This window comes from Variovorax paradoxus (assembly GCF_024734665.1).
GTDB lineage: Bacteria > Pseudomonadota > Gammaproteobacteria > Burkholderiales > Burkholderiaceae_C > Variovorax.
On record NZ_CP102931.1, the window covers coordinates 5,534,369 to 5,648,061 of the forward strand.

Annotated in this window: 95 protein-coding genes (1 of these 95 cut by a window edge); 43 read left to right on the forward strand and 52 right to left on the reverse strand. The window is 66.1% G+C overall.

Going from position 1 to position 113,693, the window contains the following annotated elements:
• The 4 genes in view from NWF24_RS26175 to NWF24_RS26190 are tightly spaced (at most 31 nt apart) and all read right to left on the reverse strand, a layout consistent with a single transcriptional unit that may run on beyond the window.
• Positions 1 to 1,063, reverse strand: the 5' portion of a protein-coding gene (locus NWF24_RS26175; protein ID WP_258351087.1) for a TIGR03364 family FAD-dependent oxidoreductase. It extends 77 nt beyond the left edge of the window; only the first 1,063 of its 1,140 coding nucleotides appear in the window; it begins with the start codon at positions 1,061 to 1,063; its stop codon lies beyond the left edge, outside the window.
• On the reverse strand, positions 1,060 to 2,775 hold the full coding sequence (locus NWF24_RS26180; protein ID WP_258351088.1) for a putative 2-aminoethylphosphonate ABC transporter permease subunit: 1,716 nt from the start codon (positions 2,773 to 2,775) through the stop codon (positions 1,060 to 1,062). Before NWF24_RS26180 ends, NWF24_RS26175 begins: the two co-directional genes overlap by 4 nt.
• Positions 2,776 to 2,777: 2 nt before the next feature.
• On the reverse strand, positions 2,778 to 3,857 hold the full coding sequence (locus NWF24_RS26185; protein ID WP_258351089.1) for an ABC transporter ATP-binding protein: 1,080 nt from the start codon (positions 3,855 to 3,857) through the stop codon (positions 2,778 to 2,780).
• 31 nt (positions 3,858 to 3,888) lie between these two features.
• Positions 3,889 to 4,923: a putative 2-aminoethylphosphonate ABC transporter substrate-binding protein gene (locus NWF24_RS26190; RefSeq protein ID WP_258351090.1), complete on the reverse strand. Its 1,035-nt coding sequence runs from the start codon at positions 4,921 to 4,923 to the stop codon at positions 3,889 to 3,891.
• Between the two features lie 261 nt (positions 4,924 to 5,184).
• Here NWF24_RS26190 and NWF24_RS26195 point away from each other — a divergent pair, with 261 nt between their 5' ends.
• Complete coding sequence (locus tag NWF24_RS26195; protein ID WP_258351091.1) at positions 5,185 to 5,745, forward strand: phosphonate degradation HD-domain oxygenase; 561 nt, start codon at positions 5,185 to 5,187, stop codon at positions 5,743 to 5,745.
• 122 nt (positions 5,746 to 5,867) lie between these two features.
• Positions 5,868 to 7,661, forward strand: coding sequence for an ABC transporter ATP-binding protein/permease (locus NWF24_RS26200; protein WP_258351092.1), 1,794 nt, complete (start codon positions 5,868 to 5,870; stop codon positions 7,659 to 7,661).
• Here the strand turns inward: NWF24_RS26200 and queC are convergent.
• Positions 7,643 to 8,347, reverse strand: coding sequence for a 7-cyano-7-deazaguanine synthase QueC (queC, locus tag NWF24_RS26205; protein WP_258351093.1), 705 nt, complete (start codon positions 8,345 to 8,347; stop codon positions 7,643 to 7,645). The two genes, NWF24_RS26200 and queC, sit on opposite strands and share 19 nt — an antisense overlap.
• Before the next feature lie 79 nt (positions 8,348 to 8,426).
• Here queC and NWF24_RS26210 point away from each other — a divergent pair, with 79 nt between their 5' ends.
• The 4 genes from NWF24_RS26210 (at position 8,427) to NWF24_RS26225 (ending at position 12,801) form a co-directional block, all read left to right on the forward strand.
• Positions 8,427 to 8,837 carry a DUF2177 family protein gene (locus NWF24_RS26210; protein WP_258351094.1) on the forward strand — a complete coding sequence of 137 codons (411 nt, stop codon included), beginning with the start codon at positions 8,427 to 8,429 and terminating at the stop codon, positions 8,835 to 8,837.
• Positions 8,838 to 9,023: 186 nt separating this feature from the next.
• Positions 9,024 to 10,496: an alkaline phosphatase gene (locus NWF24_RS26215; RefSeq protein WP_258351095.1), complete on the forward strand. Its 1,473-nt coding sequence runs from the start codon at positions 9,024 to 9,026 to the stop codon at positions 10,494 to 10,496.
• A 44-nt stretch (positions 10,497 to 10,540) separates the two neighbouring features.
• Complete coding sequence (locus NWF24_RS26220; protein WP_375338489.1) at positions 10,541 to 12,091, forward strand: alkaline phosphatase; 1,551 nt, start codon at positions 10,541 to 10,543, stop codon at positions 12,089 to 12,091.
• Entirely contained in the window at positions 12,088 to 12,801 is a 714-nt protein-coding gene (locus tag NWF24_RS26225) for a hypothetical protein (protein ID WP_258351096.1), read from the forward strand. The genes NWF24_RS26220 and NWF24_RS26225 overlap by 4 nt, the downstream gene beginning before the upstream one ends.
• A 19-nt stretch (positions 12,802 to 12,820) precedes the next feature.
• Here NWF24_RS26225 and NWF24_RS26230 read toward each other — a convergent pair whose 3' ends face one another.
• Entirely contained in the window at positions 12,821 to 13,300 is a 480-nt protein-coding gene (locus NWF24_RS26230; protein ID WP_258351097.1) for a cyanophycin metabolism-associated DUF1854 family protein, read from the reverse strand.
• Positions 13,297 to 15,582, reverse strand: coding sequence for a cyanophycin metabolism-associated ABC transporter (locus tag NWF24_RS26235; protein WP_258351098.1), 2,286 nt, complete (start codon positions 15,580 to 15,582; stop codon positions 13,297 to 13,299). Before NWF24_RS26235 ends, NWF24_RS26230 begins: the two co-directional genes overlap by 4 nt.
• Before the next feature lie 139 nt (positions 15,583 to 15,721).
• Here NWF24_RS26235 and NWF24_RS26240 point away from each other — a divergent pair, with 139 nt between their 5' ends.
• The 5 genes from NWF24_RS26240 (at position 15,722) to NWF24_RS26260 (ending at position 22,116) form a co-directional block, all read left to right on the forward strand.
• A complete protein-coding gene (locus NWF24_RS26240) occupies positions 15,722 to 17,965 on the forward strand; it encodes a cyanophycin synthetase (RefSeq protein WP_258351099.1) in 2,244 nt (747 codons plus the stop codon).
• 60 nt (positions 17,966 to 18,025) lie between these two features.
• Entirely contained in the window at positions 18,026 to 20,593 is a 2,568-nt protein-coding gene (gene cphA, locus NWF24_RS26245) for a cyanophycin synthetase (protein WP_258351100.1), read from the forward strand.
• Between the two features lie 151 nt (positions 20,594 to 20,744).
• Positions 20,745 to 21,155 carry a hypothetical protein gene (locus tag NWF24_RS26250; RefSeq protein ID WP_093048219.1) on the forward strand — a complete coding sequence of 137 codons (411 nt, stop codon included), beginning with the start codon at positions 20,745 to 20,747 and terminating at the stop codon, positions 21,153 to 21,155.
• Positions 21,156 to 21,231: 76 nt separating this feature from the next.
• The gene (locus NWF24_RS26255; RefSeq protein ID WP_258351101.1) at positions 21,232 to 21,711 is read left to right on the forward strand and encodes a hypothetical protein; all 480 of its coding nucleotides are present in this window, start codon (positions 21,232 to 21,234) and stop codon (positions 21,709 to 21,711) included.
• 135 nt (positions 21,712 to 21,846) lie between these two features.
• Positions 21,847 to 22,116, forward strand: coding sequence for a hypothetical protein (locus tag NWF24_RS26260; protein WP_258351102.1), 270 nt, complete (start codon positions 21,847 to 21,849; stop codon positions 22,114 to 22,116).
• Positions 22,117 to 22,134: 18 nt separating this feature from the next.
• Here NWF24_RS26260 and NWF24_RS26265 read toward each other — a convergent pair whose 3' ends face one another.
• The 10 genes from NWF24_RS26265 to NWF24_RS26310 all read right to left on the reverse strand — a co-directional run bounded on the left by NWF24_RS26265 (position 22,135) and on the right by NWF24_RS26310 (position 34,861).
• Positions 22,135 to 23,052, reverse strand: a complete 918-nt coding sequence (locus NWF24_RS26265) for a dihydrodipicolinate synthase family protein (protein WP_258351103.1) — start codon at positions 23,050 to 23,052, stop codon at positions 22,135 to 22,137.
• 6 nt (positions 23,053 to 23,058) lie between these two features.
• Positions 23,059 to 24,795 (reverse strand): IlvD/Edd family dehydratase, encoded by a 1,737-nt coding sequence (locus NWF24_RS26270; RefSeq protein WP_258351104.1) that lies wholly within the window; start codon positions 24,793 to 24,795, stop codon positions 23,059 to 23,061.
• An 8-nt stretch (positions 24,796 to 24,803) separates the two neighbouring features.
• Complete coding sequence (gene yjfF / locus NWF24_RS26275; protein WP_258351105.1) at positions 24,804 to 25,832, reverse strand: galactofuranose ABC transporter, permease protein YjfF; 1,029 nt, start codon at positions 25,830 to 25,832, stop codon at positions 24,804 to 24,806.
• Positions 25,829 to 26,863, reverse strand: a complete 1,035-nt coding sequence (locus NWF24_RS26280; RefSeq protein ID WP_258351106.1) for an ABC transporter permease — start codon at positions 26,861 to 26,863, stop codon at positions 25,829 to 25,831. Before NWF24_RS26280 ends, yjfF begins: the two co-directional genes overlap by 4 nt.
• A 142-nt stretch (positions 26,864 to 27,005) precedes the next feature.
• Positions 27,006 to 28,529, reverse strand: a complete 1,524-nt coding sequence (locus NWF24_RS26285) for a sugar ABC transporter ATP-binding protein (RefSeq protein WP_258351107.1) — start codon at positions 28,527 to 28,529, stop codon at positions 27,006 to 27,008.
• 9 nt (positions 28,530 to 28,538) lie between these two features.
• Positions 28,539 to 29,750, reverse strand: a complete 1,212-nt coding sequence (mmsB, locus tag NWF24_RS26290) for a multiple monosaccharide ABC transporter permease (RefSeq protein WP_258351108.1) — start codon at positions 29,748 to 29,750, stop codon at positions 28,539 to 28,541.
• Positions 29,737 to 31,263: a multiple monosaccharide ABC transporter ATP-binding protein gene (mmsA, locus tag NWF24_RS26295; RefSeq protein WP_258355355.1), complete on the reverse strand. Its 1,527-nt coding sequence runs from the start codon at positions 31,261 to 31,263 to the stop codon at positions 29,737 to 29,739. The genes mmsB and mmsA overlap by 14 nt, the downstream gene beginning before the upstream one ends.
• 41 nt (positions 31,264 to 31,304) lie before the next feature.
• The gene (chvE, locus tag NWF24_RS26300) at positions 31,305 to 32,375 is read right to left on the reverse strand and encodes a multiple monosaccharide ABC transporter substrate-binding protein (RefSeq protein WP_093048199.1); all 1,071 of its coding nucleotides are present in this window, start codon (positions 32,373 to 32,375) and stop codon (positions 31,305 to 31,307) included.
• A 12-nt stretch (positions 32,376 to 32,387) separates the two neighbouring features.
• Positions 32,388 to 33,353 carry an ABC transporter substrate-binding protein gene (locus NWF24_RS26305; protein WP_258351109.1) on the reverse strand — a complete coding sequence of 322 codons (966 nt, stop codon included), beginning with the start codon at positions 33,351 to 33,353 and terminating at the stop codon, positions 32,388 to 32,390.
• 53 nt (positions 33,354 to 33,406) lie between these two features.
• Positions 33,407 to 34,861: an aldehyde dehydrogenase family protein gene (locus NWF24_RS26310; protein WP_258351110.1), complete on the reverse strand. Its 1,455-nt coding sequence runs from the start codon at positions 34,859 to 34,861 to the stop codon at positions 33,407 to 33,409.
• A 143-nt stretch (positions 34,862 to 35,004) separates the two neighbouring features.
• On the opposite strand from NWF24_RS26310, the gene NWF24_RS26315 reads away from it, so the two are divergent.
• Positions 35,005 to 35,964, forward strand: a complete 960-nt coding sequence (locus NWF24_RS26315; RefSeq protein ID WP_258351111.1) for a LysR family transcriptional regulator — start codon at positions 35,005 to 35,007, stop codon at positions 35,962 to 35,964.
• Positions 35,965 to 36,078: 114 nt separating this feature from the next.
• Here NWF24_RS26315 and NWF24_RS26320 read toward each other — a convergent pair whose 3' ends face one another.
• The gene (locus NWF24_RS26320; protein ID WP_258351113.1) at positions 36,079 to 36,852 is read right to left on the reverse strand and encodes an SDR family NAD(P)-dependent oxidoreductase; all 774 of its coding nucleotides are present in this window, start codon (positions 36,850 to 36,852) and stop codon (positions 36,079 to 36,081) included.
• 133 nt (positions 36,853 to 36,985) lie between these two features.
• Here NWF24_RS26320 and NWF24_RS26325 point away from each other — a divergent pair, with 133 nt between their 5' ends.
• The 4 genes from NWF24_RS26325 to NWF24_RS26340 all read left to right on the forward strand — a co-directional run bounded on the left by NWF24_RS26325 (position 36,986) and on the right by NWF24_RS26340 (position 43,485).
• On the forward strand, positions 36,986 to 37,924 hold the full coding sequence (locus NWF24_RS26325) for an SMP-30/gluconolactonase/LRE family protein (RefSeq protein WP_258351114.1): 939 nt from the start codon (positions 36,986 to 36,988) through the stop codon (positions 37,922 to 37,924).
• 200 nt (positions 37,925 to 38,124) lie between these two features.
• On the forward strand, positions 38,125 to 40,668 hold the full coding sequence (locus NWF24_RS26330) for a type VI secretion system Vgr family protein (protein WP_258351115.1): 2,544 nt from the start codon (positions 38,125 to 38,127) through the stop codon (positions 40,666 to 40,668).
• A complete protein-coding gene (locus tag NWF24_RS26335) occupies positions 40,668 to 42,491 on the forward strand; it encodes an esterase/lipase family protein (protein ID WP_258351116.1) in 1,824 nt (607 codons plus the stop codon). The genes NWF24_RS26330 and NWF24_RS26335 overlap by 1 nt, the downstream gene beginning before the upstream one ends.
• A gap of 37 nt (positions 42,492 to 42,528) precedes the next feature.
• Positions 42,529 to 43,485, forward strand: coding sequence for a T6SS immunity protein Tli4 family protein (locus tag NWF24_RS26340; protein ID WP_258351117.1), 957 nt, complete (start codon positions 42,529 to 42,531; stop codon positions 43,483 to 43,485).
• A 282-nt stretch (positions 43,486 to 43,767) separates the two neighbouring features.
• On the opposite strand, the gene NWF24_RS26345 is transcribed toward NWF24_RS26340, so the two are convergent.
• From NWF24_RS26345 to NWF24_RS26365, 5 genes are all read right to left on the reverse strand, one after another.
• Positions 43,768 to 44,838: an aldose epimerase family protein gene (locus NWF24_RS26345; protein ID WP_258351118.1), complete on the reverse strand. Its 1,071-nt coding sequence runs from the start codon at positions 44,836 to 44,838 to the stop codon at positions 43,768 to 43,770.
• A 24-nt stretch (positions 44,839 to 44,862) separates the two neighbouring features.
• Positions 44,863 to 45,807, reverse strand: a complete 945-nt coding sequence (locus NWF24_RS26350; RefSeq protein ID WP_258351119.1) for an alpha/beta hydrolase family protein — start codon at positions 45,805 to 45,807, stop codon at positions 44,863 to 44,865.
• Positions 45,804 to 50,549 (reverse strand): CapA family protein, encoded by a 4,746-nt coding sequence (locus NWF24_RS26355; RefSeq protein WP_258351120.1) that lies wholly within the window; start codon positions 50,547 to 50,549, stop codon positions 45,804 to 45,806. The genes NWF24_RS26350 and NWF24_RS26355 overlap by 4 nt, the downstream gene beginning before the upstream one ends.
• A 117-nt stretch (positions 50,550 to 50,666) precedes the next feature.
• Positions 50,667 to 51,707: an OmpA family protein gene (locus NWF24_RS26360; protein WP_258351121.1), complete on the reverse strand. Its 1,041-nt coding sequence runs from the start codon at positions 51,705 to 51,707 to the stop codon at positions 50,667 to 50,669.
• A 441-nt stretch (positions 51,708 to 52,148) separates the two neighbouring features.
• Positions 52,149 to 53,027, reverse strand: coding sequence for a LysR family transcriptional regulator (locus NWF24_RS26365; RefSeq protein WP_258351122.1), 879 nt, complete (start codon positions 53,025 to 53,027; stop codon positions 52,149 to 52,151).
• Positions 53,028 to 53,164: 137 nt separating this feature from the next.
• Between NWF24_RS26365 and NWF24_RS26370 the strand changes: the two genes are divergently transcribed.
• The 7 genes from NWF24_RS26370 (at position 53,165) to NWF24_RS26400 (ending at position 61,180) form a co-directional block, all read left to right on the forward strand.
• Positions 53,165 to 54,148 (forward strand): DMT family transporter, encoded by a 984-nt coding sequence (locus NWF24_RS26370; RefSeq protein ID WP_258351123.1) that lies wholly within the window; start codon positions 53,165 to 53,167, stop codon positions 54,146 to 54,148.
• Positions 54,145 to 55,272 (forward strand): NADH:flavin oxidoreductase/NADH oxidase, encoded by a 1,128-nt coding sequence (locus NWF24_RS26375; RefSeq protein ID WP_258351124.1) that lies wholly within the window; start codon positions 54,145 to 54,147, stop codon positions 55,270 to 55,272. The genes NWF24_RS26370 and NWF24_RS26375 overlap by 4 nt, the downstream gene beginning before the upstream one ends.
• A gap of 50 nt (positions 55,273 to 55,322) precedes the next feature.
• Complete coding sequence (locus NWF24_RS26380) at positions 55,323 to 56,321, forward strand: LysR substrate-binding domain-containing protein (RefSeq protein ID WP_258351125.1); 999 nt, start codon at positions 55,323 to 55,325, stop codon at positions 56,319 to 56,321.
• Between the two features lie 249 nt (positions 56,322 to 56,570).
• Complete coding sequence (locus NWF24_RS26385; RefSeq protein WP_258351126.1) at positions 56,571 to 57,557, forward strand: N-carbamoyl-D-amino-acid hydrolase; 987 nt, start codon at positions 56,571 to 56,573, stop codon at positions 57,555 to 57,557.
• 14 nt (positions 57,558 to 57,571) lie between these two features.
• On the forward strand, positions 57,572 to 58,606 hold the full coding sequence (locus tag NWF24_RS26390; protein WP_258351127.1) for a threonine ammonia-lyase: 1,035 nt from the start codon (positions 57,572 to 57,574) through the stop codon (positions 58,604 to 58,606).
• Positions 58,607 to 58,718: 112 nt separating this feature from the next.
• A complete protein-coding gene (locus NWF24_RS26395) occupies positions 58,719 to 59,720 on the forward strand; it encodes a Bug family tripartite tricarboxylate transporter substrate binding protein (RefSeq protein ID WP_258351128.1) in 1,002 nt (333 codons plus the stop codon).
• 11 nt (positions 59,721 to 59,731) lie between these two features.
• Entirely contained in the window at positions 59,732 to 61,180 is a 1,449-nt protein-coding gene (locus NWF24_RS26400) for an N-acyl-D-amino-acid deacylase family protein (protein ID WP_258351129.1), read from the forward strand.
• A 31-nt stretch (positions 61,181 to 61,211) separates the two neighbouring features.
• Here NWF24_RS26400 and NWF24_RS26405 read toward each other — a convergent pair whose 3' ends face one another.
• The 4 genes from NWF24_RS26405 to NWF24_RS26420 all read right to left on the reverse strand — a co-directional run bounded on the left by NWF24_RS26405 (position 61,212) and on the right by NWF24_RS26420 (position 64,147).
• Entirely contained in the window at positions 61,212 to 61,745 is a 534-nt protein-coding gene (locus NWF24_RS26405; RefSeq protein WP_258351130.1) for a DUF2147 domain-containing protein, read from the reverse strand.
• Between the two features lie 99 nt (positions 61,746 to 61,844).
• Positions 61,845 to 62,399, reverse strand: a complete 555-nt coding sequence (locus tag NWF24_RS26410; protein WP_375338412.1) for a GNAT family N-acetyltransferase — start codon at positions 62,397 to 62,399, stop codon at positions 61,845 to 61,847.
• Between the two features lie 5 nt (positions 62,400 to 62,404).
• Complete coding sequence (locus NWF24_RS26415; RefSeq protein WP_093048141.1) at positions 62,405 to 63,001, reverse strand: helix-turn-helix domain-containing protein; 597 nt, start codon at positions 62,999 to 63,001, stop codon at positions 62,405 to 62,407.
• A 57-nt stretch (positions 63,002 to 63,058) separates the two neighbouring features.
• Entirely contained in the window at positions 63,059 to 64,147 is a 1,089-nt protein-coding gene (locus tag NWF24_RS26420; RefSeq protein WP_258351132.1) for a hypothetical protein, read from the reverse strand.
• 157 nt (positions 64,148 to 64,304) lie between these two features.
• Here NWF24_RS26420 and putA point away from each other — a divergent pair, with 157 nt between their 5' ends.
• Complete coding sequence (putA, locus tag NWF24_RS26425) at positions 64,305 to 68,030, forward strand: trifunctional transcriptional regulator/proline dehydrogenase/L-glutamate gamma-semialdehyde dehydrogenase (protein WP_258351133.1); 3,726 nt, start codon at positions 64,305 to 64,307, stop codon at positions 68,028 to 68,030.
• Positions 68,031 to 68,042: 12 nt separating this feature from the next.
• Here the strand turns inward: putA and NWF24_RS26430 are convergent, their stop codons facing one another.
• The 15 genes from NWF24_RS26430 to NWF24_RS26500 form a co-directional block, all read right to left on the reverse strand.
• Positions 68,043 to 68,435 carry a carboxymuconolactone decarboxylase family protein gene (locus tag NWF24_RS26430; RefSeq protein WP_258351134.1) on the reverse strand — a complete coding sequence of 131 codons (393 nt, stop codon included), beginning with the start codon at positions 68,433 to 68,435 and terminating at the stop codon, positions 68,043 to 68,045.
• Positions 68,436 to 68,502: 67 nt separating this feature from the next.
• Positions 68,503 to 68,931 carry a hypothetical protein gene (locus NWF24_RS26435; protein ID WP_258351135.1) on the reverse strand — a complete coding sequence of 143 codons (429 nt, stop codon included), beginning with the start codon at positions 68,929 to 68,931 and terminating at the stop codon, positions 68,503 to 68,505.
• A 131-nt stretch (positions 68,932 to 69,062) separates the two neighbouring features.
• On the reverse strand, positions 69,063 to 71,264 hold the full coding sequence (gene katG, locus NWF24_RS26440; RefSeq protein ID WP_258351136.1) for a catalase/peroxidase HPI: 2,202 nt from the start codon (positions 71,262 to 71,264) through the stop codon (positions 69,063 to 69,065).
• Positions 71,265 to 71,387: 123 nt separating this feature from the next.
• Positions 71,388 to 72,521: a DUF2169 family type VI secretion system accessory protein gene (locus tag NWF24_RS26445; protein ID WP_258351137.1), complete on the reverse strand. Its 1,134-nt coding sequence runs from the start codon at positions 72,519 to 72,521 to the stop codon at positions 71,388 to 71,390.
• A gap of 37 nt (positions 72,522 to 72,558) precedes the next feature.
• Positions 72,559 to 72,858 carry a sulfurtransferase TusA family protein gene (locus tag NWF24_RS26450; protein WP_258351138.1) on the reverse strand — a complete coding sequence of 100 codons (300 nt, stop codon included), beginning with the start codon at positions 72,856 to 72,858 and terminating at the stop codon, positions 72,559 to 72,561.
• Complete coding sequence (locus NWF24_RS26455; protein ID WP_258351139.1) at positions 72,855 to 73,349, reverse strand: hypothetical protein; 495 nt, start codon at positions 73,347 to 73,349, stop codon at positions 72,855 to 72,857. Before NWF24_RS26455 ends, NWF24_RS26450 begins: the two co-directional genes overlap by 4 nt.
• Positions 73,350 to 73,376: 27 nt before the next feature.
• Positions 73,377 to 74,360 (reverse strand): hypothetical protein, encoded by a 984-nt coding sequence (locus tag NWF24_RS26460; RefSeq protein WP_258351140.1) that lies wholly within the window; start codon positions 74,358 to 74,360, stop codon positions 73,377 to 73,379.
• Between the two features lie 31 nt (positions 74,361 to 74,391).
• A complete protein-coding gene (locus NWF24_RS26465) occupies positions 74,392 to 75,399 on the reverse strand; it encodes a hypothetical protein (RefSeq protein ID WP_258351141.1) in 1,008 nt (335 codons plus the stop codon).
• Between the two features lie 15 nt (positions 75,400 to 75,414).
• Complete coding sequence (locus NWF24_RS26470) at positions 75,415 to 77,046, reverse strand: DUF4150 domain-containing protein (protein WP_258351142.1); 1,632 nt, start codon at positions 77,044 to 77,046, stop codon at positions 75,415 to 75,417.
• A 19-nt stretch (positions 77,047 to 77,065) separates the two neighbouring features.
• Positions 77,066 to 79,057, reverse strand: a complete 1,992-nt coding sequence (locus NWF24_RS26475) for a type VI secretion system Vgr family protein (RefSeq protein WP_258351143.1) — start codon at positions 79,055 to 79,057, stop codon at positions 77,066 to 77,068.
• A gap of 308 nt (positions 79,058 to 79,365) precedes the next feature.
• Entirely contained in the window at positions 79,366 to 79,809 is a 444-nt protein-coding gene (locus tag NWF24_RS26480; RefSeq protein WP_258351144.1) for a hypothetical protein, read from the reverse strand.
• Positions 79,810 to 79,856: 47 nt separating this feature from the next.
• Positions 79,857 to 80,936, reverse strand: a complete 1,080-nt coding sequence (locus NWF24_RS26485; protein WP_375338413.1) for an alpha/beta hydrolase — start codon at positions 80,934 to 80,936, stop codon at positions 79,857 to 79,859.
• 1 nt (position 80,937) lies between these two features.
• Entirely contained in the window at positions 80,938 to 81,789 is an 852-nt protein-coding gene (locus NWF24_RS26490) for an aldo/keto reductase (protein WP_258355356.1), read from the reverse strand.
• 14 nt (positions 81,790 to 81,803) lie between these two features.
• Positions 81,804 to 82,610 carry a (R)-mandelonitrile lyase gene (locus tag NWF24_RS26495; protein WP_258351146.1) on the reverse strand — a complete coding sequence of 269 codons (807 nt, stop codon included), beginning with the start codon at positions 82,608 to 82,610 and terminating at the stop codon, positions 81,804 to 81,806.
• Between the two features lie 194 nt (positions 82,611 to 82,804).
• Complete coding sequence (locus NWF24_RS26500; RefSeq protein WP_258351147.1) at positions 82,805 to 83,350, reverse strand: DUF2867 domain-containing protein; 546 nt, start codon at positions 83,348 to 83,350, stop codon at positions 82,805 to 82,807.
• Between the two features lie 150 nt (positions 83,351 to 83,500).
• Between NWF24_RS26500 and NWF24_RS26505 the strand changes: the two genes are divergently transcribed.
• Positions 83,501 to 83,854, forward strand: coding sequence for a nuclear transport factor 2 family protein (locus NWF24_RS26505; RefSeq protein ID WP_258351148.1), 354 nt, complete (start codon positions 83,501 to 83,503; stop codon positions 83,852 to 83,854).
• A 6-nt stretch (positions 83,855 to 83,860) separates the two neighbouring features.
• On the opposite strand, the gene NWF24_RS26510 is transcribed toward NWF24_RS26505, so the two are convergent.
• Positions 83,861 to 84,787: a LysR family transcriptional regulator gene (locus NWF24_RS26510; protein ID WP_258351149.1), complete on the reverse strand. Its 927-nt coding sequence runs from the start codon at positions 84,785 to 84,787 to the stop codon at positions 83,861 to 83,863.
• Between the two features lie 141 nt (positions 84,788 to 84,928).
• Here NWF24_RS26510 and NWF24_RS26515 point away from each other — a divergent pair, with 141 nt between their 5' ends.
• Positions 84,929 to 86,395 (forward strand): MFS transporter, encoded by a 1,467-nt coding sequence (locus tag NWF24_RS26515; RefSeq protein WP_258351150.1) that lies wholly within the window; start codon positions 84,929 to 84,931, stop codon positions 86,393 to 86,395.
• On the opposite strand, the gene NWF24_RS26520 is transcribed toward NWF24_RS26515, so the two are convergent.
• Entirely contained in the window at positions 86,388 to 87,875 is a 1,488-nt protein-coding gene (locus tag NWF24_RS26520) for an HD domain-containing phosphohydrolase (RefSeq protein ID WP_258351151.1), read from the reverse strand. The two genes, NWF24_RS26515 and NWF24_RS26520, sit on opposite strands and share 8 nt — an antisense overlap.
• Positions 87,876 to 88,048: 173 nt before the next feature.
• On the opposite strand from NWF24_RS26520, the gene NWF24_RS26525 reads away from it, so the two are divergent.
• Both NWF24_RS26525 and NWF24_RS26530 read left to right on the forward strand, forming a co-directional pair.
• Positions 88,049 to 88,633: a DUF308 domain-containing protein gene (locus NWF24_RS26525; protein WP_258351152.1), complete on the forward strand. Its 585-nt coding sequence runs from the start codon at positions 88,049 to 88,051 to the stop codon at positions 88,631 to 88,633.
• Entirely contained in the window at positions 88,630 to 89,208 is a 579-nt protein-coding gene (locus NWF24_RS26530) for a dihydrofolate reductase family protein (RefSeq protein WP_258351153.1), read from the forward strand. Before NWF24_RS26525 ends, NWF24_RS26530 begins: the two co-directional genes overlap by 4 nt.
• An 84-nt stretch (positions 89,209 to 89,292) precedes the next feature.
• On the opposite strand, the gene NWF24_RS26535 is transcribed toward NWF24_RS26530, so the two are convergent.
• Together NWF24_RS26535 and NWF24_RS26540 are read right to left on the reverse strand one after the other, a co-directional pair.
• Positions 89,293 to 90,342: a threonine aldolase family protein gene (locus tag NWF24_RS26535; RefSeq protein WP_258351154.1), complete on the reverse strand. Its 1,050-nt coding sequence runs from the start codon at positions 90,340 to 90,342 to the stop codon at positions 89,293 to 89,295.
• 40 nt (positions 90,343 to 90,382) lie between these two features.
• Positions 90,383 to 91,240, reverse strand: a complete 858-nt coding sequence (locus NWF24_RS26540; protein WP_258351155.1) for an AraC family transcriptional regulator — start codon at positions 91,238 to 91,240, stop codon at positions 90,383 to 90,385.
• Between the two features lie 372 nt (positions 91,241 to 91,612).
• Between NWF24_RS26540 and NWF24_RS26545 the strand changes: the two genes are divergently transcribed.
• The 3 genes from NWF24_RS26545 (at position 91,613) to NWF24_RS26550 (ending at position 93,843) form a co-directional block, all read left to right on the forward strand.
• On the forward strand, positions 91,613 to 92,476 hold the full coding sequence (locus NWF24_RS26545) for a hypothetical protein (RefSeq protein ID WP_258351156.1): 864 nt from the start codon (positions 91,613 to 91,615) through the stop codon (positions 92,474 to 92,476).
• Between the two features lie 129 nt (positions 92,477 to 92,605).
• Complete coding sequence (locus NWF24_RS34295; protein ID WP_375338414.1) at positions 92,606 to 93,091, forward strand: NAD(+)--rifampin ADP-ribosyltransferase; 486 nt, start codon at positions 92,606 to 92,608, stop codon at positions 93,089 to 93,091.
• Positions 93,092 to 93,102: 11 nt separating this feature from the next.
• Positions 93,103 to 93,843, forward strand: a complete 741-nt coding sequence (locus NWF24_RS26550) for a hypothetical protein (RefSeq protein WP_258351157.1) — start codon at positions 93,103 to 93,105, stop codon at positions 93,841 to 93,843.
• Positions 93,844 to 93,873: 30 nt separating this feature from the next.
• Here NWF24_RS26550 and glmS read toward each other — a convergent pair whose 3' ends face one another.
• On the reverse strand, positions 93,874 to 95,754 hold the full coding sequence (gene glmS, locus NWF24_RS26555) for a glutamine--fructose-6-phosphate transaminase (isomerizing) (RefSeq protein WP_093056097.1): 1,881 nt from the start codon (positions 95,752 to 95,754) through the stop codon (positions 93,874 to 93,876).
• Positions 95,755 to 95,892: 138 nt separating this feature from the next.
• On the opposite strand from glmS, the gene NWF24_RS26560 reads away from it, so the two are divergent.
• Positions 95,893 to 96,384 carry an Lrp/AsnC family transcriptional regulator gene (locus NWF24_RS26560; RefSeq protein ID WP_258351158.1) on the forward strand — a complete coding sequence of 164 codons (492 nt, stop codon included), beginning with the start codon at positions 95,893 to 95,895 and terminating at the stop codon, positions 96,382 to 96,384.
• A gap of 6 nt (positions 96,385 to 96,390) precedes the next feature.
• On the opposite strand, the gene glmU is transcribed toward NWF24_RS26560, so the two are convergent.
• Positions 96,391 to 97,818: a bifunctional UDP-N-acetylglucosamine diphosphorylase/glucosamine-1-phosphate N-acetyltransferase GlmU gene (gene glmU, locus NWF24_RS26565; protein WP_258351159.1), complete on the reverse strand. Its 1,428-nt coding sequence runs from the start codon at positions 97,816 to 97,818 to the stop codon at positions 96,391 to 96,393.
• A 31-nt stretch (positions 97,819 to 97,849) separates the two neighbouring features.
• Here glmU and NWF24_RS26570 point away from each other — a divergent pair, with 31 nt between their 5' ends.
• Entirely contained in the window at positions 97,850 to 98,704 is an 855-nt protein-coding gene (locus tag NWF24_RS26570; RefSeq protein ID WP_258351160.1) for a DUF6279 family lipoprotein, read from the forward strand.
• A 15-nt stretch (positions 98,705 to 98,719) separates the two neighbouring features.
• Here NWF24_RS26570 and NWF24_RS26575 read toward each other — a convergent pair whose 3' ends face one another.
• Positions 98,720 to 99,490, reverse strand: a complete 771-nt coding sequence (locus NWF24_RS26575) for a Crp/Fnr family transcriptional regulator (RefSeq protein WP_258351161.1) — start codon at positions 99,488 to 99,490, stop codon at positions 98,720 to 98,722.
• Between the two features lie 91 nt (positions 99,491 to 99,581).
• Between NWF24_RS26575 and NWF24_RS26580 the strand changes: the two genes are divergently transcribed.
• Positions 99,582 to 99,992 (forward strand): BLUF domain-containing protein, encoded by a 411-nt coding sequence (locus NWF24_RS26580; protein ID WP_258351162.1) that lies wholly within the window; start codon positions 99,582 to 99,584, stop codon positions 99,990 to 99,992.
• Positions 99,993 to 100,047: 55 nt separating this feature from the next.
• Here NWF24_RS26580 and NWF24_RS26585 read toward each other — a convergent pair whose 3' ends face one another.
• Positions 100,048 to 100,365 carry a DUF2917 domain-containing protein gene (locus tag NWF24_RS26585; RefSeq protein ID WP_093056107.1) on the reverse strand — a complete coding sequence of 106 codons (318 nt, stop codon included), beginning with the start codon at positions 100,363 to 100,365 and terminating at the stop codon, positions 100,048 to 100,050.
• A 172-nt stretch (positions 100,366 to 100,537) separates the two neighbouring features.
• Here NWF24_RS26585 and NWF24_RS26590 point away from each other — a divergent pair, with 172 nt between their 5' ends.
• Positions 100,538 to 101,521 carry a LysR substrate-binding domain-containing protein gene (locus NWF24_RS26590; protein WP_258351163.1) on the forward strand — a complete coding sequence of 328 codons (984 nt, stop codon included), beginning with the start codon at positions 100,538 to 100,540 and terminating at the stop codon, positions 101,519 to 101,521.
• A 10-nt stretch (positions 101,522 to 101,531) separates the two neighbouring features.
• Here NWF24_RS26590 and NWF24_RS26595 read toward each other — a convergent pair whose 3' ends face one another.
• Positions 101,532 to 102,149 carry a 5-formyltetrahydrofolate cyclo-ligase gene (locus tag NWF24_RS26595; protein WP_093056112.1) on the reverse strand — a complete coding sequence of 206 codons (618 nt, stop codon included), beginning with the start codon at positions 102,147 to 102,149 and terminating at the stop codon, positions 101,532 to 101,534.
• A 9-nt stretch (positions 102,150 to 102,158) separates the two neighbouring features.
• On the opposite strand from NWF24_RS26595, the gene NWF24_RS26600 reads away from it, so the two are divergent.
• The 3 genes from NWF24_RS26600 to NWF24_RS26610 all read left to right on the forward strand — a co-directional run bounded on the left by NWF24_RS26600 (position 102,159) and on the right by NWF24_RS26610 (position 105,522).
• Complete coding sequence (locus NWF24_RS26600) at positions 102,159 to 104,201, forward strand: lytic transglycosylase domain-containing protein (protein WP_258351164.1); 2,043 nt, start codon at positions 102,159 to 102,161, stop codon at positions 104,199 to 104,201.
• 1 nt (position 104,202) lies between these two features.
• The gene (locus tag NWF24_RS26605; RefSeq protein WP_258351165.1) at positions 104,203 to 104,724 is read left to right on the forward strand and encodes an MgtC/SapB family protein; all 522 of its coding nucleotides are present in this window, start codon (positions 104,203 to 104,205) and stop codon (positions 104,722 to 104,724) included.
• A gap of 111 nt (positions 104,725 to 104,835) precedes the next feature.
• Positions 104,836 to 105,522, forward strand: a complete 687-nt coding sequence (locus NWF24_RS26610) for a glutathione S-transferase family protein (protein ID WP_258351166.1) — start codon at positions 104,836 to 104,838, stop codon at positions 105,520 to 105,522.
• 24 nt (positions 105,523 to 105,546) lie between these two features.
• On the opposite strand, the gene NWF24_RS26615 is transcribed toward NWF24_RS26610, so the two are convergent.
• Positions 105,547 to 106,272, reverse strand: a complete 726-nt coding sequence (locus tag NWF24_RS26615; protein WP_258351167.1) for an OmpW/AlkL family protein — start codon at positions 106,270 to 106,272, stop codon at positions 105,547 to 105,549.
• Between the two features lie 166 nt (positions 106,273 to 106,438).
• Between NWF24_RS26615 and NWF24_RS26620 the strand changes: the two genes are divergently transcribed.
• The 5 genes from NWF24_RS26620 (at position 106,439) to otsA (ending at position 113,647) form a co-directional block, all read left to right on the forward strand.
• Positions 106,439 to 107,605 (forward strand): multifunctional CCA tRNA nucleotidyl transferase/2'3'-cyclic phosphodiesterase/2'nucleotidase/phosphatase, encoded by a 1,167-nt coding sequence (locus tag NWF24_RS26620; protein ID WP_258351168.1) that lies wholly within the window; start codon positions 106,439 to 106,441, stop codon positions 107,603 to 107,605.
• A gap of 45 nt (positions 107,606 to 107,650) precedes the next feature.
• Positions 107,651 to 109,474, forward strand: coding sequence for an ATP-binding response regulator (locus tag NWF24_RS26625; RefSeq protein ID WP_258351169.1), 1,824 nt, complete (start codon positions 107,651 to 107,653; stop codon positions 109,472 to 109,474).
• Positions 109,475 to 109,551: 77 nt separating this feature from the next.
• On the forward strand, positions 109,552 to 110,346 hold the full coding sequence (gene otsB, locus NWF24_RS26630) for a trehalose-phosphatase (protein ID WP_258351170.1): 795 nt from the start codon (positions 109,552 to 109,554) through the stop codon (positions 110,344 to 110,346).
• Entirely contained in the window at positions 110,343 to 112,265 is a 1,923-nt protein-coding gene (locus tag NWF24_RS26635) for a glycoside hydrolase family 15 protein (protein ID WP_093056129.1), read from the forward strand. The genes otsB and NWF24_RS26635 overlap by 4 nt, the downstream gene beginning before the upstream one ends.
• Positions 112,262 to 113,647, forward strand: a complete 1,386-nt coding sequence (otsA, locus tag NWF24_RS26640; RefSeq protein WP_093056131.1) for an alpha,alpha-trehalose-phosphate synthase (UDP-forming) — start codon at positions 112,262 to 112,264, stop codon at positions 113,645 to 113,647. The genes NWF24_RS26635 and otsA overlap by 4 nt, the downstream gene beginning before the upstream one ends.
• The last annotated feature ends 46 nt before the right edge of the window (positions 113,648 to 113,693 follow it).

Consider the following 113,693-nt stretch of genomic DNA (forward strand, 5'->3'; position numbering starts at 1 on the left):
GCGTCGCGTCGTCGGGCGCGTCGATCACGCAGGGCGTGGTCTTCGATGAGGGGTACACGCCGGTCCAGCGCTCGGTGATCTGCGCGGCCTCGAGGTTCAGCGTGCTGCGCAGGTGGTGCAAGATGAGCTGGTCGACCTCCTCCATCGCGAAGGGCTCGGGCGCGTCGGCGTAGTGGTGCGAGTCGCCGACCACCAGCGAGCCGTCGGCGCTCTGCACCACGATCAGGTGGATGCCGTGAGCGAGCGATGCGGCCTCTTCCTGCTGCAGGCGTGCGCGCAGCGCGGCGGCTTCGGGCAGCGTGCTGTAGCCCTCGTAGCGCACGAGGCTCAGGTCCATCATCACGGAGCCCGGCAGACGAAAGCCCGCTTCGGGCTTCACGCGCAGCATCTGCAGGCGGCACAGCGTGAGCTCGTGTGCGGCAATGCGGTCGGCGAACAGGCCGTGCAGGTCGGTGTTGGTGCAGACCACCACGCGCGCGGCATGCAGCGTGCCGCGCGAGGTGCGCACGCGGGGCGTTTCGACTTCGAGCACGGCTTCGCTGAAACGGAACGTCACGCCGTGCACCTCGGCCAGCCACTTGGTCAGCAGGCCGATGGCGGTGCGCGATTCGACGCGCAGTTCGTGCGGGCTGAAAAGCACCGAGCGCGCATCCGCCAGGCTCAGCGTCGGCGCCTTGGCCTGCGCATCGGCGGCGTCGAGCAGTTCGCAGCCCTTGCCCATCGGCGTGCGCATGAAGGCTTCGAGCACATCGTGCGCCTCGGGGCGATAGGCCGCGAGCCAGAGGTTGCGGTGCACGACCTCGATGCCGGCCTGCGGCGCGACCTCGTTCCACACACCGCGGGAATGCATCGCGCGGCGCCACATGTCGCCCGGCGCCTGGCCAGTGATGGTGATGAAGCCGAAGTTGCGGATCGAAGCGCCGATGCAGGCTGCATCACGCTCGACTACGCAGACCTTGAGGCCGCGCTGCACGGCGCTGTAGGCGTGGGCCAGACCGACGATGCCGGCGCCGACCACGATGAGATCGAAGCTGTCCGGGTCGTGTGCGGGGGCAGCGATCATCGTTGTCTCCAGGCCTGCGTGCGCTTGAGCGTCCACTGCCCCGCCAGCGCGAACACGCCCCGGCCGATGGCGGCAGTGAGCATGATCAGCGAGGCCATGGCGGCGGCGGGCGCGACGTCGCCGGCGTCGTCCATGTTGAGCACGGCGATGGCGGCGAGCGTGGTCTGCGGCGAGTAGAGGAACACGACGGCCGACACGGTCGTCATCGCATTGACGAAGAAATAGCCGCCCACGTTCAGCACGGTCGGCAGCGCCACCGGCAGGTGCACGCGCCATAGCGTGCGCCAGAACGGCACGCCCATTGACTCGGACACCAGCTCGTATTCGCGGTCGAGCTGGCGCAGCGCAGTGAGCGAGGTCAGGTGCGCCACCGAGAAGAAGTGCGCCACCGTGCACACCACGAGGATGGTCATGCTGCCGTAGATGGCGCGCAGCGGGTTCGAAGGCGAGATGAAGAAGAAGATGTAGCCCACGCCCAGCACCAGCCCCGGCACCGCGAGCGGCAGGTTGGCCAGCAGGTTCAGCAGCTCGCGCAGCAGGCCGAAATGGCGCGGCTTCTCGACCAGATATGCCGAGATGAAGGTGATGAACGCACCCGCCACCGCCGCGCACACGGCCAACCGCAGCGAGTTGAAGTAGCTGCCCCAGCCGCCCCCGTCCATGTTGCTGAAGTCGTAGTTCTTGAACGACGGCACGAGGTTGTAGGGCCAGAAGGTGGCCAGCGAGGCGAACACCGCCATGCCGATCATCACCAGGATGCCGCAGGCCGTGAGCACGCAGAAGGCCAGCAGTGCGCGGTCGCGCAACTTCACCGGCTCTGGCTGGTAGGGCGTGGCACGCGCCGACAGCGCCGCCGCCTGCTTGCTGCGCACATGGCGCTCGACCAGGAACGACAGCACCGCCGGAATCAGCAGCACAAGGCCGACCACCGCGCCCATCTGGAAGTTCTGCTGCCCGACCACCTGCTTGTAGATGTCGGTCGCGAGCACGCCGGTCTGGCCGCCCACCACCTTCGGCACGCCGAAGTCGGTGATGACCAGCACGAACACCACCATCGCGGCCACGATCAGGCCGTAGCGCGAGGCCGGCAGCGTCACCGTGCGGAAGATGCGCCAGCGCGAGGCGCCCAGCGTCTGCGCGGCCTCGTAGAGCCGGCCGTCGGAGGTGGCCATGGCGGTGGTGAGAATCAGCAGCGCATGCGGCAGCGTCCAGAACACCGAGCCGAGCACGATGCCCAGCGGGCCGTAGATCGACGCGCCCCCCAGCAGCCCCTTGAACAGGCCCTGGTTGCCAAACAGGTAGACAAGGCTGATCGCGGGCAGCAGCGAAGGCGCCAGCAGCGGCACCAGCGCCACCGCGCGCAGCAGGCCCTTGGCCGGCATGCACGACAGCGTGAGCCCGTAGGCGTACACGTAGGCGATGCCCGTGCAGATCACGGCACTGAGGGCCGCGAGCCCCAGGCTGTTGAAGGCCGACTGCACCAGCGCCGGGTTGTCGAGGTAGCGCGCGAAGTTGGCAAGGCCCACGAACGCGCCCGCGTGGTCGAAGAAGCTCTGGCCGACCAGCGCGCCGACCGGCAGCGCGACGATCACCACCAGCAGCAGCACGACCAGCAACACGGCCGCGCCCGTCAGCCAGCGCTCGCGGTCGAATGCGCTGGCGCGCGCCACCACCACCGGCACAACGGCGATGGCGTCGGGAGAACTGCTCATGCTCAGTTCGCCAGGACCGACAGCGCGTTCAGGGGCAGCTGGATATGCACCATGCTGCTGGGCACCAGCGGATCGCTGCCGCCGCCGCGCGCATCGGCGGGCAGCTCGGCCTCGATCTCGATGCCCAGCGGCTCGCAGGCCAGACGGGCCGAGGTGCGGTTGCCGAAGAACTCGGTGTCGAGCAGGCGTGCCGCAAAGCTGTTGGCGCCAAGCTCGGTACCGAAGCGCTTCACGACCACGTGCTCGGGCCGGATGCCCACGGTTGCCTGCGACCCGACGCTGAGGCTGCCGGGTGCACAGAACAGCTCGCTGTCGCGCACGCGCACCTTGCCGTCGGCCAGCACGGTGGCCGGCAGCATGTTCATGCGGCCCACGAAGCCGGCCACGAAGCGGGTACGCGGCTGGCGGTACAGCTCGTCGGGCGTGCCGGCCTGCTCGATGCGGCCGTTGTGCATCAGCACCACGCGGTCGGCCATCGAGAGGGCTTCTTCCTGGTCGTGCGTGACCATGATGGTGACGATGCCCAGGCGTTTCTGCAGCGCGCGGATTTCGCTGCGCAGGCTGGCGCGCACCTGCGCGTCGAGCGCCGAGAGCGGCTCGTCGAGCAGCAGCAGGCGCGGATTGGGCGCGAGTGCGCGCGCCAGTGCAATGCGCTGCTGCTGGCCGCCAGAGAGCTGCACCGGGTACTTGTCAGCATGCGCGGTGAGGCCGACGAGGTCGAGCATTTCGCGTGAGCGCTTGGCCATCTCGCGAGCCAGTGCGCCCGTGGGGTGCAGGCCGTAGGCGATGTTCTGCGCAGCGGTCAGATTGGGAAACAGCGCGTACGACTGGAACACCACGCCGAAGCCACGCGCCGCGGGCGGCAGGCCCGCGATGTCCTGGCCGCCGAGCAGGATCTGGCCGCTGTCGGCGCGCTCGATGCCGCAGACGATGCGCAGCAGCGTGGTCTTGCCGCAGCCCGAGGGGCCGAGCAGGCACACGAACTCGCCGGGCTCGATGTCGAGATCGATGCCGTCGAGCACGCGTGTGGCGCCAAAGGACTTGCCGATGCCGCGGAGGGAAAGAAAGCTGCTGCTCGTCATGACCGGGTACTGCTTGGCTTCAACAACAGGATCAAAGCGGCTTCTTTTCCGACTTGGACTCGTAGCGCTTCGACCACTCCGTCAGGATGCGGTCGCGGTTGGCTGCCGCCCAGTTGAAGTCGTTCTTGGCGAGCAGCTTCTCGACGTCACCCGGCACGAATTCGAGCTTTTCCTGGATGCCGGGCAGTGCGAGCACGGCGAAGTTCTTGGCATACAGCTCGTTGGCCTGCTTGGTCACGGCCCAGTCGGCGAGCGCCTTGGCGGCGTCCTGCTTCTTGCTGGTCTTCATGATGCCGGTGGCTTCCATGTCCCAGCCCAGGCCTTCCTTCGGCAGCACGATGTCGATGGGAGCGCCGTCGCGCTTGGTCTTGTTGGCGCGGTATTCGAAGGACATGCCGAGCGCGAATTCGCCTGCACCGGCCTGGCGGCAGGGCTTGCTGCCCGACTGGCTGTAGATGCCGATGTTCTGGTGCAGCGCGTCCATGTACTTCCACGCTTTTTCTTCACCCATCATCTGGATCCAGCCCGACACCATCAGGTAGCCAGTGCCCGAGGCGGCCGGGTTGGGCATGGTGATCTGGCCCTTGTAGACCGGGTTGGTCAGGTCGGCCCAGCTGGTGGGCTTGGGCAGGTTCTTCTTTTGCGCTTCGGCGGTGTTGAAGCAGATGGCCGAGGACCACACGTCCATGCCGACCCACTTGGGAGGGTTGGCGGCATCGCGCATGGTCGGCTTGATGGCGTCGAGGCCCTTGGGCGCGTAGGGCTGGAGCATGCCTTCCTTGTCGAGCAGCATCAGCGAGGTGGCGGCCAGGCCCCACACCACGTCGGCCTGCGGGTTGGCCTTTTCGGCCAGCAGCTTGGCGGTGACGATGCCGGTCGAGTCGCGCACGAACTTCAGCTCGATGCTCGGGTTCTCCTTTTCGAATGCAGCCTTGTAGGTCTGCACCTGGTCGGCTTCGAGCGCGGTGTAGACCAGCAGCTCGGTGCGGCCCTGGGCCGATGCGGCGAAAGCCAGCGAGAACAGGGCGGCCGGCACGAAGGCCCAGCGGAGTTGACGGTGCAGCATGGTGGAGGTTCCCCTTGGGAAAAATAGAAAGGACGCGATGCGGGACACACGAACAGGCAAGCGAAAGTACGCAAGTGCCGTTCAGCGAATGCGGGCGATGCTGGCACCGGCATGTGACAGGAATTTGTCATATGCCCCAAAAACACCCAAGTGCCCAAAAATGCACCAGAGGCCGGCGATTTCACGATGGTCTCGTCATCCGCATGTCATTGCGTCAGGTCAAGCTACCGGAGTTATTCCCTGCGTTTTCGCCTCGCTTTCATGACACTCGACCTTGCCGAGATCGCCCGCCTGTTCGCTGAGCGCGGTGGAGTCGCGTACGCGGGCGAGCCCGTGTCCCAGCTCGAACACGCGCTGCAATGCGCCTGGCTCGCGGAGCAGGCCGGTGCGAGCGATTCACTGGTCACCGCCGCGCTGCTGCATGACCTGGGCCACCTGCTGATCGCCGAGCACCAGACGCTATCGCAGTCTCCTACCCAACTGGGTATCGACGACCGCCATCAATACATCGCATTGCCACTGTTGCGCGGCGCCTTCGACATCGAAGTGCGCGAGCCGATCCGCCTGCATGTGGATGCCAAGCGCTACCTGTGCGCCACGCGGCCCGACTATTTCTCGAAGCTCTCGCCCGATTCGGTGCGCAGCCTGGCCCTGCAGGGCGGTGTGATGGACGCGGAAACGGCTCAGCGCTTTGCCACGCACCGCTGGTCGGGCGACGCGGTGCAGCTTCGGCTGTGGGACGAAGAGGCGAAGGTCGAAGGGCTGCAAACGCCGCCGCTGGCGCACTTCCTGGCGACGGCGGCCAGGGTCATGCTGCACTGACGGGCCGATTTTTCAGGGCTGGGCCAGGTTTCCGGCGGATTTCAGGCCGGTTTAAGAAACATTTGTCTACGATGGTTTCTTCATGATGACCGGCGCCGCACGGGCGCCTGCGAGGAAACCACATGTCTTCACCCGTCACCGCGCGCGCAAGCACGTTCATCCAGGTATTGCGCCGCGTCTTCTCGCTCGCTGCGCCCTACTTCCGGTCAGAGGAGAAATGGCGCGCCCGCGCCATGCTGCTGACCATCGTCGCGCTCAACCTCTTCTATGTATATGTGGCGGTGCTGGGCAACCAGTGGTATGGGCGCTTCTACGACGCGCTGCAGAACAAGGACGTGACGACCTTCTGGCGCGAGGTGCGCGTGTTCGGCTGGATCGCCTTCTTCAACATCGCGGTGCAGGTGCTGAAGTTCTACATAACCCAGCTGCTGCAGCTGCGCTGGCGCACCTGGATGACGCGCAGCTACCTGTCGCGCTGGATGGCGGACCGCACCTTCTATCACCTGGAGCTGGCGCGCTACGCCAACAAGGACGGTCACACGCCGGACAACCCCGACCAGCGCCTCCAGGAAGACATGCAGATCTTCACCAGCTCCACGATGACGCTCTCAATGGGCCTGTTGAATGCCGTCGTCACTCTCCTGAGCTTCATCGGCCTGCTCTGGGGGCTGTCGGGCAATTTCTCGTTCACCTTCAACGGCACCACCCACCAGATCGTCGGCGCGATGGTCTGGCTGGCGCTTGGGTATTCCATCGTTGGCACCGTCGTCACGCATTTCATCGGCCGCCCGCTGATCGGCCTGAACTTCAGGCAGCAGCGCTTCGAGGCCGATTTCCGGCATCACCTGGTGCGCGTGCGTGAGTACAGCGAGGCGATCGCGCTGGACCACGGCGAGAAGGTCGAGCGCGGACAGCTCGACCTGCGCTTCGGCGACGTGCTGCGCAACTACCTGCTGCTGATCAAGCAGCAGAAGAACCTCGTCACCTTCACCTCGTTCTTCGGACAGGCCGCGGTGATTTTTCCGTTTCTCGTGGCGGCGCAGCAGTACTTTGGCGGCGCGTTCCAGCTCGGCCACCTGATGCAGATCGGCTCGGCCTTCGGCAAGGTGCAGGAGTCGCTCAGCTGGTTCGTCGACAACTACGACAGCGTGGCCGTGTGGCGCGCCACCACCGACCGCCTTACCAGTTTCGATGACAGCATGACGGCCCACGCCTCGCGGGACGATGCCCTGCAGCGCGCGCCCTCGCAGATGCTGCAAACCGACGACCTCGCAGTCGCGCTGCCGAACGGCACGCCGCTGCTTGCCGGCGCCGCTCTGGCGGTGAAACCCGGTGACAGCGTGCTGCTGCAAGGGCCCTCGGGCAGCGGCAAGTCGACGCTGTTCCGCTCGTTCGCGGGCATCTGGCCGTTCTCGAAGGGCAAGCTGCAGGTGCCCGACAACGTCGCCTTCATGCCCCAGCGGCCCTACGTGCCCGACGGCAAGCTGCGCGATGCGCTGACCTACCCCAACCCCGCATCGAACTTCAGCGACGACCAATTGCGCCAGGCCCTGACCGACGCACTGCTGCCCGACCTCGTAAGCCGCCTGGACGACAGCGACGCCTGGAGCCAGAAACTCTCCGGCGGCGAGCAGCAGCGCCTGGCCATCGCGCGGGTGCTGCTCAAGAAACCGGCATGGCTGTTTGCAGACGAGATCACCAGCGCGCTCGACGCCCAGGCCGAAAGCGTGCTCTACAAGCGGCTCGCCGACACGGTGCACGCCGCCGGCGGGGCGATGGTGTCGATCGCGCACCGTGCGGCCGTGGGCGACTTCCACAACCAGCGGTGGACGCTGGTGCCCCAAGAAGACGGCGCTGCCGGCGGCGCGCGCTACCGGCTGAACACCTCAGCGGGGGTTCAGCCCGCCGCGGCGTAGCGCTCCCAGCCCTTCTTGCGCAGGTCGCAGGCGGGGCACTCGCCGCAGCCGTAGCCCCAGGCCTGGCGGTGCACGCGGTCGCCGAGGTAGCAGGTGTGGGTCTCTTCCACGATCAGGTCGACCAGCGGCTCGCCGCCCAGGCGGTGCGCCATGGTCCAGGTTTCGGCCTTGTCGATCCACATGAGCGGCGTCTCGATGACGAGGCGGCGCTCCAGCCCGAGCGACAGCGCTAGCTGCATCGCCTTCATGGTGTCGTCGCGGCAGTCGGGGTACCCCGAGAAGTCGGTCTCGCAGACACCGGTGACGATCACCTGCAGCCCGCGCCGATAGGCCAGCGCGCCGGCCAGCGTGAGAAACAGCAGGTTGCGCCCGGGCACGAAGGTGTTGGGCAAGCCGTCGGCCTGCATGGCGAAGGCGACCTCTTCGGTAAGCGAAGAGCCGCCGAGCTGCGCCAGCGCGGCAAGCGTGAGCACATGGTCTTCGCCCAGGCGCGGCGCCCAATCAGGGAAGCGCTCGCGCATCTTCAAGAGGATGGTGCCGCGCACGTCGAGCTCGACGCGGTGGCGCTGCCCGTAGTCGAAGCCCAGGGTTTCGACGCGCTGGTACTTCGAGAGCGCATCGGCGAGGCAGGTGGTCGAGTCCTGGCCGCCGGAAAACAGAACGAGGGCGGTGGTGTGCAGGGGCATATCCGTCAACGGCGGGGCCGCTGTAGTCCAAATGTGCGATTTTCGCAGGCCGGGCAGAGCCGCGGATACGATCCCACGCATGAGCGCTAAACACCTGGCTGCATGGGCCGTCACCTTCGTGGTGCTGCTGGTGGTCGACATGACCTGGCTCGGCGTCGTCGCCAAGGGCATGTACCAGGAGGCGATGGGCGAGCTGATGTCGCCCAACCCGCGTCTGGGCTTCGCGGCCCTCTTCTACCTGATGTACCCCATCGGCCTGCTGGTGTTCGCGATCGTGCCGGGGCTGAAGGCGCAGGGTGTGATGCGGGCCGCGCTGCTGGGCGGCCTGTTCGGCCTCTTCTGCTACGCCACCTACGACCTGACCAACCTGGCCGTCATCCGCAACTGGCCGCTGGCACTGTCGTTCATCGACATGGCATGGGGCACGCTGGTGAGTGGCGTGGCGGCTGCGGCGGGCGCGGTGGCGCTGCGCTGGCTCGCGTCGCGCTGAGTCGCCTCCGCCAGCCCGGCCTGCATGACACGCCGAAGACAGATCGCGCATTTATTTCAAGAAGAAAGCTGAACTTTCATTCTGCTTTCAACTCGTCACGGCCGGGTCATTCGACGTCTTTAGATTGCATCTCCAGAAATGGTGCGCGGTGCGCGCACCTCTCGAATAACCACCCGAGGGATTTGCATGACCCAACGCTTCATTGCCCCAGCGCTGCTGGGCGTCTCATTACTGCTGTCCGCTTGCGGCGGCAGCAACAACAACGGCGTCGTGTTGCCGTTCATTCCGCCGACGACGACCCCGCCGCCGGCCGCGCAGGCACCCAAGAATGTCCTGTTCTTCCTCGGCGACGGCATGGGCATCACCACCATGACCGCCGCACGCATCTACAAGGTCGGCGAAGACGGCGACCTCACGATGGACACGCTGCCCGAGACGGCCTTCGTCCACACCTATTCGAACGACGCGCAGGTGACCGACAGCGCCCCTTCGATGTCGGCCTACATGACCGGCGTGAAGATGAACAACGAAGTCATCTCGATGAGCCCCGAGACCAAGGCCGCCGACGCCGCGGGCAAGGCCTACCAGGTCAACTTCGACAGCACCTGCCCCTCGGGCAACGGCCAGGCCGTTGAAACACTGCTGGAGCAGAGCAAGGCCAAGGGCTACGCAACCGGCGTGGTAACCACCACCCGCATCACGCACGCCACGCCCGCCGCCACGTACTCGCACGTGTGCCACCGCGACGCCGAAAACACCATCGCCGCCGCGCTCGTGCCGGGCGGCGCCGGCTACAACGGCAAACTGGGCGACGGCGTCGACGTGTTCTTCGGCGGCGGCACCGATTACTTCATCGCCAAGGAAGCCGGCGGCAAGCGCAACGACAAGCGCGACCTGATCGCCGAACTGAAGACCGCCAAATACAGCTTCGCCGCCGACAAGGCCGAGTTCGACAAGCTGCCGGCCGACGGCACCACCAAGATCGCCGGCCTTTTCACCAAGAGCCACATGGCCTACGACCTCGACCGTGTCGCCTCCAAGGAGCCGAGCCTGGCCGAGATGACCGGCAAGGCCATCGACGCGCTGGCCGCGCGCAAGAAGGGCTTCTTCCTGATGGTGGAAGGCGGGCGCATCGACCATGCGCTGCACGCCACCAATGCACGCCGCGCACTGCAGGACACCGGCGCCTTCGACGACGCCATCAAGCTCGCGCTCGACAAGATGCAGGCCATCGATCCAGGCCTGAAGAACACGCTGGTTGTGGTCACGGCCGACCACGACCACACGCTGCAGCTCAACGGCTATGCCGCGCGCACCGGCAAGACCGAGGCCGGCAAGCCGGGCGTGCTCGGCCTGGTGAAGGACTATGTCGACACCAGCAAGACCAGCAAGGACGTGGACGGCAACCCGTACACCATCATCGGCTTCGGCAACGGCCCGCGCCGTCTCCCCACGCGCGGCCCGATCGCCGACGCCGACGTGGAAAACGCCGATTACAAACAGGAAGCCGTGGTACCGATGGATGCGGCCAGCGACTCCGAAACCCATGGCGGCGCCGACGTATTCCTCGGCGCGCAAGGCCTGGGCGCCGACAACTTCGCCGGCGTGATCACCAACACCGACGTGTTCGCCCTCATCAAGAAGGCGGTCGGCCTGTGAGGGGCGGCCATCGCTCCAGGACGCACACAACCATGAACACAACCATGAACACGACCATGAACCGCACCATCCGCAAGACCCCGAAGACCCGCCTGGCCGCCGCCCTTGTCTGCGCTGCAGCAGGCACCCTCGCCGCGCTCGCCGGCAGCGCCCACGCCGCCGGCGAAGCCAAGAACGTCATCTTCTTCCTCGGCGACGGCATGGGTCCCGTCACGGTGACCGCCGCGCGCATCTACAAGGGCGAGAAGCAGCTGGCCGCCAAGCCCGGCTCGCTGGTGAGCCCCGAGCGCGCCAACCTCGTCATGCAGTCGCTGCCGTACGCGGCGCGCGTGAAGACCTTCTCGCTCGACGGCCAGACCACCGACAGTGCGCCCTCCATGGCCGCCTACATGACCGGCGTGAAGATGCGCAACGAGGTGATCTCGATGTCGGGCGACACCACCGCCGTCGACAGCACCGGCAAGCAGTACATCAACGGCGAGGACACGACCTGCCAGCCGACCAACGGCAAGGCCGTCGACACGCTGCTCGAACTCGCCAAGGCCAAGGGCCGCGCGGTGGGTGCGGTGTCGACCACGCGCGTCGGCCATGCCACGCCGGCCACCACCTACTCGCACATCTGCAATCGCAATGGCTACAACACCATCGCCGAGCAGAGCGTGCCGGGCCATGCCAACTACAACCCCAAGCTGCTCGACGGCATCGACGTGCTGATGGGCGGCGGCCAGCGCAACTACCTGCCAGTCGCGACCAACCCCAGCAGCAAGCGCACCGACGGCGCCGACCTGGTGGCCGCGATGAAGGCCAAGGGCTACACCTACGTCGACACCGGCACCAAGCTCAAGACCGTCGACACGGCTGCCACCGGCAAGCTGCTGGGCCTGTTCTCGCAGAGCGAAATGGCCTACGAACTCGACCGCGTGAAGCAGAGCCTCGACCAGCCCAGCCTGTCGGACATGACCGAGAAGGCGCTCGGCGTGCTCAGCAAGAACGACAAGGGCTTCTTCCTGATGGTGGAAGGCGGCCGCATCGACCACGCGTTGCACGGCACCAATGCCAAGCGCGCGCTGGAAGACACGCTGGCCTTCGACGCGGCCATCCAGACCGCGCTCGACTACATGGAGAAGAAGGACCCGGGCTTGAAGAACACGCTGGTGGTGGTCACGGCCGACCATGACCATGCGATCGCCTTCAACGGCTATCCGAAGATCGGCAACCCGATCCTCGGCAAGGTCAACAGCTACTCCGACGGCAAGCTGGCAAAGGCGACCGATGGCAAGCCCTACACCACGCTGGTGTTCGGCAACGGCGGCCGGCCTAACGCGACGGGCTCCAGCCAGGTCAATGCGGAAGACGGCAACAAGCCGTGGATCGCACCGGCACGCGCGACTTCGCGCGATGACCAGACCGCGATGGACACCGAGGACGACAACTTCCTGCAGGAAGTCGGCATCAACCTCGGCACGCCCGGCGCGGAAACCCATGGCGGCGGCGACGTGATGCTGTTCGCTGGCGGCGCGGGCTCGAAGATCTTCAAGGGCACCGTGGAGAACATCAAGGTGTTCAACAAGGTCAAAGAGGCGGCAGGTCTGTGAGCGTTCCCTCGACACTCAAGGCGCTGCTGGCGGCTACGGCCCTCGCAGCGCTTCCGCTGGCAGCCAGCGCCGCGGGTGACGCCGCGGCGCCCGACCAGAACCTGCGCATCCAGCACCATGTGCTGACGATCGGCAAGGACGGCGTTCAGCGCGAAAGCCGCTACGCCGACCTGATGTTCCGCCGCGCGGGCACGGTGTGGATCGAGCGCGAGCTACCGCCCGCACTGCGCGCCGACCACGACCACGAGGCCAGCGAAGGCAAGGTGCACATCGGCCACTCGCACGCCGACAACACCGCCGCGCCGCTGTGGCTGCGCCGCGATGCGGCCGGCAAGGTGCAGGTGGGCATGGTGCTGCGCCAGCAGCGCAAGCTGATCGAGGTCGACAAGGCCAACTACGGCAACGTGGGCTACGGCGGCTCTTGGGCCAATGCCTACTGGCTCGTCGACCCCGCCAGCCTGCCGCACATGAAGGCGCTGGGCACGGCCGGCAACAAGGGCGTGCAGCGCTACGAGGTGCAGCAGGGCGAGAGCACGCTGCGCATCGACTGGGACGTGGCGGGCCGCTACGCCCGCAAGATCGAGCAGCGCAATGCGCACGGCACCTCGCTCAATGTGATGACCGCCTCGGCCATCCCTGCGCCCAAGACGCTGCCGTGGCAAACGGCCGACGCCTACGAGCGCGGCGAGTACTCCGACCTGCTGGACTGATCGAACCGGGCCGGGCGCCTCAGAGGAAGCGCTCGAGCAGCTTGCGCGAAGCCCGGTCGAGCGTCTTCACGTCGGGAATGCGGAACTGCACACCGTGCGCGCTCGCAATCAGCAGCGCACCGCCTTCGAGCCGGCGGATGTCTTCCTCGGCCTTGAGCACGAAGGTGGTGTCGCCGCGGTCGGTGCTGATGGTCCAGGTGCTGGGCACGCCGAAGCTCGACACGCCGTGCAGGCGCAGCAGCGTGGGCGCGAAATCGCGCACTGCAAGTTCTTCCTCAAGCAGCGCCTTGGCTTGCGCCGGCAGCTGATCGACGCTGTCGATCCAGACCAGTTCGCGCCCTTCGCTGCCGACCAGCGAAATGCCGTGGCCGGGCGCGCTCAGCGGAAAGGCCCGCACGGGCACGACGCCCACATGGCGCTCGCCCTGCGCGTCGGCCAGCACCAGGCGGCCGAAGGCATCGCGTTCAAGTTCAAAAGATGGGGTGTTGTGCTCGGTCATGCTTCCCCCGCCGGATGAGCTGCGTGGCTGATGGCCAGCGGCGCCTGCGCGTTGGCGCGCTCGTCGGCAGCTCCTTCGCTCGCGTCGTCGTCGCCCTGGCGCAGTTGCGCCTGGTAGAGCCGCCAGTAGGCGCCCTGCTTCGCCATCAGGGCGTCGTGCGGTCCCACTTCGACCACCTCGCCGCGGTCCATGACCACGAGGCGGTCAGCCTTGCGCAGCGTCGACAGGCGGTGCGCGATGGCAATGGTGGTGCGGCCCTGCACGAGGTTGTCGAGCGCCTTCTGGATTTCCTTCTCGGTTTCGGTGTCCACGGCCGAGGTGGCTTCGTCGAGGATCAGGATTCGCGGGTCGATCAGCAGCGCGCGCGCAATGCTGATGCGCTGGCGCTCGCCACCCGAGAGGCCCTGCCCGCGCTCGCCGACCAGCGAGTCGTAGCCATGCTGCAGCCGCAGGATGAAGTCGTGTGCGTGGGCCGCACGGGCCGCGGCGACGACTTCCTCGCGCGTGGCGTCGGGCTTGCCGTAGGCGATGTTCTGCGCGATGGTGCCGAAGAAGAGGAAAGGCTCCTGCAGCACCAGCCCCACGTGGCGCCGGTAGTCGGCCACTGCGAAGCGGCGGATGTCGGTGCCGTCGACCTTGATGGCGCCGTCGGTCACGTCGTAGAAGCGGCAGATGAGGTTGACCAGCGTGCTCTTGCCCGAGCCGCTGTGGCCCACGAGGCCGATCATCTCGCCGGGCTCGATCACCAGGTCGAGGTCATGGATCACGGCGCGCGAGCCATAGCGAAAGCCCAGCCCGCTCATCTCGATGCGGCCCTGCACGCGCTCCACCTTCACCGGATTGGCCGGCTCGGGCACGTTGCTCACATGGTCGAGGATGTCGAAGATGCGCTTGGCGCCGGCCGCCGCCTTCTGCGTGACCGAGACGATGCGACTCATCGAGTCGAGCCGCGTATAGAAGCGGCCGATGTAGGCGATGAAGGCGGTGAGCACACCCACCGTGATGCTGCCGCGCGCCACCTGCCAGATGCCGAAGGCCCAAACCACGAGCAGGCCGATTTCGGTCAGCAGCGACACGGTCGGCGTGAACAGCGACCAGGTGCGGTTGAGCTTGTCGTTGACCTGCAGGTTGTAGGCGTTGGCGATGCGGAAGCGCTCGGCTTCGCGGCGTTCCTGCGCAAAGGCCTTGACCACGCGGATGCCGGGAATGGTGTCGGCCAGCACGTTGGTCACCTCGGACCAGACGCGGTCGATCTTCTCGAAGCCGGTGCGCAGGCGGTCGCGCACCACGTGGATCATCCAGGCGATGAAGGGCAGCGGCACCAGCGTGACCACAGCCAGCAGCGGGTTGATGGAAAACAGGATGACCGCGGTCATCACGATCATCAGCACGTCGTTCGCGAAATCGAGCGCATGCAACGACAGGAAAACGTTGATGCGGTCGGTCTCTGAGCCGATGCGCGCCATCAGATCGCCGGTGCGCTTGCCGCCGAAATAGTCCAGCGGCAGGGTCAGCAGGTGTTCGTAGGTAGTGGTGCGCAGGTCGGCGCCGATGCGCTCGGACACCAGCGCCAACAGGTAGGTGCGCGCCCAGCCCAGCCCCCAGCCGACCAGCGCCGCGATCAGCAGGCCGCCCAGGTACACGCCCACGCGCATGGTGTCGATCTTCTGCCCGTTCTGGAACGGGATCAGGATGTCGTCCATCAGCGGGATGGTCAGGTACGGCGGCACCAGGGTGGCGGCGGTGGAGATCAGGGTCAGCAGAAATCCTGCAATCAGCTGCTTGCGGTAGGGCTTGGCGAAGCGGCCCAGGCGCAGCAGCACCCAGGTCGAGGGTGGGGTCTGGAGCTCGGTGTCGGCCGGTTCGTCGCCATCGGCGACCTCGATGACTTCGGGTGTCTCCTTGGCGACACCCGCCATGCGCTGGCCGAAAAGCTTGAGCAACCGCAGGGCCGTGGCCTGCCCGGCCAGGGTGTAGCGCCAGCGGCCCAACCGGCCCGCAGGCCCCGTCAAATCTAGGGTTCCGACGCCGGAGTGGTCGGACAGGCGCAGTTCGAGGGCGGCATCTGTTAGTGGCCACTCACGCCATTCGCCGCCCGGTTCGAGCGCAATCAGCCTCTGGTCAGTCAGGGCCACTAGGCCGGAAGCGAAGCGAAGTTGGTCGTCGAGGTCAACCGACAGTATTACCAGAACGTTTTCCGCGACTGCGAGCCGGTTTTTCAGCGCGTCTGAAGCCGCCTCTGTTTCGCCCTCCCGGGTGCCGACTGGATCGTGATGTTGCATTGTGTTTCTTTGACTCTTGCCCGTCGCGGGCCGCATGGACCGCGTCATGGCGCCCTTCGTCGGGCGCCGATTCTGACTGATCGCCATGGGCGCGCTTGAAGGCGCCGTGGTGCTCGGCCAAAGCACATCGAACGTTTGCATGACCCGTTTCGACGACATCCGACTGCTGCGCATCAACTATTTGCGCGGTCCCAACCTCTGGACCTACCGTCCGGTGCTCGAAGTCTGGCTCGATCTGGGCCAACTGGAAGATTACCCCTCCAACAAGATCGACGGTTTCACCGACCGCCTGACCGGCCTGCTGCCGGCGCTCATCGAGCACCACTGCGGCGTGGGCGAGCGCGGCGGGTTCATCCAGCGCCTGACCGAAGGCACCTGGTCGGGCCACGTGCTCGAACACGTCGTCATCGAGTTGCTGAACCTGGCCGGCATGCCGACGGGCTTCGGGCAAACCCGCAGCACCTCGGAGCACGGCGTCTACCGCATGGTGTTCCGCGCGCGTGACGAGCAGGTCGCCCGCGTGGCACTGGCCGAGGGCCACCGCCTGCTGATGGCCGCCATCAACAACGACCCATTCACCGCCGCCGACGTGCAGAAGGCGGTCGACGCGGTCAAGGCCAAGGTCGAAGACTGCTACCTCGGCCCGAGCACCGCCGCCATCGTGGCCGCCGCCACCGACCGCGGCATTCCGCACATGCGCCTGAACAGCGGCAACCTGGTGCAGCTGGGCTACGGCGCCAACCAGCAGCGCATCTGGACCGCCGAGACCGACTACACCAGCGCCATCGGCGAATCGATCGCCAGCGACAAGGAACTGACCAAGTCCCTGCTCGCGAGCTGCGGCGTGCCCGTGCCCGAAGGCCAGGTGGTCGCCAATGCCGAAGAAGCCTGGGAAGCCGCCGAGGACATCGGCCTGCCGGTGGTCGTGAAACCCTCCGACGCCAACCACGGCCGCGGTGTGTCGCTCGAACTGACGACGCGCGAAGAAGTCTTTGCCGCCTTCGCGGTCGCCGAGCCCGAAGGCAGCGACGTGATGGTCGAGCGCTTCATCCGCGGCCACGAACACCGCCTGCTGGTGGTGGGCGGCGAGGTGGTGGCGGCCGCGCGCGGCGAGATCATCACCGTGACCGGCGACGGCCAGAGCAGTGTGCGCGACCTCATCGACAAGCAGCTCAACAGCGACCCGCGCCGCGGCGCCGAGGAAGAGTTTCCGCTCGACGTGATCGTGATCGACACCGACGCCAAGCTGCAGCTCGAACTCAAGCGCCAGGAGCTGGACGCCGACGCCGTGCCGGCTGCCGGCCGCGTGGTCACGATCCAGCGCAACGGCAACATGGCCAACGACTGCACCGACCAAGTCCACCCCGAAGTCGCGCATGCCGCCGTACTGGCCGCGCGCGTGGTGGGCCTCGACATCGCCGGCATCGACCTTGTGGCGCAAGACATTTCCAAGCCGCTGGGCCCTCAGCGCGGCGCAATCGTCGAAGTCAACGCCGGCCCCGGCCTGCTGATGCACCTGAAGCCGGCTGTCGGTTCGCCGCGCCCGGTGGGCCGCGCCATCTGCGACCACCTGTTCCCCAACGACGCGCCCGGGCGCATTCCCGTGGTCGGCGTGGCCGGCTCGCGCGACACCGCCGTGCTGGCGCGCCTCGTGGCCTGGCTGATCGGCCTGGGTGGTCGCCACACCGGCCTCGCCTGCCGCGACGGCCTTTTCCTCGAACGCCGCCGCGTCGATGCGCGCGACAGTGCCAACTGGGACGCCGGCCACCGCCTGCTCGTGAACCGCGCCGTGCAGGCAGTGGTGATCGAGAACGGCGCCGAGACCATCCTGCGCGACGGCCTTTCCTACGACCGCTGCGAAGTCGGCATCGTCACCGACCTCGACGGCTCTGAAGCGCTGGCCGACTACGACATCACCGAGAGCGACCAGATGGTCAAGGTGCTGCGCACGCAGGTCGATGTGGTGCTGTCCGAAGGCACCGCCGTGCTGAACGCGGCTGATCCGCGCGTGGCCGGCCTTGCGCCGCTGTGCGATGGCGCCGTCATCCTGTATTCGGCCGACTCGCAGGCCGCCGACCTCACCGCGCACCAGACCGCTGGCGGCAAGGCAGTACTGGTGCGGCAAGACCGCGTGGTGCTGGCCAACGGCAGCAGCGAATCGTTCCTGCCGGGCCTCGGCCGGCTGACCGTGTGGCGCGCCACTCATGCCGGCGTGAGCCTCGAAAGCCTGCTGGCCGCCGTGGCCGCGGCCTGGGCCATGGGCATTCCGCTGAACCTGATCGGCGCCGGCGTGGAGGCCTTCGAGGCCGACCTGCAGGCGGCGCTGGCCTCGCTGCAGCTGTCGCAGACCCAGCCGCTCCAACCCCAACCCCAATTCGCCTGACTGAGCCTTGCATCGCATCGCTCCGTATCGCCTCGACAAGACCGTAGCCCTCGCCGCCCCATGAAAGTCACCCGCATCCGAGCCCTTCGCGGGCCCAATCTCTGGAGCCGCCACACCGCCATCGAGGCAGTCGTGGCCTGCGAAGGCGACGAGAACGCCATCAGCAAGCTGACCGGCTTCGAGGCACGCCTGCGCGCGCGCTTCCCCACCATCGGCGAGCTGCACCCGATGGTGCTGGGCCAGCCGCTGGCGCTGGCCCACGTGCTCGAGAACGCCGCCGTGGCGCTGCAGGCCCAGGCCGGCTGCGCCGTCAACTTCGGCCACACGTCGCCCACCGTGGAAGACGGCGTCTACCAGGTCGTGTTCCAGTACAGCGAAGAAGCCGTCGGCCGCCGCGCGATCGAAGTGGCCGAGCAGCTCATCGCCGCCGCCCTGGCCGACACCGCCTTCGACGCCAACGCCGCCATCACCGAGCTGCGCGACCTCGACGAATCCGAGCGCCTGGGCCCGAGCACCGGCTCCATCGTCGATGCCGCCGTGGCACGCGGCATTCCGTACCGCCGGCTCACCAGCGGCAGCCTCGTGCAATTTGGCTGGGGTTCGAAGCAGCGCCGCATCCAGGCCGCCGAAGTCGACAGCACCAGCGGCGTGGCCGAATCGATCGCACAAGACAAGGAACTGACCAAGCAGCTGCTCAACGCCGCAGGCGTGCCCGTGCCGCTGGGCCGCCCCGTCAGCAGCGCCGAAGACGGCTGGGCCGCCGCCAACGAAATCGGCCTGCCGGTGGTGGTGAAGCCGCAGGACGGCAACCAGGGCAAGGGCGTCACGGTCAACATCAACTCGCGCGAAGAACTGTTCGCGGCCTACGACTCGGCCGCCGCCTACGGCGAGGTGATGGTCGAGAAGTTTCTCCCCGGTTTCGACTTCCGCCTGCTGGTGGTGGGCGACCGCCTCGTGGCCGCCGCGCGGCGCGACCCGCCGCAGGTAATTGGCGACGGCAGCTCCACGGTGCGCCAGCTGGTGGACACCTTGAACCTCGACCCTCGCCGCGGCGAGGGCCACGCCACCTCGCTCACCAAGATCCGCCTCGACGACATCGCCATCGGCCGGCTCGAAGCCCAGGGCCTCGCGCCCGACAGCGTGCCCGCACGCGGCCAGCGCGTGGTGCTGCGCAACAACGCGAACCTTTCCACCGGTGGCACTGCCACCGACGTGACCGACACCGTGCACCCCGAAGTGGCTGCGCGCGCCGTCGATGCGGCGCAGATGGTCGGCCTGCACATCTGCGGCGTCGACATGGTCTGCGAGAACGTGCTGCGCCCGCTCGAAGAGCAGCACGGCGGCGTGGTCGAAGTGAATGCCGCGCCCGGCCTGCGCATGCACATCTCGCCCTCGTTCGGCCGCGGCCGCGCGGTCGGTGAAGCCGTGATGGACACCCTCTTCGCCCATGGCGACGACGGCCGCATTCCCGTGGTTGCCGTTACCGGCACCAACGGCAAGACCACCACCGCGCGCCTGATCAACCACCTGCTCGCGTCGAGCGGCCTGCGCACCGGCATGACCAACACCGACGGCGTGTACGTCGACGGCCGCCAGACCGACAGCGGCGACTGCAGCGGCCCCAAGAGCGCGCGCAACGTGCTGATGCACCCCGACGTGGATGCGGCCGTGTTCGAAGTGGCCCGCGGCGGCGTGCTGCGCGAAGGCCTCGGCTTCGACCGCTGCCAGGTGGCCGTGGTCACCAACATCGGCAGCGGCGACCACCTGGGCCTGAACTACATCACCACCGTCGAAGACCTCGCGGTGCTCAAGCGCGTGATCGTGCGCAACGTGGCGGCCGACGGCTACGCGGTGCTCAACGCAGCCGACCCGAACGTCGCGGCCATGGCAGCAGGTTGCCCCGGCCACGTGATCTTCTTCACCGCAGACCGCATGCACCCGGTGATGGCCACGCACCGCGCGCAAGGCAAGCGCACCGTGTACGTCGACCAGGACACGCTGGTCGCGGCCGAAGGCTCGTGGCGCGAACGCATCGCGCTGCGCGACGTGCCGATCACGCGCGGCGGCACCATCGGCTTTCAGGTCGACAACGTCATGGCCTCGGTGGCCGCAGCCTGGGCCGTGGGCCTCGACTGGGACACCATCCGCAGCGGCCTCGCAAGCTTCATGAACGACGCAGCCGGCGTGCCCGGGCGCTTCAACGTCATGGACTACCGCGGTGCTACCGTGATCGCCGACTACGGCCACAACACCGACGCCATGCGCGCCCTGGTGTCTGCTGTGGACACGATGCCGGCGAAGAAGCGCTCGGTGGTGATCAGCGGTGCGGGCGACCGGCGCGATTCGGACATCCGCGACCAGACAGCCATCCTCGGCCAGGCCTTCGACGACGTGATCCTTTATCAGGATGCGGCGCAACGCGGCCGCGCCGACGGCGAAGTCATGGCGCTACTGCGCCAGGGCCTGCAGGGCGCGGCTCGCACGCGCTATATCGACGAGATCCGCGGTGAGTTCGTCGCGATCGATACGGCACTGGCCCGCCTGCAGCCCGGCGACCTGTCCTTGATCCTTGTCGACCAGGTCGAGGAAGCGCTCGCTCACCTCGCACAGCGCATCGCAGCGGGCTGAAGCTCCGCTTGCCGGACACGTCCCACATGCAGGGGCGCGTCCGGCCCAGTCCACGGGTGCGGCTGTCCCACAGACCGCAGGCCCCGACCGACACCAGACTGTGGCTCCAGTCACGCATCTCCCGGAGGGCGTGGCTTCACCAGGAGCCCGCATGACAACAACAGTTCGTTCGATCCTCTCTGCCACGGCCCTCTTCGCCGCCAGTGGTTTCATCGTTTTCGGCGCACAGACGGCCAGCGCACAGGCACCGGGCTCCGACGCCCGCATGCAAAAGGAACGCGCCACCTGCGACGGCGTGCAGCAGGACCGCGCCGCATGCCTGCGCGAAGCCGGCGCCGCCCGTCAGGAAGCCGGACGCAGCGGTCTCACCAGCCCCAGCCCCGCCCGCGAGCAGGTCAACGCCCTCGCCCGCTGCAGCGAATTGCCCGCCGTCGAACAGCCTGACTGCGAAGCCCGCATCAAGGGCGGAGCACGCACCACCACCGAAGGCAGCGTGATGGGCGGCGGCGTGATCCGCGAAACCGTGACGCCCCTGCCACCGCAGACCCTGCCGGCACGTTGACTGAACCCGGCCTCCTGTCCTCCTATGGGAGGCCGAACATTTCCCTGGTTTTTCAGCTCGCTTCAAGGAGTCATCCATGAAAAGCACTACTCGCAACACTCGTTCAATGCTCTTCGCCGTGCTCGCCGTTGGCGCTCTGGCGGCTTCCACCGCTGTCTCGGCCGCATCGCCGCGCCGCGGTGAAGCTCCCGGCATCTACCAGCAGGAACTGGCCGTCTGCGGCCACAACCAGCAAGACCGCGCCGCCTGCATCCGCGAAGCCGGTGCCGCACGCCAGGCAGCCGCCCAGGGTGGCCTGACCAGCGCACCTGACTACCGCGCCAATGCGCTCGCGCGCTGCGGCCTGCAGCAGCAGCCGGACGATCGGGCCGCCTGCGAGGCCCGCGTGCTCGGTAGCAGCGGCAACACCCAAGCCAATGTCGACGGCAGCGTGATGGGCGGTGGTGTGATCCGCGAGTCGGTCACCACCATCGTGATGCCCGCGCCGGCCATGGCACCGGAGCCGATGCCCATGCCTCGCCCGATGCCTCGCCCGATGCCCGCGCCCCTGCGCTGATTGAGCTTTGCCCCCGAGGTGTCGCCAGGCCCACTCGGTGGGCTGGCGATGCCCCTACTGTCACATTACTGTCACAAAAGGCAGTTGCACGCTAGCTATAGTTCTCGGTCCCTGCCTACCGAGGAATCCTTTCCCATGAATGCCATCAAGGTCGCTCGCCGATTCATCGAAACGGACCCGGCCAACGAATCGGCCAAGATCCTGGCCCAACTCGTGTTGGCTCTAGAGTCCGAACGCAGCTTCGAACTGGTCACGCTTTACAACCTCGACTACAAGAGCTTCCAGCTTGCAATGGACATCCTGAAGGAATGGCGGCTCGACCGCTACTACGCCAGCAAGTCCAAGCTGTTCGATCTGTCGCTGCAGGTCAGCGAACTCGAAAAGAACGGCACCCCCGAGGCCTGAGCGGCCTCTTTCCCGTCCCTACTTCCCCCAGCGCAGCACCATCGGATCGAGCCGCTTCGCGGTTTCGATCAGGCCGGCACGCGTGTCGGGGTGCATCGCCGGCAACGGGTGACGCGGCGCTTCGCAGGCGATCACCCCGCCCTCCTTCATCAGCGATTTGCAAGCCAGCAGGCCCGCCTGCCGGTTTTCGTAGTTGATCAGCGGCAGCCATTGCTGGTACAGCGCGAAGGCCTTGTCGCGGTCGCCTGATCGGTGCGCCTCGATGATCGGCCGGATGCCGTCCGGGTAGCCGCCGCCTGTCATCGACCCGGTCGCACCGGCGTCGAGGTCGGGCATCAGCGTGATGGCTTCTTCGCCGTCCCACGGGCCTTCGATGGCATCGCCGCCCAGGCGAATCAGCTCGCGCAGCTTCGCGGCCGCGCCAGCGGTTTCGATCTTGAAATACGCGACGTGCTCGATCTCCTTGGCCATGCGCGCAAGGAACGGCGCCGACAGCACCGTGCCGCTGGCCGGCGCGTCCTGGATCATGATCGGAATGCCCACAGCGTCCGACAGCCGCGCATAGAACTCGAAGATCTGCGGCTCGGGCACGCGGAAAGTCGCACCGTGGTACGGCGGCATCACCATCAGCATCGCGGCGCCCATGTCCTGCGCGCGGCGGCTGCGTTCGGCACACACCTTGGTGCTGTAGTGCGTGGTGGTCACGATCACCGGCACGCGACCTTTCACGTGTTCGAGGATCGTGCGCGTCAGAACCTCGCGCTCTTCGTCGGACAGCACGAACTGCTCCGAGAAGTTCGCCAGGATGCACAGGCCGTCCGAGCCCGCATCGATCATGAAATCGACGCAACGCTTCTGGCTCTCGATGTCGAGCGCGCCCTGTTCGGTGAAGGTGGTGGGCACCACCGGGAAGATGCCGCGGTATCTGGGTGTCATGGTGAATCAGTGTGAATGGCGGGGAACGGCCGAGCCTCTGCAGCCGACCAGAAAATCGAAATCGCAGCCTTCGTCGGCCTGCAGCACGTGGTTGACGTAGAGCTTCTGGTAGCCGCCGCCGCGCGTGCTCATCGGCTGTGCGTCGGAGGCGGTCAGCGACGCCAGGCGCGACGCCAGCTCTTCGTCGCTGATGTCGAGATGCAAACGCCCCGCATCGCAGTCGAGCTCGATCCAGTCGCCGTCGCGCACCGCCGCGAGCGGCCCGCCATCTGCCGCCTCGGGCGCGACGTGCAGCACCACGGTGCCATATGCCGTGCCGCTCATGCGCGCATCCGAGATGCGCACCATGTCCTTCACGCCCTGGCGCAGCAGCTTCGGCGGCAGTCCCATGTTGCCCACCTCGGCCATGCCGGGGTAGCCCTTGGGGCCGCAGTTCTTCAGCACCATCACCGAGCTGGCATCGACGTCGAGGTTTTCATCGACGATGCGCGCCTTGTAGTGCTCCAGGTTCTCGAACACCACCGCCTTGCCGCGGTGCTTCAGCAGCTCCGGCGACGCGGCCGAGGGCTTGAGCACCGCACCGCGCGGCGACAGGTTGCCGCGCAGGATGCGGATGCCGCCATCGGCGATCAGCGGGTTGCTCAGCGGGCGGATCACTTCGTCGTCGAGGCTGGGTGCATCGCGCACGTTGTCCCAGATCGAATGGCCGTTGACGGTCAGCGCATCGGGGTGCGGCAGCAGCCCGTTCTCGCCGAGCCGGCGCAGCACAGCCGGCAACCCGCCGGCGTAGTAGAACTCCTCCATCAGGAAGCGCCCCGAAGGCATCAGGTCGACGATGGTCGGCGTGTTGCTGCCGATGCGCGTCCAGTCTTCCAGCTCCAGATCGACGCCGATGCGCCCCGCAATTGCCTTCAGGTGAATCACCGCATTGGTCGATCCGCCGATGGCCGCGTTCACGCGAATGGCGTTCTCGAAAGCCTCGCGCGTGAGGATCTTCGACAGCGTGAGCCCTTCTTTCGCCATCTGCACCGCGCGCATGCCCGACATCTGCGCGAGCACATAGCGCCGCGCATCGACTGCCGGAATGGCAGCGTTGTGCGGCAGCGAAGTGCCCAGCGCCTCGGCCATGCAGGCCATGGTCGAGGCCGTGCCCATGGTGTTGCAGGTGCCTGCCGAGCGCGACATGCCGCCTTCGGCCGAGAGGAACTGGTGCAGGTTGATCTCGCCCGCCTTCAGCGATTCGTGCAGCTGCCACACGGCCGTGCCCGAGCCGATGTTCTTGCCGTCGAGCTTGCCGTTGAGCATCGGCCCGCCCGTGACCACGATGGCCGGGATGTCGCAGCTCGCCGCGCCCATCAGCAGCGCGGGCGTGGTCTTGTCGCAGCCCGTGAGCAGCACCACCGCATCGACCGGGTTGCCGCGGATGGCCTCTTCCACGTCCATGCTCGCGAGGTTGCGCGTGAGCATCGCGGTTGGCCGCAGGTTCGATTCGCCGTTGGAGAACACCGGGAATTCGACCGGGAAACCGCCCGCCTCCGAGATGCCGCGCTTCACGTGCTCGGCGATCTTGCGGAAGTGCGCGTTGCACGGCGTGAGCTCCGACCAGGTGTTGCAGATGCCGATGATCGGCCGGCCATCGAACTCGTGGTCCGGAATGCCCTGGTTCTTCATCCAGCTTCGGTACATGAAGCCGTTCTTGTCGGCCGAGCCGAACCATTCGGTCGAACGAAGTTTCTTTGTCATGGGTTGAATCAGCGCCGTGGAGAGCGCGAGGTAAAGAAGCGTTGCAGCAAACAGAAGACGAACAGCAGTGCACCAACCACGATGCGCGTCCACCATGAGCTCAGCGTGCCGTCGAATGAAATGAGCGTCTGGATGATCCCGAGCATCAGCACGCCGAACAGCGTGCCCGCCACGTAGCCCACGCCGCCTGTGAGCAGCGTGCCGCCGATCACCACCGCAGCGATGGCGTCGAGCTCGAGCCCTATCGCGTGCAGGCCGTAGCCCGAGAGCATGTAGAAGGTGAAGATCACGCCCGCCAGCGCCGAGCAGAAACCCGAGAGCGTGTACACGCCAATGAGCGTGCGGCGCACCGGCAGGCCCATCAACATCGCCGAATGCTCGCTGCCACCAATGGCGTACACCGCGCGGCCGAAGGGCGTGCAGTGCGCAATGAAAATCGCCGCCAGTAGCACCACGATGGCGATCACCGCGCTGATCGACACCGAGGCCTCTCCCCAGATGGGAATGCGGATCTGCGAGACCTCCGAGTAAAACTCGTTGGTGATGCTGATCGAGTCGATGCTGATGAGGTAGCACAGCCCGCGCGCCAGGAACATACCGGCCAGCGTGACGATGAAGGGCTGTAGCCGGAAGCGCTCGATGAGCAACCCCATGAACGCGCCGAAGGCCGTGCCCATCACCAGCACCAGCGGAATCACGATGCCCGGGCTCCAGCCGTGCTTCTCGACCAGCGAGGCCGACACCATGGTGGTCAGCGCGATCACCGAGCCCACCGACAGGTCGATGCCACCCGAGAGAATCACGAAGGTCATGCCCACGGCCACGACGATCAGGAAGGCGTTGTCGATCAGCAGGTTGAGGAACACCTGCGCAGAGAAGAAGCCGTCGTAGAAGACAGACCCCAGCGTGGCCACAAGCACAAACAGCGAGATGGTCGCCGCCAATGGCAGGTACTTGGGATTGAGCCCCTTCTTACTCCCTCTCTCGCGCGCGGGAGAGGGCTGGGGTGAGGGTGCCGCGTCGATCACCGCACTCATGAATGCGCTCCTTCATGCGCCGGCCGCTGCACCAGCGACCGCACTTCCGCCCTGAATTCAGGCGACTGCAACAGCATCACCGCAAACACCACACCCGCCTTCACGACAAGATTGATCTCCGGCGGCACCCCCAGCGAATAGATCGCATAGGTCAGCGTCTGGATGATCAGCGCCCCTATCACGCTGCCCACCAGGCTGAAGCGCCCACCGGTCAGCGCAGTGCCGCCCAGCGTCACCGCCAGGATCGCATCGAGCTCGATCAGTTGCCCTGCGTTGTTGCCATCCGCACTCTTCACGTTGGAGCTGATCAGGAGCCCCGCCACGCCCGCGCAAGCACCACAGAAGGCATACGCACCAACAATCAGCCGCCGCGCCTGCACACCCGCCACACGCGCTGCCGTCGGGTTGATGCCCACAGCCTGAATGAACAACCCCAGCGCCGTGCGCGTGATCGCCAGATACAGCAGCACGAACACCGCCGCCACTATGAACAGCGAAAACGGCAGCCCCAGCAGATAACCACTGCCGAGGAAGAAGAAGGGCTTGTAGTAGATCGTGATGATCTGCCCATCGGCAATCAGCTGTGCAATGCCGCGTCCCGCCACCATCAGGATCAGCGTCGCAATGATCGGCTGCATGCCGACCTTGGCCACCAGCAGCCCGTTCCACAGCCCGCACAGCAACGCAATGCCGATGGCCGCGATGATGGCAAGCGACATCGGGAACCGGCTCACGTCATTGGCTACCGAGCCGCCAATCATCCAGGCCGCGAGCGCCGCCGCAATGGCCACCACCGCGCCTACCGAAATGTCGATGCCGCGCGTGGCGATCACCAGCGTCATGCCCAGCGACACCAGCACCAGCGGTGCCGCGCGGTTGAGGATGTCGATCAGGCTGCCGTAGAGATGGCCTTCGCGCCATTCGAGGTGCAGGAAGCTGGAGTTGAAGGCGGTGTTGACTGCGAGCAGGAGCAGCAGCGTAACGATCGGCCAGGCAAGCCGATGACTCATGAGAGATGAAAGGCGGTTCATATCGTCTGCCTTGCTCCTTCCCCTTCCGGGGGAAGGCTGGGATGGGGGCATGCGGCCTCGAATGCCGCGCGATGGTGAAGGCCGCCTGCCCCCACCCCTGCCGCCCTCCCCCGGAAGGGGAGGGAGAAAAACAGGAGGTGCTTCATGTGGCCGCAATCATTTCGTACACCTCGTCCTCGGAAGAGCCACCCGGCAGCTCCCCCACCTTCTTCCGGTCCCTCAGCACCACAATGCGATGCGCCACGCGCACCACCTCGCTCATCTCCGACGAGATGAAGATCACCGCCATGCCCGCCTTCGCGAGCCGCAAAATTTCTTCCATGATTTCCTGCTTGGCCGCCACGTCGATGCCGCGCGTGGGCTCGTCGAGGATCAGTAAACGCGGCTCGGTCGCGAGCCAGCGCGCGATCATTGCCTTCTGCTGGTTGCCGCCGGAGAGCAGGCCGATGGGGGTTTCAACACTCGCGGTCTTGATGCCCAGCGACTTGACGAAGCGCTCTGCCATCTCGGTCTGCTCAGCATGCGACAGGAATCGCCGCGTGCCCAAGCGTGCCTGCAAGGCAAGCGCAATGTTCTCGCGTACCGAAAGTTCGGCAACGATGCCATCGGTCTTGCGTTCCTCGGGGCACAGCGCAAGGCCTTCACGGATTGCATCGGCCGGATTCGAAAAACTGACAGCGCGGCCATCAACCTTGAGCACGCCACGGTCGGGCGACTCCAGCCCGAACAGCAGCCGAGCGAGTTCCGTACGTCCCGCGCCCAGCAGGCCCGCGATGCCGACGACCTCGCCCGCGCGCACGCGCAAGTCAGTTGCCTGCAGTTGCCCAGCCTGGCCCAGCCCTTCGGCCTGCAGCAAGGCCGACGCGGCCTCGTCGAACGCAGGCAGCGCAGCAGGCCGCGCCGATTGCGCCGCCAACTCGCGCCCGAGCATCGCGGCAATCAACGCCTGCGGCCCCAAGTCGGCCACGCGCCATTCGCCGATCCAGCTGCCGTTGCGCAGCACCGTGATGCGGTCCGACACCGCATACATCTGGTTGAGGAAGTGCGTCACGAAAACGATCGCCAGTCCCTCGCCGCGCAGCCTGCGCAGCACCTCGAACAACTTCTCAACCTCGTCGTCGTCAAGGCTCGACGTCGGCTCGTCGAGGATCAGCACCTTCGACGACACGCCCAGCGCCCGCGCAATCGCCACCATCTGCTGCACTGCCACCGAGTAGCTCGACAAAAGCCGCGTCACGTCGATGTCGAGCCCGATGCGCGCCAGCAGTTCTTCGGCGCGCCGGTTCACGCAAGCCCAGTCGATGCGAAAGCCCTGCGCCACGCCGCAGCGCGGATAGCGCCCCGCGAACACGTTCTCCGCCACCGACAGGTTCGGGCACAGGTTCACCTCCTGGTAGACCGTGCTGATACCCAGCTTCTGGGCCTCCAGCGGCGAGTGCGGGTGAATCGGCTGGCCGTCGAGGAATATCTCGCCACCGCTGGACGGCAGCACGCCCGTCAGCACCTTGATCAGCGTCGACTTGCCCGCGCCGTTCTGCCCCATCAGTGCGTGGATCTCGCCCGGGTACAACCGCAACTGCACGTCGCGCAGCACCGGAATGCCGCCGAACTGCTTGTGGATGCCCTTGAGCTCCAGCACGGGCGAGGGAGTGTCGTCGTCAGCCATGTACAGCCGTCACTTGTTCTTGTTGTAGACGTCGATGAACACCGCCGCCAGCAGCACCAGCCCCTTGATGACTTGCTGGTAGTCGATGCCGATGCCCAGGATCGACATGCCGTTGTTCATCACACCCATGATGAAGGCGCCGATCACCGCGCCCATCACCCGGCCCACGCCACCCGAGGCCGATGCGCCGCCGATGAAGCAGGCCGCGATCACGTCGAGCTCGAAGCCCAGGCCCGCCTTGGGCGTGGCCGTGTTGAGACGCGCCGCGAACACGAGGCCCGCCAGCGCCGCCAGCGCGCCCATGTTCACGAAAGTGAGAAATGCGAGCCGCTGCGTCTTCACGCCCGACAGTCGCGCCGCCTTCTCGTTGCCGCCCAGCGCATAGATGCGCCGGCCGATAGTCGTGCGGTTGGTGACGAAGTCGTACACCACGATCAGCACCGCCATCACGATCAGCACGTTGGGCAGACCCTTGTAGGTCGAGAGCAGGTAGCTGAAGAACAGGATGATGGCCGCGAAGAACAGGTTCTTCACGAGGAAGAATGCATACGGCTCCTGCTCCATGCCGTGCGCCGCCAGCTTGGCGCGCCCGCGCAGCTTGAAGAACACCAGCGCCGCGGCGGCCAGCGCACCCACGATCAGCGAGGTGGTGCGCAATGCATCGCCACCCAGCGGATCGGGAATGAAGCCCGAGCTGAGCCGCTGGAACTCCACCGGGAACGGCCCCACCGACTGCCCCGCCAGCAGCGCCAGCGTGAGCCCCTTGAACACCAGCATGCCCGCGAGCGTGACGATGAACGAAGGGATCTTGCGGAACGCCACGAACCAGCCCTGCGCCGCGCCGATGACCGCGCCCGCAAGAATGCTCACGATGGCCGTGGGCACGAAGTGCCACTCGTACTCCACCATCAGCACCGCAGCCAGCGCCCCGATGAAGCCGCACACCGAGCCCACCGACAGGTCGATGTGTCCCGCCACGATCACCAGCAGCATGCCCAGCGCCATGATGACCACGTAGCTGTTCTGCAGCAGCAGGTTGGTGAGGTTCAGCGGCCGCAGCAGCGTGCCGTCGGTCAGCACCTGGAACAGCACCATGATCGCGACCAGCGAGATCAGCATGCCGTATTCGCGCAGGTTGTTCTTCAGAAATCCGACATGCAGCTTCGGCGCTTCGGAAGCGGGAATGGCGGCCTTCACCGCGTTCACTTCAGGCTGCGACATGAACAGAGCTCCCCGCACTCACGATGGCGTGCATGATGCGTTCCTGCGAGGCCTCGGCCGCCGGAAACTCGGCGACGAAGCGCCCCTCGTTCATCACATAGATGCGGTCGCACATGCCGAGCAGCTCCGGCAGTTCCGAAGAAATCATGAGAATGCCTTTGCCCTCGCTCGCGAGCTGGTCGATGATGGTGTAGATCTCGTACTTGGCGCCCACGTCGATGCCGCGCGTGGGCTCGTCGAGAATCAGCAGTTCGGGCTTGGTGAAGAGCCACTTGCTCAGCACCACCTTCTGCTGGTTGCCGCCAGACAGGTTGACCACCAGCTGCTCGACGCCCGAGCAGCGGATGTTGAGCGCCTTGCGGTACTCGTTGGCCACCTTGAACTCGCGCCCGTTGTCGATCACCGAAGATTCGGAAATCGCATCGAGATTCGCCAGGCTGATGTTCTTGCGGATGTCTTCCTCCAGCACCAGCCCCAGGCCCTTGCGGTCTTCGGTGACGTAGGCGATGCCGTGGTCGATGGCCTTGCGCACCGTGCTCACGTCCACCTGCTTGCCGTGCATGAACACCGAGCCGCTGATGCGCTGCCCGTAGGACTTGCCGAACACGCTCATGGCCAGCTCGGTGCGTCCCGCGCCCATGAGGCCCGCAATGCCGACGATCTCGCCCTTGCGCACGTTCAGGCTCACGCCCTTGATCTGCTCGCGGTCGGCATGCAGCGCATGGTGCACGCGCCAGTCGCGCACCTCGAACACGGTCTCGCCGATCTTCGGGTCGCGCTGCGGGTAGCGGTGTGCCATGTCGCGCCCCACCATGCCGCGGATGATGCGGTCTTCGCTGATCGCCTGCCTTGCGCAGTTCATCGTCTCGACCGTGGCGCCATCGCGCAGCACGGTGATCGAATCGGCCACCTTGGCAATCTCGTTGAGCTTGTGCGAGATGAGGATCGACGCGATGCCCTGGCGCTTGAGCTCGAGCAGCAGCATCAGCAGCGCATCGCTGTCGTTCTCGTTCAGGCTGGCGGTGGGCTCGTCGAGTATCAGCAGCTTCACCTCCTTGGCCAGCGCCTTGGCGATTTCCACCAGCTGCTGCTTGCCCACGCCCAGGTCGGTTACCAGCGTGGTCGGCGGCTCCTTCAGGCCCACCTTGGAAAGCAGCTCGCGCGTCTTCGCGTACGCGGCAAACCAGTCGATCACGCCGCCGCTGGCAATCTCGTTGCCCAGGAAGATGTTCTCGGCAATGGACAGCAGCGGCACCAGCGCCAGCTCCTGGTGGATGATGATGATGCCGAGCTTCTCGCTGTCGGCAATGCCCCGGAAGCGGCGCAGCTCGCCCTCGAAATGGATCTCGCCGGTGTACGAGTCGCACGGGTAGACGCCGCTGAGCACCTTCATGAGCGTCGACTTGCCCGCACCGTTCTCACCCACCACCGCGTGGATCTCCCCGGCGCGCACGCTGAGGTTGACGTTGCTCAGCGCCTTCACGCCGGGAAACGTCTTGGTGATGCCACGCATCTCGAGGATTGCACCAGCATCGGCGATGCTGCTTTCGATGCTCACTTGATCTGGCTTTCCTTGTAGTAGCCGCTGTCGACCAGCACCGTCTTCCAGTTCGACGCATCCACGCTCACTGGCTTCAGCAGGTACGAGGGCACGACCTTGATCCCGTTGTTGTAGGTCTTGGTGTCGTTCACCTCGGGCGTCTTGCCCGAGAGCATGGCGTCGACCATGGCGACCGTGACCTTGGCCAGCTCGCGCGTGTCCTTGAACACGGTGGAGGTCTGCTCCTTGCGCAGGATCGACTTGACCGAAGGCACCTCGGCGTCCTGACCCGACACGATAGGCATCGGCTGCGAGCCCGAGCCGTAGCCCACGCCCTTGAGCGACGACAGGATGCCGATGGACAGGCCGTCGTACGGCGACAGCACCGCGTCGACACGGTCCTTGGTGTAGTAGGCCGACAGCAGGTTGTCCATGCGCGCCTGTGCCACTGCACCGTCCCAGCGCAGCGTGCCGACCTTGTCCATGCCCATCTGCTTGCTGCGCACCACCAGCTTGCCGCTGTCGATGTAGGGCTTGAGCACCGAGAGCGCGCCGTTGTAGAAGAAGAAGGCGTTGTTGTCGTCGGGCGAGCCGCCGAACAGCTCGATGTTGAACGGACCCTTGCCGCTCTTGAGCCCCAGCGCGGCCTCGATCGACTGCGCCTGCAGCACGCCGACCTGGAAGTTGTCGAAGGTGGCGTAGTAGTCGACGTTCTTCGAGCCCTTGATGAGCCGGTCGTACGCGATGACCTTCACGCCCTTGTCAGCCGCCTTCTGCAGCACATCGGACAGCGTGGTGCCGTCGATGGCCGCAATCACCAGCACCTTGGAGCCCTTGGTCACCATGTTCTCGATCTGCGCGAGCTGGTTGGGAATGTCGTCGTCGGCGTACTGCAGGTCAGTCTTGTAGCCCTTGTCCTTGAAGTACTTGACCATGTTGGCGCCGTCGGCAATCCAGCGGGCCGACGACTTGGTGGGCATCGAGATCGCGATCAGGCCCTTGTCCTGCGCGTTGGCCAGTGGCGTGAAGCCGACGATGGCGAACGCGATGCCCGCGAGAGAGGCTTTGAGGAATTTGCGTTTCATGGGTGTGGGCTCTCAGTACTTGCGATTGGGAAACTCTTTCGCGGCAACTTCCATCGGGAAGATGCCCTCGACCGTCACGATGCGCTTGGGCAGCGTCTTGCCGTCCTTGATGTCTTTCACGGCCTGCATCAGCTGCGGCCCGAGCAGCGGGCTGCATTCGACCGACACGTTGAGCTTGCCGGCGATCATTGCTTCGAAGGCGCCCTTCACCCCGTCGATGGAGATGATGGTGATGTCCTTCGCCGGCTTCAGGCCGGCTTCCTCTATGGCCTGGATCGCGCCGATGGCCATGTCGTCGTTGTGCGCGAACAGCACATTGATCTTCTTGCCCTCGGCCTTCAGGAAGGCTTCCATCACTTCCTTGCCCTTGGCGCGCGTGAAGTCGCCGGTCTGCGAGCGGATGATCTTGAACTTCGGGTCGGCCTTGATGATTTCCTCGAAGCCCTTCTTGCGATCGATGGCCGGAGCCGAGCCCACGGTGCCCTGCAGCTCGACGATGTTCACATCGCCCTTCTGGTCCTTCATCTTCTCGACCAGCCAGCGGCCCGCCTTGCGGCCTTCCTCGGTGAAGTCGGAGCCCATGAAGGTCACGTAGAGCGAGTCGTCCTTGGTGTTGACGGAGCGGTCGGTCAGCACCACCGGGATCTTGGCGGCCTTGGCCTCGCGCAGCACGGTTTCCCAGCCCGACTCCACCACCGGCGAGAACGCGATCACGTCCACCTTCTGTGCGATGTACGAGCGGATGGCCTTGATCTGGTTTTCCTGCTTCTGCTGCGCATCGGAGAACTTGAGATCGATGCCGGCCTCCTTGGCCGACGACTTGATCGACTCGGTGTTGGCGGTGCGCCATTCGCTCTCGGCCCCCACCTGCGCAAAGCCGAGCACCAGTTTTTTCTGCGCGAGCGCAGAGATGGGCAGCATGCCACTGAGGGCAGCAGCGGCGAGCGCGGTGTTGAGGGTGCGGCGATTCATGGTCATGGGATGTCTCCTTCTGTTGACTTGCTTGTTGAGAACCGTTTTTTCGTCGCGGCTCAGGCCAGCATGTAGCCGGTCTTCACCGTCGTGTAGAACTCCGCGGCGTGGCGCCCTTGTTCGCGCGGCCCGTAGCCCGACCCCTTGCGGCCGCCGAAGGGCACGTGGAAGTCCACCCCCGCGGTCGGCAGATTGACCATCGTCATGCCGACCACGGCATGGCGTCTGAAATGCATCGCGTGCTTCAGCGAATTGGTGCAGATGCCCGCGCACAGGCCGAAGGGCGTGTCGTTGCACAGCGCGAGCGCTTCGTCGTAGTCGTCGGCGCGCAGCACGCAGGCCAGCGGGCCGAAGATCTCCTCGCGTGCGATGCGGTGCGAGGGCTTGGCCAGGAACAGCGCGGGGCTCATGTAGTGGCCGACGGTGGCGCGCTCCAGCGCTTCGCCGCCCCACACGTGCTCGGCGCCTTCTTCGCGCGCCACGTCGACCCAGGCGAGGTTCTGCGCCAGGCGTTCTTCGTCAACCACCGGGCCGATGTCGACGCCGCGCTCCAGTGCGTGGCCGATCTTCAGTGTCTTGAGCCGCTGGCGCAGCTTTGCGACAAAGGCGTCGTGCACCGCGGCCTCTACGATGAGCCGGCTCGACGCGGTGCAGCGCTGGCCCGCGGAAAAGTACGCGCCCTGCACCGCGCAATCGACGGCGCGATCGAGGTCGGCATCGGCCAGCACCACCAGCGCGTTCTTGCCGCCCGTCTCCAGCTGCACCTTGGCGCGCCTTGCGGCAGCGGCCTGCAGGATGCGCTCGCCATTGGCCATGGAGCCCGTGAAGCTCAGCGCATCGACCAGCGCGCTGTCGACCAGCGCCTGCCCCACTTCGCGGCCGCTGCCCATCACGAGATTGAAGGCACCGGCCGGCAAGGCGGCGCGGCTGATGATCTCGGTCAGCGCCCAGCCGCAGGCCGGCACCAGTTCGGCGGGCTTGAACACCACGCTGTTGCCATGGGCCAGCGCGGGCGCGATCTTCCACGCCGGGATGACAAAGGGCGAGTTCCACGGCGTGATGAGCCCCACCACGCCGACCGGTTCGCGCGTGACGTCGACCTGCACGCCCGCGCGCACCGAGGCCACGTTCTCGCCGCCGCCGCCGCGCAGGGCTTCGCCCGCGAAGAATTTGAAGATCTGGCCCGCGCGCGCCACCTCTGCAATGGCTTCGGGCAGGGTCTTGCCCTCCTCGCGCGCCAGCAGCAGGCCCAGGTCGTCCTTGCGTGCGAGCAGTTCGGCGCCGATGCGGTCGAGCACGTCGGCGCGCCGCTGCGGCGTGCTGTGGCTCCAGTGGGGAAAGGCCTCGGTGGCCGCGCGGATGGCGGCTTCGGCCTGGCGGCGGTCGGCACGTGCGTACTCGGCCACCACTTCGCTGGTGTCCGAGGGATTGGCGCTCACACCCGTGGTCGCGCTGGTTTCCCAGCGGCCATTGATGTACTGCCGCACGTTCTGATGGAGCTCGCCGTGAATCACCGGGGCGCGGACCTTGTCTCTGTTGTTTTTGGAGTGCTGCGAGTCTATGAATAGATTTGATATCAATCCAATCGTTTTTTAAGCAAAATGGATATCGATCATCGGATTCTGGAAAACCCGATCAGTCCTTCGTTTCAAGAGACATGACCAACTACAACCACTGGTTCATCCGCGCCCGGCTCAAGACCCGGCAACTGCTGCTGCTCGTGGCCCTGGCCGAGGAAGGCAACATCCACCGCGCGGCGCAGGTGCTCAACATGACGCAGCCCGCCGCCTCCAAGCTGCTGAAAGACCTGGAAGACGTGCTGGAGGTGCCGCTGTTCGACCGCCTGCCGCGCGGCATGCGCCCGACCTGGTACGGCGAGACCATGATCCGCCACGCCCGCGTCGCGCTCGCGAGCCTGAACCAGGCGCACGACGAACTCACCGCGCTCAAGGCCGGCCGCTTCGGCCAGGTGAGCGTGGGCGCCATCACCGCTCCGGGCCTCACGCTGATGCCGCCCGCCGTGGCGATGGTGAAGCGCGAACAGCCCGATCTGCGCGTGTCGCTGGAGATCGAGACCAGCCCGGTGCTGATCGAGCGGCTCGAGCAGGGCAAGCTCGACATCCTGGTGGCGCGCCTCTTCGCCGAGCACGACAAGTCGCAGCTGCGCTACGAGGCGCTAAGCGAAGAGCCGGTGTGCGCCCTGGTGCGGCCGGGCCATCCGCTGCTGGGCGTGAGCGGGCTCACGCTGCGCGACGTGGTGAGCGCCGGCTGGATCGTGCCGCCCGCGGGCAGCGTGCTGCGCCACCGCTTCGAGCTGATGTTCCAGGAAGAAGGCCTGGCGCCGCCGACCAACACCATCGAGAGCCCTGCCCTGCTCTTCATCACGCGCATGCTGCAGCAGAGCGACATGGTGGCCGTGCTCGCAACCGACGTGGCACGCTACTACGCGGCGCACGGCATCGTGTCGCTGCTGCCGCTGGACATGCCCTGCCACATGGACGCCTTCGGCATCATCACGCGCACCGACCGGCTGCTATCGCCGGCGGCGAAGGTGATGATGAAGGCGCTGAAGACAGCCAGCATGAGCGTCTACGGACGCAAACTCGAAATCGATTGACCGGATTCATTCGCGGAATGCCGCGGAACCGGCTTTGCCGGGCCGCTGGCATTGCCCCCGGCGAGGGGGTTGGCGAAGCGACACGAAGTGCGCGAAGCCTGGGGGAGTGCCTGATTACGTCCAGCCTGCGTCGACGGTGAACTCTTGAGCGGTGCACATCTTCGCGTCGTCAGACGCGAGGAACAGCACCATGCGCGCGATGTCTTCCGGCATCAGCTTGTCGGGCAGGCACTGGTTGCGCTGCAAGGCCTTCTCGCCCTCTTCATCGAGCCACAGCTTCACCTGCCGCTCGGTCATCACCCAGCCGGGCGACACGGTGTTGATGCGAATACGGTCACGCCCCAGGTCCACCGCGAGCCCGCGCGTGAGGCCGTTCACCGACGACTTGGCGATTGCATAGCAGGGGTAGCCCGAGCCCTTGGTCTGCCAGCCCGTCGAGCCCAGGTTGACCACCGAGCCGAAGCCCAACCGCTTCATGCCCGGCACCACCGACTGGATCGCGAACAGCGCGGGCCGCTCGTTGATGGCCATGCGGTTGTCGTAGTAGTCGGGCGTGACCGATTCGAGCGTGTGGCGGTCGTCGCTTGCCACGTTGTTGACCAGCACCGCGAAGTCGCCGAGTTCGGCAGCCGCGTCGGCAATGGCTTTCTGCAGCGAGGCGATATCGCGCACGTCGCAGGCGCGCCACCATGGCGCCGCGTGGCCGGCCTCCTTGATCTGCTGCGCGAGCGCCGCGCTGGCGCCCTCGGCAATATCGACGAAGGCCACACGCGCGCCCTGCGTCGCGAATGCGGCGACGATGGCCGCACCGATGCCGCTGCCGCCACCGGTGACGAACACCGCGCGGTCCTTCAGGCTGGGATGAATGGAAAGCTGGGGGGAATTCAAGAAAAGTCTCCGAGGTACGCATCACATGACATTGCAATATGAATATCAGTTGATGCCAGTATTTTCAATTTCCGTTATCAATATGCCTTGATACGATCCGCCGCGTCAAGAAGACATCACAAGGAAAGAACAAATGAAAGAGACAAGCCCCTCCCTCCCGTTGCCCGCGCCTTCGGTCGCAGGCGAGCCCGAATGCATCTGGCCCGCCGGCGCCGAGCTCGGCGAGGGCACGCTCTGGTCGCAGCGCGAACAGGCGCTCTACTGGATCGACATCCTCACGCCGCGCCTGTTCTGGTTCCGCCCCGCCGACGGTGCACGACGGGCCTGGACCTTCGACGAAGAGATCACCGCGATTTCCGAGCGCGCGACGGCGCCGGGCCTGATCCTCACGCTGCGTCGCGGCTTCGCGCTTTTCGACACGACACAGCTGCCTGGCGCCGGCGCCAAGCCGCACTACCTGCACCAGCCCGAACCCGAGCGCACGGGCAACCGCTTCAACGACGGTAAGTGCGACGCTCGTGGCCGCTTCTGGGCCGGCAGCATGGACTTCGACTGCAAGGCCCCCACCGGCGCGCTCTACCGCTACAACGCCGACGGCCGCTGCACAAAGCACGACGACGGCTTCGAAGTGACCAACGGCCCGACGTGGTCGGCCGACGGCCGCACCATGTACTTCAACAACACGGTGCTCAACAATCTCTACGCCTACGACTTCGACATGGAAGCCGGCACCGTATCGAACCGGCGCGTATGGCACCGCTTTCCGAAACCCGATGGCCTGCCCGACGGCATGACCACCGACGCGGCCGGCCGGTTATGGATCGCGCACTGGGGCGGCTCCTGCGTGACGTGCCACGACCCGGTGAGTGCGGCCGAGCTATGCCGCATCACGCTGCCTGCGAGCCACGTCACCGACTGCGCCTTCGGCGATGCCGACCTGCGCACGCTCTACATCACGACTGCACGCAACGGGCTCACTGCAGAACAGCAGGCGGCCGAGCCGCTGGCGGGTGGGTTGTTCAAGGTGCGCATCGACAGCCCCGGCGTGCCAGCGGCGCTGTTCGCAGGCTAGAGCACCTCTCTATGCACGAAAGAATGATCGCGCACTAGTTCACGCAAAGCACAGACACCTGATGCGGTGTCATTGCCGTTGGCACATGGGCTCCCAGAATCCCGCCCAAACAAGTTCTTCGCCCTCGGCACGAGAGGCGATCACTATCCAGGGAGCCCAATGTCCAACTTCGACGGCGCGCACGTGCGCGCCCCGCTGCCATGAAGCGGCGGGTAAGCATCCGCACGCCTGCGGGCGATGCAATTCAATTCCACCGCCTTGAGGGCCGCGAGGCACTGAGCCAGCTCTACAGCTTCGACCTCGACCTGCTGGGCAGAGACAACGCAATTGATCCGAATGCGATGCTGGGCAAGTCCGCCAGCGTTGCCATCAAGACCGAACGCGGCGGAGTGCGATACCTCGACGGCATCGTCACCAGATTCGGTCTTGCGCGCGAAGACGACCGACACTGCTTCTACAGGATGCAGCTGCGCCCATGGCTGTGGCTGGCCACGCGCCGCAGTGACTTCAGGATCTTCCAGGACCAGAGCGTTCCCGAGATCATCACAGCCGTGCTGGAGCGCTACGACTACCCGCTCGAGCAGAAGCTCAGCCGCGACTACCGGCGCTGGGACTACTGCGTGCAGTACGGAGAGACAGACTTCGACTTCATCTCCCGCCTCTGCGAGCACGAAGGCCTGTATTACTTCTTCCGTCACGAAGAAGGGCAGCACGTGCTGGTCTGCGCCGACGACATCACCAGTTCGCACGGACCGCTGCCCGGCGGCGAAGAAGTCCGCTTCCACGTCGACGAACAAGCTGGCATGACCGGTGGCCTGGATGCGGGCGAGCGCGTCTACGAATGGTCGGCGTCAGAAGAAGTCCGCTCGGGCCGTTTCCTGCACGACGACTACGACCACCTGCATCCCAAGGCAGACCTGAGCCAGTCGCAGCACAAGCCAGGCGGCCACGACCATGACCGCTACGAGCTGTACGAGTGGCCCGGCGGCTACACCCGGCTCGCAGACGGTGAAGCCTATGCGGCCATCCGCAACGAAGAACAGCTGAGCGAGCGCAGCCGCGCAAGTGGCCGCTCCAACAGGCGCGACCTTGCGCCGGGTTTCACCATGCGCCTGGCAGAGCATCCCCGCACCGATCAGAACCGGCAATACCTGCTGCTCGGCGTGAGCTACGACCTTCAGGAAAATCTTCAGGCCACAGAAGGTGCAAAGGCCTCCGAAGGCTCCGTGCAGCGTTTCGCCTTCGACGTGCAGCCCACGAGCAATCCGTGGCGGCCCCGTCGCACAACGACTAAGCCCCGCACCCACGGCCCACAGACCGCCGTCGTGGTCGGCCCGTCCGGCGAGGAGATCTGGACCGACCAGTACGGCCGCATCAAAGTGCAGTTCCACTGGGACCGCATCGGCCAGAACAACGAGAACTCCAGTTGCTGGATGCGCGTGTCCTCAAGCTGGGCAGGCGCGAACTTCGGCGAGGTGGCGCTGCCGCGCATCGGGCAGGAGGTAATCGTCGACTTTCTCAACGGCGACCCGGACTACCCCGTCGTCATCGGCCGCGTGCACAACGCCGACCGGATGCCGGCATGGGCCCTGCCCCACCAGAAGCATCTGGCCGGCTACCGCAGCCGCGAACTCGGCGGCGGTGAGCGCGGCAACCATCTGGCGCTCGACGACACGAGCGGCAAGGTGCAGGCCCAGCTCAAGAGCGACCACCTGAGCAGCAGCATCAGCCTGGGGCACATCGGCCGCATCGAGGGTACGGCTGGGCGCGAAGACGACCGGGGCCAGGGCTTCGAGCTGCGCACCGATGGGCACGGCGCCATTCGCGCCACGGCCGGCCTGCTCGTCACCACCGAATCGCGCCCGAACGCACAGGCCCACATCACCGACATGCGCGAGACCGTGGCGCGGCTCACGCAGGGGCGCGACCTGCACGAAGGCCTGAGCCAGATGGCGCAGGAGGCCAAGGCGCACGACTCGGGCGATCAAGACGAAGTGGCCCGGGAACTGAAGGAACAGAACGACGCCATCAGGGGAAGCGGAGTCGACCCGGAGCAAGGCCAGTTCCCTGAATTCCGGCAACCGCACCTGACGCTGGCCAGCCCGGCGGGCATCCAGGCCACGGCGCACGGCTCGACGCACATTGCCAGCATGGGGCACAACGCGCTCACCAGCGGCGGGCACACCAGCATCAGCGCAGGCAAGAGCTTTCTTGCAAGCGCGAGGGATGCGGTGCGCCTGTTCGCCTTCAAGGCCGGCATCCGCCTGATTGCCGGCAATGCGGATATCGACGTCCAGGCCCTGCGCAACAGCATCAACCTCCTGGGCAGACTCAACATCAAGCTCGAGGCTGAGCGCATCACGATCACGGCCAAGGAAGAAGTGCTGATCACTGGCGGCTCCAGCTTCAGCCGTTGGAACGCGCAGGGCATCGTGCACGGCACCAGTGGGCTGTGGCGCGAGCATGCGGCGACCCACAGCCTGATGGGGCCGGCCAGGCGCACGCCGGAAGTGGTGAACCGGGATGTGAAGGCAGCTTTCGATCAGGAAGTCCTGTTTCATCACCTCGACGAGAAGAACACGGCTGCAGCAAAGCAGGTGTTCAGGCTCATACGCAATGACGAATCTCAGCCAGAGCCCGCGAACGCCTCCGGCGCAAACACCGGCACCGACGGCACCACGCAATTGCAGCGTTCCGATACTCCCGAGATCTATGGGGTGCGCTGGATGGGGAGGAAGAAATAATGGCTGCCCAGGGTGAAGAAGAGGACGCATGGCTGGATTTCAGCCTCGGCATCGGCGGCTTCGCGGAGGTGGCCGTTGCCACGACGCCCGTGGCCGACAAACGCAAGGTTCGCGTGCGCGTGCCGCCGGGCAAGCTCATACCCATCGTGTTCCTGCCCGGCATCATGGGCAGCAACCTGCGGCTGTCCAAGGCGCGGCAGGCATTGCTCAAGCGCAGCGACAACGTCTCCTGGCGGCCCGATGACACCGGCGATGTCCTGGGTCGGCGCAAAGACAGTCCGGCGCAGCGCCAGATGCGTCTGGACCCGGACGAGGTGGAGGTGGACCGCTACGAGGTCACCGACGATGGCGGCGAGCGCTTCGATGCCACGGGCAACACGACCGTCAGTTCCGACAAGCGCCACGACAACGTGCCCAACAACCTGGGCTACGTCAGCAAACTGCTGATCGACGACCCCAAGGCCGACCCGAACCATCCGCTGGCAGCCAACAGGCGGAGCTTCACGGCCGCGCAGAAGGCCCGCGCGCGCGGCTGGAGCGAGGTGATGTTCAAAGCCTACGGCGACATCATCAAGCACATGGAAAGCCGCCTCAACGACATGCTGCAGGGCCGGGGTGATCAGGTGAAGGTGTCGTTCCCCTGGACGAACAACGAAGACCAGCGGGCAATGGTGGGCTCCGCGCCTTCGAGCTTCGGCGGACAGGGCGCCGCACTCACCGAAGCCGACATCAAGAAGATCGGCAACTGCTGGTACCCCGTGCATGCCTTTGGCTACAACTGGCTCAAGAGCAATGGCGAGGAAGCCAAGTCACTCGCGCCGAAGATCGACAAGCTCGTGCAAACCTACAACGAGAACGGCTTCGACTGCCCGGGCGTGATCCTCGTGACCCACAGCATGGGCGGCATCCTGGCGCGCGCGCTGATTCACTCGGACTACGGGAACATCAAGGACAAGGTGCTTGGCATCGTGCACGGAGTGATGCCCACGACCGGCGCTGCGGCAGCCTACAAGCGCATGCGCGCGGGCTTCGAGGGTGCCCCCCTTTACGATTTCGTCGGGAACGTCATCCAGGGCCTGTTGGGCGACGATGGGGAAAAAGTAACTGCGGTGCTGGCCAATTCACAAGGCGGACTGGAGCTGTTGCCCGCAGCCGCCTACGGGACGCAATGGCTGCATGTGCAGGATCAGGACGGCAACTTCCTTGCGCGACTGCCCCACGACGATGCGGTGGATGAGATCTATGCGCAGGGGCCGCACAAGTGGTGGCGGTTGATCAATCCGAAGTGGATTGATCCGGCCGGGCAACTCGGCAAGCCTCCTGATGAGGGCGGCAAGACTGAAGAACAGATCGGGCCGAAAGCGACTATGGAGCGAATCAAAGATGCCATGAAGTTCGCTGACGCCATCGAGAACACTTTCCACGAGCGCACCTACGCCCATTACGGCAACGACCCAAAGCAATTGGCCTGGAACGAGGTGTCGTGGCGCGTTGTCGATGGGGATGCGGCGAAGGCGGGCGACCCGGCGAACTGGACGATGGTGCCTGGCGAGACGGGCGACAACAAGAAGGGCTTGCTGAAGGTACGCGGCGACTACGGCACTGAACTCATCTTGAAGCTTCAGCCACCCGGTGCCGCGGCCGACGGCACGGTGCCAGTAGAGCGCAGCGCCAGCAAAGTCCAAGCCAAAGTCAAGTTCGTCCAACGCGGCTACGACCATCAGGACAGCTACAAGAACCCCGATGCCAGCGCTTCGACGCTCTACGGCATCGTGCGCATCGCCAACGAGTTCGATCCACCGTGGTGGGACAAGAAGGACTGAAGCGCTTCACCTCGATCATGACCAAGGAAACGACCTGATGACGAACCCTCGCATTGAACGGCTGTTCGAGCACACCAAGCTGATGTGCTTCGGACGCTATGTACTGACAGTCCCCGTGGACTCGCGCCTGGCCTTCGGCCGAGACTTCCCGACCCTGCCCAACCAAGCCAAGGACATTGAGAAGGTGATGGAAGTCGAACGGGCAAAGATTCTGGCGAGGAACAAGACAGCCGAGATCAACTACTTCGGCAGAGGGCCGGCGCCAGATACGTGGTTGATTCGATCCTACAAAAGCGATTCGGCCAAGGAACTCGAACTGGAAGGTTTTCGCATTTATCACGTTGTAGGGCCTCACATCTTTGTGAATGGCAGAGGAACAGACAACGGAGCGACTGCGGAATCCATCCTTCGAGACACGATTGAAATCGCCCAGAATCTGCGCGCTCGTGAACCCGACGAAGTACCTACCGAACAAGGGCTATGCCACGAGTTCGGATTCCGCCGACTGGATGGCTCCAAAGGCAACGTACTGACGCAAGTCGGCCTCCACATGGCTGCATTGCCCGACGTCGTGTTCAGCGTCGAGAGCAACCAGACCATCAACGCCAAGTTTTCCGGCAACAGCGACGGCCTGCTCAAACTCATCGCCGACCAGAAGCGCGAGACGGGCAGCAGATATCCCAAGCTCACGACCTTGCGCGAGGGCAAGAAGAAGGTCCACGGCTGGGACGGCGAAGAGTCGCTGGTGCGCCGCCCCGACGGTACGCAGGACTTCGAGTGGATGTTCATCGGCAAGAACGGCGGCAGCGTCGCGCGCCCCGGCAATCTGAGCGTGGCGATGCGCACCAAGGTCGAAGCGGACCGCATCGGTGCAGCCAAAGCCTCTTCGCTCAACGACGAAGAGGCCATCGCGCTTTGGGACAAGCTGCTCGACGGCCTGAAGTTCCGCGTGGCGGTGCCGGGTGCGCCTGCCGATGCCGTGGCAATCAAGTGACCAGATCAGGGAGGAATCAATCAATGACGAAAAATATCATGAATACGGGTGACGCTCCGTCCAACCCGAAGGCGGCCTCGACCCTTTCACGCCGGCGTGCCTTGCAGGCCGTAGGGACCATGGCTGCATTGCCCTTTTGCCCTGTGGTGTTCACCCATGCCGGGCCAGTCCATGCGGCGGAGTTCGTGACCAACAGGCTGTGGCGACCAACGGCACATGCGATTTCCAGCCGTCGCGGACCGCTCGAGGCTCTGTAAATTGATTCCGATTGCGGCGATGGCTTCACGCAAAAAACCGGTGCTCCGTCGCACTGCGAAACACCTCCCCCGGCCGCAGCACCGTAGACGGAAACCCAGGCTGATTCGGTGAATCCGGATAGTGCTGCGTCTCCAGGCACAACCCGTCCCCCTGCCGCAGACTTGCACCCGCGCTGCCCATGAGGCTGCCGTCGAGAAAATTGCCCGAATAGAACTGCACGCCGGGCTCGCTGGTATGCACTTCCATCACGCGGCCTGTGGCCTCGTGCTCCAGCCGTGCCGCCAGAGCAAGGCCGCGATCGACCTGAGCACGGTCCAGCACCCAGTTGTGGTCGTAGCCATGCGCAAGCAGCAACTGTTCGTGGTCTTCGCGGATGCGCTCTCCGATGTGCGTTGCAGTACGAAAGTCGAACGGCGTCGAAGCCAGGTCGGCGATGCCTGTCGGAATCAGCGTCGCATCCACTGGGCAATAACGGCTCGCGGAAATCGTCAGCCGGTGGTCCATCACCGAGCCGCTGCCCGCGAGGTTGAAGTAGTCGTGGTGGCTCAGGTTCAGCACGGTGGGCTTGTCGGTCAGGGCGCTGTAGTCGATGCGCCATGTGTTGGCGTTCGCGCTCAGCGTGTAGCGCACCGTCATCTGTACCTCGCCGGGGTAGCCTTCTTCGCCGTCGGCGCTGGTGTAGCGCAGCTCGATGGCGATGTCGTCGCCGGCCTCTTGCGCCGACAGCGGCACGATCTCCCAGAAGCGCGTGCCGAAGCCCTTGGCGCCGCCGTGCAGCGAGTTGACGCCATCGTTCAGCCCCAGCTGATGCACCGTGCCGTCGAGCGTGAAGCGCCCCGCCGCGATGCGGTTCGCGAAGCGTCCGACGATGGTGCCGAAGTGCGGATGCGGCTTGCGGTAGTCGGCGAGTGTCGGCAAGCCCAGCACGATGTTCGCGCTGTGCCCATCGCGGTCGGGCACGCGCAATGCGGTGACGATGCCTCCGTGGTTGATGGCACTCAGGCTCAGGCCGCGGCCGTTGTCCAGGGTGTATTCGGTGACGGCGCGGCCGTCGGGCATGCGGCCGAACTCGCGCGATGTGATGCTGTTGCTCATGTGTCTCCTGCCTGCCGGAATTGTTTAGGGGAACAACGCCTCGCGCGCGCACTGCGAAGCGGTGCGCAGCGCGATGCGGTCCTTGAGGTCATGGTAGTCAGGCGGCTCGGCGGCGTGCGTGCGCAGTTCGATGCGATGGCCGGCCTTGGACACGGCGTCGGCAAAGCGCTCCTGCAGCGCGAAGGGCGTGTTCCTGTCTTCGCGATTGCCGATCAGCACGATGCGTCGCGCCGGGTCGCGCACGATGCCGACGACATGGTCCATCGGGTCGTAGAACTGCGTGCTGCCCGTGGTGTCGGTGCGACCGTCTCTCGAGCGGCCCAGCATGCGCGCGCGCTCCAGCAGGCCGTAGGCGCCCGAAGTCAGCACCGCGCAGGCCACGCGCGTGCGGCCTAGCGTGAGCAGCGCAGCGCCTGCGGTGGCGCCGCCGCTGTGGCCGACGATGACGATGCGCTGCAGCCTGTGGCGCTGCATGAGCGCGTCGAGTGCCGCATCGAGTGCGTGAAACTCCACCAGCTGCCGGCGCTTGCGGTGGTCGCCCGACGATCCGTACGTGCCGGGCCGCGCCACGAAGATCCACGGCACGCCCGCGCGGTCGCGGCTGCGCTGCGCATCGAGCGTGCGCAGGTCTTCGGTGTTATCGGGAATGCGCGTGGGCGCCTGGTCCATCACGCTGTCGCGGTCGCCCGAGAACTGCACGATGGCGATGCGCGCGCCCTCGATGTCGTCGCTCGCGAAGTAGCGGATGCAGGCGGGGCCCTCTGCGGTCTGCACCCACAGGTAGCTGTTGCGGTCGGGGCAGCTGGCGCGGTCGGCGGGCTGGTTCCAGTGCAGCACTTCGTCGTTGGCCGCGGCAAAGGGCCGAGGCACGTCGGGGCCGGTGCGCTGCGCGCAGGCGGCCTGCGCCAGCGCGAGCAGCACGAGGGCGCCACGCGCGCACCGCAGGAAGAAGAGGCCCGGTTTGGTCATAGCCGTTGCAGCAGTGCGGGGATGCTACCGAAGTCGGATCGGTCGCGGTCGCCCTTCACCAGCACCAGGTCGCCGTCGCGCAAGAAGCCTTCGAGGTAGTTCGCGAGCTGCACGGCGTTGTCGAAGTGCGGGCCGAGCAGTTCGGTGGGCACTTCCTCGCGCAGCCAGCGCATCTCTTCGCCGTGCGTCACGAGGTGCTGGATGCCCGATGCCAGCAGCGGCGCGGCCAGGCTGCGGTGCATGGCCTCGGCGTCGTTGTCGAGGTTGACGATGCGCCCGAACACGCCGATCTTGCGCACCACGGGGCCGTTGCTCTCCGCGCGCTGCCAGGTGCGCACGAACTCCATTGCGTTGTGCATCGACATGACTTCGGCGTTCCAGCTGTCGTCGATCAGCGTGGCCTGCACGCCGGCCTGCGTGCGCAGCGCGCGCACCTGCATCACCGAGGCCGGCAGGCGCACATGCGGCATGCGCGCGCAGGCGGCTTCGCCATCGAAGCCCATGGCCAGCAAAGCCGCGAACGCGAGCGCCGAGTTGCGCACCAGCCCCGCGCTCTCGACCGGGAACAGGTACTCCAGCGTGCGCCCCGGCACGGCAATGCGCACGCGGCAGCCGCCACCGGGCTCGGGCCGGGTGTCGACAATGCGCACGTTGGCGTCGGGCCCGGTGCCCACCACCCAGATGGCGCCCGCCGTGCGCGCGGCCGCTGCCACCACCTGCTGCAGGCAGGCAATGTGATCGGGCACGATCGCCACGCCGCCGGGCTCCAGCCCCAGGAAGATGCGCGACTTGTATTCGGCCGTGAGCTCCAGCGTCGAGGCCTGGCGCGTCTGCGACAGGCCGATCTCGGTGATGAGTGCCACGTGCGGCCGCGCCACCAGCGAGATCGGGCCGCGGTCCATCCACAGCCCGCTCTGCGCCATTTCGAGGATGCACACATCCACGTCGGGCCCGAGGTTGGCCAGCATGGCGGGCACGCCGACGCGCGAGTTGTAGTTGTCGATGGTGGTGTGCACGCGCGCGCGCTCGGGCAGCAGGTCGCGCAGCATCGCGATGGTGGACGACTTGCCTACCGTGCCGGTCACGCCCACCATCAAGCCCTTGTAGCGCGACCGCGCGGCAGCGCCCATGGCGAGCATCGCGGCAATGGGGTCGTCCACCTGCAGCAGCGGGAAGGCCGGATCGAGCCCGTCCACCGCGTGCGCGACCACGGCGCCTGCCAGCTCGGAGTGCAGGCGGGGCAATTCGAGGTGGCGGTCCCAGTTGTCGGTGCGCGGCTTGCTGTAGTTCTCGTGCGCGGCCAGTGTGCGGTAGTCGGAGGCGATGAAGAGCGAGGGCTTCGGCAGCAGTTCCATGTGGACCGGCCCGCGCACCACCGAGTTGGCGAACCAGCCCGGCGGCGGCTCGACGAGCCAGCGGCCACGCGTGGCTTTTTTCAGTTGCTCGGCAGTCCACACAGGCGCGGGGTCGGGGCCCGCACCGGGGCGGTCGGCCATGAGCACGGGCGCGGCGCGTTCCGGCAGCGGCGTGGGAGCGTTCGGCACGCGCAGGCCGCACCACAGCGCGAGACGACGTGCGGGCGGCAGGTCGGGCAGGTCGCCGCGCACGCTCACTTCGAGCTGCAGCACGTCACTTTCGAGCAAGCTGCCGCGCGGCGGGCGCAGGCCGTAGCGGTCGCGGTAGATGCGGCCGGGCTCCCAGCGGCTGGTGGGCCACATCCAGTCGCAGGGGTCGTGATCCATGCTCTCGCCCCAGGGCGGCATGCGGGTGCTGCGCATCGGCATCGCGCGGAAGTACAAGCGCAGGTCGGCCGCAACGGCCTCATCAGCGGTCCAGAAAGATTCGACCCACAGCATGCGGCGCCCGACGATCTGCCGCGGCGTGCAACGCAGGCCCACGAGGCGCAGCGGGCCGATCTGCAGCGGCGTGATGCGCGCGTCGTCGGGCACCACGTCGACCAGCCATTCGGGCCGTGGCACATGCACTCGCTCGACGACAGGCGCCGGGCTGAAGACCGGAGCGGCTGCGGAGGCCAGGTCGGGCTGGAAGGCAGGCCGCTCGGGCGGCGACAGCCGCACCATGCAACGGCCGCCAGACACCGGCAGCATCTCCGTGCCAAGCGCGCGGCATTGCGCGGCAAAGCGTTCGCTCAAAGCCTGGGCCTTGTCTCCTTCGAGCTGGCGCGAGAAGCCGAAGCCGATGCCAATGGGCGTGAACATCACCTCCTCGACGCCGCGCGGGCCCAGCGTCAGCGAGAACACGCCCGAGTCCCCGAAGTCGTTGCGCACCGAGTCGAACAGCAGGTCGCCGGCGTCATGCAGGATCGGCCGGCCGCGATAGATCTCGATGCCCTGCAGCACATGCGCCGAAGTACCGAGGACCGCGTCCGCGCCGGCATCGACGATGGCGTGGCCGACGGCGATCTCGGCTTGCGTGGGTTCGGTCTCGAGGTTGGCGCCCCAATGCACCGCCACCAGCACCACGTCGGCTTCGCGGCGCGCGGCCTCGATGCGCGGCACGAGCGTGGCGGTCCACGCGGCCGGGTCGTCCAGTGGCAGCCACGCGGCGCCCGCACGCTCGGCGGTGGCGGCAAATTCCGGCTGCGTGGCGTCGAGCGAAAACAGCGCCACGCGCAAGCCGCCCGCGCGCCGGAACGCCGGCCGCAGCGCGGCCTCCAGCGTGCGGCCGGTGCCGGCATGAGCGATGCCCGCGGCATCCAGCAAGCCCTGCTGCTCCATGAGCGCATCGGGGCCGTAGTCGCCGCTGTGGTTGTTGGCGGTGGTGACCATGCCGATGCCGGCCTCGGTCAGCACCGCGAGCATTTCGGGGCGGGCGCGGTAGTAGTAGGGCGCGGTCTCGTCCTTGTCGACGCCCTGCTCGCCGACGGTGGCGACCACGCATTCGAGGTTCGCGATGCGCAGGTCGGCCTCGCGCAGCGCGGCGATGCCGCCGAGCATCTTTTTCGCGCCGCCGAGTTCGTGCAATCGGTAGTGCTGGCGGCGCGAGAGATTCACGTCACCGCCCCAGGCAACGATGCCGGTAGCTGTTGTTGCTTGCGTGTCTTGCTGTGCCTCGCGCTCCTTCAGCATCCGGTGGTACGCCACATACCCCGAGAGGTAATGCTCCACGTCGTCGATGCGCACGCGAAAGCTGTGGTGCTTGATGAAGAACGAGCCGGCAATGCGCGCCGGGTTGCGGAAGAACATCGCCAGCTCGGGCCAGAAGTGGCCATTGGCGAGGTAGCGCGCGCGGTACACCAGCGCGCGGTCGAACTTGTCGCGGTCGAGCCCGGCCAGCAACGGGCGCAATGCGGGGTCGGCTTCGAGCCGCAGCACCATGTCGCGCGCGGCCATCATCAGTTCGAGCAGCGTGGGAAAGGTGGTGATGCGCTCCAGCACGAAGTCGAGATAGCCCGCCACGTTCTGCAGGCCGAACTGGTAGTAGCGCGTCTCGGGCCGGTAGCGCGTGAGTTCGTTGACGCAGTAGCTCAGCCAGTGGTCGTGCGCGCGCCAGTGTTCGGCGGCAATGAAATGATCGAAAGCCTTCTCGACGACAGCGAGCCAGCGCTCGTCGCGCGTGAGGCCATACAACCGCATCAGACCGAAGGCCGCTTCGCCGTCGTAGTAGATGACGCGGAACCTGTCCTTCACGTCGAGCGCGGGCGCATTCAGCACGTGCACGAAGCTGCCCGTCTCCGCGTCCTGCATGTGGCGGATGCCGAGCGCGAGCTGCTCCAGCAGCGGCAGGTATTTCCTGTCGCCGGTGAGCTCGGTGTACTTGACCAGTGCGAGCAGGCACACAGCGTTGCCGCCGAGCTTGATCTCGCTGCCGATGTCCAGCAGATAGGCAGCGCGTGTGCCGTCCGGCAGATGGGCCGGGCGGATCAGCGTGCCGGCGAGGAAGGCCAGCGAGCGGTCGATGGCTGCCTTGAGCGTGTCGTTGCGCGTGAGCTCCCATGCTTCCAGCATCGCGTAGGTGGAGCTGGCGTGGCGCAGCGTGTTGTAGGTGGGGATGGCGCGGTCGAAGCAGGGAAACCAGCCGTAGTGGAACTCGCCCGTGGGCTGAACCTGTTCGGCGAGGTAGTTTCCGGCGTTGTCGACCAGCGCGTGGATCTGCTGTGCGTTCCACTCGCGCAGCTCGCGAAAGCCGGCCGCCTGGCCTTCTGCGGTGATGGGCCATGCGCCCTTCGCGTCCACGTACACGGCCCGCGTGGTGAAGCACCAGACGGGCGCTGCGTCGTCCGCGGGAAAGTCGATCTCGCGGCCGAAGCGACGCTTGCAGTGCAGGCGCAGGTTGCCGGTGTTGGGCTCGGCATGCTCCACGTCGCCGTTGTAGAGGATCGCGCTGCCGTGCATTTCCTGCGCGAGCAGCGCGAACTCGAAGCGCGCATCGAAGGCGATGCCTTCGTTGAAGTAGTTGCGCTTGGTTTTGGCGAGCTTCGCCTTCAGCGCGGCCCAGCTCATGGGCGTGACCTTATCGACCACTTCGGCGCGCAGGTGCAGTGGTGTCTGGCCGGTGCGTCTGGCTTTCTCGGTGGCGGCGCGCCATGCTGCATCGATGTCTGCGCCGCGCCCCGAGACCACGCGAGCCCGGCTGTCGTCTTCACCAGTGGCAAGGAACACCACGCACCCTGCTTCGCCGGTGGCGGGCGTTGCCGCGGGCAGCACACCCGCCGGGTCCGCCAGGGCTTGTCTGGCGCGATTCAACAGATCGGCAAGAAAATTCTTCGAGTCGTTATTCATGCAGCCGCGAATGATGACAGGCCCAAGCGTGGCCTGCCATCCCGGCAATCCATGGAAACCGACTGCAAGCCGGCCCCGATCTGACGACCGTCAGCTGACCGCCGACTGACCGCGCGGCTACAGCCGCAGCAGTTCGACGCGACGGTTCTTCGCGCGACCTTCTTCGTTGGTGTTCGGCGCCACCGGCTCCTTGGAACCGGCGCCGCGCGAAGTGAAGCGCCGCGCATCGAGCCCCGTCCTCGCAAGCGCCGCAATGACCGACACGCTGCGCCGGCGCGAGAGGTCGGCGTTATGCGGCTCTTCGCCTTGCGCGTCAGTATGGCCCACCACCTGCACGCGCAGTTGCGGGTTGCTGCGCATGAGCTTGGCGATCTCGTCGAGCGTGGGCCGCGAGTCGGGCTTGATGCTGTCCTTGTCGAGGTCGAAGTGAATGCCGTAGAGGCTGATGCGGCCGTTCTCCGCCAGCCCCTTCTGCATGGCCGTGGCATCGACGAAGACGATCTTGTCGGACTCCATCGCCTTGCTCTCGACCACGCGCACGAAAGCGAAGTTGCCGCGGCTGTTGCCTTCGGCAAGCGCGATGCTGGCGTAGACCCTTCCGTTGGGGCCGTCATATTGCGCGAGCAGGTAGCGGCCGCTGTTGTCGAAATAGTTGCTCACGAACTGGCGGCCGCGGCCGATCATCGGCCACTCGGGCGTGTCGATGGTGTTGGCCAGCACCGAGACGTCGGTGAACGGCGTTTCGCGGTCGGGGTCTTTCTTGTAGCAGCTGCTGTCGGTGGTGGCGCACGCGAACAGTGTCTGGAAGCCCTTGGCTTTGAGGGCGGCCTCGTAGTTGCGTTGCACTTCAAGCAGCGAGCGGCCGTCGGGCAGGCGGTAGTAGTAGAGCGAGACCTTGCCCGCGACTTGCAGCAGCCGTGGCTTGGGCACGGGGTCGCCCCAGTTCTGGATCGGTTCGCGCAGCAGGCCGACTTCGTCGTAGTCCTTGCTCTGGAAGGCGTCCATCACCGAGCCTTCGTAGCGACCGACCAGCGGGTGGTCTTTGGCGGGCTCGGCGGCCGATGCGAAGGTAGCGGTCGCGAGCAGTGCGGCACACGCCAGTAGTTGTTGCAGGCGCCGGCCGAAGTTGGGCCGGAACGCGGAGGGTGAATGAGCCATGTGTGGTTGTCCGTTTTCCATGCGAATCGCGCCTCGGATGAGGCGCGATTCGAAGGTATCGGCGGCTCGTTGCGCGGGCAATAAGCCGTTTGGCATGTCTGTTAAGAAGAAGCTTTTAAGAATGGGCACTGGGGGTGCAAATAGCGCCGACTTCGGGTGTGTTCAGTTCATTCAGGGTGCGTGCGAATGACACCGGGTACTCCCCTCCGCGAATGTCCCCCGGCCTGCGGCCTCCTCCTTTATTTCGCTGCGGGGAGCACCCGGTGCCATTCGCACATGGGCGCGGCTGTTGTGCTGGCCGATCAACCAGTGCTCTGAACGATCACGTCGATGGTGTGCTCTGCGCAGCGAAATAAAGGAGGAGGCCGCAGGCCGGGGGACATTCGCGGAGCAGAGCACACCGTCGGCGTGAGCGCGCCCCCGAACGAACAACGCCAAGACTCAGGCCCAAGCCTCCATCACAGCACTGCGCACAGCATCAACCGCCACAGGCCGCTTGCCCTCAGCCGGCGCAACCCAACACAGCCACGTGTGCGAACGCCATCCGTTCCAGATCGCGAGTTCGCCATTGCGCTCGCCCTGCTCGGCCTGGTCGAGCCGCATCAGGCCCGCGCCCATGCCGCTTGCGACCATGCTGCGGATGGCGCTCTCGCCATCGGCCGTGCGGCCCTGGCGGTATTCACGGCCCGCGCCGGCGAACAGCTTTTCGAGATGCACGCGCAGGATGCACGAAGGCGGCGTGCCAACCCATGGCAGGTTCGTGAGCTGATCTAGCGAGAGGTCGGGGTGCGCTTCGGCCACCGGTAGCGGCAGGGTCACGACGAGATCGATCACGCCAAGGCGATGCAGCTCCAGCCCATCGATCTGCTCACCGTCGCTGAGAACGTAAGCGCAGTCGAGATCGCCGCGCTGCACTGCCGACAGCGTTTCGTACGACAGGCCCTGCTTCAGCTGCAGCGCGACCTGCGGATGGCGCTCCGCCAGCTTCACCAGCACCTCGCCGAGTCGCAGCGCCACCGGGTCGACCACAGTGCCGAAGCGCACCAAGCCCTGCGCCGCACCGCGCAGCTGGTCGGCCGCTGAGCGCATGCGCGACGCGGAGGCCAGCGTGCGCTCGGCCTCTTCCAGCAGGCTGAGGCCGGCCTCGGTAGGCGACATGCCCTTCGGCGTGCGTTCGAACAGCTTCACGCCGAGCTCGTCTTCCAGCGCCTTGAGCTGGGCACTCACTGCCGGTGCGCTGGTGAACACGCGCTCGGCAGCGCGGGTCAGGCTGCCTTCCTTGGCGATGGCGACGAAGGTCTTGAGTTGGTAGAGCTCCATGGGAGCGGATTGTGAGCTTGGCGGCCGCTTCAGTCTGTTCGCTTTTTTGGAGACCCCTGTCCAAAGAAGCGAATGGCATTCGCGACCCCCAGCACCGATTCTCGGGACATTGATTCATTGCAAGAAAAGGCTTCCCCATGTCCCATCGCCAACGCCTGCTCGGCATCGCCGCGCTGCTGCTCGCCACCTCCGGGTGGGGCGGCATGTTTCTGGTCAGCAAGGGCGTGCTGCACCACGTCGAGCCGGCGTGGTTCACGCTCATCCGCTACAGCATGTCCGCGCTGCTGTTCGTGCTGCTGATTGTTCCGCGCGGCACGGCGCCGTGGCGCAAGCTGCGCCAGCATGCCGGGCCGCTGGCGGTGCGCGGGTTCGCGGGCTTCGGCATCTTCAGCGTGATGCTGCTGGCGGGCCTGGCGCACTCGGTGCCCTCGCATGGCGCGGTGATCATGGCGACCACGCCCATGACCACGCAGCTGCTGCGCTGGGCGCTCGACGGCGTGCGGCCTAGCCGTTCCACGCTGCTGACCACGGCGCTGTCTCTGCTGGGCGTGGCCATCGTGTCGGGGCTGCTGTTCGGCGCTGGGGCATCGGGCGAGTCGACGCTCTATGGCGACGCTGTGGCCTTCGTCGGTACGCTGGGCTGGGTCTGGTACACGCGCGGCGCTGCGCGCTTTCCGGAACTCGACGTGATCGAGTACACCGCGCTCACGGTGCTGGCCTCTTGGCCGCTGCTGCTGGCCACGGCCCTGGCGGGCACGCTGCTGGGCTGGACGCATGCGCCCAGCGTGGAAGGACTGCGCCTGTCGTGGCAGGCATTGCTGTACGTCGGCCTGGTGTCTTCGGCCATCGCTGTGCTGGCTTTCAACTACGGGGTGCGCACGCTGGGCGCGGTCACGGGCACGGCCTTCATCAACTTCGTGCCGGTGTCGGCGCTGCTGATGAGCGCGGCACTGGGCAGGCTGCCCACGGTGAACGAGGCAGTGGGCATGGCGATGGTGGTCGGCGCGCTGCTGATCCATACCGCCCTGAGCCGCAAGGCTTCCGCGCCGGCCCCGGCACCGATCGCGAAGACCCCGCAGAATTCGCGCAACTACAGCACCTGTGGAGCCGCATCGTCATGAGCACCAGCACGCCCCGTCTCTTCGAGCCCCTGCGGCTCGGCCCTCTTCAAATCGACAACCGCATCGTCATCGCGCCGATGTGCCAGTACTCCGCTACAGACGGCACGCCGGGCGACTGGCACCTGATTCACCTGGGCCATCTCGCGCTCTCGGGAGCGGGGCTGTTGATTCTTGAAGCGACAGCGGTGGAGGCCGAAGGGCGCATCTCGCCCGGCGATCTCGGGCTGTATTCCGATGCCAACGAAGAAGGCCTGGCGCGCGTGCTGCATGCGATGCGTGCGCACTCGCCCATCAAGGTCGCGATGCAACTGGGCCACGCCGGGCGCAAAGCATCGAGCCGCGCGCCATGGGAAGGCGGCAAGCAGATACGGCCGGAAGAGCCGGGCGGCTGGAAGGCATACGCGCCCTCTGCCGTGCCGCATGCGCCCACCGAAGACCCGCCCATCGCGCTCGATGCCGCAGGGCTCGCCCGCATCCGCAACGCCTTTGTCGAAGCCGCACGGCGCGCGGCGCGGCTGGGTCTCGATGGCCTGGAGATCCACGCGGCGCATGGTTACCTGCTGCACCAGTTCCTCTCGCCGCTGGCCAACCACCGGGAAGACGAATACGGCGGCAGCCTCGAGAACCGCATGCGCTTTCCGCTCGAGGTGTTCGATGCAGTGCGCGAAGTCTTCCCCACCGACAAGCCGGTGTGGGTGCGTGTCTCGGCCATCGACTGGGTGCCGGGCGGCTGGGACCTCGAGGGCACCGTCGCCTTTGCCAAGGCGCTCGAAGCGCGCGGCTGCGCGGCCATCCACGTATCGAGCGGCGGCGTGTCGCCGAAGCAGGCCATCGCGCTTGGCGCGGGCTACCAGGTGCCGTTTGCCGAACGCGTGAAGTCGGAGGTCGGCATGCCGGTCATTGCCGTGGGGCTCATCACCGAGGCTCGGCAGGCGGAGGAAATCATTGCCAAGGGGCAGGCCGATGCGGTGTCGCTGGCGCGCGCGATCCTCTACGACCCGCGCTGGCCGTGGCATGCCGCCGCCGAACTGGGCGCGCAGGTAAAAGCGCCGCACCAGTACTGGCGCTCGCAGCCGCGAGAGTTCAAGGACCTGTTCGAGAACGCGGCGTTCGGGGCGCGCTAGGCCACAGCCTACGTGCACGGTGGCGTGCTACTTGCATGGTGTGCTGCGCCATGCCTGCCACGATCCTGACCCCGCCGGTGCCGCTGAATCTGCGGCAGATCGAAGTCTTCCACGCCATCATGATTGCCGGCACCCTCAGCGGGGCGGCGCGCATGCTGTGCGTTTCCCAGCCGGCCGTCAGCCGCGTGCTGGCCACGACCGAAAGCCGGCTGCGCATGCTGATGTTCGAGCGCGTGCGCGGGCGCCTGCAGCCCACGCCCGAGGCGCGCCGGCTGTTCTCGGAAGTGGAAAGCATCCTCGAGGGCGTGCGCCGCTTCAATGCACTGGCGGCCGACCTGGTCGGCGGCTCCCATGGCGAGCTGTCTTTGGTCTCAAGCCCCAGCTTCAGCGAGTGGCTGATACCGGTGGCGATCAAGCGTTTTCGGGCCCGCTATCCCGATGTGCGCATCAAGTACAGGCCATTGCCGTTCGACCAGTTGCTGCCGCACGTGCTGCTGGGGCACGCGGACCTGGCGATCTCCTCGATGCCGCCGCCGGCCAGTGCCAACGCGGCATCGCGGGCGATCGGCCACAGCTTCATCGAGTGCGCGGTGCCCGAGCGCCATCCGCTGGCGCAGGCCGAGGCGGTGAGCGCGACGGACCTGGTGGGCCAGACCTTCATCGGCTACGGACGCGATACACCCTTCGGCCGGCTCACAGCCGATTTCCTCGCCGCGTCGGGCCTGCCCTTGCGCGCCGACGTCGAGATCCGCTCCACGCCCGAGGCGATGGCGCTGGTGCGTGAAGGCGTCGGCGTGGCGCTGATCGAGGCCTTCGGTGCGCGGCGCTCGGTGATGACGGATGGCGTGGTGCTCAAGCCGCTCTCGCCCGCGCTCGCGCACCGCATCTACCTGATCCACACCAACGTGAGCCCGCTGTCGGCCATGGCGAAGGAGTTCCTGGCCGTCTTCAAGCGGCTGTTGAAGCAGGAGGGCCGCGACAGTGCGCTCGCCCTCACGCTGCCGGAGCACCCGGGCGAGGATGCGCCCGTGCGTGCGCCTCGCCCCTGAGCCGCGCCGTTCGTTGCGCGCCATTGACAGCGCGGTCCGGACGTCCATCACCTTTTGTCCCCAGGGCATAACGCGCGGTTATCGACGGGCTGGTCGAAGCGCCTTGGGCACCACTGGTTTTGTGTTTGAAATCAATCACTTGCGACAGATCCGAAGCATGCCCTCACGGCCTGCCAGGGCGGTTCAGGCGCAGTTGGCCGCAGAGGCGGCGGGCCAGATCATTTGGCTCAGACCAACTTTTCTGCCGCCATGAACCGCTTGATCACCGTCGCCGCCGCCCAGCTCGGGCCCATCCAGAAAGCCGAAGGCCGCGATGTCGTCGTGGCTCGCATGGTGCGCCTGCTGGAGCGCGCGCATCAGCGCGGTGCCAATGTCGTGGTGTTTCCCGAACTGGCGCTGACCACTTTCTTTCCGCGCTGGTACGTCGAGAACCTCGACGAGGCCGACCCGTGGTACGAAGAGGCGCTGCCCTCGCCCGCCACGCAGCCGATCTTCGATGCCATCCGCCGCTACGGGCTCACCTGCTACCTGGGCTACGCCGAGATCGCCCACGAGGCCGACGATACCGGTGTGGTGCGCAAGCGGCGCTTCAACACCTCGGTGGTGATCGCGCCTTCCGGCGAGATCGTGCTCAAGTACCGCAAGGTGCACCTGCCCGGGCACAAGGAGTTCTCCACCATCCGCAAGGTGCAGCACCTGGAAAAGCGCTACTTCGAGGTGGGCAACCTGGGCTTTCCGGTCGTACGCGCCCCGGTGAGCGACGTGGACGGCGTGAACCTGGGCATGCTGATCTGCAACGACCGCCGCTGGCCCGAAGCGTGGCGCGAGCTCGGGCTGCAGCAGGTCGAGCTGGTCATGCTGGGCTACAACACGCCGGCGGTGAACCAGGAAAACCGCGGCTTCGAGGCGCACCACCTGCGCAACTTTCACTCCCAGCTTTCCATACAGGCCGGGTGCTACCAGAACGCCACCTTCGGCGTGGGCGTGGCCAAGGCCGGCAACGAAGACGGCTTCGAGTTGATGGGCCATTCCGTCATCGTGAACCCCCAGGGCGAAATCATTGCCATGGCCACCAGCTGGGACGACGAGCTGGTGGTGGCCGACTGCAACCTGGACATGTGCCAGCTGGGCCGCAACACCATCTTCAACTTCGCCCAGCACCGCCGCCTGGAAGCCTACACCCGGCTCACCAGCCAGACCGGCAGCACCGAGCCCCCGGTGTGGCAACCGGCGTGAAGGAGGACCGCGCGATGACGAGCACCTCCTCCACGGCGCTGCCGGACCACATCGAGCACGCGATGCTCGGCACGATGCGCGTGCCCCGTTTCGAAGACGTGCTCCGCGCTGCACAAGCCATTGCGCCATACGTGCAGCGCACGCCGCTGCTGCGCTCGCCCGCGCTGGACGCGCTGGTGGGCGGCACCGTGTGGATCAAACCCGAGAGCCTGCAGGTCACCGGCTCCTTCAAGGCCCGCGGCGCCTTCAACGCCCTGCTGGCGCTCACGCCGCAGCAGCGGGAGCGCGGCGTGGTGGCCTATTCAACGGGCAACCACGGCCAGGCGATTGCCTGGGCGGCGCGGCAACTGGGCGTGTCGGCCACCATCGTGATGCCGGTCGATGCCCCCAAGACCAAGGTGGCGCGCGCACTCGCGCAAGGCGCGAAAGTCATCCACTACGACCGCGAGAGGGAAAGCCGCGAGGACATCGGCATGCGCCTGCTGACCGAGACCGGCGGCACGCTGATTCCGCCGGGCGACCACCCCGAGGTGCTGGCCGCGCAGGGCACCGTGGCACTGGAGGCGCTGCAAGACCTGCCAGCCGGTGCGCGCGAAACCCTGGGCCTGTTCGCAGCGCCCTGCGGCGGCGGCGGCCTCATGGCAGGCTGCTGCCTGGTGCTCGATGCGCTGAGCCCCGGCGCGCGGCGCGTGGCCGTCGAGCCCGCGGGCTTCGACGACACCGTGCGCTCGCTGCGCAGCGGCCGGCGAGAGACCAACGCTCCCGGCGCCCGCACGCTGTGCGATGCCCTGCAAGCCGTCACGCCTGCCGAGCTGCCATTCGCCATCAACCAGCCGCTGCTGCACGAGGCCGTCGCCGTGACGGATGCGGAGGTGGCCCGCGCGATGCGATTCGCGCTGGAGGAACTGCACCTCGTCGTCGAGCCTGGCGGCAGCGTGGCGCTCGCGGCCATGCTGGCCGGCCATGTCTCGCTGCGCGGGCAGAGCGCCGTGCTCGTTCTCTCGGGCGGCAATGTCGACCTGCCGGTCCTGCAATCCGTGATGGCGTAGCGCCCATTTCATCCATTCCCATAGCAACGAGGCCGACGCCGCCATGCCCCGGCGCAGCGTCGCCCAGGAGACCGCAAGCCCCTCCATCGATCTTCTTCAGAAAGCCTTGACCATGTCGTTCTTCAACGTCCGTTCCTTTGCCTCCCGCCGCTGGCTCTTGAATGTGCTGGCCGCACCGCTGGCCGCGCTCGCCCTGTGCGGCTACGCGCAGGCCGCGTACCCCGACAAGCCGATCACCCTGATCGTGCCCTTCAACGCCGGCACCACGCCCGACATCGTCTCGCGGCTGCTCGCCGATGCGGTGGGCCGCGACCTCGGCCAGTCGGTGGTGGTGATGAACCGCGTCGGCGCCTCCGGCATCATCGGCACGCAGGCCACCATCGCCGCCCCCGCGGACGGCTACACCATCGCCTATGCCAACGTGGCAACGCTGGCGATCAACCAGTCGCTCTACAAGAAGCTGCCCTACGACGCCGACACGCAACTCGCCCCGGTGGCGCTGACCGGATTCGTGCAGAACGTGCTGGCCGTGCGCAGCGACCTCGGCGTGAAGGACGTGGCCGGCCTCATCGACATGGCAAAGAAGCAGCCCGGCAAGCTCACCGTGGCCTCCGGCGGCAACGGCACCACCGGCCACCTGAGCGCGGAGATGTTCAAGTCGATGGCTGGCGTGTCCATCGTGCACATCCCGTACAAGGGCGGGCTGGAAGCCGACATGGCGCTGATGCGCGGCGAGGTGGACCTTGTGTTCGAGAACATCACCTCCATCGCTCCGCACCTCAAGGGCGGCAAGATCACGCCGCTGGCCGTGACCGGCGCCGCGCGCGACAGTCGCCTGCCCGAGCTGCCCACCATCGCCGAGACCGGCCTGAAGAAATACCAGGCCGTGGCGTGGACCGGCTACGTGGCGCCGGCCGGCGTCGATCCGAAGATCCTCGACGCCCTCAACGCGGCTTTCAACAAGGCATTGAATTCGCCTGCCGTGAAACAGCAGCTGGCCGCCCAGGCCTATGAGGTCCACACCGGTCCGCGCCAGGATCTGTTCGACCTCGCGAAGAAGGAGCGTCCCGTGTGGGCCGACGTGGTCAAGCACTCGGGCGCCAAGCTCGACTGAAGCGCACGCACATGGCCGACTTCGACCTCGTGGTGCGCCACGGCACGCTGATCGACGGCACGGGCAGCGCACGACGCAAGGCCGATATCGGCATCCGTGGCGCGCGCGTAGCCGCCATCGGTGATCTGTCGGCGCTGCGTGGCACGGCCGAGATCGACGCCACCGGCCGCATCGTGGCGCCGGGCTTCATCGACTCGCACACGCACGACGACCGCTACCTCCTGCTCGACCCGGACATGCCGGCCAAGCTGAGCCAGGGCGTGACGACGGTCGTCACCGGCAACTGCGGCATCAGCCTCGCGCCCTGGGGCGCGCCGGCAGGCGCCACCGTGCCGCCGCCGCTGAACCTGCTGGGCCACGACCCGGCCCTGTTCGGCGACGCCACCTTCGCGGCCTACCTCGCGCGCCTGGAGGCTGCGCCCGCTGCGGTGAACGCAGCCTGCCTGGTGGGCCACACCACCTTGCGCGCGGCGACGATGGAGCGCCTCGACCGGGCCGCCACGCCGGAAGAAATCGCACGCATGCGAACCCTGCTCGACGAGGCCATGGCCAGCGGCGCCATCGGGCTGTCCACCGGCGCGGCCTACCCCACGGCCATGCCGGCCACGACCGAAGAGATGGCGCGGGTGGCCGAAGTGATCGGGCCCTACGGCGGCGTGTACGCGAGTCACATCCGCGACGAGGGCGACCATGTGTTCGCCGCGCTGGACGAAGCCTTCGCGATCGGCCGCGCGGCGCAGGCGCCTGTGGTGGTGTCGCACCACAAGCTCATCGGCCCGCGCAACCATGGCCGTTCGGTGCAGACGCTGGCGCACGTGCGCGAGGCGATGGCGCACCAGCCCATCGCGCTCGACTGCTATCCCTACTGCGCGGGCTCCACCATCCTGCGCAAGGACCGCATTGCGGTGTCGAGCCGGATCATCGTCACGCAGTCTCAACCGCACCCCGAGTTCTCGGGCATGGACCTCGACGCGATCGCGCAGCGCCTCGGCGTGTCGGTGGAAGACGCAGTCGACCTGCTGCAGCCGGCCGGCGCCATCTACTTCCTGATGGACGAGGCCGACGTGCGGCGCGTGCTGGCCTTTCCCCGGACCATGATCGGCTCCGATGGCATGCCCCACGACACCTCACCGCATCCGCGCCTGTGGGGCACCTTTCCGCGCGTGCTGGGCCACTACTGCCGCGACGTCGGCCTGTTCTCGCTCGAACAGGCGGTGCACAAGATGACGGGGCTGACGGCCCGGCATTTCCGCCTGCCCGGCCGCGGCGTGCTGTGCGAAGGCGCCTTTGCCGACATCACCGTGTTCGATGCCGGCCGGATTGCCGACCGCGCGACGTGGGAGGCCCCCACGCTGCGTGCGGAGGGCATCGATGCCGTCATCGTCAACGGGCGGCCGGCGTGGCGCGATGGCGAATCGCTCGGCGTGCGCAGCGGGCGCGTGGTGCGACTGACCGACTGACTGACCGGCTGCGCATGGCAGCTGGCGGCACTCAGTTGTCCGACGCGGCGCGCACCCAGCGTTGCGTCTTGCCGAACAGCGGCAGCCCGACGTACGCACGCAGCAGCAGCTCGCCCGCCGCGTTGCCGTCGGTGCTGACAGACATGTTGCAGCTGTAGGTCTTGCCGTTCTCGCGGTTGTAGATCTGACCGGCCCATTCGGTGGGCGGCCGGGACGGATCGGTCGCGTCGACGGGCGTGAAGTCTTTCAGCAGCGTCATGCCGAGGGCCGGCCGGCTGTCGGCGGGTTGCATGTCGCCGCCGCCGGGTGCCATCGATCGATTGCCGAGGACCTTGGTGACGGTGCCGCACAGCGCGGCGCCGCACGGTGCGAGTTCAACTTCGAGGTTGCCGTTCGCGGTGATCCAGCGGCCGCGCGGATCGGTCGCCGCGGAAGACGACTGTGCCTGCGCGGCGAAGGCTGCGGTCAGCATCAGGACGGCTGCCAGCGCGCGGCCTGATGGACGGTGGAACGAGTGCATGGTCATGGCGGGCTTCGTGTCGAGTGGATGAAGCACCCATTGCATCGCAGCACCTGCCTTCGCAGTGTGTCAGGGCACGCACTGAATGGTCGCGCTCCGTATCTGGCCGCGTGCCAGACAAGGTGCGATACAAATCTGTGCCGCTCAGCCTGCCGCCGGTGCCTGTGCGCGGGCCTCCAGCGCGCGATAGAAGAAGGTGGTGCTGCACGGTTCGCCCTCCGGCAGCAGTGCGAATCCGGGGATCACACCCACGCGCTGCCAGCCCATGCGGGCATAGAGCCGCTCGGCTTCGGCGCTCGACGTGTCGAGCACCAGCAAGGTCTTGCCGTGCGCATGCGCCTGGTCCTCGGCCGCCTGCATCAGCAGCGCGCCGATGCCCCGGCGCCGCGCCCTGCGGTACACCAGCATCTTCGAGACCTCTGCGCGGTGGGGCTGGTTCTCGGGCTGGTCGAGCACGAGCTGCACTGTTCCGAGGAGGCCCTCGGCGTCTTCAGCCACGAGCAATGCACGTTCGCCGCGCGCCACGCCGTCGGCCACCTTCCGCCAGAACGCGAGGGCGCGCTCGCGGGCCAGCGGGAGCATGAAGCTGACAGACGCGCCGCCCTCGACGCAATCGATCAGCAGGTCGGCCAACGCCTGCACCTGGGCATCGCTCACCGTAGAAAGTACATGGATGCGGGGCGCTTCGAAATTCGTCATGTTGTTCATCTCCACGAAGAGGGCACGGTCGCGATCACGACGGCGTAGCGGGTGGTAGTGCGCGAGGGGTTGTAGTAGCTCATGGGACGGTCGAGCACCATTGCCAGGCAGTCGCCGGTGGCGAGCCGGTGCTGGTCGTCGCCCAGCGTGAGTTCGATGACGCCGTCGAGCACCCACACCTGCTGGTGGATGACCGGTTCGCGCGCCGCGGTTTCATAAGCCACACGGGCCTTGGGCGGAAACAGCACCTCGACGATCTGGATGGGCGACGCAAAGCTGCCTGGCGACACATTGCGCCGCACATAGCCGGAGTGCGGGTCGCGCCACTGCAGCTGGCTGGCCAGGCGCGACACCGGATCGGCGGCGGGCGCGGGCGCCTCGAACAGCGAGGCCAGCGACACGCCGAGGCCGGTTGCGAGTTTTTCGAGCAGCACGGCGGTGGGGCTGCTTTCGCCGCGCTCGATCAGCGAGATCATGGAACGGCTGACGCCGCAGTGCGTGGCCAGTGCATCGAGCGAGAGGCCGCGTTGCGCGCGCAGGTCGCGCACACGCTGCGCGATGCGGTCGTTCAGGCCGGACGGTGTTTCTTCTATTTCCTTCATATTGGATTAAATATCCATCATGAAAGAAATCGTGTCAAGCCTCCCGGCGAACTGCCCTTAGCGGGGAGGGCCGATCAACGCGGCGCGCGCCGCTTCTGACGGAAAGACGCACGCCACGTCATGCGCGCAGCCCGGCACCACCACGACTTCGCGGCGCTTGGCCGGCGCGAGCAGCGTGCGGTCGTACTGAGCATAGGCCAGGCCGCGCTGCAGGCGGAACGAGCCTTGCGCCATGGCCGCACAGGACTTGTCCAGGACGCGGTAGGCCGTGCCCTTGGCGTCGTTGCTGTCCAACGCGCCTTCGAGGTAGCTGATGTCGGCCTCCGCATACTGCCGGCGCGCCTGCGCGGCGCTGCGACCGAGGTGCGCGGGCAGGTCGTCGGTGCCGTATTTCCAGCGGTTCATCTCAGGGCACGCCGCGGCATCGGGCACCGCGAAGCCCGAGACTGACGCACCGTCGGACGACAGCTGCGGGCGCACCGGATCGAAATAGAGCCACGTGCTCGGATCGGCGACCACGTAGCGCATGGCCACCTTGCCCGCCGTGCCGCCGTTCTGCGCGAAGGCGGCATAGCGCTGCACGAACTGCCCGCCGGCCGAGAAGCCGGCGATGGTGACGGTGCGCAGGCTCGGCCAGCGCTGCACCAGCTCGGCCACGAGCGCGTCCATGACCGCGAACGAGCCGGTGCGGCTGCCCGACGCCGAGCGGCCGCCTTCGAGCCATGAGCCGCAGGTCCACAGCAGGTCGCCGGGCTGCGGCACGGGCAGGCCCGGCGAGTTGCACCGGCTGGCAGCCTTGTCGGCAGGCACCTGGAAGAGCGGCGCGACCACCAGCGTGTCGTCCAGCGCACCGGCGTTGCGGACGGTGCGCAGCGTTGCCTCGAATGTCTTGTTGGCGTCGCGCGAATGGCCATGCATGGCGATGAGCGCCTTCGTCGGCCCGGTGGTTGCCGTCGGAGCATCCGGAGCGAGCGACGAGTAGTAGTGCAGCACGCCTCCGGCACCGGCCGGCGTGAAGCTGCGCAAGCAGTCCGTGGCCGCCGAAGACGTGCAGGCGGAGGGGTCGGCTGCCGCCGCGTGCGCCGGCCAGGATGCCGGCAGGCACACGGCCATCAGGAAAGGAAGGGACCATCTGTAGCTGTGCATGTTCGCGAGACTCCAGGGACGGAACGCGGATTCTCTGCCCGCCACAAGCCGTGAACCTGACTGACCTAGCGATTTGCTCTACCAAAGCGCCGCTCTTCGAACACAAATTCGCCACAAGGACGCGGATCATCCAACATATCACCAGCACGAGCCCCTCATGAGCACCACCAGCGCCGACCCCCTGCCCTCTTCCTTCGCGGCGTTTGCCGATGGCTTGTCCGAGCCCTCCTCGGCGCTGCGCGAGCAGATCACCGCAGCCTGGCGCCGCGCCGAACCGCAGGCGCTGCCGCCGCTCCTCGCACAGGCGCGCCTGCCAAGCGGCCAGGCCGAAGAAGCCCAGGAACTCGCCTACCGCATCGCCCGGCAACTGCGCGAGCGCAAGAACGCAGGGGGCCGCGCCGGCCTCGTGCAGGGCCTGCTGCAGGAATACGCGCTGTCGTCGCAGGAAGGCGTGGCGCTGATGTGCCTGGCCGAGGCGCTGCTGCGCATCCCCGACTCGGAGACGCGCAACGCACTGATCCGCGACAAGATCGCGCACGGCCAATGGCAGTCGCATGCGGGCCGCAGCCCGTCGGTGTTCGTCAACGCCGCCACCTGGGGCCTGCTGCTGACGGGCAAGCTCGTGGCCACGCACAGCGAGACCAGCCTGTCGGCCGTGCTCACGCGCCTGATCGGCAAGGGCGGCGAGCCGCTGATCCGCAAGGGCGTGGACATGGCGATGCGGATGATGGGCGAGCAGTTCGTCACCGGCGAAACCATCGCGCAGGCGCTGGGCAACGCGCGCGAGCTGGAGGTCGAGGGCTTTCGCTATTCGTACGACATGCTCGGCGAGGCGGCGCTCACCATGGAAGACGCGAAGCGCTACCGCGTCGCGTACGAAGAGGCGATCCACGCGATCGGCAAGGCATCGAATCATCGCGGCGTGTACGAAGGCCCGGGCATCTCGATCAAGCTGTCGGCATTGCACCCGCGCTACAGCCGCGCGCAGCATTCGCGCGTGATGGCCGAGCTGTATCCGGTGCTGCGCGAACTTGCGCTGCTGGCGCAGCAGTACGACATCGGCCTGAACATCGACGCAGAGGAAGCCGACCGCCTCGAACTCTCGCTCGACCTGCTGGAGCGGCTGTGCTTCGAGCCGGCGCTCGCGGGCTGGAACGGCATCGGCTTCGTGATCCAGGCTTATCAAAAGCGCTGCCCCTTCGTGATCGATTTCGTGATCGATCTCGCCCGCCGCAGCCGGCATCGGCTGATGGTGCGGTTGGTGAAAGGCGCGTACTGGGACAGCGAAATCAAGCGCGCGCAGATCGACGGACTCGACGGCTACCCGGTCTACACGCGCAAGGCCTACACCGACGTGTCGTACCTCGCCTGCGCGCGCAAGCTGCTCAATGCGCCGCAGGCCGTGTACCCGCAGTTCGCCACGCACAACGCGCAAACGCTGGCCGCCATCTACACGGCGGCGGACCCGTCGCGCTACAAGCCGGGGCAGTACGAGTTCCAGTGCCTGCACGGCATGGGCGAGCCGCTGTACGAGCAGGTGGTCGGCCCGCTCGGGCGGCCTTGCCGCATCTATGCGCCGGTGGGCACGCACGAGACGCTGCTCGCCTACCTTGTGCGACGCCTGCTGGAGAACGGCGCGAACACATCGTTCGTGAACCGCATCGCGGACCCGACGATCTCGCTCGATGCGCTGGTGGAAGATCCGGTCGCCACGGTGGAGCGCATGGCGCAGCAGGAAGGCACGATGGGCCTGCCGCACCCGGCCATTGCGCTGCCCGCTGCTCTGTATGGAACGCAGCGCGCCAACTCGCAGGGGCTCGACCTGGCGAACGACGACAGCCTGCGCGCGCTGGGCCATGTGCTCGCCGGCAGCGCCGGTGAAATCTGGCCTGCAGCGCCGATGCTCGTCGAAGCAGCGCCAGCTGGCGAAGCGGTCAGCGTGCTGAACCCAGCCGACCATCGCGACGTCGTCGGACGGGTGCAGGAGGCCACGCTGGCCGATGTCGAATCGGCCATCGCCCATGCCCATGACGTCGCTCCGGCATGGGCCGCCACACCACCCGCCGAGCGCGCCGCCCTGCTCGACCGCGCGGCCGGCAAGCTCGAGGAAGGCATGCCCCGCCTGCTCGGCCTGCTGACGCGCGAGGCCGGAAAGACATACGCGAACGCCATCTCCGAAGTGCGCGAAGCGGTCGACTTCCTGCGCTACTACGCGGCGCAGGCACGCAGCGATTTTTCGAACGACACGCACCGCGCTCTCGGCCCGATGGTCTGCATCAGCCCGTGGAACTTTCCGCTGGCGATCTTCACCGGCCAGGTGGCAGCTGCGCTCGCGGCAGGCAACCCGGTGCTGGCCAAGCCCGCCGAGCAGACGCCGCTGGTTGCGGCCGAAGCGGTGCGCGTGCTGAGGGAGGCCGGCGTGCCGCATGCCGCCGTGCAACTGCTGCCCGGCCGCGGCGAAACCATCGGCGCCGCGCTGGTGGCAGACGCGCGCGTGCAGGGCGTGATGTTCACCGGCTCGACGGAGGTTGCACGCATCCTGCAGAAGACGCTCTCGCAGCGGCTCGGCACGCACGGTACGCCGGTGCCGCTCATCGCGGAGACCGGCGGGCAGAACGCGATGATCGTCGACTCGTCCGCGCTGGTGGAACAGGTCGTCACCGACGTGATGGCCTCTGCCTTCGACAGCGCGGGCCAGCGCTGCTCGGCACTGCGCGTGTTGTGCGTGCAGGAAGAAGCGGCCGACCGGCTGCTGGAGATGCTCAAGGGCGCGATGGCCGAAGCCTGCATCGGCAACCCCGCACGGCTGGCCGTGGACGTGGGCCCGGTGATCGACGCCGAAGCGCGCGACGGCATCGAGCGCCACATCGCCACCATGCGCTCGAAGGGCCGCAAGGTCTATCGCCAGGGCCGCGAGTACGCGCACGACACGCGCAACGGCACCTACGTGATGCCGACGCTGATCGAGCTCGACAGCATCGCGGAGCTGCAGCGCGAAGTATTCGGGCCGGTGCTGCACATCGTGCGTTACCGCAGGCGCGACCTCGGCGCGCTGATCGGGCAGATCAACGGCACGGGCTACGGGCTGACGCTGGGCGTGCACACGCGCATCGACGAGACCATTGCGCAGATCGTGGAGAACGCCAAGGCGGGCAACGTCTATGTGAACCGCAACATCGTCGGCGCGGTGGTGGGCGTGCAGCCGTTCGGCGGCGAGGGGCTGTCGGGCACGGGGCCGAAGGCCGGTGGGCCGCTGTACATGCTGCGCATGCTGTCGGCGCGGCCGGACGATGCGATGGTGCGCGCGGTGGCGGGTGGAGCTTCTGCTTCGCGGGTCGGACTGTCGGCGCTGTCGCGCTGGGCTGAAGCCACCGACCGCCCCGCGCTGGCGGCGCAATGTGTGCGCTTTGCTGAGCAGTCGCGCTCGGGCAGTTCGCGCAAGCTGGCCGGCCCGACCGGCGAGCGCAACGTCTACACGCTGGAGCCGCGCGAAGCGGTGCTGTGCCTGGCCGATTCAGAAGCCGACCGGCTGGTGCAGCTGGCAGCAGTGCTGTCAGTGGGCAGCACTGCGATCTGGCCCGCTGATGCCGCTGCGCAGAGCCTTCGCGCGTCGCTGCCGGCCGAGGTGCAGCAGTGCGTGGCCATCGCGAACGACTGGGCCTCGGACACGGTGGTGTTCGACGCCGCACTGCACCACGGCAGCATGCAGAGCCTGTCGGGCGTGATGCAGCGCATCGCGGCACGGCCGGGGCCGATCGTCGGCGTGCGCGCCTTTACGCCCGGCGATACGGACATTCCGCTCGAAAGCCTGGTGGTGGAGCGCGCGCTCAGCATCAACACGGCGGCGGCCGGCGGCAACGCGAGCCTGATGACGATCGGCTGAGCGCCGCCGCAGTTATTTGTCGAACGCCGGATCGATCGGCACGCGGTAGCCGTTGACGAGCCGGTTGGTTTCGTTGGCCATGCCGACCACGCTCATCAGCTCGGCGAACATCGCGGGCGTCATGCCGGCCTTCTCTGCGCCGGCGTGGTGGCTCGCGATGCAGTAGCCGCAGTTGTTGGTGACGCTCACGGCGAGGTAGACCATCTCCTTCACCACCGGGTCGAGCGCACCCGGTGCCATCACTTCCTTCAGGCTGCTCCAGGTGCGCTTGAGCGCGACGGGGTCGTTGGCCAGGTACTTCCAGAAGTTGTTGACGTCAGGCACGTTGCGCGAGGTCTTGATGTCGTCGAAGACGGCCCTGACTTCGTCGGAGGCGTTGGCGTATTCGATGGGCTGGGGTTTCATGGAAGCTCCTGTTGTTGAAGGCCGATAGCCGTTGCCGACAACAGTAGCAGCCTCCACGCCGCGCCCCTCAGTAGGTCTCCAGAAACCTCGCGTGCTCCTGATGCATGTGCGAGCGCGCGAGCAGCCACTTTCTCAGCGCGGCCTGCGTATCGGGCGACAGGTCTTTGGAGCACTGATCGAACGCTTCGCCCAGGAGCTTGAATTCGACGTCGAGATGGCGGCGCGACGGCGATGCGTCCGGCATCTGGTTCTTTGCGAAGGCGAGAAGTCCGGCCTGGCCGAATGCTTCTATCTCCTTGACGAGACGCCATCGCTCCTGCATCAGGCGACGGAATATGGCAGAGCGCCGGCGCACGCCGAAACGGCGAAGTATGGGATTGGTGTCGTCGGTTTGCACCGTCGCCAGGATGATGTCGAGCTGCTCGAGCAGATGCATCCACTGCTCGGGCTGGAAGGACTCCATCGACTCCGCAGGCGCCTTCTTCACGACTAGCATGGTTGTCTCCTGCTGTCATTTTTTTGGATGCGCCCCGGCCTGATCCGGAATCATCCGAGACCAGGCCGGGGCTGCACGGCTGTCACTCACTCGGCGGCGACCGGAACCGGTCGCCTGCAATCACCGCCCGATTACTTCTTGAGGTCGAAGCGATCGAGGTTCATCACCTTGGTCCAGGCGGCAACGAAGTCCTGCACGAAGGCCTTCTGCGAGTCGCTGGCCCCATAGACTTCTGCGACCGCTCGCAGCTGCGAGTTGGAACCGAACACGAGGTCGACGACGGTGCCGGTCCACTTGAGTTCGCCCGTCTTCCGGTCGCGGCCTTCCAGTACGCCTTCGGTCGTCGTTGACTTCTTCCACCCAGTGTTCATGTCGAGCAGGTTCACGAAGAAATCATTGCTGAGAGTCTCCGGACGCTTGGTGAACACACCGTTCTGCGACTGCCCGACGTTCGCGTTCAGGGCGCGCAAGCCACCGACCAGGACCGTCAGCTCGGGCGCGCTCAGGGTCAGCAGCTGCGCCTTGTCGAGCAGCAGGCCGGCGGCGGCGGCCGAGTCGATGCCCTTCTTCAGGTAGTTGCGGAACCCGTCGGCCTGCGGCTCCAGGGGTGCGAAGGATTCGACGTCGGTCTGCTCCTGCGAAGCGTCCCCGCGCCCCGGCGAGAAAGGCACCGTCACGTCCTGTCCGGCCTTCTTCGCGGCGGCCTCGACCGCCGCGTTGCCAGCCAGCACGATCAGGTCGGCGAGCGAGATCTTCTTGCCACCGGACTGCGCGCCGTTGAACTCCTTCTGGATACCTTCGAGCGTCGAGAGCACCTTCGACAGCTGGGCCGGCTGGTTGACTTCCCAGTCCTTCTGCGGGGCGAGGCGGATGCGCGCGCCATTGGCGCCGCCGCGCTTGTCGCTGCCGCGGAAGGTCGAAGCCGAAGCCCAGGCGGCACCCACGAGTTGCGCGATGCCCAGGCCCGAGGCGAGCACCTTGGCCTTCAGGGCCGCGACGTCCTTGTCATCGACCAGCGGATGATTCACGGCGGGAATCGGGTCTTGCCAGATCAGCTCTTCCTTCGGCACCAGCGCGCCGAGGTAGCGTGCGCGCGGCCCCATGTCGCGGTGCGTCAGCTTGAACCAGGCGCGGGCGAATGCATCGGCGAACTCCGCCGGATTCGCCATGTAGCGGCGCGAGATTTTTTCGTAGGCCGGGTCCATGCGCATGGCCATGTCGGCCGTGGTCATCATCGGGGCATGACGTTTGCCCGAATCGTGCGCGTCTGGCACGGTGCCCGCGCCCGTGCTGCCCTTGGGCTTCCACTGGTTGGCGCCCGCAGGGCTCTTGGTGAGTTCCCATTCGTAGCCGAACAGCGTCTCGAAGTAGCTGTTGTCCCATTTCGTGGGCGTGGGGGTCCAGGCGCCTTCGATGCCGCTGGTGGTGGCGTGCGCACCCAGGCCGCTTTCGAAGCTGTTCTTCCATCCCAGGCCCAGTTCCTCGATGTCGCTGCCCTCGGGTTCGGCGCCGACAAGGCCCGGGTCGCCCGCGCCGTGGGCCTTGCCGAAGGTGTGGCCGCCGGCGGTGAGCGCCACGGTTTCCTCGTCGTTCATGGCCATGCGGGCGAAGGTCTCGCGAACGTCGCGGGCCGAGCCGAGCGGATCGGGGTTGCCGTTCGGTCCTTCGGGGTTCACGTAGATCAGGCCCATCTGCACGGCGGCGAGCGGGCCGGCCAGCACGCGGTCGCCGCTGTAGCGCTCATCGGCCAGCCACTTGCCTTCGGGGCCCCAGAAGATGTCGTCTTCCGGCTCCCAGATGTCGGGGCGGCCACCGGCAAAGCCGAATGTCTTGAAGCCCATGGACTCCAGCGCAACGTTGCCGGTCAGGATCATCAGGTCGGCCCACGAAAGCTTGCGGCCGTATTTCTGCTTGATCGGCCACAGCAGCCGGCGCGCCTTGTCTAGGTTGCCGTTGTCCGGCCAGCTGTTCAGGGGCGCGAAGCGCTGCGCACCACGTCCACCGCCGCCGCGGCCGTCCGCAATGCGGTACGTGCCGGCAGAGTGCCAGGCCATGCGGATGAACAGGGGTCCGTAGTGACCGTAGTCGGCGGGCCACCAGTCCTGCGAATCGGTCATCAGGGCATGGAGGTCCTTGATCACGGCATCAAGGTCGAGGGTCTTGAATTCCTCGGCGTAGTCGAACGCTTCGCCCATGGGATCGGACTCGGCGGAATGCTGGTGCAGGAGCTTCAGGTTCAGCTGGCTGGGCCACCAGTCTGTATTCGCAGGAGCGCCGGCAAAGCTGTGTGTACGCTTGTGGCCCGGGAAGGGGCACTTTGTTTCATCGGACAAGGGGTTCTCCTTTGGTTGGTGATCGCACGTGGGGTCCGAGACCAGTCTAGGTTTGGATCTTCCGTCAATCAATCCAATTGAGTGAATTGAATTCATAGCGGCGGACTATGATTTCTGCTTCACTCAACTCTTGGCCGGCGCACCCGGCAACCGGTCATGGTTGACGTACTGGCGCCCTGCTTCCAGGAGTCTCGAAGGGTTCTCGACCTGCAGTTCCATCAGATGAATGCCTGACCGCTTGGGCACCCAGCATCGCCACGTCAGATAGACCGTCGCCAGATCGGAGTTCAGATCCACATGGACGCCGTCGAGCATCATTTCCTGAGGGGCAGTGCCTCCATCTTTCCAGTGCGCCATGGCGGACAGCTGCACGCCAGGCAGCCAGACCTGAATGTGGGTGTGGTCCGGATGCATGTGAAGAAGCTGCAGTTCTTCATCGCCGTTCAGGCGCTCCCGATGAATGAGGTCCGGCGCCGCGTACTGGTAGAAGCGGTAGTCGAAATCGTCCGGCAGCAGAGGATGCTTCGACGCGAGCCATGTATCGTCGAAAGTGCCCGTGTATTGCTGGCGGGAACGCCAGACCGGCGGAAGCGGAGCGAAGCCTTGCGGCACGTAGTCACGGCGACGCCAATCGAGAACGGGATCAGCGGGATCCTCGATGCAAGGTGCGGGAATATCGACATCCGAAGGGCTGTGGTCTTCATCGACGATGCCGCATCCGATCGGGTTGAAGCGATGCACGTCCGTCGGTGTCTCATCGTCTCCCGAGCCGGGTATCGGGCCTCCAAAGGCCCCGCGCCAGTCGAGTGCGACGGCCTTGACGGGACGGGCCTGCGAGAGCGCCCAATCCTTGCCGGTCGATCTGTCTTTTTCTTGTTCCTGCGTGGTGGCGCAGCGCCAGACTCTCGGCCCGTGGACCCTCAGAACCTTTTCGAGCTTGCCCAGACGCACGCCGGTGATCCACGAGCGGGCTTCCACGCCCTGAGGCGCCCAGCTCGCGCCCAGGATGGTGAGGTCAGCCGCCGGCTTGAAAGGCACGATGTCGCAGGTCCGCACCAGCAGGCCGTTGGCTGCGTCGCCTTCGTAGCGGTCGGCAAGTTCGAGTTCGTCCTGTCGGGGCGCGAGCACCAGCGGAGCGTTCGGCACGACATGGAAGCTGCCCCGCACAGCGAGCACGGCCATGTTGGTACCGTCGCTGTGAAACTGCGAAAAGGCCAGAGCGGAAAAAGGCGTGCGATTCTCGAGGTGTGGCGCCATGACTATTGGGTTGAAGACCGTCGAAGCTTGCTTGCCGTCACTGACGCAGCACGGTGAAGATGACGCAATCACCTTCGCGGCGAATGGCAAAGAGTTGGGCCGGGAGCGAGGCCATGGCCTGCGGAATATCGGTGAACGCCGCGGGATCGTCCGTGGTCAGGATGAGCACCTGCCCTGGTGCACTGCGGCTCAACGCCTTGCGCAATCGCAATATGGGCACCGGGCAGCGCGTGCCGCAGGCATCGATCTGAAGGGCGTCGCTGGTTTCGGGCGCAGCCGGGGCTGGCCGTGCGGACAGGAAGGGAGCGGTCGACGGATCCGGCGATGGGCTCGTCACGGTGTGCCCATCGTGCGGAAGTCGGGCATGGTCACGATGCGCTGCAGATGCAGGCTCTCGATGCCTGCCAGGGTGGGTCTGAATCCGACGCCGACCACGCGGCCATCTGGAAGGTAGTGGACGACGCGGTAGTTGCCATCGCGGAAATCGACACTGCGGCCGAAAGCCGTGTCGGCGCTCAACTTGCGTTTGGCGCTCTGAGGCGTCTCAGCGCTGACGTTGAGACCGAAGGGCAGAGGAAGCCTGGAGGCATCGATTTCGAGGTCATAGAGCACCCACGCTTGCGGATCGGCTGATGCGGCGCGTTCGGCGAAGGGGTAGAGCAGCGTCATCTTCAGACCGCGCGAAAGGCTTGCGTAGTCCACCTTCTTTGCAAGCCCCGAGGGTGGGCACTCGGTAGGCGTCAGCTCTGCCCACGAGGCAAATTCCAGCAGCCACTCGGCGAGGCCGCAGCAACCGATGCGCTGCGCCGCCTCGCTGACCCAATCCATATCGCGTTTCCACCGTGCCATGACTGCCTATCGGATCGGGGGATTACCGGGAAACGGAATGCGTTCCCAGACCGTGCCGTCGAAGCGCGCGATGTCGGCATAGCCGATGGACCACAGGACGTCGTCGACCACCTGCAAGACGTGACAGCCGCGAGACTCCGGGACCAGACCTGTTCGGACGGGTTCGATCATGCTTTTTTCGCGGACGTACAACCCATCGGACGCCGCAAGATAGACCCTGCCCTTATAGACCTTCACGTCGCTATAGCTTCGGCTGCCGGCAATTGAGGAGAGGTCCGAAAACCCGTTCGCCTGATTCCCGAGCAGCAAGGTCCCGTTCTTGCCGCACACCCAGACGGATGCCGAATCTCCGATGCAAAGCCCGCTCAGTTCCTCGCTCTCCGTCGCGAGCTTTTGCCATACGTCACCCTTTCGAAAATAGAGCAAGCCGGCGTTCGTCCGCAAGTCCCACCCCACCGCATAGATGGCATCCTTATTCTCACCATCGACGGCATTGAGAAAGATGTTGTGCGTCCCCTCTCGCTCCTGGAGAAGGCCGCGATCGACGTGTTGCCAGGTCCCGTCTTCGTCACGCGCGTAGATTTGCCCGCCGATACCGCAGGCATACAGCCGCTCGCCGATCTGGCGAAGAGCGATCAGGTATCCCCAGCCTTCCGAGTCATCGGCCCACAGGCCGGCGCCAGCGACGCGCTCCAACTCTGGCGCCTTTCCGATCGGCAGGTGGACGATATCGCCGTCCTCCGACGCAAGAACAATGGACGCGGCGGCCATGGACGACGAGCGATACAAGGCGCCTGCCCGAATTGTCAAAGGCAAATCGAAGTACTGCCATTGCACATTCTTGTCTGCATCGAATATGCAGATACGTGCAAAGCTATCGAAACGCTCTTCGTATTTCGAACAGGACACGACCAGGAAGTCGCGCGACGCGGCAACGCCTGTTTCGATCCTGAACTCAACTTCTTCCGGGGAGGTGTTGAACTGTTCCATTGATGTTGCGCTTCGACAATGTCACAGCTATTCACCGGATCGACGGATTGCCTGGGAACGCAATACGCTCCCAACGCGATCCGTCGAAGCGCACGATGTCGGCATAGCCGATGGACCACAGCACCCCATCGACCACCTGCAAGACGTGGCCATCCGCATGGTCTGGATCGAGCCCCGTCTGGACGCGTCGCGTCGTGCCGTTGTCATGGACGTAAAGACCTCTCTCCGTCGCCAGGAAGATCTGCCCGTCGTAGCTCGTGATATCGACGTAGCTACGGGTGTCGTCGAGCTCCGAAACGTCCTTGAATCCATCGATGCGATTTCCGTGCAGGACGGTTCCACGGCGACCGCACGCCCATATCGAATCGTCGCGCTCGACATGGATGCTGCTGATCGACGCGAAACTGGACGTCATGGGCTTCCAGCCACGGTTGTTCCCGCAGAACAGCACGCCATCGTTCACGTTCGCGCGCCAGCCTCCGACGTAGACCTCCTGTTCGTGGGGCCCGGCTATGGCGTTGAGGGTGAGCCCGCCAGTCTCGGTCTTGCCCCGCAGCAATCCGGTACCGATCTGCTCCCAGGTTCCGGCATCCGATCGCCGATAGACCTGGCCGCCGCCGCCGCAGGCATGGAGGCGACTGTCGATCTGCGCGATCGCGTTCATGGTCCCCCATCCCTCGGAGTCGTCGCTCCACAGCCCCGATCCCTCGATGCGCTCTGCGATGGGTTCGCGGCCGATCGGCAAATGCATCACATCGCCTTCCTCTGTCAGGAAAACGAAGGCAGTCACTGTGCTCGCAGCGGATGCACCGGCTTCCTGCTTCGGCGAGAAGAGCGTCGCGCGCGAAATCGTCGTCGGCAAGTCGAAGTAATTCCACGGCGGGTTCGCCCCCCCGCGGTATCGGCACATCCGGGCAAAGCCTCCGAAGCGGTCCTCTCCATTGGAACAGGCAAGGAAAAGATCATCACGTGAACGTGCAACCGCGGCTTCGAACATGAGCGGAAACGCGCCGGGCTTGATAAGAGGGTGTATTTCCATGCCTTGAGAGTCCTTTCAATCCATGGGCCACGATTTCGTCAGCAGATCGCGAAGTTCCGCGGTCGTTTTCATCAGGCCTCGGCCAAGCGTATCGGCAGGAATGTCCTTGAACGCATCCCTTATGGGCTTTTCGAACTGGCGCTTGCAATCGGGCTTGACCTTGTCGAGTGCGTCAATCGAGATGTCCAGCACGTCCTTCAATGTGATCGTTCCGTTGCTCGACAGCTTCGCACGCATGCCGTCCGAGATCTGCCGATGCACCTCCGTGTGATCGTCTTTATTCAGGCAGATCGACGGACCGTTCCCCAGCGACGGCGCTCCGGGCATGCGAAGACCCGGGTCCAGGCGCGTACCGACACGTAGTATGAAGTCCGGAATGATGTGGTGCGCGGCCTCTCCTTCCGAGCACTTATTTTCGTCGTAGGGCTCGGGCTCGCATTCGTCCTTTTCGCCGGTGATCCGCCCACCGTCCTTGCCGCCTCCACCTCCGGTTTCGGGTGTCGGCGCCGGTGCGGTGGTCGTCTGCTGTTGAGGGCGGGCTCGCAGTTCTGCAATCTGCCGCTCCACCGACGCGCGCACCTCGGCGTCGAATGTCCTGTACTCCGGAATCCACAGGAAGCTGTCGTTGAGCCGACCTTCCTTGTATGCCGTGAGTTGGTCCAGGGCCTGGTCATAGATGGCCTGCTCCTGGGGATTTTGCGGGTTGATGCCGTCGAGCACATTTTGCGCGTCATAGGCAGCTTCGATGTGGTCGCCAATGGGCTTGAGCAGAAGGATCACGCCGATCCAACCGGCTCCCTTGCCTCCCTTTCCGAAAGGCGCCGGGACCTTCGGGCGCGGCATGGTGGTCGGAGGCCGCCATGTCGGCGCATCCGTCACGGGACCTTTGGGGGCGGTATCGAGAAAAGCCAGCATGACCGGCTTTTCGTCGAGCGCAGTGCGCAGGAGCGAACTGAAGCCCGCGGTGCTCGCTGCGCTGGTGATCCGCGCCTTGCCGGTCTTCTCCTTGTCCGATTCGTAGTACTCGATCACCGCCCCATCGGCCTGCGCTCTGGCCAGCAACGCCTCCGCTTCGCTGTCATCGATGGCCGGTCCGTCCTCGGGTGGCCAGTATTTGTCACGGTCCTTCTTGTAGATCAGCTCACCGACCGTGTTGCGCTTGTTCATCCAGAAGGCGTCGCCGTCACGCACCAGCCACTGACCGTTGACGCGCACGACGGTGGAGGCGGTCTTGGGCTCTGCAATATCACCAACGGTCCCCGACTTGACGCCTTTGGCTGCCCCAGGTTCATCGCCCGTGACATGCGTGACGACGCTGTCGAACTTGAATGCCTTGAGACTGGTAAGGAAGACGTTCTGCGATGTGTTGGCGTCGTCGCCGAGTTTGCCGGTGATCTGGTAAGGGATGGGCGGCGTCGATGAACCGATGGGCGTCTTGCAAACATCGGGCGCGGTGCACACCACGATCGCCTTGCCCACGTCGCGGCCTGTTTCGGGTGGTGCGTCGCTGGCGGGCGTTTTCGGCCCCGGCTTGCCCAGGATCACCGCAACGCGGCCAATCCGCCCCACTCCCAAACCGGTGGATGGCGCACTACCTGGCGTGGCGAGAGCAGACGCCGACGCACCGGCCTTAGGGTCCAACGCCATGAAAGAGGCCCTCGCTGCCTCAGCAGAGATCGATGACCTTGCCGTTGATCCGCACCGCGCCAGTGGCGCGGAAGTCGAACCTGGCACCGGTGAGCGTGACCTGTCCGTCCTTCGTCATCTCGAGCCGGCTCTTGCCAACCGTGATGACGAGCTTCTCGCCCACGTCGAGCGAAAAGTCTTCGCCGATGGTTTCGTTCTTGCTCTTGCCGACGGCCACCGTCTGGGTAAGGCCGACCAGCGAGGTCTTGGCTATGCCCACCTCCTCCGACGAGGTGAGCGCCACGAAGCGATTCATGTTCTGCAGCACGGTCAACAGTTCGTTGGCCTTGATCGTCTCCATGCGGTTGTTGCCGATCGTGATGGTCTCGTCGTGGCCCACGGTCTCGGTGCGGTCGTGCCCGACGTGAACCGTCTCGTCGTGGTCGATGGTCTTGCTGCGGTCGTGGCCTACCCAGTGGGTTTCGTCGTTCTCGACCTCGATGTCCTGGTTGCGCTCGGCATGCAGCCACACCTGTTCCTGGCCCTTCTTGTCCTCGAAGCGCAGTGCGTTGGCATTGGCATCCGTTGCGCCTTCGGAACTGCGCGTGAGCAAACCGCTTTGCGTGGCGTTGTCCGGCAAGGTCCACGGCGGCATGTTGTCGGCGTTGTAGACCCGGCCCGTCACGATGGGGCGGTCGGGGTCGCCGTTCTCGAAGTCGACGATTACCTCCTGGCCGATGCGCGGAATCTGGATGCCGCCGAAATTGGTGCCGGCCCAGGGCGAGGACACGCGTACCCAGCAGGAGCTGTTTTCGTCCTTCGTGCAATAGCGATTCCAGTGAAAGCTCAGCTTCACGCGGCCGTACTGGTCGGTCCATATCTCGCGGCCCGCCGGGCCTGTGACGATCGCGGTTTGCGGTCCCGTGGTTCGTGGCCGCGGCACCGTTGGCGTCGAGGCCCTGTAGACCTTGCTGGTTGGAATGACCTCGAACTCCACACGGCACTCGAACTCCTGCTGCGAACTCGCATCGCCCACGTCCTGCAGTCGCAGACTCGTGTTCGTCACAAGGTACTGCCGGTTCGATTCGTTCTGGGGATGCCGCTCCAGCGTGATCAGGTACCCCGGCACCACGGCCCGCAGGTTGCCCGCACCGTTGGCGCGCTCGCCCTGGCTGCCCGTCTCTTCCATGCGTGTACGCACCAGCTGCTCGCCTTCGGACTCCACGACGTAGTCGCCCGGCCAGTCGTAGCGCTCCCATGAGTTCTGTGCGGTCTTGCGCGGCATTGCGCTGACCTGCTGCAGCTCGGCCTTGGGGCGCTTGAAGTCGAAGTCGTCGGTGATCCAGCGGCCGCTTTGCAGTTCCTCGCAGGCATTGAAGCGGTCGCAATGCTCCTCCCGCACGGTGGCATCCGTCGCATGGAAAGGAATGGTCTGATAGCCCGCGTGGGCGAACGGCTGGTGCGAAGCCATGTCATCGACGACGACCAGCCTGTGATTGTTCTCTTCGTGTTCGAAGTAGTAGTAGAGCCCCCATTCGTGCAGCAGCCGTGCGACAAAGTCGTAGTCGGTCTCACCGTACTGCACCTGGAATTCGCGCGGCGGGTAGCTGCGGGTGGCCCGCACATCGAAGGGAAGGCCGTATTTGCCGAGGACATCCTTGACGATGTCCAGCACGGTCTGGTTCTGGAAAATTCGGTAGTCGCTGGTGCGCGTCGCCAGGGTCAGCCAAGGCTCGATCGCGGCTTCGTACAACGCACGGCGATTCTCCAGGCGCAGGAACCTCACACGCGTTACCAGGCCAGAGATGTGGCGCCGGTCCGGGCCTGAGCCGGGACGACCGTCCAGCACGACATGCGCGGTGAGCGCCTCGCCGACCAACTGCTTGATGGTCACGTTGGCGGCCTGACGCTCGTTGTAGCCAGGCTGCTCGGGCGTGGCGAGCGTGAGGGTGTAACGGAACAGCGTGCTCAGGCCTTCGCTGCCTTCGATGGCCACCGGCTCCAGGGCCGGCTCTCCGCCGAGTGTGGGCATGGCAGCCGCAGAAACGCTCAGAACGCGCGCAACTTGCGTAGAGCCTGTTGGCATGTGAGATCTCCCTGATGCTTGAACTTACAAGGCAGGACGGGGACCGTGATGCCCGTGGTCCCGTCGAAACTCGTTCGCTACTTTAGTAAAGACCCGTTACCCATATATGACCTGAAAACCGTCCAAGTCATTTTTCTCATGCGTTTGCGAACTTCTTCTGTAAGAAATACAGCCTCCTCTCCAGCGGCCCCTTTCTTTTCTTAATTCTTTTTTGGACACTGGGCGCTGCTGGCTGTAGCAGGGCAAGAGAAACTTCATCGAGCCGTTTCGGCGGATGTCTGCAGCCGCGTCGCGCAGAATTCCGGCTCGATGGAAGCTGCATCCACATGCTCCTTTCTCGCAAACCGAAGCCGCCTCCTTCGAGGCTCATGCAACTTCACGAGTACATCGACCTGCTCCATGGAGGCACCGAGGATCACGCCGCGAGCGATGCAATCAAACGCAGTGCCGTGGAGCTTGCCGGCAGTCTTTGCGAACCCCTGCGATTGAATGCATGGACGGCTCCCGGGCTGGCGCAGGTTTTTGCCCGCCAGCAGCCCATGCTGGATTGCCCTGATTTCGGCGTGGCGGAGGCGGCGAACGAAGCCAACATCCGTCGCTGGATTCCGTTGCTGAAAGACAAGACGACTGCGTTCGCAGTCATCGAGCGGCGCGGCGGAACGTACATGCAGGTGTTCGCCGACGCCAAGGGCTTTCAAGCGCTGGGAGTGGTTCGAGCTGTAGGCGGCCTTGGGGCAAGGCCAACTCAGTCCAGGCCCTTCCGCGCGAGAAACCCGGACATCAGGTCCGCAACCTGCACGTTGTTGAGATCGGAGAACGGGAAGTGCGTATTGCCGCGGATGCCGAGCTCCGGCAGATGCACCAGCGTTGCGTCGCCGCCGTGGCGGTTGATCGCTTCCGTCCACAGCCGGGCCATCGCCAGCCGCACGCGCCAGTTGTCCTCGCCGAAGTTCTTCGAGGGCTCCTCGGGAATGTTGTCGCCGTAGTAGACGACGATCGGAATCCGCGTCAGCTTCGCAAACTCCGCCTTCGGCACCGCGAATCCTTCGAGCGGGCCCGTCATGCTCTGCATCGGCGCAGGCACCTCGCCTTCGGGAAAAACGAAGCCGCTGCCCGGCTCATAGGACACGACCGCGCGCACATTGGGGTTCTTCATCGCGGCTATCCATCCCAGCCCGCCGCTCTGCGAATGAGTGACGAGCACCCCTGGACCGATGCGGTCGAAGAGCGCCGAAACGGCATCGGTCGCGACCTTCGCGTCGAACGGCCCGGTGTCCGGAACCATCTGCCTGAAGTACTGGTTCAACGCCTCGGGATCTCGCGAGAACTGCGCGCCCGCGAAGAAGTCGGGCCAGCGGCCCAGGCGGAACATGTTGAACCAGCGCTGGTCGTCCGGTGCAGCGCTGATGGTCGTGCCCACCGTGCTTCGCGCCGCACCGCCGCGCCGGGGCTGGTCGACCAGGTAGACCGGGAAGCGGCGTCGCAGGAAGATGGTCTGGTAGCCCTCCCGGCCATCGGCGGTGGTCTCCCATGTCTTGCCGAACTGCCCGAAGCCGTGCCACATCACGAGGGGAAGCTTGCGGGCGTCGACCGGCACCTGATAGAAGACACGCGCATGATCGCCGTGCAAAGTCTGGCCCTCTGCTCCGGGGCTGCGGATCACCGTGCCGCCGACGGCGAAGCTGCCCTGTTCCTTGATCATCAGCGCAGCCGGCTGCGCGTTTCTGTCGTCGGCCGCATGGGCGGGCACCACGCAGGTCGCGAGCGCCAGCGCAGCGGCAATGAGTACGCCAGCCACTGGCGAATTGTTCTGCCCGGAGTGCATCTCAGACGCCGAGCCGCCGTTCGCTCATCCACTTGACGATTGCCGGATCGCGATGCGAGAAGAAGCTGCTCGTGCCGGTTTCGAGCTCTGCGATGCGAGCCATGTCCGACTCATCCAGCTCGAAATCGAAGACGTCCAGGTTCTCGACCATCCGCTCCTTGCGCACCGACTTGGCGAGCGCCACGATGCCGCGCTGAACAAGCCAGCGCAGCACGACCTGCCCGACCGACTTGCCGTACTTTCCGCCGATGTCCAGCAGGGCCTCGTTACCGAACAGGTTGTTGCGGCCCTCGGCGAACGGCGCCCACGCCTCGGCTTGCACTCCGTTGTCGTGCATGAACGTCGCGCTGTCGGTCTGCTGATGGAAAGGGTTCACTTCCACCTGGTTCACCGCGGGCGCCACTTCGTTGAAAACCTTGATGTCCATCAGCCGGTCAGGGTGGAAGTTGCTCAGGCCGATAGCGCGGAGCTTGCCGGCCTTGTGGGCTGCTTCCATCGCCCTCCACGATCCGTGCACGTCGCCGAAGGGCTGATGGATCAGGTACAGGTCGAGGTAGTCGAGCTGGAGGCGGCGCAGCGACTTGTCGATGGCCAGCAGGGTGCGCTCGTAGCCGTTGTCCTCGACCCAGAGCTTCGTCGTGACGAACAGCTGGTCTCGTGCCACGCCGCTGCGGCGCAGTCCCTTGCCGACAGCCTCTTCGTTCATGTACGAAGCTGCCGTGTCGATCAGGCGATAGCCGGTTTCAATGGCATCGACCACGCTTTGCTCGCACTGCGCCGGGTCGGCAATCTGGAAGACGCCGAAGCCGAGGAGCGGCATCCGTACGCCATTGTTCAAAGTCACGTACTGCATATCGAGTCCTTTCATCAAGGCCGCGTCGCGAACACTTCGCGGGCAACGCCGGTTGCCGTCACCGCGTTGGGCCAGCCGGCATAGAAGGCGAGGTGCGTCAGTGCCTCGACCAGCTCGTCTTTGGACAAACCGTTGTCGAGCGCGCGGGACATGTGCGAGCGCAGCTGGTCGGGCCGATTCATTGCGATGAGCGCACTCACGGTGACCAGGCTCCGGTCGCGCGGCGAGAGACCCGGCCGTGCCCACACGTCGCCGAACAGCACGTCGTCGGTGAGCTGAGCCAGCTTCGGAGCGACGTCGCCAAGCAGGCGCTGGGCCTGCGATGGCTGCGCCGGCCCAGCGGCTGCAGCAGCCTGCGGCGCGCCGTACTGCGCATCGCTGACCTGCTCAAGCCAATCCACCGCCTTGCCATCGAGAGCTTCCGTGATGGCGATGTGCGTCATCGCGCTGGTGGGAGCGGCCCCATGCCAATGCTTCATGCCCGGCGGAATGTGCACGACGTCGCCTACCTTGATCTCTTCGATCGGGCCGCCGAGGCGCTGCACGCGCCCGACGCCAGCGGTGACGATCAAGGTCTGCCCCAGCGGATGTGTGTGCCACGCAGTGCGCGCACCGGCGGCGAAGCTCACCGAGCCGGCGGACGTGCGCTCAGGCCCGGCCGGCGTGTAGAGCATCTCGACACGGACGCTCCCGGTGAAATTCTGTGCAGGCGCACTGTTCGCCGTGCGTGTGCCGGCCCGGGAAATCTGCAACTCGGGCTCGGCGGCCGCCACGGGCGGCAACATCGAAAGGGCCAGCGCGGCTGCGGCGAAATGCTTCATCGGGTTCTCCTTGGTTGGCTGCGCGGACGCAATATCCACGCAGTCTAGGAGCCGCATCCACACCCGAATAGACGGCAAACGCTTGTTGGATTGACAAGCCGGAACGGACAATCGGCGCTGCCGCGCCCGGCTTACTCGCAGCACGTGTTGCGGAGAACATCCTTGGGCCTCGGTGCAACGGATACAGCACGCCTCTATCTCGCGGCTGCCTTGGGCCAACCAATATGTGCAGCGCGACGAAGACTGGCTTTCACAACCTGGCGATGAAAAGGAGCGATAACCAATATGTAGGCTCGGCCCAGGAGGTTGTGGCAGTGGACGACGGTTGAGACAGTCAGTTGACCACCGAGCGTTGGAGACAAGTCGGGCGTGTGGAGTACCGACAGTCTGAAATCGAGGTGCTTGTCGTCCTCGCCCAAGACGATCTCGGTTTCGCTTTTGCCGTAGACCTTGAAGATGCCAATGCGGTCGGCGTTGGCTTCGCTGGAGAGAGTCGCGAGGTGCTTGGCGGTCTTCAGACCAAAGCACGCAACGATTGCATCCCGGGCGTTGGTGAGCCATCCGATCCAGGATGGCTGCTGCGAAATAAGGAATCGCCACAGGACCTCTGGATCGCTAGAGGCGCCAAAAGGAAGTTGAACCGCAAATGCGTCTGCGAGATTCGTTGATTCATAAATAGTAGCGACGGCAGACTGCGTGGGGAGAGCAACCGGCTTTACTGGCGTGAGTTCACTTGGCATGAATGGCACTCCGAGGTCTAACGGATGACATGAGGGGCATCTTATGCCTTGCAGGTCGCACTGGACTCCATAGTGGGCACAAGTGGAGAAGCTCAGCCTCCTGCCCGTCGCGGTATTCGCGGCGGCGACTGTGGACGCTACAGTGCTCTCATGACCGACACAAACATGCTCCCTCCTGACTTGCAAGCCGCCATGCGTACACGAGACGAAGCCTTCTATGCCGTCGATCCGGCGCAGTGGGGCAAGTACACCGCGAGCGACTTCACGACTGTCCAGCAGAACGGCCAGTTCATGTCTCGGGCCGAACGGATCGGCAACCTTCAAACGCAGAAGCAGCGGCCCTATGTCCCGCGCGAACGTGAGCAACACGAACAGCAAGGCGATCTTGTAGTCACTCGCTTTTTCAGCGGCGGGCTATGGGTAGTGGAAGTCTGGAAGCGCATCGACGGTGCATGGGCCACCGTGATGACTCAAGCCACCACGGCGACTTCCACCACGCCCTGACCCAACTCACGCCGCTCCTGTTTGCTCATTCAGCGGCCGGCAAACCTCCAGCACCACTCCGCGCAGCCACCGATGCGCGGGTTCCCGATCAAGGCGCGGATGCCACATCTGCGACACGGTGATCTGCTCCGTGGGCATCGGCAGCGGGAACGAGCGCAGCGTGCCACGCGCCCTCAGGTGCTCGAAGTACGAAGACGGTATCAGCGCCACCAGGTCGGTCGCGGCCGCTATCGACAAGGCGGTGCTGAAGCTGGGCACGACGACTGCGGTATTGCGCACCAGGCCCATCGCTGCGAGAGCGTCATCCACCGGTCCCACAGTCCGGCCGTGGCGTGAAGTGACCACGTGGTCGCAAACGGCGTAGCGCTCGGCAGTGATCCCGGGTTCGGCGAGCAGGGGATGGCCCTCCCGCACCGCGGCGACGAAGCGGTCGCGGTAGAGCGCCTGAACGCGCACCTCCGGGCCCGCCTCGCCGAGAACGCCGACATCCAGATCGATCAATCCCTCGCGAAGAGGACGAACGTCCTTGTCGGGCTTGGGCGCGAAGCGCAGGCGAACGCCGGGCGCTTCGTGCGCCGTGCGAGCCACGAGCCGATGCGCGAAGCCTTCGATGAAACCATCGTTGGCCCGTATGGTGAACAGTTGCCGAAGCGTGCGAGGGTCCATGCTCGCGCCGGCGGGCTGAAGCACCGCGCGTGACTCCTGCACCAGCTCCCTGACACGGTCGCGCAGTGCCAGTGCATGCGGCGTGAGCACCATGGCGCGACCCGCGCGCACGAGCAGCTCGTCCCCGGTCGATTCCCGCAATCGCGCGAGCGCCCGGCTCATGGCCGATTCGCTCAGGCCCAGGCGCTCGGCGGCCTTCGCGACGCTGCCCTCGGAAAGAAGTGCGTTCAACGCAAACAGCAGGTTCAGGTCGGCATCTGTTGGCATGCCCGAAACCTAGCACGGCTGCGATGGTTTCGACAGGCGCCGCATGCAGGAACAAGCTGCGCGCCACGCGCTGGGCAAGCCGTGTGTGCGGTTCTAAGCTGGCTTGGCGCAATAGAGCGTGCCTCTTCCAGTTGCCCAATCATGTTGTCCTCCACGCTTCGACCGAACTCTTCTCCCATCATTGCCCGCACCGTCGAAACCCAAGAGGTGAACGACGTGAACGCGGTGCATGACGCCGATGGCCTGCCTCTGCCGCGGCGCTTCGCAGCCGTCGCCGCGATCCTGGGTGCGGGCGTGTTGGTGGTGCTCGACGGCGCCATTGCCAACATTGCGCTGCCAGGCATTGCCCAGCAACTGCAGGCGACACCCGCCGATGCCGTCTGGATCATCACCGCCTACCAGCTGGCCGTGGTCATGTTCCTGTTGCCGGCTTCCGCTGTCGGGGAGCGGTTCGGGTATCGGCACGTGTTCGCTGGCGGCGTCGCGCTGTTCACCGCGGCGTCGGTGTTGTGCGCGTTGGCCCCATCGCTGCCATGGCTCGTGGCCGCGAGGTGCCTTCAGGGCCTGGGCAGTGCGGCCGTGATGCCCCTTGGGCTGGCGTTGTTGCGCTTCACTTATCCGCGTCGATTGCTGGCGCGCTCGATCGCCTGGAATGCGCTCGCCGTCGCGGCCGCTTCCGCGTCGGGCCCCACCCTTGGCGCTTTCATACTCTCCGCGGCAAGCTGGCCGTGGCTCTTTGCGGTGAATCTGCCGATCGGTCTCGTCGTGCTCGCCGCCTGCGCGGGGCTGCCGAGCCCGCCGCGCTCGGAGCGCCGCATCGACGTGTGGAGCATCGCGCTCAACGCGGTCATGTTCGCCTCCTTCGTGCTCGGGAGCGACCGGCTCGTGGTGCATCCGTTGCACGGCGGCGCGTTGCTCGTGTTGTCGGCCGTTTGCATGGTCCTGTTGGTACGGCGCGAGATGCCGAAGGCGGCACCGTTGATCCCGCTCGACCTGCTGCGCGTGCATTCCTTTCGGGTCTCGGTCATTGCCTCCGTGTGCTGCTTCACCGGCCAGATGGCCAGCCTTGTCGCGCTGCCGTTCTACATCCAGCACGAGCTGGGCCAGAGCGCGGTGACCACCGGCCTCTTGATGACCCCCTGGCCTCTGGCGGTGATGCTGGCCGCGCCGCTGTCGGCACGCCTGGCCCAGCGCGTGCCGAGCGCATGGCTCTGCGCGGCCGGAAGTGCGTGTTTCGCGAGTGGGCTGGCGCTGTGCGCCTTGTGGCCGCTGCACGGCAGCAACCCGGCTTTGCCGATCGCCGTGTTCACGAGCCTTGCCGGCCTGGGCTTCGGCTTCTTCCAGACGCCCAACAACCAGAACATGCTGCTTTCGGCACCCAGGGAGCGCAGCGGCGCGGCCGGTGGCGCACAAGGCACCGCCCGACTCACGGGGTTGACGCTCGGCAGCCTGTTGATGAGTTTGATGTTCGGGCTGCTGCCGCCCCACAGCGCAGTGCACTGGGGCCTGGCAGTGGCGGCCCTGGCTGCATTGGCCGGGAGCGTGGCGAGCTTGCTCAGGAGTCCCGCAAGGACTGGGGTCACCCATGCCCGAGGTCTCGTCAGATAAGCCCTCTGGTCGCTGCCTTCAAAGTAGCGGCCGCTCGCGTCGAACATTCGAGCTTGAGGAACAGACGTTCGACATGCGTTCGCACCGTGCGCGGACTGATGCCCAGCGCACGAGCAACCTGCTTGGTGCTGTCGCCCCGGCTGATGCAGCGCAGAACTTCCAGTTCGCGCTCTGACAGAGACTGCTCGCCGCGCGCCGGCGCCACAGGCTTCGCGGGCATATGCGTATACGTATGCGACAGAACACTGGCGAGCAACGCAGCGACGACTTCCTGGTCGAAGCGGCCCGCCTCGGCCTCTTCCTTCATGCGATCGAGCGCCTCTGCTTCGGTGAACGCCGCTCGCCACGGACGGCGGGTTCGAAGAGAAACCCACTGCTCGGCTGCGGCAACGATCTGCCCCTCCTGCGGCATCGCCGCACCCGATCGGCCGCGGAAATAGCCGGAGCCATCGCGCCTTTCGAAGGCGAAGGATGCGATTTCTGCTTCGAGCGCGAGTCCGTCGATCTGTCCGGCGGCGCGGGAGGTCCAGTACGGCACGAGCCGCAGGCGTTCCAGTGACGAGGCTGGCAGCGGTTCGGGCGCATTCCAGATGGCGTTGGGCACCGACGCCCGCCCGATGCCGTGGATCAACGCAGCCTTGTACGTGCGGTGGCACAAGGCCTCGTCCAGGCCGGCACGCGCGCTGCAATCGCGCGCCAGTTGGGCCACGCGACGCGAGTAACCCGTCATCCAGGGAAGCTTGAGATCGATCACGTCGCCCACGAGCTCCAGCCCGACGCGTCGAAGCATCGAAGGGGGCTGGTCGGTAACGTCAGTCCACGGCGGGGCGGCGGAATCCAGCGCTTTCATCCACGTCGAGACCCGCGGTGCGCTGGCATCGACAAGGAAGCCGGGGTAGACGCTGTTCGCGCGTCCGTGGGCCAGCGCGAGCGCTTCGTCTAGCCCGTACAGGCGGCTGAAAATCTCGAGGTCGCTCGCCAGGGCTACGACGTACGTCGCAAGCGGCATGTCGTTGCCTTGCAGAAGGCCGGGCACGCCGCCGCCGTCGTAGGTCTCGAAGATGGCGCGCAGCGCCGCTTCGGTATCGGAACCCAGGCCCAGCGTGTTCGCGATGTCGCCGGCGATTTCGCAATGGATGTTGGCCATGACGAGCATAGCGTTGGGAATGGGCACGCTGCGAGGCGGCTGCTGCGCCATTCGCGGCTTTTGCGATGCAAGAAGGGCGCTTCGCCCCTGCACGTCGTCCTCCAGAAAGTCCGCGAACTCCTGGGCATTGGCAGTGCACCCCGACCAGCGCAGCAGCGCGACGTGCCGGGCGGCCTCGACCTGCGCTGGGTCGCAGCGGGCCTGCGTCGCGATCATTCCGGCAAGCCACGCGGTGCGCAGCGAATGGTCGGTCGGCTGGCCCATGCTCAGGTCGCCGATGAAAGCAAGCGCGCGGACTGCGTCGAAAACGGCAATGGTCGTGTCGTCGGACATGAAATGGCTGCGGCAAAAGCCCAGCATCGCACAGTCGCTCTTTTTCGGGGCCTGTCGGTCATTCGACCGATACCGCGCCTGGTGCCGCCAAAACAGAATCTCCTGCACCGACCCCGCTCAAGGGGCTGCGACCTTCCTACCTACCCGATCTCGCGGTCTTCACCGCCAATGCCATGTCCAACACCAACCAGTCCCCTCTTCAACGAGCCGCGTGGCTGCGCAAGCTCTACTTCATTCGCGCCGCCTTTTCCTTCGCGTGGGTCGCGCTGGCGTTCACCGTAGCCAAGGGGTCGCCCGCACTCGCAAGCGGACTGCTGATCGTCTATCCCGCATGGGATGCGCTGGCAAACCTGCTGGACGCCAGGATGACGGGGGGTGCAAAGGCCAACCCCACGCAGGTCCTGAATGCCTGGATGAGCGGGCTGGTCACGGTTGCCGTGGTGGTTTCGCTTGTGCTCGAGCTGCAGATCATTTTGGTGATCTTCGGGGTGTGGGCCATCGTTGCGGGCCTGCTTCAACTGGCGACGGCCATTCGTCGCCGCAAGAGCGATCGAGGGCAGTGGGTGATGATGCTGAGCGGGGCGCAGTCTGCGCTGGCCGGGGGATTTTTTGTGGCGCAGCAAGGCAGTGCGGCGCCCGTTGTGCAAACCTTTGGCGGCTATGCGGCTGTCGGGGCTGTGTACTTTCTGATTTCCGGACTTGTCATCCTGTTTCGTGCGGATGGGTACTATCGGCCCCAAGCAAGGAGACCCGAATGAGAAAGCTCAAGATCATGGAGCACATCTCGCTGGACGGCGTAATCCAGTCCTCCGGCGAAGACGACTTTCCCTACGCTGACTGGACCGCACCCTATCGGACTCCCGCGGGCCGGGATGAAGTCTTCGCCGCGCACGGCGGGCGCTTCGATCTGCTGCTCGGCCGTCGCACCTACGACATGTGGTCGGGCTTCTGGCCAAAGGCACCGAGCAGCCCGATGGCGGATAGCTTGAATGCGGCCACCAAGTATGTCGTTACCCACCGTCCGGAAAGCCTGGAGTGGGGCCCGTTCGAAGGCCTTGGACCGGACATCGTCGAGAGCATTCAACGCATCAAGTCTCAGGCCGGCCCTGACCTCGTCCTCTGGGGCAGCTCCACGCTGACATCGACGCTGCTCGAGCATGGGCTTGCAGATGAAGCAATGCTGGTCGTCTATCCGGTCCTGCTGGGCACCGGGAAGCGCCTCTTTGCGGAGGGAACGCCACCGCGCTCCTTCGAACTCGTCAGCACGAAAGCAATGCCGTCCGGAATCATCCTCAGTGCTTACAGGTTTGCCGGGCCTTTGAAGACCGGCTAGTCAGGCGCTGCGAAGGGCGATCTAATCAGCGGACCTCTTCGCCGCTCGTCAGCACGGTCTTGATGCTTGCAAGAACGCGGCGGCTCACGCACCGCTACCGGCAATGGCGAGACGAGACAGGAACAAGTCGACCTGGCTTTCGTCCGTTGCCCATGAGGTGACCAGGCGGATCACGGAGTGGCCGTCGTTCGCCCTTCCCCACACATAGAACGCGAAGTCTTTCTGCAACGCAGCGATCACCGGGTCCGGCAGGATGGGAAACACCTGATTGGTCTCGGTATCCGCAGCCAGTGCGTGGCCCGCCAAGGTGATGCCGGATGCAAGCTTCGCCGCCATTGCATTGGCGTGCCGCGCCATCGACGTGAACAGATTGGCGGCGCCGAACAGCTCCTGGAACTGGATGCCCAGCAACCGCCCCTTCGCCAGCATGCCGCCGCGCTGCTTGAGATGAATTGCGAAGTCTTCCTTCAGCGCAGGGTTGCAGACCACGATGGCCTCTCCCAGCAGCGCACCGACCTTGGTCCCGCCAATCCAGAAAATGTCGGCCAGCGCGGCAATGTCGGCCAGGCTCGCGTCGTTCTTGTGCGAAGCCAGTGCGGCACCAAGGCGCGCACCGTCGAGAAAAAGTAGAAGGCCCCGCTGCCTGGCAAGGGCCGAGATTTTCTGCAGCTCCGCGAGCGTGTAGATGGTGCCCGTTTCCGTCGCGTTGGAAAGGTAGATGAGCCGCGGCTTGGCCATGTGCGGAAAGTGCGCGTTGGAGGCAAGCGCCTCCTCGATTGCCTGCGGGGTGATCTTTCCATCGACCGCCGGAACCACGATGAGCTTGTGCCCGGTCGCCTCGATGGCACCGGCCTCGCGCACGACGATGTGGCCGGAGCCCACGGCAATCACGGCTTCATGGGGGCGAAGGCAGCTCGATATCGAGACGATGTTTGCCATGGTCCCGCTGGCGACGAAGTGGATCGCGCCATCGAAGCCCTCGCCCAGGCGCGACCTGATTTGCGCCTTGGCCTGTGCTGAGTAGGCGTCGTCTCCGTAGGGCGCCTGCTGCACCAGGTTGGAGTCGGTGAGCGCGCGCAGGATGTCGGGATGCGCGCCCTCGCTGTAGTCGTCGAGAAAACTGAAGGTGGTCATTCGGTGCCGTGCAGTTGGATGGATGCCAAGACACGGAAGACTACTGACCGATGACGAAGTCGCCTTGTAAAAAATTGACGCCGGGCCGCTGAAAGCGCGCCGGGGTCACGCCGTAAGCCCGACTGAACGCGCGGGTGAAATGGCTCTGATCGAAGAACCCGACGGCGTGCGCAACATCGGTGATTGCCATGTCGTGGTTCACCCGGATCAGCTCCACTGCGCGCTCGAGCCGCAAGCGCAGCAACCAGGCGTGGGGCGTCATGCCGACTGTGCGCTTGAAGAGCTTCAGGAATCGAAAACGCTCCAGGCCAAGCAGGACGGCCATGTCTTCCAGGACGATCTTGTCGGCAATATTCGCCTCCATGAAGTCCCGGGCAAGTCCGAACTGCTGCGGCGACAAAGTCCCGGCGACGATCTGGGGCGCGGGGCGCAGCAGGCGGGAAAAGATGGACTCGAACAAGTCCATCACGCGGGCTTCGTTCAGCAGCGGATCGGCCGATGCGCGCCGAAGGCTTGCATGCGCCCTCAGCAGCTCGTTTGCGAGGTGAGCGTCCCGAAGCACCATGGCGGGCTGGGAGGGAAGGTAGTGCCTGCCGGTAACTTCTTCACCCAGGCCCGCCAGCAGTGCAGGCGAGATGCGGAAAGTGTGCAGCGTGTACGACTCATCCGCGCCCGCCGTTCCGTCATGAACCTCACCCGGGGGCATCAACTGGATTGCGCCGCGTGAAAGCAGCAGCGACTCACCCTGGTAAGTCTGGCGCTGCACGCCATCGGTGACGAGCGCTATGTGGCAGTCCAGGTGGTAGTGAGGCTCGAACCGGAACTCAGCGAACCGGGCCGTGCTCAGGACGAGGCCGGGTATGTCGGCAGCGCGGTCGTATTGGACTTCTTCACGCATGAACGGCCTCTCAATTGTTCAAGTTCAATATTCTCTAGAACTCAAGCACACCAACCACGTGCCGGATCCGCCCCTCCAGGTTGGGACCTGACAGCCAGAGTCGTAAACACCATTGCAACTCACGCAGTTACGGCCTTCCTGCAACGCCGGGCGACATTGGCCGGCGAGGAAAAACCTAAAGTCCGCCACATCTCTTTCTGGTGATGTTGCGTGATTTTTTTCTCATTTCCGCAGACATCAAATGTTGCCGTCAAGGGGCTGAGGCCAGTCGTAATATTTTCGCAATGCAGTTGCAATAAAAGCCAACTGCACTCTCTATCGAACAGTGCAAAAAATAGCAATTATTAATGTTTGTCAAAAACCGGAGGATTTATGAGAAGAACAGAAACCGCCATCTTGCCGTGTGCACGGTTGCTTTCCATTGCAGCAACGGCTGCAGCGATTTCCGCATGTGGAGGAGGAAGTGGTGGCGGTGGACTTCCCGTGCTGCCAATTGCGCCTGCACCCGCCCCTGCTGAGCTGCCCGCGCCGCCTGCCGTAGAGAGTTCAGCTCCATGTTTCAACGAAGCCGACTTTCGCGAAGGCACTACCGTGGAGTTCGAGGCTGTGAAAGCGGGGGCTAGTTCGACGGCTCTGCCTTTCCGCAGAAAGAGTGTGACTGAAGGACGTGAGCCATTTGCCGGCGCCAAACCGGTTGCATTCAACGTCGGCTCGGAGGCTCTTAACCTCCCGCAGTTTGAGCAAAGTACCGTCAAGAAGGAATACAAGGATTTTGTCAGCGGCAGTATCTTGCTCTATGGCAAAGCGACGACACAAAAGACCAAGGTGACGCCGCCACAGCCCGCGACTCCTCCTTCAGAGCGGGTTTTCTACTCTTCCCAAGCCTATGCGCCGCCATTCTCGTTCCCGGTCGACATGAAGCCTGGACAGGTCGTCAAGCAACAGATTTCCTTCACAAAAACAGAAACCATTGATGGCCGCATTGATTCGACAAGTTCCGCCCCGGCAACTGGCGAACTCATCTATTACGGTCGGGAGAAGTTGGAAACGCCGCTGGGAACCTTCAATACATGCAAGTTCTCTTTGAAAATCACTGTGGGCTCCGCCCCGCTGGCGAAAGTCACCGTGAGCGAACTTTGGCAAGCGTCCGAAGGTCCCTATAGAGGTCAGGTGCTCAAGGGAATCGATCCGAAGTCGCCAATGATCGCGACGAAGATGACCTACTCACCCAAGTAATGCGGTCGGCCGGTCAAGACATTCTGTTGCGACACCGCTTCAGTCTTGATCTGCACGATCTGCGCAAGCAGCAGTTATACGTCCGAGGCACTCGAGCTGTCGCTCATGTCGAAAGGCTCGGTACCTCGGATGGCATCCAAAGACTCGCAGGAGTGCGGCGTTGATGGTGCCGCTCGCGTTCGCCGTCGTACGGATGCGGCCCGCGGCGACCTCAGCCAGCAGGGCACCCTGCTCGGCGATGTGGGGCAACCTGAAGCCGGGAAACCTGATCGAACTCGGATACAGCTCAACTACGGCAAGGGGAAGAAGGCGGCCTACGTCTACCTGAGCGCCACGCTGAATGCAGCCACCTGGGAAGCCAAATTAGCCCGCAGCGAAGGGCGCGGCAGGATCTACATCATGGCGCCGACCGGCCCGATCACAGCGACTCGCTCCGTGATCCCGCCACGCGCCGACGCTACTTGTTTTCGGGTATTTAACTGGGCACCGGGACTCCGTAGCATCCGGTATCACCCATCTTTACACCCGGCACCCGCAGCGCCTGTGTTCCGCCATGCGCCCTCGGTGTCAGGGCAAAGAAGCGGGCTTCGTGGACGCGGGACAAATCACTACTAGCCAGAGCCGGTATGAACACAGACAAGCTGGATGACTATCTCAATCTTCTTGACACAACGATCTCGAATCTGATGCCATCACCCGCGCGCAACAGGCTCGAATGGTTGCGACATGATCTTGCAACGTTTGCTATAGACACCCTTGCCACGAACCTATACCGCCGAGCGTGGGCCAGGATCGTCCTTGACCGTCTGGAAGCGATCACACTGCCACCCAACATGCATGCCACCTTCGTGCAAACGAAGTTGGAGCTGCGAGCATTCAGCAAGGGGGAACCGCTGAGACCTCTGTTCGGGCAACAGCGGATTGCTCCCGGATTTCAAACGTTCAACATCAATCAGGAGCAACTGCCGGGTTTTCCTGGCGACCTCGCCAACAGCACTTTGGCGACGGTACAGACCCGCATTCAGCAAGGGACCTATTCGCCCGACCAGATTCCGATTCGAATTTTCTTGCATGGGGTACAGCAAAAGTGGATCGCGGCCAACAATCGCGGCTATACCGCCCACTGTCTCGCAGGGGTGCGCCCTCTGCGGATGTTGCCGACCATCTTTGAACCTACCGATATTGAGATCACACGCCTCCAGGAGGTCGAGGGCGAAAACGGCATTGGTCCATGGACAGGCATGCGTGGCAACGAGCCCAACCCTCGTCGCCTGCCTTCCGAGCGCATGTTCGTCGTACCGATCGTCAACGCTGCAGGTAGCGGTGCAATTACTTCGGTTGCGTCGGTTCCCGTCAACTTCGTGTAGCCGAAAGAAGCCAACGCCAGCGCTCTTGAATCACTCCACAGTCACGCTCTTCGCCAAGTTGCGCGGCTTGTCGACATCGGTCCCCCGCGCGCATGCCGTGTGATACGCCAGTAGCTGCAGCGGCACCACGTGCAGGATCGGCGACAGCGCGCCGTAGTGCTCGGGCATGCGGATCACGTGCAGCCCGTCGCTGCTCTTGATCTTGGTGTCGCCGTCGGCCAGCACGTAGAGCACGCCGCCGCGCGCGCGCACTTCCTGCAGGTTGCTCTTGAGCTTTTCGAGCAGCGCGTCGTTCGGCGCCACCGCCACCACGGGCATCTCGCTCGTCACCAGCGCGAGCGGGCCGTGCTTGAGTTCGCCGGCGGCGTAGGCCTCGGCGTGGATGTAGGTCACTTCCTTGAGCTTGAGCGCGCCTTCGAGCGCGATCGGGTAGTGCAGCCCGCGGCCGAGGAACAGCGCGTTGTCCTTGCGCGCGAAGTCTTCGGCCCAGCCGATGATCTGCGGCTCCAGCGCCAGCACCGACTGCAGCGCGACGGGCAGGTGGCGCATTTCCTTCAGGTAGCGCGCCTCGTCGGCGTCGCTCAGCCGGCCCTTGGCCTGCGCGATGGCGAGCGTGAGCAGGAAGAGGCCCGCGAGCTGCGTGGTGAAGGCCTTGGTCGAAGCGACGCCGATTTCGACGCCTGCGCGCGTGATGTACGCCAGCTTGCACTCGCGCACCATCGCGCTGGTGGCCACGTTGCAGATGGTCAGCGTCTGCTCCATGCCGAGCGAGCGCGCATGCTTCAGCGCGGCCAGCGTGTCGGCGGTTTCGCCCGACTGGCTGATGGTGACGACCAGCGTCTTCGGGTCGGGCACGGAGTCGCGGTAGCGGTATTCGCTGGCGATCTCGACCTGCGTGGAAATCTTCGCGATGCCTTCGAGCCAGTACTTGGCGGTGCAGCCGCTGTAGTAGCTGGTGCCGCAGGCGAGGATGAGGATCTTGTCGATGTCCTGGAACACGCGGTAGGCACTGGCGCCGGTCGCACCGTCCTGCCCAATGCCGTCGAACAGCTCGGGCACGATGCCTGCCACGCCTTCGAGCGTGTCGCCGATGGCGCGCGGCTGCTCGAAGATTTCCTTCTGCATGTAGTGGCGGTACGGGCCGAGCTCGGCCGCGCCGCTGTGGGCGAGCACGGTGCGCACCTGGCGCGTGACCGGCTTGTGGTTCTTGTCGACGATCCAGTACTTGCCCGGCTGCACGTCGACCACGTCGCCTTCTTCCAGATAGACGATCTGGTCGGTCACGCCGGCCAGGGCCATCGCGTCGCTGGCGAGGAAGTTCTCTGCGCCGTCCTTGCCGGCGCCGAGGATCAGCGGCGAGCCCGCACGCGCACCGACCACGCGCTGCGGCTCGTCGCGGCAGATCACGGCGATGGCGTAGGCGCCGTGCAGCTGCAGCACGGCAGCTTTCACGGCTTCGAACAGGTCGCCGTCGTAGAGGCTGTCGACCAAGTGGGCGATGACTTCGGTGTCGGTCTGGCTCTCGAAGGCATAGCCCTTGGCTTCGAGCGCGGCACGCAGCGTTTCGTGGTTTTCGATGATGCCGTTGTGCACGAGCGCGATGCGGCCCGGCCGCGCGGTCTGCGCATCGGCGCCGGGGCCGTGGCTGAAATGCGGGTGCGCGTTGTGCACGGCCGGTGCGCCGTGCGTGGCCCAGCGCGTGTGGGCGATGCCGGTGAGGCCCTCGACCTTGTCGTCGCGCACCTGCGCCACGAGGTCGGCCACGCGCGAAGTGGTGCGCGCCCGCGTCAGGCCGCCGGCATGCACCGCCACGCCGCACGAGTCATAGCCGCGGTATTCGAGCCGCTGAAGGCCCTGGACCAGGACCGGAACGATGTTGCGATGGGACGCTGCCCCGACGATGCCGCACATGGTGAGCTGCCTTTGAATGAAGAAGAGCCTCGATGGTAGGAAGGCACGAAAGAAATATGCATTCGAAGTTTCATGGATTTCGGACTTTTATTTCTTCATTTCCTTGATTTGGACTTTTATTCCATAATTTATTTAAATATGGAATCAATCTCCCTGGATTCAATCGACCTGCGCCTGCTCGACGCCCTCCAGCGCGACGCCTCGCAGACCAATCAGCGCCTGGCCGCCGACGTCGGCATTTCCCCGCCCACCTGCCTGCGCCGCGTGCAACGGCTGCGAGAAGAAGGCCTGATCGAACGCCAGGTCGCACTGCTGTCGCCCGACCGGCTCGCCGCGGCGTTGGGCCACGGCCTGCAGGCGGTGATCGAAATCTCGCTCGACCGACAGGACGCCGCCTCGCTCGACGCCTTCGAGGCCCGCGTCATCGCCGACGACGCAGTGCAGCAGTGCTGGCGCGTGTCGCCCGGCCCGGACTTCGTGCTGATCGTGGCCGCACGCGACATGCCCGACTACGGCGCGCTCACGCAGCGCCTGTTCACGGCCGACGCGAACGTGCGCAACGTCAAGGCCTTCTTCAGCCTGAAGCGCGCAAAGTTCGAGCCCAGGGTGCCGCTGGCACCCCCTGCCTGAGAACCGTCAGGCCTTCGGCTTCTTCTGCGGACGCTTCCAGTTCGAAAAGCTCACCTGCTTGCCTCGCGCCACGGTCAGCGCGCCCGGCTCGGTCGACTTGTTGATGGTCGAGCCGCCGCCGATGGTGCCGCCCGCACCGATGGTGATGGGCGCCACCAGCACGCAGTTGCTGCCCACATGCACGTCGTCGCCGATCACTGTGCGGTGCTTGTTGGCGCCGTCGTAGTTGGCGGTGATGCTGCCCGCGCCGTAGTTCACGCGCTCGCCCACGGTGGCGTCGCCCAGGTAGGCCAGGTGGTTGGCCTTGGCGCCGGCGGCCAGCGTCGAGTTCTTGACCTCGACGAAGTTGCCGATGTGCACCTCCGCGCCCAGTTGCGCGCCGGGCCGCAGCCGCGCGAAGGGGCCGATGAGCGAGCCCGCGCCCACCGTCACGCCGGCCTTTTCGCCTTCGATATGCGTGAACGGATGGATCACCGCGCCCGCCTCGATACGCGCATTGGCAATGACGCAGTTCGCGCCGATGCGCACGCCCTCGCCCAGCGACACCGCGCCTTCGAACACGCAGTTGACGTCGATCTCCACGTCGGCCGCGCATTCGAGCGTGCCGCGCAGGTCGAAGCGTGCCGGGTCGGCCAGGCGCACGCCCTGCTCCATCAGCGCGTTCGCCTGGCGCAGTTGCCAGGCGCGTTCGAGCGCCGCGAGCTGGGCCGGGCTGTTGATGCCGGCCACCTGCAATGCGTCGGTGGTGATGTGCGCAACCACGGGCACGCCGTCGGCGGCGGCGAACTTCACCACGTCGGTCAGGTAGTACTCGCCCTGGGCGTTCTTGTTGTCCAGCCGCGCGAGCCAGCCCTTGAGCAGGCGTGCGGGCACGGCCATCACGCCGCTGTAGATCTCGCGCACGGCGCGCTGCGCTTCGGTGGCGTCCTTGTGCTCGACGATTGCTGTGACCTCGCCCTGACCCGCCGCGCGGATGACGCGGCCGTAGCCGCTCGGGTCGTCGAATTCGATGGTCAGCAGTGCCAGCTTGCTGCCCGCGCTGGCCGCGATGAGCGCGCGCAGCGTGTCTTCGCCGATCAGCGGCACGTCGCCCGACAGCACGACCACCGTGCCGTCGTCCGGCAGCAGTGGCGCGGCTTGCTGCACCGCGTGGCCGGTGCCGAGTTGCGGCTCCTGGCGCGCAAAGCGCAGGGTGGCGCCCTCGATGCCGCCGGCCAGCGAGGCCTCGACTTCGGCCGCGCCGTGGCCGGTGATGACCACCACGTCGCGCGCGCCGATGCGTGCGGCGGTGCCCGCCACGTGGGCCAGCAATGCGCGGCCACCCAATCGATGCAACACTTTGGGCAGTCTGCTTTTCATGCGCGTGCCCTTGCCGGCCGCCATGATGACGACGTCGACCGGCCCCCGGCTGTCTTGTTGCGGAGTCTGATTCATGCGTTTTTCTTCCCGATTTCGTTGCGCTGCAGTGGCGCGAATTATCGGCGTGCTGCTCATCGCCGCCGCCCTGGGCGCCTGCAGCGCGATCAAGCTGGCCTACAACAACCTGCCCACGGTGAGCTATTGGTGGCTCGACGGCTACCTGGACTTCGACGGCGCGCAGACCCCGAAGGTGCGCGACGAGCTCGACCAGCTGCTGGCCTGGCACCGCCAGAACGAGCTGCCGCGCATCGCCTCGCTGCTGCAGGAGGCGCAGGCGCTGGCGCCGGGCGAGGTGACGCCGGCGCAGGTCTGCGCCATGGCCGACCGCGTCCGCGAGCGCCTGCTGGCCGTGACCGAACGCGCCGAGCCCGCCGGCACCGAGCTGGCGCTGAGCCTGACCGACGCGCAGCTGCAACAGCTGGAGCGCAAATATGCGAAGAACAACGCCGAGTACCGCAAGGACTGGCTCGACCGCACCCCGGCGCAGGTGCAGGAAAAGCGCTACGACCAGTTCCTCGACCGCACCGAAGACTTCTATGGCCGGCTCAGCACGGAGCAGCGCGATCTGCTGAGGCAGCAGGTCGCGCAGTCGGTGTTCGACCCACGGCTGGCGGACGCCGAGCGCCGCAAGCGCCAACAGGAGGCGCTGGTGCTGCTGCGCGGCTTCGTGGCCAGCAAGCCGTCGCCGGCCGAAGCGCGCGCCGCGCTGCATGGCTACATCCAGCGCATCGCCGAACCGCCGCCCGGACCCTGGCGCGACCAGCAGCAGGCCCTGCTGCAGGAGGGCTGCCGCAACACGGCGGCGCTGCACAACGACACCACTGCCAGCCAGCGCGCGCAGGCGGTGCGCCGGCTGCAGGCCTACGAAAACGACCTGCGCCAGTTGGTGGCCACGCGCTGAAGGCCTTGTGGCAGATCAGATCATTGGCGTCGGCCGCATCGGGCGCTCGAAGTAGTCGCCCAGCGTTTCCAGCGCGTGCGGCTCCATGATGCGCAGCCAGCCGGCGTCGATCTTGTAGAGCCCCAGTCGCTGCAGCCGCCGCAGCGTCTTGTTGGTGTGCACCAGCGACAGCCCCAGCGCGTCAGCGATGTGCTGCTGGTTGAACGGAAACTCGACCCAGCCGTCGCGCACCATGCCCACGCCCTGTGCGCGGCGATACAGGTGCATCAGCAGCATGGCCACGCGCTCGCCGGCATTGCGCCGGCCGGTGGTGACGAGGTTGTCATCGACCATCTTTTCCTCGCGCGCGGCAAGCCAGGTGATGTCGTAGCCCAGCTTGGGCTGGGCATGGAACAGGTCCCAGAGCCGGTCGCGCGAGAAGGCGCACAGCGTGACGTCGGTCACCGCCTCGACGCCGTGCGTCTGGCCCTCGGCGAACTCATCCTGCAGGCCGAGGAAATCGCCGGGCAGCAAAAAGCTCAGTATCTGCCGCCGGCCGTCGCTCAGCGTCTTGTAGCGAAAGGCCCAGCCTGAATAGAGGGTGAAGAGCTGCGGGCTCGGCCGGTGCTCGTCGATGATCGAACTGCCCGCCTCCACGCGCCGGGTGCCGACGCGGAAAGACTGGATGGCCTGCAACTCTTCGCCGGAAGGCGGCAGGAAGGCATCGAGCCGTCGCAATGCGCACTGGTCGCACGAGTTCGCGCCCTGGGGAGGTGCTGCAGCAGCGGGGTAGTCCTCGAATTTCACGCTTCACTATAGGCGCTTCGCCTGTGTCTTTTGACATTTCGCGGCGTCCCGGGGCTGCCTACACTTCGCACCGCTTTCCTCCCCAATACGCATGACAGAAGAACCAAGGCTCCCGCTCTACGAAGTGCTCTATTGCAGCACGCTCGCCCAGGACCTGCCCCCGGGCACCGTGGGCTCGATCACCTCCCGGGCGCGCATGCGCAACGCGGAGCGCGACATCACCGGCCTGCTGGTGTTCGACGGGCAGCGTTTCTGCCAGCACCTGGAAGGCCCGCCCGAAGCCATCAACGCGCTGATGCAGCAGATCGAGGAAGACCCGCGCCATGTCGATGTCAGGGTGGTCTACGAAGCCCCGCTGGCGGCCCGGCGCTACAGCGGTTTCGGCATGGGGCTGGCCGAATGCGAAGGCCCCGACCTGATGGCCGGCGTGCATGTGCTGATTGGCGAGGCGGCGCTGCGGCACTTTCTGGCCCTGGTGCCCAGCTTCGACATCAACGGCTGAAAAAGAAAAAGGCGGCCGGAGCCGCCCTTTGAGCACATGGAGGGTAGACGGCCGATCAGGCGTTGTCCCAGCTGTAGGTCGCGCCGTAGCCGTCCCACGCCTCCATGACGATGCGCTGGCCCGCGGCCACCGTCAGCGATTCGCCGGGTGCGAGCACCAGGTCTTCGCTGGGGTTCTTGAGCGTGGCATCGGGTGTGATCCACACCCGGCCCTGCTTGACCCGCAGGATGCTGGCCGCCCGCGCCTTCAGGCTCATCGCCTCGCCGGGCGCGATCTGCCAGGCGCCACGACGAACGGCCGGCGGAACGGCGGCGGTGCGGGCGGGAACGGACAGGGACGAGAGCGATTCGGTGGTGCAGACGGCGGTGGACATGATGTAACTCCTTGGCTTTGCCGAAGCGCTTGTCAGAAAGTGGCAATAGCGCAGTTCGGGAATGAATGATCGTTTCTACGGCGTTGGCGGTCCAATGAAAACGAGGTAGCCTACTGATGCGCGTTCAGCATCAATCGATCCTGGCGCCAGGCGACCCCGAAAAGTCATACCCATGCAACATTCGCAAACCCATCTGCGCTCCCGTCCGATCTCCGCCGGGCACCTGCGCGCCTTCGAGGCGGTGGCCCGGCACCTGAACTTCCGCGCCGCAGCTGAAGAAATGGCGCTGACCCAGTCGGCCGTGAGCCGCCAGATCCAGTCGCTGGAAGAAGAGGTGGGCGTGGCCCTGTTCCTGCGCCATACGCGCGCGGTGGAGCTCACGAGCGCGGGGGCTTTGCTGCTGCTGGCGGTGCAGCAGTCGCTGCCGCGCATCGACACGGCCGTGCGCCAGATCCGCCAGAGCGCGGGGCGGCAGAGCGTGTCGCTGACCACTTTTGCCTCGTTCGCCTCGATGTGGCTGATCCCGAGGCTGGAGGCCTTCCAGCGCGACAACCCCGAGATCGACATCCGCATCGACGCCAGCGACGTGGCGGTCGACCTCGAAGTGGCCGACGTCGACATCGCCCTGCGCTACGGCCCGCGCGAGTCCATGACGGCCGGCGCGGTGCGCCTGTTCGGCGAAACGCTGACGCCGGTGGCCAGCCCCTGGCTGCTGAAGAGCAGCCCGCCCATCAGGACGCCTGCCGACATCACCCAGTTCACGCTGATCGAGGCCGGCGATGCGCACCGCACGCACCTGGAATGGCTGACCTGGCGCCGCTGGTTCGAGGTGAACGGGCTGGAACGCGCGCAGCCCAAGCGCTGGCTCTATTTCAACTACGCCTACCAGATGGTGCAGGCGGCCCTCACCGGGCAGGGCGTGACGCTGGCGCGCAGTTCGCTGATTGCCGAGAGTCTGGCCAACGGCGACCTGGTCGAGGTGCTGCCGCAGCACCGCATGGATTCGCCGATGTCCTACTGGCTCATTGCGGGGCCGCGCAGCGCGCTGCGGCCAGAGATCAGGGCCTTCTGCGACTGGCTGCTGCTCCAGTCCGAGACCACACGCGAGACCATCGGCGAGGTGCCCGACCCGGACACCGTCGACAACATCGATTGACGCCGACAGCTCAGCTGGTCGGCCAGACCACGCCGTTGTCGTTGAGGATGGCGTCGAGCGGCAGGTCGTGCGCCTCGGGCTCGAAGTCTTCGAGAAAGCCGTGGGTGAAGCCCAGCCCCACCGTGAACGGCCTCGGCTCCAGCGCCGCCAGCGTGCGGTCGTAGAAACCGCCACCGTAGCCCAGCCGGTAGCCGCCCGCGCTGTAGCCCACGCAGGGCACGAACAGCAGGGTTGGCACGATCAGCTCGGTGTCCTTGGGCTTGGGGATGCCGTAGGCGTCTTCTTCCATCTGGCAGCCCGGATACCAGGCATGGAAGGTCAGGGTCTTGTGGACTTTGTCGATCACCGGCAGTCCGATGCGCCGGCGCTGCGTCTCTTCCATGAGTTCGCCGTCTTCCTTCCAGCGGTGCAGGGCGGGCAGCGGATCGAACTCGCCCTTGATGGGCCAGTAGGCGCCGATCACGGTGTCGGGCCGGCCGACCAGCCAGATCCGCATCACGCGCTGCAAAAGGTCTGCGCGTGTCAGCCGGTCGGGCATCGCAAGACGTTGCTCGATGAGTGCCTTCCTCAACTGTTCCTTAAGAAAACTCGCCGTTGCCGAAGTGTCGGCACCCTTTGACTTGTCCATAATCCCCCGATGCAGTTCCCAAGCATTTTGGCACCCAAGCGCCATCGCCCGCGCGTCAACCCGCGCAACACGGCACCCGCACTCGTTTTTTCCACTGTTCTTGCCCTCGCCGCGTTGCTGTCGCAGCAACCTGCAGCCGCCCAGAGCAACACCAACGACGACGTGCTGATCCAGATGAAGCAGGCCTTCCAGCGCGGCGACAAGGCCCGCCTGACCGCCCTGCTGCCGCAAGCCCGAGGCCATGCGCTGGAACCCTGGGCCGCCTACTGGGAACTCAAGGCGCGCCTGCAGGACGCCCCCGCCAACGAAGTGCAAGACTTTTTCGCGCGCTACCCCGGCACCTACCAGGAAGACCGCCTGCGCAACGACTGGCTGCTGCTGCTCGGCCAGCGCCGCGACTGGGACAACTTCACCGCCTCGGTAGACGGCTTCCGCATGGGCGACGACGCGCAGGTGCGCTGCTACGCGGTCCTGGTCGACTCGCTGCGCACCGGCACCGCCACGCAGGCACAGGCCGACGAAGTGCGCCGCAACTGGTTCGCCCAGAAAGACCTGGACGACGGCTGCCTCACCGCCGCCGACCGCATGGTCGCCGCCCGCCTGATGTCGACCAACGACGCCTGGAAGAAAGCGCGCCTGGCCATCGAGGCCAACCGCCCGCAGGCCGCGCGCGCCGCCGTCACCATCGCAGCGCCCGATGCGCTGCCGCTGTTCGAGGAGCTCAATGCCAGCTCGGCCAAGTTCCTGACAGGCCGCGCCTTCGTGGCCGCCAAGTCGCGCAAGGAACTGGTGGTGCTTGCGCTCATCAAGATCGGCATTGCTGACCCCGAACTCGCCGCCTCGCAGCTCGACAGCAAGTGGGGCCCGATGCTCTCCGCCGAAGAGCGCAACTGGCTCTGGGGCACCATCGGCCGCGCCGCAGCGCTGAAGCTCTGGCCGCAGGCCGGCACTTATTACGCCAACGTCACCAAGAACAGCGACCTGTCCGACGACATGCTCGGCTGGCGCGTGCGCGCCGCCCTGCGCGCCGGCCAGTGGAAGGAGGTGGCGCCCGCCATCAACGCCATGAGCGAAACCGCCCAGCTCGAGCCAACCTGGGTCTACTGGAAGGCCCGCGCCCTGGCCAGCGCCGGCGGCGACGAACGCCGTGCGCAGGCCCGTGATCTCTACCAGAGCATCGCCGGCTCGCGCGGCTTCTACGAGATGCTGGCGCTCGAAGAACTCGGCCAGCGCACCGTGGTGCCCACGCGCCCCGACCCCCTCACGCCCGAGGAAAAAGCCGCCGCGCGCAACAATCCGGCGCTCGCCCGCGGCCTCTACGCCATCGCCATCGGCCTGCGCTCCGAAGGCACGCGCGAGTGGAACTACGCCACCAACCTGCACGACAAGGGCGGCATGGACGACCGCGCGCTGCTGGCCGCGGCCGATTTCGCCTGCCAGCGCGAGGTGTGGGACCGCTGCATCAACACCAGCGAGCGCACCAAGGGCGTGGTCGACGTGGAGCAGCGCTTTCCCATGCCCTTCCACGACACGGTGCTGCGCAAGAGCCAGGACATCGGCCTCGACCCGGCCTACGTCTACGGCCTGATCCGCCAGGAAAGCCGCTTCATCATGGACGCACGGTCGGGCGTCGGCGCCTCGGGCCTGATGCAGGTCATGCCCGCCACCGCGCGCTGGACGGCCCGCAAGATCGGCATGAACGACTTCTCACCCGGCCAGATCAACGACCGCGAGACCAACATCACCATCGGCACCAACTACCTGAAGCTCGCACTCGACGACTTCGACGGTTCGATGGCGCTGGCCGCCGCCGCCTACAACGCCGGCCCGGGGCGCCCGCGCAGCTGGCGCAACGGCCCGGTGATCGACGCCGCCATCTGGGCGGAGAACGTGCCGTTCAACGAAACGCGCGACTACGTGAAGAAGGTGCTGGCCAACACCACCAACTACGCGGCCATCATCAGCGGCCGGCCGCAATCGCTGAAGGAACGCCTGGGGCGCATTGGCCCGCGCGATGCGGCCGAGCCGGAGCCCAACAAGGACCTCCCCTGAGATGAGTTGGCGCGACGAGGTGCTCGACACCCTCGCATCCGAGTTCTCGGACGTGAGCGACGTCGCGCAACTCACCCGCATCGTGCTGCGCCTCACGCTCGCCGGCGCACTGGGCTTCGTGCTCGGCTTCGAGCGCGAGCAGCAAGGCAAGGCGGCCGGCGTGCGCACCCACATGCTGGTGGCCATCGGCTCGGCGATGTTCGTGCTGATCCCGCAGCAGACCGGCATCGTGCCGGCCGACATGAGCCGCGTGATCCAGGGGCTTGTGGCGGGCGTGGGTTTCCTGTGCGCCGGCACCATCCTCAAGCAAGGCAAGGACGAGAGCCACGTGCAGGGCCTGACCACGGCCGCGGGCTTGTGGATGACGGCTGCCATCGGCATGGCCTGTGGGCTCGGTCGCGAGGTGACAGCCGTGGTGAGCTCGCTGCTGGCACTCGCCGTGCTGGCGCTGGTGCCGCGCCTGGTGAGCGTGATCGAGCGCGTGGCCGGTCCGAAGAAGAACGACGACACCCGCGAGCGCTGAGCACGCTACCGCATCAATTCGCGCCGCCTTCGGCATCAATCGCCGCGCCGCGCCCGGCTAGCATCGAAGACCCTGTTTTTGAACCCCCGCAACGGACCGGAGATCCCTCTCATGCGCAAGCTTTATGTCGGCAACAAGAACTACTCGTCGTGGTCCATGCGGCCCTGGGTGCTGATGAAGCAGGCCGGCATCGACTTCGAGGAAGTCGTGGTGCGCTTCGATTCGTTCGAGGCCGATTCGCAGTTCAAGCACACCATCGCCGCGCTGAACCCGGTGGCCAAGGTGCCAGTGCTGGTGGACGACGGCCTCGTCGTCTGGGACACGCTGGCCATCGCCGAATACCTCGCCGAGACCTTCCCCGAAAAGCAGCTCTGGCCCCAATCGGTAGCCGATCGTGCGCGCGCCCGCAGCGTCTGCGCCGAGATGCACTCGGGCTTCGGCGGCCTGCGCAACCATTGCGGCATGAACATCGAGGCCTCGCTGCCCGAGGTGGGCGCTCGGCTGCTGAAGGAAGTGCCCGAAGTCGCCAGCGACCTCGCACGCATCGTGCAGATGTGGAGCGGCCTGCTCGACGCGCATGGCGGCCCGATGCTGTTCGGTGCCGAATTCGGCGTCGCCGACGCCTACTTCGCCCCCATCGGCACGCGCATCAAGACCTATGGCCTGCCGGTGCCGGCGCACATCACGGCCTACATCGAGCGCGTGCAGGCGCTGCCGGGCGTCAAGGCCTGGATCGACGATGCACTGGCGGAGAAAGATTTCCTGCAGTTCGAAGAGCCCTATCGCACGGGGCGCTAGGGTCTTCGAAGCAGGCGGGGCGGATCAGAACCTGTAGGTTGCTGCCACGTACGTGACGATCGGGTTCAGCTTCAGGCTGGCCTCGCTGTTGGCCACCGGCAGGCCGTAGATCGAGGTCGTGGTCAGCTTGGCCTTGGTCTTCAGCGGGATGTACGACACCGAGAACGAGACGCCCCAGTGCTTGTCGAACTGGTAGGCCGCACCCACGTTGATCACCGGCGCGAACGAGCTGTCGAGCTTGGCCGTGGTGTTGACGGCAAGCGGCGACTGGTGGAACTGGCTGGCCAGCGCGCCCTGCAGGTTCGAGGTCAGCTTGACGTCGCTGTACCAGACGTAGGTGGCGCCCAGGCCCACGAACGGACGGAAGGCGTCGGTGCCCTCGTTGAAGAAGTACTTGCCCAGGATCGTCGGGCTCCACTGGCGCGCCTCGCCGAGTTGGCCCACGCGGCCGAGCGTGCCGGTGCCGTTGAGCTTGAACTTCGGCGGCACGCCGAACACGCCTTCCACCGCCCAGTGGCTGTCGAGGAAATAGGTGGCGTTGAGGCCCAGGGTGTCGGAATCGCTCACGCTGGCGCCCGAACCGGCCAGAACGGCCGGGATCGGCGAGGTCACGGTCAGCGGCTTGCTGGAATCCTGTGGTGACAGATGGAACCAGCCCGCGCCGACGACCCAGTCGCCCGCCTGCTGCGCCATCGCGCTTCCGGATGCCAAGGCACCCAGAGCCGCCAGCGCAAACATTGTTTTCTTCATGATGTGAATTGCTCCTTTGGTTGACATATCCCTCTGCGGATGCGGGCGTCGACTTGTGACTGCCGCTGAATTTCGTCCGATGAACGAACGATTTCCCGGTCCGCTCCGAGGATTATCGAACGACCGTTCTATTTTTTGGTACCGGGAGTATCCCTACACTGCACTTATGAAAATTTTTCTCGTTGGAGGTGCACTTCGCGACCGCCTGCTGCAGCGGCCGGTGTCCGACCATGACTGGCTGGTGGTCGGGGCCACGCCCGAAGAAATGGTGGCCCGCGGCTACCTGCCCGTGGGACGCGACTTTCCGGTGTTCCTGCACCCCGAGACGCGCGAGGAATACGCGCTGGCCCGCACCGAGCGCAAGAGCGCGCCTGGCTACCGCGGCTTCACGGTGCATGCCGCGCCCGACGTCACGCTGGAGCAAGACCTCGCGCGCCGCGACCTGACTGTCAACGCCATTGCGCTGCCGGCCGAACTGGTGAGCGCCGACGGCCGCTTCGACCCCACGCCCGCCACGCTGGCCGACCCCTTCCATGGCCAGCGCGACCTGCGCGACAAGGTGCTGCGCCACGTGACCGAGGCCTTCCGCGAAGACCCGGTGCGCATCCTGCGCGTGGCGCGCTTCGCCGCCCGCTTCGACGACTTCAGCGTCGCCCCCGAAACCATGGCGCTGATGCGCGAGATGGTCGCCGCCGGCGAGGTCGATGCGCTGGTGGCCGAGCGCGTGTGGCAGGAGCTGTCGCGCGGCCTGATGGAAACACGCCCCTCGCGCATGTTCGAGGTGCTGCGCGAATGCGGTGCGCTGGCCGTGCTGCTGCCCGAGCTCGATGGCGGCACGCAAGCGACGATGGCTGTCATCGATGCCAGCGCCCGCCTGCAGGCCTCGCTGGCGGTGCGCTTCGCCTGCCTCATGCGCAACGAGAGCGTCAAGCAGCTGCAGCAGGTGTGCGACCGCTGGCGCGTGCCGCTGGACATCCGCGAACTGGCCGAGGTGGTGGCGCGCGAGCACGGCCACATCGACGGCAGCGACGCACTCGACGCCACGGGGCTGGTGCGCCTGCTGGAGCGCTGCGACGCCTTCCGCAAGCCCGCGCGCTTCGCCGAGGTGCTGCTGGCCTGCGAATGTGACTCGCGCGGCCGGCCCGGCTCCGGCGATGCGCCCTACCCGCAGCGTGAGCGCCTGCTCGCCGTGCTGGCGACGGCAGCGGCCGTGGCCACCGACGTGGTGGCCAAAGCCGCCCAGCAGTCCGGCGCCACCGGCCCGAAGATCGGCGACGCGATCCATCGGGCCCGGGTCGAAGCCGTCGCCGCATCGCTACCCGCCAGGGCATGACTTCTGGCACTTCCCGGAGCAGACCCGGCCGATAGCATCGACCGGGTGAATGCCACCGCGCCGAAGCCCGCACTCGAATCCGACGCTTCCCCGCCTCTGTCCGCCGGGCCGGACGACCTGTCGCTGCGCGTGCTGCGCGAGCACGTGGCCTCGGTGTACGCGGCTTACAACGCGTCGGTGTTCGTGCACTTCGGCCTCGGCGCGGCGCTCGGCGCGGCCATGTACGTGCACCAGCCGCGCCTGTGGATCCTGGGCTGGATGGCGGCCCACCTGTCGTTCGGCCTCGTCCTCTTCTTCATGCCGCGCTGGCACGACGGCGTGCCGCTCGCGGACACCACGCGCTGGGCGCGCTGGCATTCGCGCACCGTCACGGCCGTGAGCATGGCCACGGCCACCGCACCGCTGCTCTTCATCTCGGCCGGCGACCTGCCCGTGACTTCGGTGGTAACGGTGGTCATCATCGGCAGTTGCGCCCGGGCCATGCAGTTGCTGTGGCCGCTCAAGCCGGCGCTGTACGGCTACACCCTGCCGATGATGCTCAGCCTGATCGCCGCGCTGGCCTGGCAGGGCGATGCCCTGCACTTCTTCCTCGCAGTGTTCAGCCTGGGCTACCTGCTGTTCACGCTGCGCGTGGGCGACCAGCAGCACAAGCTGCTGACCGACTCGCTGGTGCTGCGCTTCGAGAACGAGGCGCTGGCCGCGCAGCTCGGCAAGCAGATTGCCGTCGCCGAACGCGCCAGCGCCGAGAAGACGCGCTTTCTCGCCACCGCCAGCCATGACCTGCGCCAGCCGCTGCATGCCATCGCCCTGTTCGGCGCCGCGCTCGAAAACGAGCTGCGCGAGCACCACGGCGGGCGCAACGCGCAGCGGCTGATGCGTGCGGTGAACGCGCTGGGCAGTTCGCTCGACACCATGCTCGACGTTTCGCGCCTCGACGCTGGCGTGGTCATGCCGGCCGTCGGGCCCGTGTCACTGGATGCGCTGTTCCGCTCGCTCAACCACATGTTCGCAGCGCAGGCTGAGCAACGGCAGCTTCAGCTGCGGGTGCGCGCCAGCGGCCTGTGGGTGCGCAGCGATCCGCAGTTGCTGTACCGCATGCTCTCGAACCTCGTCGACAACGCGCTGAAGTACACGGCACGCGGCGGCGTTGCCGTGCGGGCCCGTTCGCGCGGAAACATGGTGTGGATCGAAGTGCTCGACACCGGCATCGGCATCGCGCCCGAGCAGCACGAGCGCGTGTTCGAGGAGTACTACCAGGTGCAGAACCCGGGCCGCGACCGCGCGCAGGGCCTGGGCATCGGCCTGTCGATCGTGCAGCGGCTCTCGCGCCTGCTGCAGCATCCGGTGCAGGTGAAGTCGCGCCTGGGCGGTGGCTCGCGCTTCCGCATCCAGCTGCCGGCCGCCGCGCCCCTGGTGGCCGACGTCGAGCCGGCCGCAGCTTTCCGCAGCACCGCTGCTTCGCCCGAGGCGATGATCCATGCGACACGCGCACGCATCCTGCTGATAGACGACGAAGCCGAGATCCGCGAGGCCATGACCGGCCTCTTCCACGCCCACGACCTGGCCGTGGACGCGGTGGCCGACGAAACCGAAGCCGTCGAGGTGCTGGGCCGGCCCGATGTGCAGGAGCGGCCCTTCGCACTGCTGATGTGCGACTACCGCCTTTCCAACGGCGACAACGGCCTCGACGTCGGCCTGAGGCTGCAGCGCCGCTTCGGGCTGCAGGCGCCGCTGATGCTGGTGACCGGCGAGACCTCGCCCGAGCGGCTGCAGCACGTGCGCGCCTCCGGGGTACCGGTGCTGTTCAAGCCGGTGAACGCCGCGGCGCTGCTGCGTGCGCTTGCCGATGTGGTGCCCAGGGCCGCCTGATTCACGGCCCTGACCCCGACGCACGTCCGGTTTTGGCCGACACGCGCATGCTTCGACGCGTGTTAAGGTTTTTCCCGATGCCAAAGTCCTCCAGCAACTTGCAGTTGCCTCCTCCGTTGGGCCGGGATGCAGCCCTCTTCCTCGACTTCGACGGTACGCTGGTCGGGCTTGCGCCCACGCCTGAAGCCATCGAGATTCCGCCTGCCCTCGTGCCCCTGCTGAGCGACCTGCGCGACCAACTCGGCGGCGCGCTTGCCGTGGTGTCGGGCCGCCAGATCGACTCCATCGACCGTTTTCTTGCGCCGCTGCGGCTGCCCGCGGCCGGCGAGCACGGCGTGCAGCGCCGCAACGCCAGCGGCCACACGCAGGAGCAGCGCCCGCCCGACCTCATTCCCATCCTGGAAATTGCCAACGAACTCGCGCGCGTGCACGAAGGCCTGCTGGTGGAGCGCAAGCACGCCGCCATCGCCCTGCACTACCGGCTCGCACCGCAGCTCGAAGCCGTATGCCGCGACGCCATGTCGCGCGCCATCGAAAACCATCCGCAGCTCGAACTCATGCACGGCAAGTTCGTGTTCGAGGTAAAGCCCACGGGCGTCAACAAGGGCATCGCCATCGACGCCTTCATGACCGAGGCGCCGTTCGCGGGCCGCACGCCGGTCTTTCTGGGCGACGACACCACCGACGAGAGCGGCTTTGCCGTGGTGCAGCCGCGCGGCGGCATCGCCATCAAGGTCGGCCCGGGGCCGAGCCTGGCGCTGCACCGGCTCGAATCGCCGCGCGCGGTCTACGAATGGCTGGTGCAGGCACGCGACATGCTGGGCGCACAACGCCCGACGAAAACTGAAGAATCTCCGAGGAGCCCCCGATGAGCGAACAACAACTGCCGGTGGCGCCCGAGGATCGCGCCGGCCAGGCGCTGGCAGGCGCGGCCGGCCCGGACGACCGCGCGCCGGCCGACATGCAGGCAGCCGCAGCCCCCGGCCCGCGCGGCTTTGCCCCGCCGGCCGAGCCTTCGCTCAACGTCGGCGTGATCGGCAACTGCGCCTACAGCGCGCTCATCGACGCGCGCGGCCGTGCCGTGTGGTGTTGCCTGCCGCGCTTCGACGGCGACCCGGTGTTCAACGCCCTGCTGCACCCTGGCGAGGATGCGGGCGCGTGGAGCATCGACATCGAAGACTTCGCCGAAGCCAAGCAGTGGTACGAGCCGAACACGGCCGTGCTGCGCACGCAGCTGTTCGACAGCGCGGGCCAGGGCGTGGAGATCACCGACTTCGCGCCGCGCTTCTACAGCCGCTCGCGCTACTTCCGCCCGCTGATGATGGTGCGCCGCGTGCGGCCGATTGCCGGCGCGCCGCGCATCCGCGTGTCGCTCGACCCGCGCTTCCAATGGGGCGCCTCGGCACCGGTGGAGGTTACGCGCGGCAGCAACCACATTCGCTACGTGGGCCCCGACGTGACGCTGCGGCTGAACACCGACGCATCGATCTCGCACATCCTCTCGCGCCAGCCCTTCGTGCTCTCGCGCGAATACAACTTCATGTTCGGCGTGGACGAGACGCTGCTCGACGGCATTGCCGACACCGCGCGCAAGTTCGAGCAGGAGACCATCTCCTACTGGCGCACCTGGAGCAAGCGCCTGGCCATTCCCTTCGAGTACCAGGAAGCGGTGATCCGCGCGGCCATCACGCTGAAGCTCTCGCTGTACGAGGACACCGGCGCCATCGTCGCCGCCATGACCACCAGCATTCCCGAGGCGCCGGGCAGCCAGCGCAACTGGGACTACCGCTACTGCTGGCTGCGCGACGCGTTCTTCGTGGTGCGCGCGCTCAATTCGCTGAGCGAAGTGGGCACCATGGAAGACTACCTGCGCTGGCTCGGCAACGTGGTGATCGGCTCGCACGGCGAGCACATCCAGCCGCTGTACGGCATCGGGCTGGAGCGTGAGCTGCCCGAGTCCTTTGTCGAGAACCTGGCGGGCTACCGCGGCATGGGCCCGGTGCGCGTGGGCAACCAGGCGCAGGAGCACTTCCAGCACGACGTGTACGGCAACATCGTGCTCGGCGCGGCACAGGCCTTTCACGACCACCGGCTGCTCAGCCGCGCGGGGCTGGCGGAGTTTCCGCACCTCGAGGCGGTGGGCGAGCAGGCGGTGCGCGTCTACGGCACGCCCGACGCCGGCATGTGGGAGCTGCGCACCCGCGCCCGCGTGCACACCAGCTCGGCGCTGATGAGCTGGGCCGCCTGCGACCGGCTCAGCAAGATCGCCCGCGCGCTGCACCTGCCCGAGCGCGCCGCCTACTGGCACGGCCATGCCGCGCGCATGAAGGAAGAGATCCTCGCCAAGTCGTGGTGCGAAGAGCGCCAGGCTTTTGCCGAGAGCTTCGGCGGGCACGAACTCGACGCGAGCATCCTGCTGATGGTGGAGGTGGGCCTGATCGACGCGCGCGACCCGCGCTTCATCTCCACCGTCGACGCAATGGAAAAGTCGCTGTGCGACGGCCCCTACATGCGCCGCTACGAAGCGGCCGACGATTTCGGCAAGCCCGAGACCGCCTTCAACATCTGCACCTTCTGGCGCATCGACGCGCTCGCCAAGATCGGCCGCAAGGCCGAGGCGCGCCAGATCTTCGAGACCATGCTCGCCGCGCGCAACCCGCTGGGCCTGCTGTCGGAAGACACGCACCCGGTCACGGGCGAGATGTGGGGCAACTTTCCGCAGACCTATTCGATGGTCGGCATCATCAACGCGGCCGTGCGCCTGTCCGCTCCCTGGGATTCGTGCATATGAGTCGTCTAGTCGTCGTTTCCAACCGCGTGGCAGACCCACGCAAGCCGGCAGCCGGAGGCTTGGCCGTGGCGCTCGGCGAAAGCCTGCAGCAAAGCGGCGGCATGTGGTTCGGCTGGAGCGGACAGGTCATCGAAGGCGGCCCCACGGGCGAAGGCGAACTGCACCGGCAGCAGGCCGGCAAGGTCACGCTGGCCACCATCGACCTGAGCCGCGAAGACCACGACAGCTACTACCTCGGCTACAGCAACGACGTGCTCTGGCCTGTGTTCCACAATCGGCTCGACCTGGCGCACTTCGACGCCGGCTTCATCGGCGGCTACCGGCGCGTGAACCAGTTGTTCGCTCGCAAGCTGCTGCCGCTGCTGAAGGAAGACGACATCATCTGGGTGCATGACTACCACCTGATCCCGCTGGCAGCCGAGCTGCGCGCCATGGGCTGCAGGCAGCGCATCGGCTTCTTCCTGCACATTCCGCTGCCGCCGCAGATCATTACCGCGGCCATTCCGCAGCACGAGTGGCTGATGCGCTCGCTGTTCTCGTACGACCTGATCGGCTTCCAGGCGCAGCAGGACGTGCAGCACTTCGAGCACTACGTGCGCAACGAGGCCCACGGCGAGTACCTGGGCAACGACATGTACCGAGCCTACGGGCAGACGGTGCGAAGCAGCGCCTTTCCCATCGGCATCGACGTCGACGAATTCGCGGCGCTCACGCATGCGAAGGAGTCGCGCGACATGTACGAGACCATGAAGCGCGAGTATTCGAGCCGCCGGCTGCTGCTGGGCATCGACCGGCTCGACTATTCCAAGGGCATTCCGCAGCGCGTACGTTCGTTCCGCGAGCTGCTGGCCAACTACCCCGAGAACCGGCGCAGCGCCACGCTGATCCAGATCGCCTCGCCCACGCGAGAGACGGTCGACGCGTATGGCGACATCCGGCGCGAGCTCGAATCGCTGTGCGGCGCGATCAACGGCGACTACGGCGAGCTCGACTGGATGCCGGTGCGCTACATCCACCGCATGGTGGCGCGCAAGCGGGTGCCAGGGCTGTGCCGCGCGGCGGCAGTGGGCCTGGTAACGCCACTGCGCGACGGCATGAACCTCGTCGCCAAGGAATACATCGCGGCGCAGGACCCGGCGGACCCGGGCGTGCTGGTGCTGTCACGCTTTGCGGGGGCGGCCGAGCAGCTGAAAGAAGCGCTGCTGGTGAATCCGTACGACACACACGGCACGGCGGAGACGGTACAGCAGGCGCTGCAGATGCCGCTGGAAGAGCGGCGCGAACGGCACCAGAAGCTGCTGTCTCGCATTCGTGAGCAGGACATTCACTGGTGGCGGAATAGCTTTCTCGAGGCGCTGCGGGAGGCGGCTAGCGAACGTTGATTGCTCGGGGGCGATCACGCCGACTGTGCCTATGTGCGAATGGCAT

What these genes read in the sequence shown, in the direction of transcription:
- NWF24_RS26540 (WP_258351155.1), bottom strand. Translation starts at nt 91,240, where the DNA reads ATGCGTGAAGAAGTCCAATACGACCGCGCTGCCGACATACCCGGCCTC.
- NWF24_RS26270 (WP_258351104.1), bottom strand. Translation starts at nt 24,795, where the DNA reads ATGACAAAGAAACTTCGTTCGACCGAATGGTTCGGCTCGGCCGACAAG.
- queC (WP_258351093.1), bottom strand. Translation starts at nt 8,347, where the DNA reads ATGCCCCTGCACACCACCGCCCTCGTTCTGTTTTCCGGCGGCCAGGAC.
- NWF24_RS26550 (WP_258351157.1), top strand. Translation starts at nt 93,103, where the DNA reads ATGAACACAGACAAGCTGGATGACTATCTCAATCTTCTTGACACAACG.
- NWF24_RS26370 (WP_258351123.1), top strand. Translation starts at nt 53,165, where the DNA reads ATGTCCCATCGCCAACGCCTGCTCGGCATCGCCGCGCTGCTGCTCGCC.
- NWF24_RS26375 (WP_258351124.1), top strand. Translation starts at nt 54,145, where the DNA reads ATGAGCACCAGCACGCCCCGTCTCTTCGAGCCCCTGCGGCTCGGCCCT.
- NWF24_RS26185 (WP_258351089.1), bottom strand. Translation starts at nt 3,857, where the DNA reads ATGACGAGCAGCAGCTTTCTTTCCCTCCGCGGCATCGGCAAGTCCTTT.
- NWF24_RS26585 (WP_093056107.1), bottom strand. Translation starts at nt 100,365, where the DNA reads ATGTCCACCGCCGTCTGCACCACCGAATCGCTCTCGTCCCTGTCCGTT.
- NWF24_RS26180 (WP_258351088.1), bottom strand. Translation starts at nt 2,775, where the DNA reads ATGAGCAGTTCTCCCGACGCCATCGCCGTTGTGCCGGTGGTGGTGGCG.
- NWF24_RS26410 (WP_375338412.1), bottom strand. Translation starts at nt 62,399, where the DNA reads ATGACGAATTTCGAAGCGCCCCGCATCCATGTACTTTCTACGGTGAGC.
- NWF24_RS26430 (WP_258351134.1), bottom strand. Translation starts at nt 68,435, where the DNA reads ATGAAACCCCAGCCCATCGAATACGCCAACGCCTCCGACGAAGTCAGG.
- NWF24_RS26560 (WP_258351158.1), top strand. Translation starts at nt 95,893, where the DNA reads ATGGAATCAATCTCCCTGGATTCAATCGACCTGCGCCTGCTCGACGCC.
- NWF24_RS26600 (WP_258351164.1), top strand. Translation starts at nt 102,159, where the DNA reads ATGCAGTTCCCAAGCATTTTGGCACCCAAGCGCCATCGCCCGCGCGTC.
- NWF24_RS26280 (WP_258351106.1), bottom strand. Translation starts at nt 26,863, where the DNA reads ATGAACCGCCTTTCATCTCTCATGAGTCATCGGCTTGCCTGGCCGATC.
- NWF24_RS26385 (WP_258351126.1), top strand. Translation starts at nt 56,571, where the DNA reads ATGAACCGCTTGATCACCGTCGCCGCCGCCCAGCTCGGGCCCATCCAG.
- chvE (WP_093048199.1), bottom strand. Translation starts at nt 32,375, where the DNA reads ATGAAACGCAAATTCCTCAAAGCCTCTCTCGCGGGCATCGCGTTCGCC.
- yjfF (WP_258351105.1), bottom strand. Translation starts at nt 25,832, where the DNA reads ATGAGTGCGGTGATCGACGCGGCACCCTCACCCCAGCCCTCTCCCGCG.
- NWF24_RS26350 (WP_258351119.1), bottom strand. Translation starts at nt 45,807, where the DNA reads ATGACCAAACCGGGCCTCTTCTTCCTGCGGTGCGCGCGTGGCGCCCTC.
- NWF24_RS26325 (WP_258351114.1), top strand. Translation starts at nt 36,986, where the DNA reads ATGAAAGAGACAAGCCCCTCCCTCCCGTTGCCCGCGCCTTCGGTCGCA.
- cphA (WP_258351100.1), top strand. Translation starts at nt 18,026, where the DNA reads ATGAAAGTCACCCGCATCCGAGCCCTTCGCGGGCCCAATCTCTGGAGC.
- NWF24_RS26535 (WP_258351154.1), bottom strand. Translation starts at nt 90,342, where the DNA reads ATGACCACCTTCAGTTTTCTCGACGACTACAGCGAGGGCGCGCATCCC.
- NWF24_RS26590 (WP_258351163.1), top strand. Translation starts at nt 100,538, where the DNA reads ATGCAACATTCGCAAACCCATCTGCGCTCCCGTCCGATCTCCGCCGGG.
- NWF24_RS26525 (WP_258351152.1), top strand. Translation starts at nt 88,049, where the DNA reads ATGTCCAACACCAACCAGTCCCCTCTTCAACGAGCCGCGTGGCTGCGC.
- glmU (WP_258351159.1), bottom strand. Translation starts at nt 97,818, where the DNA reads ATGAATCAGACTCCGCAACAAGACAGCCGGGGGCCGGTCGACGTCGTC.
- NWF24_RS26250 (WP_093048219.1), top strand. Translation starts at nt 20,745, where the DNA reads ATGACAACAACAGTTCGTTCGATCCTCTCTGCCACGGCCCTCTTCGCC.
- NWF24_RS26495 (WP_258351146.1), bottom strand. Translation starts at nt 82,610, where the DNA reads ATGAAGCATTTCGCCGCAGCCGCGCTGGCCCTTTCGATGTTGCCGCCC.
- NWF24_RS26380 (WP_258351125.1), top strand. Translation starts at nt 55,323, where the DNA reads ATGCCTGCCACGATCCTGACCCCGCCGGTGCCGCTGAATCTGCGGCAG.
- NWF24_RS26615 (WP_258351167.1), bottom strand. Translation starts at nt 106,272, where the DNA reads ATGAAGAAAACAATGTTTGCGCTGGCGGCTCTGGGTGCCTTGGCATCC.
- otsB (WP_258351170.1), top strand. Translation starts at nt 109,552, where the DNA reads ATGCCAAAGTCCTCCAGCAACTTGCAGTTGCCTCCTCCGTTGGGCCGG.
- NWF24_RS26305 (WP_258351109.1), bottom strand. Translation starts at nt 33,353, where the DNA reads ATGACCATGAATCGCCGCACCCTCAACACCGCGCTCGCCGCTGCTGCC.
- NWF24_RS26485 (WP_375338413.1), bottom strand. Translation starts at nt 80,936, where the DNA reads ATGCACTCCGGGCAGAACAATTCGCCAGTGGCTGGCGTACTCATTGCC.
- NWF24_RS26260 (WP_258351102.1), top strand. Translation starts at nt 21,847, where the DNA reads ATGAATGCCATCAAGGTCGCTCGCCGATTCATCGAAACGGACCCGGCC.
- NWF24_RS26255 (WP_258351101.1), top strand. Translation starts at nt 21,232, where the DNA reads ATGAAAAGCACTACTCGCAACACTCGTTCAATGCTCTTCGCCGTGCTC.
- NWF24_RS26315 (WP_258351111.1), top strand. Translation starts at nt 35,005, where the DNA reads ATGACCAACTACAACCACTGGTTCATCCGCGCCCGGCTCAAGACCCGG.
- putA (WP_258351133.1), top strand. Translation starts at nt 64,305, where the DNA reads ATGAGCACCACCAGCGCCGACCCCCTGCCCTCTTCCTTCGCGGCGTTT.
- NWF24_RS26230 (WP_258351097.1), bottom strand. Translation starts at nt 13,300, where the DNA reads ATGACCGAGCACAACACCCCATCTTTTGAACTTGAACGCGATGCCTTC.
- NWF24_RS26415 (WP_093048141.1), bottom strand. Translation starts at nt 63,001, where the DNA reads ATGAAGGAAATAGAAGAAACACCGTCCGGCCTGAACGACCGCATCGCG.
- NWF24_RS26490 (WP_258355356.1), bottom strand. Translation starts at nt 81,789, where the DNA reads ATGCAGTACGTGACTTTGAACAATGGCGTACGGATGCCGCTCCTCGGC.
- NWF24_RS26355 (WP_258351120.1), bottom strand. Translation starts at nt 50,549, where the DNA reads ATGAATAACGACTCGAAGAATTTTCTTGCCGATCTGTTGAATCGCGCC.
- NWF24_RS26530 (WP_258351153.1), top strand. Translation starts at nt 88,630, where the DNA reads ATGAGAAAGCTCAAGATCATGGAGCACATCTCGCTGGACGGCGTAATC.
- NWF24_RS26505 (WP_258351148.1), top strand. Translation starts at nt 83,501, where the DNA reads ATGACCGACACAAACATGCTCCCTCCTGACTTGCAAGCCGCCATGCGT.
- NWF24_RS26340 (WP_258351117.1), top strand. Translation starts at nt 42,529, where the DNA reads ATGACGAACCCTCGCATTGAACGGCTGTTCGAGCACACCAAGCTGATG.
- NWF24_RS26395 (WP_258351128.1), top strand. Translation starts at nt 58,719, where the DNA reads ATGTCGTTCTTCAACGTCCGTTCCTTTGCCTCCCGCCGCTGGCTCTTG.
- NWF24_RS26195 (WP_258351091.1), top strand. Translation starts at nt 5,185, where the DNA reads ATGACACTCGACCTTGCCGAGATCGCCCGCCTGTTCGCTGAGCGCGGT.
- NWF24_RS26405 (WP_258351130.1), bottom strand. Translation starts at nt 61,745, where the DNA reads ATGCAATGGGTGCTTCATCCACTCGACACGAAGCCCGCCATGACCATG.
- NWF24_RS26240 (WP_258351099.1), top strand. Translation starts at nt 15,722, where the DNA reads ATGACCCGTTTCGACGACATCCGACTGCTGCGCATCAACTATTTGCGC.
- NWF24_RS26210 (WP_258351094.1), top strand. Translation starts at nt 8,427, where the DNA reads ATGAGCGCTAAACACCTGGCTGCATGGGCCGTCACCTTCGTGGTGCTG.
- NWF24_RS26435 (WP_258351135.1), bottom strand. Translation starts at nt 68,931, where the DNA reads ATGCTAGTCGTGAAGAAGGCGCCTGCGGAGTCGATGGAGTCCTTCCAG.
- NWF24_RS26475 (WP_258351143.1), bottom strand. Translation starts at nt 79,057, where the DNA reads ATGCCCACACTCGGCGGAGAGCCGGCCCTGGAGCCGGTGGCCATCGAA.
- NWF24_RS26190 (WP_258351090.1), bottom strand. Translation starts at nt 4,923, where the DNA reads ATGCTGCACCGTCAACTCCGCTGGGCCTTCGTGCCGGCCGCCCTGTTC.
- NWF24_RS26500 (WP_258351147.1), bottom strand. Translation starts at nt 83,350, where the DNA reads ATGCCAAGTGAACTCACGCCAGTAAAGCCGGTTGCTCTCCCCACGCAG.
- NWF24_RS26470 (WP_258351142.1), bottom strand. Translation starts at nt 77,046, where the DNA reads ATGGCGTTGGACCCTAAGGCCGGTGCGTCGGCGTCTGCTCTCGCCACG.
- NWF24_RS26330 (WP_258351115.1), top strand. Translation starts at nt 38,125, where the DNA reads ATGAAGCGGCGGGTAAGCATCCGCACGCCTGCGGGCGATGCAATTCAA.
- NWF24_RS26390 (WP_258351127.1), top strand. Translation starts at nt 57,572, where the DNA reads ATGACGAGCACCTCCTCCACGGCGCTGCCGGACCACATCGAGCACGCG.
- NWF24_RS26545 (WP_258351156.1), top strand. Translation starts at nt 91,613, where the DNA reads ATGAGAAGAACAGAAACCGCCATCTTGCCGTGTGCACGGTTGCTTTCC.
- NWF24_RS26200 (WP_258351092.1), top strand. Translation starts at nt 5,868, where the DNA reads ATGTCTTCACCCGTCACCGCGCGCGCAAGCACGTTCATCCAGGTATTG.
- NWF24_RS26520 (WP_258351151.1), bottom strand. Translation starts at nt 87,875, where the DNA reads ATGTCCGACGACACGACCATTGCCGTTTTCGACGCAGTCCGCGCGCTT.
- glmS (WP_093056097.1), bottom strand. Translation starts at nt 95,754, where the DNA reads ATGTGCGGCATCGTCGGGGCAGCGTCCCATCGCAACATCGTTCCGGTC.
- NWF24_RS26345 (WP_258351118.1), bottom strand. Translation starts at nt 44,838, where the DNA reads ATGAGCAACAGCATCACATCGCGCGAGTTCGGCCGCATGCCCGACGGC.
- mmsA (WP_258355355.1), bottom strand. Translation starts at nt 31,263, where the DNA reads ATGCGTGGCATCACCAAGACGTTTCCCGGCGTGAAGGCGCTGAGCAAC.
- NWF24_RS26460 (WP_258351140.1), bottom strand. Translation starts at nt 74,360, where the DNA reads ATGGAACAGTTCAACACCTCCCCGGAAGAAGTTGAGTTCAGGATCGAA.
- NWF24_RS26510 (WP_258351149.1), bottom strand. Translation starts at nt 84,787, where the DNA reads ATGCCAACAGATGCCGACCTGAACCTGCTGTTTGCGTTGAACGCACTT.
- NWF24_RS26635 (WP_093056129.1), top strand. Translation starts at nt 110,343, where the DNA reads ATGAGCGAACAACAACTGCCGGTGGCGCCCGAGGATCGCGCCGGCCAG.
- NWF24_RS26220 (WP_375338489.1), top strand. Translation starts at nt 10,541, where the DNA reads ATGAACACGACCATGAACCGCACCATCCGCAAGACCCCGAAGACCCGC.
- NWF24_RS26605 (WP_258351165.1), top strand. Translation starts at nt 104,203, where the DNA reads ATGAGTTGGCGCGACGAGGTGCTCGACACCCTCGCATCCGAGTTCTCG.
- NWF24_RS26215 (WP_258351095.1), top strand. Translation starts at nt 9,024, where the DNA reads ATGACCCAACGCTTCATTGCCCCAGCGCTGCTGGGCGTCTCATTACTG.
- NWF24_RS26420 (WP_258351132.1), bottom strand. Translation starts at nt 64,147, where the DNA reads ATGCACAGCTACAGATGGTCCCTTCCTTTCCTGATGGCCGTGTGCCTG.
- NWF24_RS26515 (WP_258351150.1), top strand. Translation starts at nt 84,929, where the DNA reads ATGTTGTCCTCCACGCTTCGACCGAACTCTTCTCCCATCATTGCCCGC.
- NWF24_RS26235 (WP_258351098.1), bottom strand. Translation starts at nt 15,582, where the DNA reads ATGCAACATCACGATCCAGTCGGCACCCGGGAGGGCGAAACAGAGGCG.
- NWF24_RS26360 (WP_258351121.1), bottom strand. Translation starts at nt 51,707, where the DNA reads ATGGCTCATTCACCCTCCGCGTTCCGGCCCAACTTCGGCCGGCGCCTG.
- NWF24_RS26335 (WP_258351116.1), top strand. Translation starts at nt 40,668, where the DNA reads ATGGCTGCCCAGGGTGAAGAAGAGGACGCATGGCTGGATTTCAGCCTC.
- otsA (WP_093056131.1), top strand. Translation starts at nt 112,262, where the DNA reads ATGAGTCGTCTAGTCGTCGTTTCCAACCGCGTGGCAGACCCACGCAAG.
- NWF24_RS26455 (WP_258351139.1), bottom strand. Translation starts at nt 73,349, where the DNA reads ATGGATTGGGTCAGCGAGGCGGCGCAGCGCATCGGTTGCTGCGGCCTC.
- NWF24_RS26400 (WP_258351129.1), top strand. Translation starts at nt 59,732, where the DNA reads ATGGCCGACTTCGACCTCGTGGTGCGCCACGGCACGCTGATCGACGGC.
- NWF24_RS26610 (WP_258351166.1), top strand. Translation starts at nt 104,836, where the DNA reads ATGCGCAAGCTTTATGTCGGCAACAAGAACTACTCGTCGTGGTCCATG.
- NWF24_RS26265 (WP_258351103.1), bottom strand. Translation starts at nt 23,052, where the DNA reads ATGACACCCAGATACCGCGGCATCTTCCCGGTGGTGCCCACCACCTTC.
- mmsB (WP_258351108.1), bottom strand. Translation starts at nt 29,750, where the DNA reads ATGTCGCAGCCTGAAGTGAACGCGGTGAAGGCCGCCATTCCCGCTTCC.
- NWF24_RS26445 (WP_258351137.1), bottom strand. Translation starts at nt 72,521, where the DNA reads ATGGCGCCACACCTCGAGAATCGCACGCCTTTTTCCGCTCTGGCCTTT.
- NWF24_RS34295 (WP_375338414.1), top strand. Translation starts at nt 92,606, where the DNA reads ATGGCATCCAAAGACTCGCAGGAGTGCGGCGTTGATGGTGCCGCTCGC.
- NWF24_RS26365 (WP_258351122.1), bottom strand. Translation starts at nt 53,027, where the DNA reads ATGGAGCTCTACCAACTCAAGACCTTCGTCGCCATCGCCAAGGAAGGC.
- NWF24_RS26595 (WP_093056112.1), bottom strand. Translation starts at nt 102,149, where the DNA reads ATGGACAAGTCAAAGGGTGCCGACACTTCGGCAACGGCGAGTTTTCTT.
- NWF24_RS26580 (WP_258351162.1), top strand. Translation starts at nt 99,582, where the DNA reads ATGACAGAAGAACCAAGGCTCCCGCTCTACGAAGTGCTCTATTGCAGC.
- NWF24_RS26285 (WP_258351107.1), bottom strand. Translation starts at nt 28,529, where the DNA reads ATGGCTGACGACGACACTCCCTCGCCCGTGCTGGAGCTCAAGGGCATC.
- NWF24_RS26620 (WP_258351168.1), top strand. Translation starts at nt 106,439, where the DNA reads ATGAAAATTTTTCTCGTTGGAGGTGCACTTCGCGACCGCCTGCTGCAG.
- NWF24_RS26465 (WP_258351141.1), bottom strand. Translation starts at nt 75,399, where the DNA reads ATGGAAATACACCCTCTTATCAAGCCCGGCGCGTTTCCGCTCATGTTC.